This window comes from Plantibacter sp. PA-3-X8, from assembly GCF_003856975.1.
Lineage (GTDB): Bacteria > Actinomycetota > Actinomycetes > Actinomycetales > Microbacteriaceae > Plantibacter > Plantibacter auratus.
Genome location: NZ_CP033107.1, coordinates 2,257,780 through 2,371,212, shown reverse-complemented (window position 1 = coordinate 2,371,212; position 113,433 = coordinate 2,257,780). Strand labels below are relative to the sequence as shown.

Genomic DNA, 113,433 nt, shown 5'->3' with positions numbered 1-113,433 from the left:
CGGGAAGCTCGTGTCACCGGTGGACTTCACGTAGACCGGCTGCACGTAGAGCAGACCGCCACCGACCGGCACGGTCAGCAGGTTGCCGTTCAGCACCTCGGTCTGGCCCTGCTTCAGGATGTTGATCTGGCTCGACACGCTCGGATCGGAGTCGAAGGTGTTCTGCACCTGGCCGGGACCCGGCACGGTGTCGTCCTTCGGCAGGGTCAAGAGCCTGATCTTGCCGTAGTCGGAGCTCCGCTTGCCGTCCTCGGCGCCGGCGTTCGCATCGACCGCGAGGTAGCCCGTCAGCACGTTCCGCGACTGCTCACCGCCCTGACGCGGGATGAACGTGGAGTACAGGGAGAAGGACGGCGCGTCCTGCTCGGGCAGCTGCATCGTCAGGTAGTACGGCGGCTGGTACTTCTTCTCCGTGTCGGTCGACTGCGGGTCGTTGGGGGTGACCCACGCGTCCTCGCTCGAGTAGAACGAACCGGCGTTGGTGACGTGGTACTGGCCGAGCACCGAACGCTGGACCTTGAAGAGGTCGGCCGGGTACCGGACGTGGCTCATCAGATCGCCCGACATGTCCGACATCGGCTTGACCGTCGACGGGAACACCTTCTGCCAGGTCTTGAGGATCGGATCCTGGTCGTCCCAGCTGTAGAGCGTCACCTTGCCGTCGTACGCGTTGACGGTCGCCTTCACCGAGTTCCGGATGTAGTTGACGTCGTCGAGCGCGTAGTTCTGCGCCGGCGTGACCGAGTCGGAGATCGTGTCGGACAGGCTCACGGTCTTCGAGTAGGGGTAGCTGGCGCTCGTCGTGTAGCCGTCGACGATCCAGACGATCTGACCGTCCACCACGGACGGGTAGGGGTCGGAGTCGAGCGTCAGGTAGGGAGCGACCTTCTGGACCCGGGTGAGCGGGTCGCGGTCGTAGAGGATCTGCGACTGGCTGTTCACGGAGTCGGAGAGGAAGATCTGCTCCGACTGGAACTTGAGCGCGTAGACGAGCTTCTTGAAGACGTTGTCGAGCTTGGGCCCGCCATCGCCGTCGAAGGTCGTGTAGGTCTGCGACTCACCCTGCGTGCCCGACGGGTAGTCGAGCTCCACCGGGTCCGCACCCTTGGGAGCGCCGACGATGGAGTAGTCGGGCGACTGCTCGCCGAAGTACACGCGCGGCTCGAAGTCGCCGAGCGCGCCGGTGGTGGGGATGCCCGACTCGAGGAAGACCGGCTCACCGGAGGCCGAGCGCTGGTTGCCGTACGCGGCGACCAGACCGTACCCGTGGGTGTACACGACGGTGTTGTTGATCCACGACTGCGAATTGTCGAGGCCGGCGACGTTCAGCTCGCGGACCGCGACGACGGCGTCCTGCGTCTTGCCGTCGATGTTGTAGCGGTCGACGTCGAGCTGCTTGTCGAAGGAGTAGAACTGCTTGAACTGCTCGAGCTGCGCGACCGAGGCGCTCACGAGCGAGGGGTCGATGATCCGGATGTTCGCCGTGGTCTCGGCGTCCTGACGGAGTGCTCCGGGGGTCGCGTCGGTGGTGGCCGCGTACTCCTCCTCCTCGACGTCGGCGATCCCGTAGGCGTCGCGGGTCATGTCGATGTTCCGCTTGATGTACGGCGTCTCGAGGCTCTTCGCGTTCGGCTCCACCTGGAAACGCTGGACGATCCACGGGTAGAGGCTGCCGACGATGAGGGACGCGACGATGAGCAGCGCGGTACCGACGAGCGGCAGACGCCAGCGGCCGGTGAACGCGGTGACGACGAACAGGACGGCGACCATGAGCGCGATCCCGGCGAGGATGACCCGACCGGGGATGGTCGCGGCGACGTCGGTGTACGAGGCACCGGTGATGAGCGTGCCGGTGTCGTTCAGCGTCGTGTACTGGTCGAGCCAGAGGCTGACGGCCTGCAGGATCAGGTACAGCGCGGCGAGCACCGAGATCTGCACGCGGGCCGCCATGGAGATCCAGACCTCACGGCTGACCACCCGGATGCCTCCGTAGAGGTAGGTGACGACGGCGGTTGCGATGAGGGCGATCAGGACGACCGCCGAGGAGAAGGCGACCACGGCTTGGAAGAACGGCAGGTCGAAGAGGTAGAACGACACGTCGAGGTTGAACTGCGGGTCCTTGGTACCGGACGGGGTGCCGTTCATCCACAGCAGCACCAGCTGCCAGCGCGAGGCCGCGGCGACACCGCCGAAGAGCCCGAAGAGCGCCGGGATGCCGTAGGTCGCGAGTCGGCGGAGCGGCTCGACCACCTGCTGGTAGCGGTCGACCTGCGAGCTGAGCTTCGCGTAGACCGGACGGGTCCGGTAGGCGATCTCGATGGCCAGCCAGACGGGGAGGGCCATGCCCACGAACCCGACGAGGAACATGGCGATCGCCGCGATCCACTGCGTGGTCAGGACCTCGGTGAAGCCGAGCTGTTGGAACCACAGCAGGTCGGCATAGAACCCCGAGAACACGAAGAACCCGATGAGGAGCGCGGCGATGATCGCCACCGTGATCGCGATCGGGGCGCGTCGGCGCTGAGTGGACAGGGGCTTCTCTGCTGCTGCGGATGTCACGTGTGGCCTCTTCAGATAGGGGTCGTCCCACCCATCCTAAAGCGGCCGGGCTGGGAGAGCGCCCGAAGCGGTCAACCGGCCGAGCAGGTGGGCAGCTTGCTCGTGTCGGCTCCGTCCGCGATGGCCTTGAGCGCTGCGAGCGAATCGTCGAGGGTCTTCACGGCGAAGACCGTCAAGCCGTCCGGGACGTGTCCGGCGACCTCGTCGCAGTTGCTCTCCGGCGCCAGGAACCACTCGGCCCCGGCGTCCTTCGCGCCGAACAGCTTCTGCCGGATGCCGCCGATCGCGCCGACGTTGCCGTCGGCGTCGATCGTCCCGGTACCGGCGACGTCCTTCCCGCCGTTGAGCTCACCCGGGGTGAGCAGGTCGATCATGCCGAGCGCGAACATCATGCCGGCGCTCGGGCCGCCGACGTTGTCGAGCTGGATGGTGATGTCGACGGGGAGGTCGTACGTCGTCTTGGTACCGATGCCGATCACGGTCGAGGTCGTCCCGTCGGACGCGGTCGCGGTCGTCGGCGTGATCTCGACGGTGCTCGCCGCTCCCCCACGCACGATGTCGAGCGTGACCGGCTCGTCCGTACCGTTGGCGTTGATCGCGTCCCGCAGGCCGGCCAGGCCGGTCACCGGCGTGCCGTCGACCGCGACGATCTCGTCGTCGAGCCGCAGCACCCCCTGCGCGGGCGCACCCTCCGCGATCTGTGCCACCACGATGTGCTCGGGAACCTCGTACCCGAGCTCGCGCAACGCCGCCGCGACCGAGTCCTGCTGCGAGTCGACCATGAGGGTCGCGTTCTGCTCGTCGCGCTGCTCGGTCGTGACGCCGGGCGGGAAGTAGAGGTCCATCGGCACGACGGCGCGGCTCGGGTCGAACCAGGCCGAGACGATGTCGAGCCAGCCCGGGCTCCGTTGCGGGTTCCCGACCAGCTGGACCGTCAACATGTCGAGCGTGCCGCCCGTGTCGTAGGTCTGCTCGTCGTGGACCTCGATGAGCGGGACGTCGCCGTCGTCACCCTCGGTCGTACCCAGCACGTTGAACACGGGACCCGGCTGTTCGATGACGTACGGCGCGGGAACCGCCGACAGCACGCCGAGGAGGACGAGCGAGAGGCTGAGCACGATCCAACCGAACCGAGCGCGACGATTGCGACCCTGACCGGTCGGCGCCGAAGCGGTGGGAGCCTCATCGGCGAAGAGCGACATGCAAGCCTTCCGGAGTGTTCGCGGTGGGCGGAAACCCGACCAACCATACCCCGGCGATTCTTCAGCGAGGTGCGACTAGCGTAGAAGGCCCAGCACCGAGCTATCTGAGAGGCGGCTGACGTGCCAGAGGATTCCGACAAGAGTCCGGAGGACGAGTTCCGCGACATGCTCCGCGAGCTCCTCTCCGGCAACGGTTCGTTCGACCCGAGCCAGCTCGCCGGCGCCGCCGGCCTTCCCAGCGATCCGGCCAGTCTCGCTGCGCTCATGTCGCAGCTCCAGGGCGCACTCCGCTCCGGTGGCGACGGCATCAACTGGGACACCTCGCTCCAGCAGGCGAAGACCATCGCCGGGGACGGCTCCCAGGACACGACGCCCGAGCAGCGTGCGGCGTTCGAGCAGGCGTTCCACATCGCCTCCCTGTGGCTCGCCGACGTCACCGACGTGGCCGAGCTGTCGAGCGAACCGGCCCTGTACACGAGGACGCGCTGGGCCACGAAGACGATGCCGTTCTGGACGCAGCTCGCCGAGCCGGTGGCCACGAACATCGCGAACGCCCTGACCGGCGTGCTCACGGAACGCGCGCCCGAGGAGCTGTCGAGCATGATCGCGAACGCCGGACAGCTCGTCCGCGGCATCGGCGGCACGCTCTTCGCGATGCAGCTCGGACAGGTCGTCGGCCAGCTCTCCAAGGAGGTCGTCTCCGGCGGCGACATCGGCATCCCACTGCTCGACGACAACGAGGCCGCCCTGGTGCCCCAGAACGTCGCCGACTTCGGCGAGGGTCTCGACATCCCGGCGGATCAGGTCCAGATCTACCTCGCGGTCCGTGAACTCGCGCACGCACGACTCTTCCGCCACGCCCGCTGGCTCCGCCTGCACCTCATCTCCTCGATCACCGACTTCGCACGCGGCATCCGGATCGACACCGAGCGACTCGAGGAGCTCGCCGAGAGCTTCGACCCGTCGAACCCCGAGGAACTCCGAGAGGCCATGACGAGCGGTGCGCTCATCCCCGCCCGAACCGAGGCGCAGGACGCGAGCCTCGCCCGACTCGAGACGACGCTCGCCCTCATCGAGGGCTGGGTCGACGTGGTCACCGCGGCAGCCACCGAGCGTCTCCCCCGCTCCGCGGCCATCGCGGAGACCGTCCGCCGACGCCGCGCCGCCGGTGGGCCGGCCGAACAGGCCTTGGGCGCGCTCGTGGGACTCGAGCTGCGACCCCGCCGGCTGCGCGAGGCTGCGCAGATGTGGCAGCAGGTCACCGACGCCGTCGGTACCGCGCAGCGCGACGCCCTGTGGTCGCACCCCGACCTCGTGCCGACCGCAGCCGACATCGACGCCCCGGAGGCGCTCATCGCGCGCCTCGAAGCTGAGGCCAGGGGTGAGCGTCCCGAGCAGGACGAGATGGATCTCGCGCTCGAAGACCTCCTCCGTGGCGAGGAACGCGGCGACCAGCACGACGACGAGCCCGGTTCGGAGCCCTCCGGCCCGAACGGTGCCGGCGGCCCCCCGGTCTGATCCACGGCGACGCTCCACAGCTCGTCCTTCCGGGCGGGCTGTGGAGAGTGCCGACGCGACCGGTCGTCGACCCGCCATCATCGATGGATGACGACGCGCCTCGATCCCAGGAGACCGCTGCTCTGGCGAACCCCGCACAGCCTGCAGGTGGGAGTCGATGAAGCGGTCGTGCTCGACAGCGTCCGGACCGAGACCGAGCAGGTCGTCGCGGCACTGCGTGCCGGCTTCCCGGCTCTGGTCGAACGACGACTCGCGGACGCCTTCGACATCCCAGCCCACGAGATCGATCGCGTCCTCTCGACGCTCGACCCGGTGATCGAGCACGGCGGCCCCACCTCCTGCCCCGCCGTGACGCACCGGGTCGTCGTGGACGGCGCGAGCCTGGCGGCCGAGCTCCTCCGACGCCTCCTCTCCGAGCAGGAGGCGGTCGCACTCCTGCCACCGGAGTCCGGGTCGACCGGAGCCGGGTCGCACCCTGGCCGGGTCGACGTCGCCGTCCTCGTCGCCGACTTCGTCATCCCGCCGAGTCGGTACACGCGGTGGCTGCGCGACGACGTCCCGCACCTGCCGGTCGTGTTCAGCGATCGTGTCGTCCGGATCGGGCCGTTCGTGACACCCGGCTCAGGGCCGTGCCTGCACTGCGTCGAGCTGCACCGCACCGACGACGATCCGGCCTGGCCGGCCGTCGCCTCCCAGCTTCTCGGGCACCGCTCGCCACTCGACACCCAGCTCCTCGGTGCGGAGGTCGCGACCCGCGTGACCCGTCTGGTGCTCCGACACCTCGACGCGTCCCAGCCCATCCTCGCGAGCACCCAGCTGGTGGTCGACGCCGCGACCGGTGGGGTCAGGCGCCGCGTCGTCCGGGAGCACTCGAGGTGCGCATGCCGAGCTCTGCCAGGAATCGCGACGGCTCGCGACGACCACCGCGTTGCTGCGTCTCGGACCAGGACAGGTTGAGCAGCCGCTTGGCGCGCGTGATGCCGACGTAGAGGAGCCTCCGTTCCTCGTCCGCCTGCTCGAACTGTTTCGCGTAGGAGATCGGCAGATAGCCCTCGGAGAGCCCGATGAGGTGCACGGCCTCCCACTCGAGGCCCTTCGCCGAGTGCAGGGTCGCCAGCGTGACCGCCTCGACCGTCGGCTCGTGCTGCGCGGTCTGCCGCAGTTGCAGCTCATCCGTGAAGGCGCGGAACGAGGTCCCCTCCGGCGCCTGGTCAACGAGCCCCATGATCGCGTTGAGCGACTCCCAGCGGTCGCGCACCGCGCCGCCGCCGTCGGGCGGGTCCTGGCTCCAGCCGAGCGACCGGAGCACGTCGCTCACGGACTTGAACAGGGGCTCACCGCTGATCGAGACGGAGGCAGCGCGGAGCTGGAGCAGGGCCTGCCGTACCTCGGGCAGCTCGAAGAAGCGCTTGGAGCCGTGCATGACGTAGGGGATGCCGGCTTCGCCGAGGGCCGTCTCCAACGCCGCCGCCTGGACGTTGATCCGGTAGAGCACGGCGATCTCCGAGGCCGGGACGCCCGCCTGCAGCTGCACGAGGATCTCCGAGGCGACGCCTCTCGCCTCGGACAGCTCGTTCGGGTACTGCCGCAGGCCGACCGCCGGCGTCTCAGGGCGTGCGGTCTGGGTGCCCTCGTCATCGCGTGCGGTGGCCGCTGAGAGGTGCAACGCCCCCGGGCGCCCCCGCATGAGCGTGTTCGCCGCGGCCACGACCGGCGGGGCGGAGCGGTAGTTGCGCTCGAGCCGGACGACCGTGGCGTCGTGGTACCTGGTCGGGAAGTCGAGCAGGTAGTCGGAACGGGCACCGGCGAAGGAGTAGATGGTCTGGCTCGCGTCGCCGACGACGCACACGTCCCGTCGACCGCCCAGCCAGAGTTCGAGGAGTCGGTGCTGCAGCGGCGAGACGTCCTGGTACTCGTCCACGACGAAGAAGCGGTACTGCTCGTGCACCTGCATGGCGACGGCGGGCTCGGTCTCGATCATGCCGGCGCAGGCGAGCAGGACGTCCTCGAAGTCGATGCGTCGGCGCTCGTCCTTCAACTGCTCGTAGGTCTCCTGGAGCGAGACGACCTGCTCGAGGGACAGCTTGGCCGGCAGCGGCCGGTTCGACGCCGCATACTGCTCGAGGGTCAGGCCGGACACCTTGCGCCATTCGATCTCGCCCGCCACGTCGCGCAGGGTCGCGGTGTCGACCCGCAACCGGAGCCGTTCGGCCGCGTGCCCGAGCACCCGGCCCTTGCTCTCGACGAGCGCGGGCACCTGACCGCCGACGACCTGGGGCCAGAAGAAGTTCAGCTGCGAGAGCGCGGAGGCGTGGAAGGTCCTGGCCGAGACGCCCTCGGCTCCGAGCGCCCGGAGCCGACCACGCAGTTCAGCAGCGGCGCGACTGGTGAACGTGAGCGCCATGACGCGCGACGCCGTGTAGGTCCCGGTCGCGACCCCGTAGGCGATGCGATGAGTGATCGCGCGGGTCTTGCCGGTGCCTGCGCCGGCGAGCATGCACACGGGTCCGCGGAGCGCCTCCGCTGCGACGGCCTGGTCGGGGTCGAGTCCGGCCAGCAGTTCGGCCGGACTGCTCATCGGGGCCCCTCGGTGGTGCCGCGCCTCATCGAGACCAGGATCCGCGAAGCCACTCGTCGATCACGGCTCGTGCGATCGACGACGGTCCGGGGAGGATGACGTCGGTGGCCGGGTCCTCGAGTTCCTCCCGCGTGAACCACCGGAGGTCGAGGATCTCCTGGCCGTCCGGGACGAGCGCCTCCGGATCCTGATCCTCCGCGAGCGGGGCGACGAAGCCGAGCATGAGCGAGCGCGGGAACGGCCACGGCTGCGAACCGAGGTAGACGGGAGTGCCGAGACGCATCCCCGACTCCTCGAAGATCTCGCGGGCGACGGCTTGCTCGAGAGACTCGCCGGCATCGACGTAGCCGGCCAGCAGTGAATACCGGTTGTGCTCCCACATCGCGTTCGACCCGAGCAGTATCCGTCCCTGAGGATCGACGACCGCGACGATGACCGCGGGATCCATGCGCGGGAAGAGTTCGTTGCCGTCGACCGGGCAGTGCCGTGCCCAGCCGGCGTTGCGGACGGTGGTCGGCGAGCCGCAGTGCGCACAGAACGGCTCGGCTCGGTGCCAGCCGGCGATCGCCAGCGACGTCGCCAGGATCCCGACGTCGCGGTCGGACAGCCGGTGTCCGCTCCGGCGGAGGTCGAACCAGCGGTCCTCATCCTCGGTGATCGCGTCGGCATCGGCGTCGGCGAGGACCCACAGCAGGATGTCGGTGCCCGGTGGGGTTTCCGGGGTGTCCTCGACGGTGCTTCCGAGGTAGACCATGAGCTCCGGCTCGGGCAGGTCCGAGGGATCCAGGAGGTCGAGCGCGTCGCCGGTCACGAGTGCGCGCCGGCCGCGGAGGACGACGGCTCGGGCGTTCGGATCGACCCGCAGTCCGTCGAGCACGTCCGGTCGTGAACGGAGCTCGCCGTGACGGTCGAGTCCGCCTCTCGCAAGCGGTAGACCGGCGAGTGCGCGAACCTGAATCGTCATGGACAACCTCTCTGAGGGCGTGGCGAGCGCGGCTCACCGGGACGGCCCCGTACCCTGGATGTCATGGCCAGATCCCATCTCACTCTAGCCGCGTTGGCCACCTCGGCCGTCGCCGACCTCCAGGTCCGCGGGTCCGGCGCGCACACCGCCGGCGGCGAGGGGAACTACGACGCGGCCCGTCTCGTGACGGCCGACGGACGCGAGCTCATCGTGCGCATCCCGACCTCACAGCAGGCCGAGACGGAGCAGTCCGCGGACCTCATCGCCCTTCGCGCACTCACGCCCGGTATCCGCAGCAGGTTGCCCTTCGACGCCCCGACCGTCGTGGGCCAACTGCCCGTCGACGGCACTCGCGCCGTGGTGCTCGACTTCGTGGCCGGCAGTCACCTCGACCCGACCGCGCTCGGCCGCGACGAGGTCCTCTCCGACTCGCTCGGTGCCGCGGTCGCCGCGATCCACTCCCTCCCGACGGCCTTCATCGCGGAAGCGGGCCTCCCGCTGCTGTCCACCGAGCTCATCCGGGCGGACGCGCACCGCATCGTGTCCCGCGCCGCCGAGACGAGGCTCCTCCCGACCGCCGTCCGCGAGCGCTGGCAGGCGGCCGTCGAGGACCACTCACTCTGGCAGTTCCAGCCCACCGTCATCCACGGATCCCTCGCCGCCGACCGGGTGCTCGTCATCCGTCAGGACGGCCACGGCCTGGTCAACGGCGTCATCGAGTGGGGCTCGCTGCGGGTCGGCGACCCGGCCCTCGACCTCCACTGGATCGCGACGCTCGGCGCGACCGGCGAGCAGGCGCTGTCCGCCTACGCGGCCTCGTGCTCCCGCGGACCCGACCGCTTCGTCACGCTCCGCGCCCGCCTCTACGCGGAACTCGAGATCGCCCGCTGGCTCCTGCACGGTCGCGACAGCCACGACGAGACCATCGTCGAGGACGCCGTCGCGATGCTCGACGGGCTCGTCGACCGCGTGCTCGGCGACGTGACGGACCCCCTCGGCACCACGACCGGACCCGTCCTCGACGTCGACGAGGTCGAGGACATGCTCGACCGCACGCCGATCGGCTCGTCCTCCCCCGGCATCGCCATGCAGACCGACACCTATGACCGGTCAGAGCTCGAGCGCGCCCTCGGCCGCGATCCCGGCGGCTCGGGCGATGACGACACCGACGACGGTGAGGCCGACGACGATCGCGACCACGCTGGAACCGACGCGGACGCGAACGCCACGGATCAGATCGACACCTCGTCGTTCGAGCTCTGGGACTCGGCGGCCTCCCCGAAGGACCGCTCCCACTCCGACAGGAGCTCCTCCTCCGAGTAGAGGCGTTCCGGCCGGAGCTGCACGTCGTGGCTCACGTAGTAGAGCACGGCGTCGATGCGCTCGGGGTCGACCTCCCGGTGGTGCGCGTACGCCAGACGGTAGAGCGCGAGCTGGAACGAGGCGTTCCGCACGTCCTCCGGCGTCGTGGGTACCGCGCCGGTCTTCCAGTCGACGATCTCGAACCGGTCCCCGCGCTCGAACACCGCGTCGAGCTTGCAGACCACCACCCGTCCGGTGTCGCCGAGCGGCACGTGGATCTCGGTCTCGACCTCGATCGGTCGTACGTCCGCCCATTCCGAGGCGAGGAACCGCTCGGTGAGCTCGTCGAACCCGATCCCCTCCGACGCGTCCGGCCCCGGGCGTTCGACGTCGAGCTCCTCGGGGAGCGCGTCGACCAGCTCCTGCAATCCGAAGCGTCCGTAGTGCGCCTCGACCCACGAATGGAACCGGGTGCCGAGACGGGTCTGCCGGTAGGGCCGCTGCGGGACGGGGCGACGCAGACGTTCGAGTGCGGCCTCCGGTTCCGTGACGAACTCCTTGAACTTGGACGCGGGGATGCGCACGGGGAGTTCACCGCGCGCGGTCGTCGTCGCGGCACGGCGTCGTTCCTCGAGGAGCAGCGTCAGCTCGTTCTCGAGGGGACCGAGGGTCGCCAGCAGCTCGGCCTCGGGCCGTCCGCGCCGCTGGTCGACCTCGGCCGCCGCCCGCTCGACGACGCTCCGACGCGCGCCGAGCGGATCGAGTGGCCAGTCGAGGACCGCAGCACCGGCGTCGACCGGGTTCTCCTCGAAGGCGGAGGCTGCGGGGAGCGGCGCGATGACGCCCGCCGCGGCCAGCTCCAGGAGGTAGGTGCTCGCAGCACGGGGCCGCTTGCGATCGCCCGACCAGAACGAGCCGGTGAGCAGGAGGTCGTGCTTGGCGCGGGTCACCGCCACATACGCGAGCCGGCGTTCCTCGTCGAGCGCGCGTTCGCCGAGCGCCTCCGAGAAGGCGAGCTGAGCGTCGACGACCTCCTTCCGCGTCTCGGCCGTCCGCCAGGCGAACTCCGGCAGCTCCGCCGCGTCGCCTCGAAAGTCGTACGGCAGTGTCCCGAGACGCACCCAGCCTTTACCGTCCTTCGGCTTGGCTGGCAGTTCGTCGACCACGAGCCGCGGGATCGCGACATGATCCCACTCGAGGCCCTTCGAACCGTGGATGGTGAGCAATTGGACCGCACCCTGGTCGGGTGCGTCGCTCGCCGGTCCGAGGTCGTCTCGGGCGAGCGATCGGTCGATCCACGCCAGCAGGCTGCCGAGCGTCACCTGCTCCTCCGCCTGGATGAACGAGATGACCTCGTCGTGGAAGGCCTGCAGTCTGGCCGGAGCGCGCGCCGCGGAGCCGGTCGACTCGTTCGCGACGACCTCGATGTCGAGCCGCAACTCGCGCTCGACCGCTCTGACGAGATCGGGGAGGCCGCTGCCCGCACGACGCCGCAGGGAGGCGAACACCAGTCCGGCCTCCCGGAGACGCGAACGCGCCTCGTCGGTGAACCCTGCGGCGAGGCCCGCCGGCACGCGGTCCGCGGCGATGAAGTCGAGCGCGTCGATGATCGACCGCCCGTCGTCGTCGGCGACCGACTCACGGAGCCGGGCGGCCAGTTCGGCGTCGTACCGCTTCGTCTTCCAGTCGATGGCCTGCAGGTACCGGGCCACCTCCACGAGGTGTCCGAGGTCGTGGACGCCGATCCGCCAGCGAGGCCCGCTTAAGAGTCTGATGAGCGAGGACCCGGCACCGGGATCGTGGATGACCCGCAGTGCCGCCGTCACGTCGACGATCTCCGGCGAGGAGAGCAGACCGCCGAGGCCGAGGATGTGGTGGGGGACGCCGAGCGCCGCGAGGCCGTCGGCGAACTCCTGCATCGGTCGACGCGCCCGGAACAGGATCGCGGCCGAACCGGCCGGATCTCCCCCGCGTTCGGCGAGCAAGCGGTCCGCGCACCACTCGGCGACCACCCGGATCTCCTCGGCACCGGTCTCGGGGAACTCGACGGCGAGGGAGCCGGCCCCGGCGCCGGGCTTCGGCTCGAGGTCGAGGACTCGCAGCTTCCCCGCCGTCTGCGCCTGCTGCTGCAACGGGCGGACGAGGACGTTCGCGGCTTCGAGGACCGTGCGGTCGTTCCGCCAACTCGTGGACAGGTTGAACTGGGTGGCGGCGACCTCCCGACCGAAGTCGCGTGAGAACCGTGCGAGGTTCGCCGCGCTCGCGCCGCGCCAGCCGTAGATGGACTGGTGCGGGTCGCCGACCGCCATGACGGGGTGGTCGGCGAACAGGGTCGACAGCAGTCTGGTCTGCACGACCGAGGTGTCCTGGTACTCGTCGAGCAGGACGACGCCCGCGCGATCACGTGCGACGGCGGCGACCTTCGGTGAACGTTCGCAGGCGGCGAGGGCGAGGGCGACCTGGTCGGAGAACTCCACGAGTCCCTGCCGGCGCTTCTCGTCGGCGTACCGGTGCGCGAGGTCGAGCAGGACCGGCAGGGCACCCACGACCTCGACGGCCTGGTCGATCTGCGCGTAGGCACCGCGACCACCGTCGGGGAGCTCGCCGATGCCGACGAACCGTTCCACGAAGCCGAGCAGCTCCTCGATGGTGCCGTCGATCTCGGCGAGCTCATGGCTCAGCGAGAGGACGAGCTCGGCCACCTGGTCGACGGACTTGCCGAGGGTGGCGAGCCGTTCGTCTCCGTGCCGGACCACGACGCGCCTCGCGAGTCGCCAGGCGGACGCCTCCGACAGCAGCACGGACTCGGGCTCACGGCCCACCAGGAGGGCGTTGTCGCGGAACAGGGCGTTCGCATAGGCGTTGTAGGTGGACACCTCGGGACGGTCGAAGAGCGCGTCGGCCGCGGGATCCAGGATCCCGATGTCCTGCAGGGCCGCGATCCGCTTGCCGATCCGCGCCGCCAGCTCGCCCGCGGCCTTCCTGGTGAAGGTGAGCCCCAGGATCCCGTCGACGCTCACGTGCCGGTTGGCGAGCAGCCACACGACGCGTGACGCCATGGTCTCGGTCTTCCCGCTCCCGGCACCGGCGACGACGAGCACGGGCGCCATGGGGGCCTCGATGACCTCGACCTGCTGCGTCGTCGGTTGTGGGAGGCCGAGCAGGCCGGCGAGCATCTCGGCCGAGTAGGTCTCCTCCGTGCTCACGAGCTCACCGCCGGGATGACGTGGATGGCGCACTCGCCGAACGCGAACGGGTCGTGGCAGTGGGTCCCGACACGGGCCTCGAACACCGCGCCCGCCATGCCGACCGCGTCCGCCAGAACACGCTCGCGGAAGCGCTCGAGGGCTTCGTCGTCGAAGGCGGGCTGGGCCGGGTCGTAGTACTCCTTGCGCTTCGTGCCGGCCGACACGACGATGAGCTTCGCGCCACCGCTCAGCAGCCCCTCCGTACCGGTGATCGCACCGGACGCCAGCGCGAGCTGGTAGGCACCGAGCTGCGCCATGTCGGCGACCTCCCGGTCCTGTCTGGGCGCCGAGCCGCCGGTCTTGAGGTCGGCGATCACGACGCGTCGAGTCCCGTCGGCGTCGGGCACGAGTTCGACGCGGTCGATCGAGCCGCCGAGCACGGCCGCGCCGCCCAATTCACCGATGGGGATGCGGAGGCTGAACCGGCTCTCGTTGCCGATCGAGGTGACTCCTGCGCGCTCCGCGTCGTGGAGGTACGAGGACAGCCGATGGACGAGTTCCGCCGCACGCCGTTTCGTCGCCGCGCCCTCCCAGTCCGCTTCGAAGTGGAGTTCGTCCCAGCGGTCCTCCACCGCCGCCCAGAGCGCGGCCTCGTCGGAGGACTCCGCGTGTTCGAGCGCGGCATGCACGATCGTGCCGAGACCGGAGGCGAACCCGGAGGCACCGCCGCCCAGTCGGGCGATCGCCCAGTGCAGCGGGCACTCCTCGAAGGCCTCCATGCGGGACGGGGAGACCGGCAGCTCCTCGACGGCGGGGTCGTGCAGCGGTGCCGTCGAGCTCGGTGCGGCCACGCCGTACCACTCCTCGGTCGGAGCGCCGGGGACTCCCGCTGTCGCGAGGATGGCCAGGGCCGAGGCGGACGCGGCACGCTCGGCCGGGTCCGCGGGGCGGATCCGGCGGGTGAGCGAGCGACGCAGGGTGCCGACGAGCCCCCGGAGCGACAGGGGTGACAGGGATGCCCGGTGCGGATCGGGTTCTGGGAGCAGCGTGAGGAACGGGCTCGCCTGGTGGTCGTCGTCGACGACCGCGACCACCATGAGCGACCGGTGCGCACGAGAGGTCGCCTGGGCGAAGAGTCGGAGCTCGTCATGGAGGACCGCGCGTCGTGCGTCCGCCGTCGCGGTGGCCGTGCCCTCCAGCAGCTCCACGAGCTCCGAAGCGCCGAGCAGTGAGTCGCGGACCCGCAGGTTGGGCCACACGCCGTCCTGCATGCCGGCGACGACGACCGTGTCGAACGCGGTCCCGACCAGGGCGGCGGGCGTCGCGATCGTGACCGCCTCCCGGCGGCCCGTCGGCGCGAGGGAGTCGTCGCCGACCGTCTGTTCGAGCAGGCGGTCGAGGAAGACGGAGGCCGGGGTGTCGGGCTCCGCCTCGACGAAGGTACGTGCCGCATCGGCCAGCTGGGTGATCGCGTCGAGGTCGCGGTTCGCCTCCTCGGCGGCCTGACCGCTGCCCTTCGACAGCGAGACCCAGGGGCGCTCGAGCCTGCTCCGCGACCAGAGGCCGTAGACGAGCTCCTCGGCCGAAGCGCCCGCCGCCGCCTGCGCGCTCGCCTCGGCAAGGCTGTCGGCGAGTGAGCGGGCGCGGGCGGCGGAGGGCGTCTCGAGTCCGATGAGTGCACCGGGGACGGCGAACGCCTCCTCCAGCAGGCGGTCCGCGCTGCGGTCGAGGCCCTCAGCGAGATCCGCGTGGCGGAGCGCGGCCCGGAGTCGCCTGACCCCGATCGAGTCCAGTCCGCCGAGCGCACTGTGGAGGAGTTCGGTCACGACCTCGGCGTCGAGCGACGTCCGCCCGAGTGCCACCGACATGGCGAGGAGGACCGACCTGACGAACGGGTGGTCGCGCAGCGGTGCTCCGCCGGTGCTCGCCCGGGTGGGCACCTCGAGGGAGGACAAGCCCCGTTCGATCGCCGGGATCAGCCCGCCGCTGCGGACGACCACCGCCATGTCGGCCCACGCGACGCCGTCGAGGACGTGGCGCTCGCGGAGGAAGCGCGCGATGACCGCGATCTGCTCGGCCGGGGAACCGGCCGCCACGGTGACGACGGAGTGTTCGGGCGTCTCCGCGTCATCGACCGGTGATGCGGCCGTGCGGTGGAGTCCGGCACCGGCCGTGCCGATGCGCTCGGCGACGCCGCGGACCGTCGCCCGGATGTCCGGTGTCCCGCGGTGGACCTGCCCGAGGACGAGCGTGTCCACCGGGCGACCGAGCACCTCGGCGAACCGCCCGAGGGCGTCGGCTCGGGCACCGTGGAAGGCACCCGTCGTGAGGTCGGGGTCGCCGAACGCGACGATCGTGACCCCGTGTCGGGCGAGCGCGGCGAACAGCTGCAGGACGCCGTGGGTCGCCTCCTGGGCGTCGTCCACGAAGACCACCCGCAGGCTGCCGAGCACGCCCGTTCCCGGTTCCTGTTCGTCGAGGAGCCGGACGGCGCGGGCGAGGGCCGCCGCGGGCGTGAGGTGTCCGCGCCAGTCGTCGGCGAGGAACCCCTCGATGAAGCCCGCGGACGCGACCCACTCCGGACGCCCGTGCTCCGTACCGAGCCGACGCAGCTCGGCAGGCGCGACGTCGTGTTCGACGCTGCGTTCCATGAGGTTCCGGAGCTCGGTGCGGAACCCCTGCAGGCGCCTGACCTCGGGACCGAGCTCGGCGGGCCACAGCGGACCGGTCGCGTCCTGTTCGTCGCCGAGGAGTCGCTCGGCGATGGTCTGGTCCTGCTCGCCGCCCGTCAGCAACCGCGGTCGTCCTGAACCGGCGAACGCCCCGGAGCCCGCGATGACCTCGAGCGCGAGGGAGATGGCGGTGCGCGCCAGGGATCCGGGTGTGGCGCGCGCGACCCGTGCCTCGAGGCGGTCGCGGAGGACCTGCGCCGACGACCGGGAGGAGGCGATGACGAGCACCTCGTCGGTACGCAGACCGCGCGAGTGCACGCGTTCCGCGACCGCTTCGATGAGCGTCGTGGTCTTGCCCGTGCCGGGAGCCCCGAGCACGACGGCGGACCGGTCGTCCGCGAGCCGCAGCACGGCCTCCTGCGAGTCGTCGACCCGGACGCACGTGCCGACAGCCGGGCCGCCGACGGGCGCGCGGTCCGCGTCACGGACCGCACCCGTCGGATCGTCGGAGGCGTCGGGAACCGTCATGGTCCGCACGTTACCGGAGCCTCCCGACATCGCCGCGACGGCCGACCGGCGTTCCGCTGTTCGCTGACAGCAGCCGACCCGCGCCGGTCGGAGGACCACGACTCCCGTAGTCTTGCCCTACGCAACCGAAAGGCACTCAAGGTGGAAATTCGCATCGGAATCCTCAACAGCCCTCGCGAGATCGGCTTCGAGACCTCGCAGCCGGCGTCGGAGATCGAGCAGGCGGTCAAGACCGCGCTCGAGACGGACGCCAAGCTGCTCGCGCTCAAGGACGACAAGGGCACCAGCTACCTCATCCCGACCGCGGGCATCGGCTACGTCGAGCTCGGAACCGAGGAGTCCCGCCGCATCGGATTCGTCGGCTGACCATGGAACTCCTCTTCGTCGTGCTCGGCGGTGCCATCCTCGGTCTCGCCGTCCGATACCTCCTGCCCGGCCGCGACCAGCACGGGGCCGCGCTCATCCCGGCGGTCGCGACGCTCGTCGCCGCCGTCGTCTGGGTCGCGGCGACGTGGGCCGGCATGGCGTGGGACGGCGGCTGGATCTGGGTGCTCGCCTTCGGCGCGTCCGTCGTCGTGAGTGTGGTGGTCGACCTCGTACTCGTCCGCGTCCGCACTTCGTCGGACGAGGCGATGCTGACCCGCTTGCAGCAGGGCGTCGCCGCCTGACCCGAGGCGCTCGATCGATCGACGCCGTCGCTCCACCCGGAGCGGCGGCGTCGTCGTGTCGGAGGAGACGACCGGTCAGGCCGTGAGCCCGAGCGCGTCCATCCGTCTGGTGTGGTTCGCGATGAGCTCCGTGTAGACCGGTTCGACCCGGGCGTCGTCCGGCAGCGCCTTGCTCTCGGTCACGAGGGCGGACCTGGCGACGAGCATGGTGTCGCCGAGCAACCGACGGCCCCACATCGCGAGCGTCGAAGCGCGCTCGGGATGCGTTGCGATCACCCGGTGCAGGATCCCGACGAGCGGGTCCTCCTCCGGACCGGGGGCGACGATCGCAGCCAGGTCGCGGGCGTCCGCCCCGTCCAGGCCGCGCGCGAGCTGCGCGAAGAACTCGTCGAGGAAGCCCCGCGCCACGAGGACGCCCAGCAGGAGTTCGTCCCAGGTGCCGGTGCGCAGGATCGCCTGGAACTCGTCTCGCGTGCGTGCGTAGGGTTCGAGCACGGCGCCCGGGTCGTCGCTCGTCCGGCGGAGCCAGGCGAGTAGCGCCTGGTGTTTGCGCAGCGCCGTGGCGGCGGCCTCGGCGACCGTCTCCCGATCGGCGTCGTTCGGAGCGTGCTCGACCGCGAACGACAGCGTCATGAAGAACCCGAGCTGCAGTTGCGCCACCTGACCGAGGTAGTCGGCGGTGCTGGGCGCGAGCTCGTGGAGGTCGACGCGGGTCGCCTGGACGGCGTCCTCCCGCGAGCGCAGACGAGGCGTCTGGGTGCCGGGACGCCGACGTCGTGCAAACCAACGAGCCATGCGACCACCCTATCCGCAGCGCGCCGATCGCCGTGTTCCGCGCGCCCAGCGGCCTCTCGGGACGTCCCGGGTAGAATAGCCGTGCCCCGGCGTCGGATCGGGGCCCTACACCTGTGTGCAATCGAAGGTGTAGACCATGACTGCACTGACAGGTATCTCCGTGACTTTCTCTGATCTCGGTGTCGACCAGGACATCGTCGACGCCCTCACGACCAAGGGCATCATCGAACCATTCCCCATCCAGGAGCAGACGATCCCCCTCGGGCTCGCCGGCCAGGACATCATCGGCCAGGCCAAGACGGGCACGGGCAAGACCTTCGGGTTCGGCATCCCGATCGTCCAGCGCCTCGGCCTCGACCCGGCTCCCGGCGTCAAGACCCTCGTGGTCGTCCCGACCCGTGAGCTCGCCGTCCAGGTGTCCGAGGACATCGAGATCCTCATCTCGAACCGGTCGACGACGCTCGTCTCCATCTACGGCGGCAAGGCCTACGAGGGGCAGATCGAGCAGCTGAAGGCCGGCGCCCAGATCGTCGTCGGCACGCCCGGCCGTCTCATCGACCTCAACAACCAGCGCCTCCTCGACCTCTCGGGCATCACCGAGATGGTGCTCGACGAGGCCGACAAGATGCTCGACCTCGGCTTCCTCGCCGACATCGAGAAGCTCTTCTCGAAGACCCCCGCCGCGCGTCACACGATGCTGTTCTCAGCGACCATGCCCGGTCCGATCGTGGCCCTGGCCCGCCGCTTCATGAGCAAGCCGATCCACATCCGCGCGAGCGACCCCGACGAGGGGCTCACGCAGGCCAACATCAAGCACCTCATCTACCGCGCGCACTCGCTCGACAAGGACGAGGTGATCTCGCGCATCCTGCAGGCCGAGGGTCGCGGCAAGACCGTGATCTTCACGCGGACCAAGCGTGCCGCCGCGAAGCTCGTCGAGGAACTGACCGACCGCGGGTTCAACGCCGCGGCGGTGCACGGCGACCTGAACCAGGAGCAGCGCGAGCGGGCGATGGCGTCGTTCAAGGCCGGCAAGCGCGACGTCCTGATCGCCACCGATGTCGCCGCTCGTGGCATCGACGTCGACGACGTCACCCACGTCATCAACCACACGATCCCCGAGGACGAGAAGACGTACCTCCACCGCGTCGGCCGTACCGGTCGCGCCGGGAAGACGGGTATCGCCGTCACGTTCGTCGACTGGGACGACCTCCACAAGTGGGCGCTCATCAACCGCGCCCTCGAGTTCGGTCAGCCGGAACCGACGGAGACCTACTCCTCGAGCCCGCACCTGTTCACCGACCTCGGGATCGCGGAGGGCACGAAGGGCCGGCTGAAGCCCGCCAAGGCCGTCGAGCCCGCCCCGCGGCGCGAGGGTTCGCGGAGCGCAGGCGGACGCGACGGTTCGCGGACCGGCGGCGGACGCGACGGTTCACGGACCAGCGGCGGTCGCGGTGGTGAGCGCGGCGGACGCGGAGGCGACCGCACGCAGCCGACCAGCACCCGGCTCGAGTCCCAGCCGAGCACCCGCGCCCACTCGCGGACGCACGACGCCGCCTCGACCGACACCGTCGACCGCAGCGCGCCCGCAGCAGGCACCCACGACGGCCACGGTCCGGAGCACCGCGACGGCAACAGCGCTCCCCGCCGTCGGAGCCGGACGCGCCGCACCGCTCCCCCGGCTCCCACGGCGTAGGTCCGCCACGCAGAACGCCCGCACCCTTCCGGATGCGGGCGTTCTGCATGTCGCGAGCGCTGCGCTCGGAGCCGGACGCCCCGTGGGCACGTCGACAGGCTCAGTGACCGAGGGAAGTTCGACCGGGACTCCGGACGCGCCGCAGATCAGTCAGGCAGGACGGGTGCCGAGCCGGTGGCCTCGGCCACGATGCGCCGGACCACGTCGATGTCCGTGGTGTTCTCGCCGAGGCGGTTCGGCTTACCGGTCCCGTGATAGTCGCTCGAACCGGTCGCGACGAGGCCCAGCTCGGAGGCGATACGCCGCACGACGACCTTCCCCTCCTCGGTGTTCTCGCGGTGCTCGATCTCGAGCCCGAACAGGCCCGCGTCAGCGAGTTCTCGGAAGTACGGCTCGGGCAGCATCCGGTCGCGGCCAGCCGGGACCGGGTGGGCGATCACGGGGACGCCACCGGCGGCGCGGACGAGCTTGACCGCGGTGAGCGGGTCGGGCGCGTAGTGCGGCGCGTAATACCCGGTGCGCGGATGCAGGATGCCGTCGAAGGCTTCGCCACGGTCGGCCACGATCCCGAGGGCGATGAGGGCGTCGGCGATGTGAGGCCGTCCGACGGTCGCACCTTCGCGGGTCTGCGCGAGGACGTCCGCCCAGGACAGCGGGTAGTCGCCACCGATGCGTGCCACGATGCCTTCGGCCCGCCGGAGCCGGGACTCCCGGATCTTCGCGGTCTCCTGGAGCAGGTCGCCGTTCAACGGATCGATGAGGTACGCGAGCAGGTGCACGCTCCGCCATTCGTAGCGGGTGCTCAGTTCCATTCCGGGGAGCAGGGTGATGCCCTGGCGGCGCGACTCGACGGCCGCCTCGGCCCAACCGGCGGTGGAGTCGTGGTCGGTGAGGGCGATCGTGCCGAGCCCCGCGGCACCGGCAGCGCGCATCAGCTGCGTCGGCGTCTCCGTGCCGTCCGAGACGCTCGAGTGCGTGTGCAGATCGGCGGGGCCGTGCATGTCTCGAGCGCTCACCACGCTTCCACCCTAGTCGCAGGTCCTGCCCCGAGGACTCCCAGACCGCTCGCCTACGCTGACGCGGGTGCTGAAGACCGTCGGTGGCGTCATCGCGGCCGTGCTCGCGATCGCGACCACGGCCCTGCTCGTCGTCGCCGTCCTCCCCGGACTGTTCGGTCTCGAGCAGGCCCAGGTCGTCGTCCAACTGAGCGCGTTCCGCCTCCTCGTGGCGATCGCCGCCGCGGGCGGCGCACTGCTCTGCCTCGTGACGGCGATCCTCGTCCGGGGGTCCCGCCGCGTGCTCCCCGCCATCCTGGCGGTCGTCCTCGCCGCGGTCTCGGTCACCGGCGCCGTCGTCACGGCCAACCGCGGAATCGACGACCAGATGGTCGCCGGAGAGGCGACCGACCTCGCGGATCAGGTCACGGTCCTCACCTGGAACACCCTCGGCGATGCCGTCGACCCCGGAACGATCGCGGCGATCGCGGTGCGTGAGGGCGCCGACGTCGTCTCCCTGCCGGAGACCTCGTCCGACACCGCGGCGGTCGTCGCCGCCGCGATGACCGCCGCCGGACGGCCGATGGTTGCGCATTCGACCGACGCCGACGCAGGAGGGACGAGCCTCCTCATCAGCACCGGACTCGGCGAGTACGCGGTCCGTGCACCGACGGTGACCGGCCCGACCGCCATCGAGCGCTCGGAGACGCTCATCGCCGATCCGGTCCTCGGCCGCGGACCGACCCTCGTCGCGGTCCACACCACGGCCCCACTGCCGAGTCGGCTCGACGACTGGCGTGCGGAGCTCGCCGATCTCGCCGGCCGCTGCACCGACGACGCGGACGTGATCATGGCCGGTGACTTCAACGCGACGCTCGACCACCTCGCCGGGTTGCGCGGCGTCGGCGACCTCGGCGCGTGCCACGACGCCGCGGCGGCCGACGCGGCAGCCGGGCTCGGTACCTGGCCGACCGAGCTCCCGACTGTCCTCGGCGCACCGATCGACCACGTCATGGCGACACCGGGATGGGTCACGGTGTCTGCTCACGTCCTGACCGACGTCGACGGCACGGGCAGTGATCACCGGCCCGTGGTCGCGACGCTGCTCCCCCGCACGGGGAGCTGAGGGTCGGGCGCCTGTCGCGACCGCAGTGCGACAATGGAGGTATGGCGACTTCCGCAGACACATCCAGTTCGAACACCGTCCAGACCGAGGCGACCTCCAACCGGGCGGCCGCCTGGTCCGAGGGCTTCCGCGCCTTCATCGGCACCGGGTGGGCAGACCGCCCCGAGGTCCTGCCGGAGCCGCGGGAGACCGCCGGCCTCGCAGCGGCTCGTCGTGAACGCCTGTCGGCACAGTTCCCCGGTCACCGTCTCGTCCTCCCCGCGGGCGGGATGAAGCAGCGGTCGAACGACACCGACTACCTGTACCGGGCGCACTCCGCCTTCTCCTACTACACCGGCTGGGCGGCCGACACCGAGCCCGACAGCGTCCTCGTGCTCGATCCCGAGGAGTCCGGCCACACCGCGACCCTGTACTTCCGCGAGCGAGCGGGCCGCGACACCGACGAGTTCTACACGAACGCCGCGATCGGTGAGTTCTGGATCGGTGCGCGTCCGTCGCTCGCCCAGGTGGCCGCCGACCTCGCGATCGCGACCGCCGACCTCTCGGCGTTCACCGCCGACGCCGCCGATCTCACGGTCGACGTCGACGACACCCTGACGCGCGCCGTGTCCGAGATGCGCCTCGTGAAGGACGCCTACGAGATCGCGCAGATGCGTCTCGCCGTCGACGCGACCGCGCGCGGCTTCGACGACGTCGTCGCCGAACTCCCGAAGGTCCTCGCGCACGAGCGCGGCGAGCGCATCGTCGAGGGCGTCTTCGCCGGGCGGGCTCGCGCCGACGGGAACGGCGTCGGGTACGAGACCATCGCCGCCGCTGGACCGCACGCCTGCATCCTCCACTGGACGCGCAACGACGGACGGGTCGTCCCGGGTGACCTCATCCTCATCGACGCCGGCGTCGAGCTCGACAGCTACTACACCGCCGACATCACCCGCACGATCCCGGTGTCCGGCACGTTCACCGAAGTCCAGCGACGGGTCTACGAGGCCGTCCGTGAGGCGGCCGACGAGGCCTTCGCCATCGTCCGCCCCGGTATCCGGTTCCGCGAGGTGCACGCGGCCGCGATGGCGGTCATCGCACGCAAGACCGCCGAATGGGGCCTGCTCCCCGTCACCGCCGAGGAAGCGCTCCTGAAGGAGAACGAGCAGCACCGGCGGTACATGGTGCACGGGACGAGCCACCACCTCGGCACCGACGTGCACGACTGCGCCCAGGCCCGCCGCGAGATGTACGCCGACGCCGTGATCGAGCCCGGCATGGTCTTCACGATCGAACCCGGCCTCTACTTCCAGGTCGACGACCTCACGGTCCCCGAGGAGTACCGCGGCATCGGCGTCCGGATCGAGGACGACATCCTCGTCACCGAGGACGGCGCGGAGAACCTGTCGGCCGGCATCCCGCGCACCGCGGACGAGGTCGAGGCCTGGCTCGCGCGCTGAGCCCGTCCGCCGGGCGACGGCTCGGAGCCTGACGCGGCTGGATCAGCCCGCGTCGGTCTCCGGGCCGCGCTCCAGGAGGTTGCGTGCGCGGTTCGCGAGCTCACCGCCGACGATGAGGTCGTAGCGCGTCGCCACGACGAGCGTGGCCGAGGTGTACTCCTGCCGCTTGCGGGTCACCGAGTACGACACGATGCCGAACAGCATGCCGAACGCGGCACCCATGAGCACCGCGGCTCCGAGCAGCATGAGGTTCGTCTCGGGATTGAAGATGACGAGGACGAGCCCGAGGAACAGTCCCAGCCAGGCACCGCTGACCGCACCGGCTCCCGCAGCACGGCCGTAGCTGAGGCGACCGGTGACGCGTTCGACGCTCTTGAGATCACTGCCGACGATCGAGATCTCCTTGACCGGGAAATCGGTGTGGGCGAGCGACGAGATCGCGGCCTGCGCGGACTCGTAACTCTCGTAGCTGGCCACCGTCTCGCCTCGCGGGATGACGCCGAGCGCCGGGGCGCCCTTCCGGCCGAACTGTCGCGGATCACTCATGCCTCCATCCTCTCACCCCGCCCCGAGCGGGCACTCCAGGCCGACCACCGGCGGGTAGGTTAGTAGTCGTGAGTGCAACCAGAGTGTTCGTCGCCAGGCTCGCCGGGTGCACCGTCTTCGACCCCGCGGGCGATCGTGTCGGCAAGGTCAGGGACGTGCTCGTCGTCTACCGCACCGGCAAACCCCCGCGGGTCGTCGGCCTCATCGTCGAGATCCCCGGGAAACGCCGTGTGTTCGTGTCGATCGGCCGCGTGACGAGCATCGGCGCCGGGCAGATCATCACCACGGGACTCATCAACGTCCGCCGGTTCGAGCAGCGCGGTGGCGAGGTGCGCGTGATCGCCGAACTCTTCGGCCGACGCGTCGTCTTCCGCGCCACCGGTGAGGAGGCGACGATCGAGGACGTCGCCATCGAGGAGCAGGGCCCCGGCGAGTGGCAGGTGTCGCAGCTGTTCGTCCGCCGCCCGAAGACCACCGCCTCCCCCTTCGTGAAGGGCCCGACCACCTTCGCCACCTGGAACGAGCTGCGCGAGGAGCAGGAGCTCGGCGAGGCCCAGTCCGCCGAGCAGCTCATCGCGACCTACGCCGACCTGAAACCGGCCGACCTCGCGAACACGCTCCTCGACCTCCCGCGCGACCGGATGATCGAGGTCGCGGAGGAGCTGTCTGACGACCGCCTCGCGGACGTGCTCGAGGAGATGCCAGAGACGGACCAGGTCCAGATCCTCGCCCAGCTCGACGACGACCGCGCAGCCGACGTCCTCGATCAGATGCAGCCGGACGACGCGGCCGACCTCATCGCCCAGCTCCCCGAGGACCGCGGTGAGCACCTCCTCGAGCTCATGGAGCCGGAGGAGGCGGAGGACGTCCGCATGCTCCTCCGGTTCGACCCGGAGACCGCGGGTGGCCTCATGACGACCGAGCCGATCATCCTCTCCGCCGACGCCACCGTCGCGGAGGCCCTCGCGTCGATCCGACGCTCCGAGCTGGCACCGGCGCTGGCGGCCGGCGTCTGCATCACCCTGCCGCCGTACGAGTCACCGACGGGACGCTTCCTCGGGATGGTGCACTTCCAGCGCATGCTCCGCTACCCGCCGCACGAGCGCCTCGGGACCCTGCTCGATCAGAGCCTCGATCCGGTGGGCGTGCGGACCTCCGCCGCCGAGGTCTCGCGGATCCTCGCGAGCTACAACCTCGTCCAGGTACCCGTCGTCGACGAACAGCACCGGCTCCTGGGGGTCGTGACGATCGACGACGTCCTCGACTACCTGCTCCCGGACGACTGGCGCAGCATCGACGAGAACGATGAACTCCCGGCGTCGGAACAGCGGCTCGGATCGAACGGAAGGAGGGCAGGTCGTGGCACGAGCACCCCGCAATGAGGTCCGGCTCGACGCTCCGAAGGGGCTTCGGAGTTCCGTCCGTTCCATCCGCCGCGCCCCGGCCTCGCGCGACCGCTTCGGCCGGTTCACCGAGTGGATCGCCCGGGCGATGGGCACGCCGTGGTTCCTCCTCGGCCTCACCCTCTTCGTCATCCTGTGGATCGCCTGGAACACCTACGGTCCACTCGCCCTCCGGTTCGACTCCGTCGACATCGGCTTCGTGGCCCTGACCCTCGTGCTGTCGCTCCAGGCCTCGTACGCCGCTCCGCTCATCCTGCTCGCCCAGAACCGCCAGGACGACCGCGACCGCGTGCAGATCGAGCAGGACCGGCAGCGGTCCGAACGCAACCTCGCCGACACCGAGTACCTCGCCCGTGAGGTCGTCGCGCTGCGACTGGCCCTCAAGGACATGGCCTCGAAGGACTTCATCCGCGCCGAACTGCGCTCCCTCCTCGAGGAACTCGATCGGGATCGCACGGACCAGCCCGAACACGACGGGCCCGAGCGCCGGCGTGGCTGACGCCGGCGCGGCTGACACCGGCGCGGCTGACACCGGCCTCGCCGAGCGGATCAGGACCGCGCTCGCCCGAGTCATCGACCCGGAGATCCGCAAACCGATCACCGAACTCGACATGGTCGGCCCGATCACGGTGGACGACACCGGTGCCGCCGACGTCACCATCAAGCTCACGATCGTCGGCTGCCCGGCAGCGGCGAGCATCGAGCGCGACGTGCGTGAGGCCACCGCGGCGACCCCCGGGGTGACGAGCGTCGCGGTCGACGTCCAGGTGATGACGACGGCGGAGCGTCAGGCACTCACGGAGCGCCTGCGTGGCGGCCGCAGCGCCCGCGGCATCCCGTTCGGCCCGGACTCACTGACCCGCGTGTACGCCGTCACAAGCGGCAAGGGCGGTGTCGGGAAGTCGACGGTGACCGCGAACCTGGCCGTCGCACTCGCCGCCAGCGGCCTGCGGGTCGGCCTGGTCGACGCGGACGTCCACGGGTTCTCCATCCCGGGGCTCCTCGGACTGGTCGAGAACGGCTTGGCCGTCAAACCGACGCAGGTCGGCGACATGATCCTGCCGCCCGTCGCCCACGGTGTGAAGGTCGTCTCGATCGGCATGTTCATCGACGCACCGACGGACGGCACCACCGCCGTCGCCGTCGCCTGGCGCGGACCGATGCTCCACCGCACCATCCAGCAGTTCCTGACCGACGTGTTCTTCGGCGACCTCGACGTGCTGCTCCTCGACCTCCCGCCCGGCACCGGGGACGTCGCCATCTCCATCGGCCAGCTGCTCCCCCACGCCGAGGTGCTCGTCGTCACGACACCGCAGCCGGCCGCCGCCGAGGTGGCCGAGCGCAGCGGCGTGGTGGCGCGCCAGACCGGGCAGCGCGTCCACGGCGTCATCGAGAACATGGCGGGTCTCCCCCAGCCCGACGGCAGCGTCCTGCAGCTGTTCGGCTCAGGGGGTGGCGAGGCGCTCGCGGCGCGGCTGTCGATCGGCCAGGACGCCCCGGTACCGCTCCTCGCCTCGGTCCCGCTCAGCGTTCCGCTTCGGGAGGGCGGGGACGCCGGGCTGCCGATCGTCCTCTCGGATCCGACGGATCCCGCGGCTGCCGAGATCCTCCGGCTGGCCGGTCAGCTCGCTGCGAGACCTCGTGGCCTCGCCGGTCGTCGTCTCGGCGTCAGCACGAGCTGAGCCGTCCGGGTCGGACGTGCGCGACCGAAGCGGACTCAGGTGGCTTCGAGGTCGAACGGGGGCGCGGCGGTCTCTCCGGCGGCGAGTCGGCGCAGGCGCTCGTCGGTCGCCGCCTGGATCGACTTCGGCTTCTCGAGCGATGGGACGGCTGCATCGGCGGCCGCGGCTGCGGGAGCCGCGTCGAGCGGAGCGGTCGTCGCGACCGTCGGCGTCACCGGAGGCTCGTCGTCGAGGAGCGCCTCGCGGATGATGCGTCTCGGATCGTACTGACGCGGGTCGAGCTTCTTCCAGTCGACCTCGTCGAACTCCGGTCCCATCTCCTCGCGCATCCGGTCCTTGGCGCCGGAGGCGAGGTCGCGGAGGGTGCGGACGAGTCGCGCCAGTTGCGAGGCGTAGTACGGCAGCCGTTCCGGACCCAGCAGGAACACGGCGATGACCCCGATGATGAGGAGTTTGTCGAAGGTCAGACCGAACACGACATCAGACTACCGCGCGAGCCTCAGCTGTCGGAGCAGTTGCAGGCCATACGCTGGGATCCGGAGGCAAGGTGTCAGAACACAATCTCAACTGGAAGTACGCGGGCGACGTCGTCGTCGAGAGCGCGGCGATGCTCACGGCGCGCGCTCACGCGCACGAACTGGGCGTCGAACCGATCTCCCCGGCGATCGGCGCGCAGATCGCGGTGGTGGCCGCGGCTACCCGCGCGGAGTCCATCGTCGAGGTGGGCACCGGCACCGGCGTCTCCGGGCTCTGGCTGCTCCGCGGCGCCACGAGCGCGGTGCTGACGTCCATCGACACCGAGATCGTGCACCAGCAGCAGGCACGCGCGGCGTTCACGGAGGCCGGCATCACGACCAACCGCATCCGCCTCATCACCGGCAGCGCGCTCGACGTCCTGCCGCGGATGAACGAGAACTCCTACGACCTCGTCCTCGTCGACGGCGACCCGGGATCGGTCATCGAGTACGTCGAGCACGGACTCCGTCTGGTGCGTCCCGGTGGCACCGTGCTCGTCCCGCACGCGCTTTGGCGGGGCCGCGTGGCCGATCCGGCTCAGCGGGACGAGACCACAGGCCTCTTCCGCTCGCTCGTCCAGGAGATCTCCGCGTCAGACGCGGTCGTCAGCGCCCTGTCCCCGGCCGGCGACGGCCTCCTGCAGATCACCAAACCGAACCTCTGAGCCCTCCCCGCACGACGACGAACCGGCCGCCATCCTGACTCTGTGAGCAGTGATGGCGGCCGGTTCTCGGCTCATGCGGCGTCGGTGACGGGGATCAGCCCGCGCTCACCACACCCGCGAGTGCATCATGCAGTTCTTGAGCCTCTGCGTCGTTGACCGACACGACGAGACGCCCTCCCCCTTCAAGAGGCACTCGCACGATGATGAGCCGACCCTCCTTCACGGCCTCCATTGGCCCGTCTCCGGTGCGTGGCTTCATTGCGGCCATGCGAGTCCCCTCTCGTTATTCGACTGACCCCCATTATCTCGTATCACGGGGGCTCGTGATAATCCTGGGCGCGGCGAGGCGCAGGATGACGCCCGATCCGCGCTCAGGGAATGGTCCAATACGCGTTCGCGAGGCCGTACATGACGAAGATCCAACACCATTGCAACGCCAGCGAGACGATGACGACGCCACCGCGGTACCAGCGGTTCCGTGGGACGGCGACCGCACCGAGGAGCGGGAAGACCGGTACGAGCAGCCGGAAGACACTCGTCTGCGGGAAGAACACCGCGAAGAGGTACAGGAGGTAGGACCCCACCCACAACCGGAGGTCGGCACCGAGCCGGCGCACCGGTGGGAGGAACAGGAGCACGACGGAGCCGACGAAGATCGCGGCGACGACGGCGATGCCCGGACCATCCCCGAACCAGAACTGGCCGCCCTGGATCCAGGCCGAGAACGGGACGAGGGGCTGCTCCCCGATGAAGGCGGCCCGCCACGCCAGCTCCGTCTCGAGGTACGCCTCCGGCGTCCCGGTGACGAGACCGGCGATGACCATCCACGCGAATCCGGCGAGGGCAGCGAGGGCCCCGCCCGCGAGGATGAGGACGACCTCCCGGCGCGCGAGCGGGTCGCGGTGTCGCGTGACGATACGCACGATGAGATGGAGGCCCAGCAGGAGCGAGAAGGCCAGGACTCCGGGGCGGGTGAACGCCATGACCGGGATGACGGCGAGGAGCCAGCCGTACCGGCGCGTCACGAGCAGGAGCAGTGCGAGCGTCAGCAGCAGCAGGAACATCGATTCCGCATAGGCGACCTGGAACAGGGCGCTGAGCGGGGCGATGCAGAACAGCACGACGGCGAACATCGCCCGTTCATCGCCGAGGCGGATGCGCAGGAGCCGGTGGAACAGCAGGGCCGCCCCCAAGCCGCAGCACAGCGAGACGATGACGGCCATGACCGGCCACGGCAGGAAGGTGACGACCGAGAGCGCCTTCACGACCCCCGGATAGACCGGCATGAACGCCCACGCGTTCTCCGCGACCCGGCCGGCGTCGTCGAGCGGCAGCTGGGTCGGGTAGCCGTACGTCGCGATCCACCAGTACCACTGTCCGTCCCAGCCGGCGGCGAGCGTGCCGAGCGAGGGGAACGCGCCGAACCGGGAGTCCGGCGCCTGCAGCAGACTCGCGACCGCGAACATCGCGGTCGTCACCAGGCGCGACACCACGTACACGATGGTGATCCGCCCCCACCAGGGCAGGCGGGCCCAGCGCCGGAGCATCGACGGCCGCTCCTCGACCTCGGTCGAGTGGGCCGCGTCAGCGACCATCGGGCCCGGTCAGCCAGGCGCGGAGCCCGCGCTCGCAGTCCTGGATGTGTGCGAGCGGGACGCGCTCGTCGTCGGCATGGGCGAGGAGCGGGTCACCCGGTCCGTAGTTGACGGCGGGGACGCCGAGTGCGGAGAAGCGTGCGACGTCCGTCCATCCGTACTTCGGGGCCGGTGTGCCGCCGACCGCGGCCAGGAAGTCCTGGGCGATCGGCGCGTCGAGCCCGGGACGAGCGCCCTCCGCGACGTCCGTCTGCACGACCTCGAAGCCGGAGAAGAGCTCCTCGAGGTGGGCGAGCGCCTCGGCACCCGTCCGGCTCGGAGCGAAGCGGTAGTTCACCTCGACGGTGACCAAGTCCGGGATCACGTTCCCGGCGACGCCGCCGGTGATCCCGACCGCGTTGACGCCCTCCCGGTAGACGAGCCCGTCGACCTCGACCTCCCGTGGCGTGTACGAGGCGAGCGTCGCGAGGACCGGTGAGATCGCGTGGATCGCGTTGACGCCGACCCAGCTCCTGGCCGCATGCGAGCGCTTGCCGTGGGCGCTCACGTGGACGCGGAGCGTTCCGTTGCAGCCACCCTCGACGCCGGCGTTGCTCGGCTCGCCGAGGATCGCGAAGTCACCGACGAAGAGGTCGGGACGGTTCCGCGCGAGACGCCCGAGGCCGTTGAGGTCGGATGCGACCTCCTCGTTGTCGTACCACATCCAGGTGATGTCGACGATGGGATCGGCGAGCTCAGCCGCGAGCTTCAGCTGGACCGCGACGCCGCCCTTCATGTCGACCGTCCCTCGACCCCAGAGCACCGCCTCGCCGTCGCGCTCCTCGAACCGGGTCGGGACGTTTCCGTTGATCGGGACGGTGTCGATGTGGCCGGCGATGATGACCCGCTGTGCACGTCCGAGCGAAGTGGAAGCGACCACCGTGTCGCCGTCGCGCACGATCGTCAGGTGCTCGAGACCCTCGAGCGACGCCTCGATCGCGTCGGCGATGCGGGCTTCATCCCCCGAGACGGAGGCGATGTCGCACAGCTGCTGGGTGAGTTCCACCGAGGAGACGGACAGGTCGAGTACGGGGACTTCGGCTGGCATGGCACCAGTGTATTGGCCGTCGACCTGAGTGTTGGCCGGTACCCTGGAGCCATGACCGCTGCGCCTGCCGAGACCCCTGTTCCGACTCACGCCTGGGGCTCCGGCCTCGCGACCATCGCCGCCGACGGCACCGTGCTCGACACCTGGTTCCCCGAGCCCTCGCTCGGACGGATCCCCGAGGGCCGCGACCGCTGGATCGCCCCCGCAGACCTCGAGGCCCTCGCGACCGACGACGAGCGCCGGGCCGTCCGCATCGACATCGTCACGGTCGAGATCGAGCTGCAGGCCGCTCCGCAGAGCACCCCGGACGCCTACCTGCGGCTGCACCTGCTCAGCCACCTGCTCGTCCAGCCGAACACGATCTCGCTCGACGGTGTCTTCGCGCACCTCCCCATCGTCGTCTGGACCAACGCCGGCCCCGTCCACCCCGCGGACTTCGACCGCCTCCGACCGTCGCTCCTCCGCGCCGGCATCCACGCGACCGGCATCGACAAGTTCCCGAGACTCCTCGACTACGTGACGCCCGACAAGGTCCGGATCGCCGACGCCTCGCGCGTCCGGCTCGGCGCCCACCTGGCACCGGGCACCACCGTCATGCACGAGGGCTTCGTCAACTTCAACGCCGGGACCCTCGGCGCATCGATGGTCGAAGGACGCATCTCGCAGGGCGTCGTCGTCGGTGACGGCAGCGACATCGGGGGTGGTGCGTCGATCATGGGGACGCTCTCCGGCGGCGGGACGCAGCGGGTGGCGATCGGTCAGCGCGCCCTCCTCGGCGCCAACTCCGGCATCGGCATCTCGATCGGCGACGACTCGGTGGTCGAGGCGGGTCTCTACGTGACTGCGGGCACCAAGGTCGTCCTCGCGGGTGCTGCGGCCACGGCCGAAGGCGCGCCGCGCACGGTCAAGGCGGTCGAGCTGTCGGGTGTCCCGAACCTCCTGTTCCGTCGGAACTCACTCACCGGTGCCGTCGAGGTGCTCCCCCGCTCGGGCTCGGGCGTCGAGCTGAACGCGGCACTGCACGCCTGACCCGGCCTCCCGGGACGCAGAACGGCCCCGCATCCGAGGTGGATGCGGGGCCGCCCTTCGACAGGCTCAGGAACCGCCCTTCGACAGGCTCAGGAACCGACAGGATTAGCGCGTCGGGAAGGGACGCTCGGGCGAACCCGTGTACAGCTGCTGCGGGCGCCCGATCTTGGTCTGCGGGTCGAGGTTCATCTCACGCCAGTGGGCGATCCACCCGGGCAGGCGTCCGATGGCGAAGAGCACCGTGAACATCCGCGTCGGGAAGCCCATCGCCTTGTAGATGACGCCGGTGTAGAAGTCGACGTTCGGGTAGAGCTTGCGCTCCTTGAAGTAGTCGTCCTCCAGGGCGATCTGCTCGAGCTCCTGAGCCAGGTCGAGCAGCGGGTCGTTGATGCCGAGCGCCCGGAGCACCTCGCCGGCGCTCTCCTTGACGAGCTTGGCGCGCGGGTCGTAGTTCTTGTAGACGCGGTGCCCGAAGCCCATGAGCTTCACGCCGTCTTCTTTGTTCTTCACGCGGTCGACGAAGCGCTGCACGCCCTCGCCGGACTCCTGGATCCGGCCGAGCATCTGCAGGACAGCTTCGTTCGCGCCACCGTGCAGCGGACCCGACAGGGCGTTGATACCGGCGGACACGGAGGCGTAGAGGTTCGCTCCGGTGGAGCCGACGAGGCGGACCGTGGAGGTCGAGGCGTTCTGCTCGTGGTCCTCGTGCAGGATGAGCAGGAGGTCGAGCGCCTTCGACAGGACGGGATCGATCTCGTACGGCTCGGCGAGGTTGCCGAAGTTCAGCTTGAGGAAGTTGTCGACGAAGCTCAGCGAGTTGTCGGGGTAGAGGAACGCCTGCCCGACCGACTTCTTGTGCGCGTAGGCGGCGATCACCGGGAGCTTTGCGAGCATGCGGACCGTCGTGAGCTCGACGTGGTCGGGATCGTGCGGATTGGCGTCCGACTCGTAGTAGGTCGACATGGCCTGCAGGGCGCTCGACAGGACAGCCATCGGGTGCGCCGTGTGCGGGAGCGCCGAGAAGAACCGCTTGAGGTCCTCGTGGAGGAGCGTGTGGCGCCGGATCTTCTCGTCGAATCCGCCGAGTTCGTCGGTCGTCGGGAGTTCACCGTGGATGAGCAGCCAGGCGACCTCGAGGAAGGTCGACTGCTTGGCGAGCTGCTCGATCGGGTAGCCGCGGTAGCGCAGGATGCCCTGGTCGCCGTCGATGTACGTGATCGCCGACTTGGTCGCCGCTGTGTTGACGAACCCGTAGTCGAGCGTGGTCAGGCCGGTCTGCCGCGTGAGCGAGGAGATGTCGATACTCGACGCGCCCTGGGCTGACTGGTGGATCGGGAATTCGGCCGTTCCGCCGGGGTAGTTCAGGGTGACCTGCTGCGTCTCGGTGGAAGCCTGTTTCTCGACGTCGCCCACGGCGCCTCCTCATATCTTTGTGCGATAGGGACTCGACATCGCCCTCCGATACGACGGCGTGTCACATACAGCCTAATCGGCTTCGGACCCTACTGCTGTTTCCCACAGTGATCCGGCGACTTCCTTGGAGTTCACCCCGAAATCGGGCGGAGTCCCCGAAGTCGGGCCGCGGCGGCCGCGATGCGCTCGTCGGTGGCGGTCAGGGAGAGCCGCACGTGTTGCGGTCCGGCCTCGCCGTAGAACACCCCTGGACCCGCCAGGACACCGATCGACGCCAGGCGGTCGATACTCACCCAGGCGTCCTGGCCTTCGGTGATCCACAGGTACAGTCCCGCCTCGCTGCGGTCGACCCGGAACCCGGCCTCACGGACGGCCGGGAGCAGCACCTCGCGTCGGGCGCGGTAGCGGGCCTTCTGCTCCGCCACGTGGGCGTCGTCGCCGAGCGCCGCGACCATGGCGGCCTGCAGCGGGGCCGGCAGCATGAGACCCGCGTGCTTCCGGACGGTGACCAGCCGACGCACCAGGCGCTCGTCGCCCGCGAGGAACGCGGCACGGTATCCGGCCAGGTTGGACTGCTTGCTCAGGGAGTAGATCGCGAGGACACCCTCGGTGTCGCCGTCGGTCACGCGGGGATCGAGCACGGACGGGGTCGGGGTGTCGGACCACTCCCCCTCCCAGCCGAGTTCCGCGTAGCATTCATCGCCCACGAGGACGGCGCCGAGTTCGCGGGCTCTGGCTCGGGCTGCGCGCAGCTCGTCGACCGACAGGACACGACCGTCGGGGTTGCCGGGGGAATTCAGCCAGACCAGCCGGGTGCTCTCCGGCCATTCGGACGGATCGTCGGAGGCGAACGCCTCGGCTCCCGCGATCGCCGCGCCGACCGCGTACGTCGGATAGGCGGCCACCGGGTGGACCACGGTGTCGCCGGCGCCCAGGCCGAGGAGGAAGGCGAGCAGCGCGACGAGTTCCTTCGAGCCGATCGTCGGGAGGACGGCGTCGAGACTGAGCCCCTCGACACCACGACGGCGCGCGAACCAGTCGACGATCGCCTGCCGGAGTTCGGGCGTCCCGATCGTGGTCGGGTACGCATGTGCGTCCGTGGACGCCCGGAGCGCATCCCGGATGAGGCCGGGAGTCGGATCGACCGGCGAACCGATCGAGAGGTCGACGATGCCGTCGGGGTGGCGACGGGCCTGCTCCGCATACGGGACCATGAGGTCCCAGGGGTAGTCGGGCAGCGGCTGCAGTGCCACGCGACTACTCGTGGGCTTGTGGCGGCAGCGCGGCGATGAGCGGGTGGTCCGAGGGGATCACGCCGACCTTCGCGGCCCCACCCGGGGAACCGATCTCGTCGAAGAACTCGACATTGGCCTTGTAGTAGTCCGCCCACTCCTCGGGAAGGTCGTCCTCGTAGTAGATGGCCTCCACCGGGCAGACCGGCTCGCACGCACCGCAGTCGACGCATTCGTCGGGGTGGATGTAGAGCGACCGTTCACCCTCGTAGATGCAGTCGACGGGGCATTCGTCGATGCAGGCGCGGTCCTTCACATCGACGCACGGCAGGGCGATCACGTAGGTCACGGGCGGGTGGCTCCCTTCACGAGCACTGAGTTGTCCAGTCTACGCCTGCGGCGAGACGGGGAACGGTTCGGGCGCCGGTCCCGCGGGACGGTCGTCGCGCGTGCGGGCGCGCTCCGGGAGCTTCGGCCACGCGACGACGAGGACGGCGATGAGACCGGGCGCGATGGTCCAGACGAGGCCCGAGACGCCCTGCGGGATGAGGACGGAGCCGCCGGTGCTCTCGAGCAGCAGGATCCCGATCATGAGGATGACCCCGAGGGCCGCTGCCGACGCTGCGAGCCGGTCCCCCAGGACGATGCGGAGTCCGACCAGGAGCATGGCCACGCCGAGGATCCCGAGCACCAGTCCGACCGGGAGGGCGACACCGAGTACGGAGGGCGCCCAGGCGTGCGCGACCGTGCCGATGGCGCCGTACGCCAGACCGACGAGGAACGCGAGGACGATCCCGATCACCCGCGACGCCGTGGACTGCTCGTGCGGTGCGTCCTGCTGCGGCGGTGTCGGCGGGAACCAGCGGTCGTCGCCGACCGTGCGGCCGTCTGGGAGGCTGGGGTCGGGGGCCGGATCGGTCATCCGCCGATTGTATCTGGACAGCCTCAGCATCAGGCGCTATGGTCGACGTCGGATAAGGTTAGCCTTACCCAACCGCGTTCCGAAGTCGCAGCGCCCCGCCCGGACCACGGTCCCCGCCCGGCGCGCCCTCGGATGCATCCCCACCCCGCAGACGACGGCCTCCCCCGGGCGACCGCCTGCTCGACGCCCGAAAGTCCGGTCACGTGCTCGCGAACTACCTCATCGGCCTCCGCGAAGGCCTCGAAGCAGGCCTCATCGTCGGCATCCTCGTCGCCTACCTGAACAAGCTCGGCCGCCGCGACGTCCTCCCCCGGTTGTGGCTCGGCGTCGCCGTCGCGATCGTCGTCTCGCTCGGTGTCGGTGCCATCCTCACCTGGGGACCGTACGGGCTGAGCTTCCAGGCGCAGGAGATCCTCGGCGGCGGACTCTCCATCCTGGCCGTCGGGCTCGTCACCTGGATGATCTTCTGGATGGGGCGCAACGCCCGAGAGCTCAAGCACGACCTCGAGTCACGACTCGACGCCGCCGTCGCCGGATCGGCGATCGGCATCGTCGTCCTCGGCTTCATCAGCGTCGGCCGCGAGGGCATCGAGACCGCCCTCTTCATCTGGGCGAGCGTCAACTCCGGTGAGAGCGCCGTCGTCGGCTCGATCGGCGCGCTCCTCGGCATCCTCACCTCCGTCGTCATCGCGTATCTCATCTACCGCGGATTCGTCCGGATCAACCTCGGCACCTTCTTCACGTGGACGGGGCTCTTCCTCGTCGTCGTGGCTGCCGGCGTCCTCGCCTACGGCGTCGGCGACCTCCAGGAAGCGGGCGTCATCCCCGGCTGGGGGCAGGCCGCGTTCAACCTGAGCGCGATCATCCCTCCGACGAGCTGGTACGGCACCGTCCTCGGCGGACTCTTCAACTTCACCCCTGCCCCGACCTGGGCGCAGTTCGGTGCGTGGCTGCTGTACCTGATCGTCACGCTCGTCTGCTTCATCCGGGTCTCGGGTCTCGGCCGTCGGCGCCCGACCTCGGTCACGAAACCGGTCACGACGAACGCCTGACCGGTCCCCGCCCCACCACGAACCAAGCACCAGCACCTTCCGACAGGAGTCTCCATGCAGCACCGCATCATCGCCGGCCTCGCCGGCGCGGGCGTCCTCGCCCTCGCCCTCACGGGATGCGTCCCGAACAAGACGGGAAGCGACGCACTCACCGTCGCCATCACCGACGACTCGTGCTCGGTGTCCGTCGCGAAGGCGACGGCCGGTGCCGTGACGTTCTCGATCACCAACAACGGCACCGACGTCAACGAGTTCGAGATCCTCGCCTCGGACAAGCTGCGCATCGTCGGCGAGAAGGAGAACGTGACGCCGGGCCAGACGGTGTCCTACGTCGCTCAGCTGAACCCCGGCACGTACTACACGGCCTGCAAGTTCCAGCTCGTCGGGGCTCCCGTCGGCCTCGCCGAGTTCACCGTCACCGGTGAGAACGCGGCCGTCTCGAAGGACGAGCAGGCGCTCACCGACCAGGCCGTGACGAACTACGTCGCGTACATCAAGTCGCAGGTGGCCGAACTCGTGCCGCAGGTGAAGGCCTTCACCGACGCGTACGCCGCCGGCGACGATGAGACCGCCCGTCAGCTCTTCGCGACGACGCGCGTCTCGTACGAACGCATCGAACCGACGGCCGAGGCGTTCGGCGACCTCGACCCGAAGATCGACTACCGCGAGGTCGACGCCGTGGCTGAAGGACTCGACTGGACCGGCTTCCACCGGATCGAGAAGGACCTCTGGCCGCCGGCAGCCGACGCGCTGAACTCCGACGGCACGAGCGCGCTGACGGACTGGACGCCGTCGACGCCGGAACAGCGTCAGCAGTTCGCCACCGGACTCGTCGACGACGTGCAGCAGCTGTTCGACCTCGTCTCCGAGAAGGACTTCACCGTGAGCCTCGGCGACATCTCGAACGGTGCCATCGGTCTCCTCGACGAGGTCGCCGTCGGCAAGATCTCCGGCGAGGAGGACTGGTGGTCCCACACCGACCTCTACGACTTCGCGGCCAACGTGCAGGGAGCCGAGGTCGCGTTCGGCAACGTCAAGGACATCGCCGCGAGCAAGGGTGACGCGGGCACGAAGCTCGTCGGCCAGATCGAGACCGAGTTCACGGCGCTGCAGGACCTGCTCGCGAAGTACGGCAGCCTCGACAGCGGCTTCGTGAGCTACGACACCGTCACCGAGGAGCAGCGCAAGGAGCTCTCCGACCAGGTGAACGCCCTCGCCGAGCCGCTGTCGCAGCTCACCCACACGGTGCTCGGCGTCGCCGAGTAGCACCGAACGGATCCACCGCCGCCTCCGCGGCGCGCCGGGCCGGAACCGCTCAGAGCATTCTGGGGGTTCCGGCCCTGCGGCCTTCCAGCCATCCCTGAATAGCATGAGGTCCGATGACCGAGCACACTCCCCCCACGACTCCTGCCACCGAGGCAGGGTCCACGCCCACCGCGCCTGGACCCGAGGCAGGATCGACGCCCACCGCGCCTGAATCCAGCGCCGCGTCCGCACCACCGAACGACGCCCCGCGGCGCGGGCTGTCGCGCCGGGCGCTGTTCGGCCTCGCCGGAGCGGGCGCCGCAGGGCTGGCGGCCGGAGCCGGGGCGACCGCGGCCATCACCGCCGCCGTCAGCGCCTCGGCGAGTGCCGCGGGCGTCACGACGGTCTACCCGTTCAACGGGGCCCACCAGAGCGGGATCACGACGCCGGCGCAGGACCGCCTGCACTTCGCCGCGTACGACGTGTCGGCTGGGACCACCCGGGAGGAGCTCATCGAGTTGCTCCAGGACTGGAGTGTCGCCGCGGCACGCATGACGCAGGGGAAGGAGGTCGCCGACGGCGGTGCCGTCGACGGCTCCCCGCTCGCTCCCCCGGTCGACACCGGAGAAGCGCTCGGACTGCCCGCCAGCGGGCTCACGATCACCTTCGGGTTCGGACCCACGCTCTTCACCGCCGAGGACGGCACGGACCGGTTCGGCATCGCCGACCGGCGCCCGGCCGAGCTGGAGAAGCTCCCCCGCTTCACGGGCGACAACCTCCAGGCGGGCCTCACCGGCGGCGACCTCTGCATCCAGGCGTGCGCCGACGACCCGCAGGTCGCCGTGCACGCGATCCGCAATCTGAGCCGCATCGCGTTCGGACGCGCCTCCATCCGCTGGTCGCAGCTCGGCTTCGGTCGTACCTCCTCGACCTCCACCAGCCAGGTCACCCCGCGCAACCTGTTCGGCTTCAAAGACGGCACCGCGAACGTCAAGTCCGAGGAGACCAAGACGGTCGAGGAGCAGGTCTGGGTTCAGGACGGAGACAGCGCCGCCTGGCTGAGCGGTGGTTCCTACCTCGTGGTCCGGAAGATCCGCATGATCATCGAGACCTGGGACCGCGCGCAGCTCCAGGAGCAGGAGCGCGTCATCGGTCGGAGCAAGGGCGAGGGCGCACCGCTGTCGGGCGGTAAGGAGTTCACTGAGCCCGACTTCGACGCGGTCGGCGCAACGGATCAGCCGCTCATCGACAAGCACTCGCACGTGCGCCTGGCGCACCCGACCCAGCTCAAGGGCACGAAGCTCCTGCGACGCGGATACAACTTCGTCGACGGCAACGACGACCTCGGGCGGTTGAACGCCGGACTGTTCTTCATGTCGTACCAGCGATCGCCGAAGCAGTTCATCGACGTGCAGCGCGCGCTGGCCACCGATGCGCTCAACGAGTACATCAAGCACGTCGGGTCGGCGATCTTCGCGGTGCCGCCGGGCGCGAGCAAGGACGGCTGGGTCGGCGAGACGCTCTTCGCGTAGGACCTGCCCGGTCGCTGAGCCCCGGTCACTGAGCCCTCCCTGCCCGGTCACTGAGCCTGTCGAAGTGCGCCCTTCGACAAGCTCAGGGACCGAAAGGGCGCTCAGGGACCGGAAGGGCGCTCAGGGACCGGAGAAGCACCGACCCCGGTCACTGAGCCTGTCGAAGTGCTACTTGACCGTCACCGTGTAGAGGATGCTGTCCGCCGAGGCGACGAGCTTCACGTCGTAGGCCGTCGTCGACAGCGTCACGATCGAACCGTCGCCGTTCGCGATCTCCCCGTCGATCGTGAAGCCCGCCGCGACGAGCGCGTCCTTGGCTGCGGTGGCGGCGTCGGTCGCCTGCACCGTGACGACGAAGGTGTCCTTGCCGTCGACCGTGCCACGTCCGCCGTTGACCGTGCCGTCGACCACTGGGACGGCGTCGACGGGGTATCCGTCCGGCAGCCCCTCGTCGAGGTTCACGTCGAAGTCGCCACCGGTGGCGTCGCGGATGCCCTGCTCGACGGAGTCCTTGACGGTGGACTCGATGACGCTGCACCCGGCGAGCGTCGGAGCGAGGACGAGGGCGGCCAGCAGGGCGAGGGAGGCGGGTCGGCGCATGCGATCAGCTTAACGACCGGATGCCCGGTCTTCCTGAGAGGACCGGGCATCGGGTTGGAGCGGTTACTGCCTACTCGGACTGCTTCTTGAGACGCGAGTAGCTGCGCTGGCGGGCCTGAGCGTCGAGCTCGACCTTGCGGATGCGCACGTGCTCGGGCGTGACCTCGACGCACTCGTCCTCGCGGGCGAACTCGAGGCTCTCCTCGAGCGTGAGGACGCGCGGCGGCGTCATCGACTCGAAGTTGTCGGCCGAAGACTGACGCATGTTGGTCAGCTTCTTCTCCTTGGTGATGTTGACGTCCATGTCGTCGTTGCGCGAGTTCTCACCGATGACCATGCCCTCGTAGACCTCTTCGGTCGGCTGCACGAAGAACGACATGCGCTCCTGCAGCGCGATGATCGCGAAGGGCGTGACCACGCCGGAGCGGTCGGCGACGATCGAGCCGTTGTTGCGCGTCGTGATCGCGCCGGCCCACTCGCCGTAGCCGTGTGCCAACGCGTTGGCGATACCCGTACCGCGCGTGGCGGTGAGGAACTCGGAGCGGAAACCGATGAGGCCGCGCGACGGGACGATGAACTCCATGCGGACCCAGCCGGTGCCGTGGTTCGCCATGTTCTCCATGCGGCCCTTGCGAGCGGCGAGGAGCTGGGTGATCGCGCCGAGGTGCTCCTCGGGAGCGTCGATGGTCAGGTGCTCGTACGGCTCGTGGACCTTGCCGTCGATACGCTTCGTGACCACCTGCGGCTTGCCGACGGTGAGCTCGTAGCCTTCGCGACGCATCTGCTCGACGAGGATGGCGAGCGCGAGCTCTCCACGGCCCTGGACCTCCCACGCGTCGGGTCGACCGATGTCGAGGACCTTGAGCGAGACGTTACCGATGAGCTCGCGGTCGAGGCGGTCCTTGACCATGCGCGCGGTGAGCTTGTGGCCCTTGACCTTGCCCATGAGCGGCGAGGTGTTGGTACCGATGGTCATCGAGATGGCCGGGTCGTCGACCGTGATGGCCGGCAGCGCGCGGACGTCCTCGGGGTCGGCCAGGGTGTCGCCGATCATGATGTCGGCGAAACCGGCGACGGCGACGATGTCGCCGGGGCCGGCGCTCTCGGCCGGGTAGCGGTCGAGGGCCTTCGTGATCATGAGCTCGGTGACGCGGACGTTGTGGACGTCGCCGTCGTGGCGGACCCAGGCGACCGTCTGGCCCTTCTTCAGCGTGCCGTTGAAGATGCGCAGGAGCGCGAGGCGACCGAGGAACGGCGAGGCGTCGAGGTTCGTGACGTGCGCCTGGAGCGGGTGCTCGTCGTCGTACTGCGGAGCCGGGATGTGCTCGAGGATGGCTGCGAACAGCGGCTCGAGGTCTTCACTGTCGGGCAGTTCGCCGTTGGCGGGCTTGTTGGACGACGCGCGGCCGGCCTTACCGGAGGCGTAGACGACCGGGACGTCGAGGACGGCGTCGAGGTCGAGGTCGGGGACGTCGTCGACCATGTCGCTGGCGAGACCGATGAGGAGGTCCTGGCTCTCGACGACGACCTCGTCGATGCGTGCGTCGGGGCGGTCGGTCTTGTTGACCAGGAGGATGACCGGCAGCTTGGCCTCGAGCGCCTTGCGGAGCACGAAGCGGGTCTGCGGCAGGGGGCCCTCGGACGCGTCGACGAGGAGGACGACGCCGTCGACCATGGACAGGCCGCGCTCGACCTCTCCACCGAAGTCGGCGTGGCCGGGGGTGTCGATGACGTTGATCGTGATCGGGCCGTCGGTGGCGTGTTCGCCCTTGTACGAGATCGCCGTGTTCTTGGCGAGGATGGTGATGCCCTTTTCGCGCTCGAGCTCATTCGAGTCCATGGCGCGTTCTTCGAGGTGGGCGTGTTCGGCGAAAGAGTTGGTCTGTCGCAGCATGGCGTCGACGAGGGTCGTCTTGCCGTGGTCAACGTGGGCCACGATCGCGACATTGCGCAGATCGGAACGAGTGGCGAGCGCCATAAAAGGGTGGCTTCCTTCAAGTGGATGGGATTCGGGCACGATGGTGCCGACGGACCATCATACCGCAGGAGTCCTGGCCGGGGGCTGAACGGCGACGGGCACCGGCGGTTTCCCGCCGATGCCCGTCGTCCTCAGGAGGAACCCGTCGTGTCGCTTACTTCTTCCAGCCCACGTTCTTCCAGTCGATGGTCTCGAACTGGGTCGGCCCGTAGTTCACGAGGCCGGTCTTGACGCCGTAGGTGTACGGCACCGGGAACAGCGGGAGCGTGGTCGCGAGGGCGACGATCTTCTTGTCGATCTCCTTCGCGATCTCGAGGCGCTTGTCGGGGTCGAGCTCCGCGTTGGCGCTCGCCCAGAGGTCACCGAGGGAGTCGTCGGTGACGCCGGGGAAGTTCTGCCCGGAGTCGGCCGGGTAGAAGATCGACTCGGTGCTGGAGATCGGGAAGGCGGTGCCCTGCCACGCGAAGCTCACGGCGTCGAAGTCGCGGGTCTCGGTGGTGACGTACTTCGTGAAGAAGTCATCCGAGGGGACGGTGTCGATCTGGAGGTCGAAGCCCGACTCCTTCACCATGGCCTGCACCTGCTGCGACGTCTCGGCGGAGACCGGGTTGTCGGAGTCGATGACGTAGCGGACGGTCAGCTTCTGGCCGTCCTTCTCGCGGATGCCGTCGCTGCCCTCCTTCCAACCGGCGTCCTCGAGCTGCTTCTTGGCCGCGTCGATGTCGTAGCCGAGCACCTTGGAGGCGTCGTCCTCGTAGCCGTCCTGGCCCGGGAGGAAGATGAGGTTGTTCAGCAGGTCGGTCGGCGCGTCGATCGCGGCGAGGCGGGCCTCGGCGATGGTCTGACGGTTGATCGACTTGGCGAACGCCTGGCGGACCTCGGGGTCGCTCAGGACCTCGGACGTGCCGTTCAGCGTGATGTGGTTGTAGGTGGTACCGCGCGAACGCTGGATCTCGGCGTCGCTGCGCTTCTGAGCCGTCTGGTAGTTGTCGGCGTTGGAACCCACGCTGAAGACGTCGATCTCACTGTTGGAGAACGCCTGGGCGAGCCCGGCACGGGAGATCTGCTTGAAGATGATGTTGTCGAGCTTCGGCTTGTCGCCCCACCACTTCGGGTTGGGCGCGAAGGTGACGACGGCACCGGTCTGGTCGATCTTGCTGACGATGTACGGGCCACCCGAGACGTAGGTCGTGCCGTCGGCCGCGTACGGTCCGGTCGCCCAGAGGGTGTTGAACGACTCGGGCGTCGCGCCGAGCCACTTCGGCCAGATGTTGCCGAGGATGGACGGCCAGTCCGCGTTCTTGTTCTTGAACGTGATGAGGACGTCCTGCGGGCTGTCGCCGGCGGTGACGGACTCGATGTCCTTCCACACGTTCGTGGACGTGGGTGCGTACGCCTCGTTCGCGCCGTTCAGGGACTGCCACGTCGCAGCGACGTCGTCGAAGCTGATCGCGGTACCGTCGGACCACACGGCGTCGGGGTTGATCTTGATCTCGACGACCTGCGGGTCCTCGCTCTTCAGCTCGACCGAGGTCGCGTAGTCGGGGTTCGCCTCCCAGGAGCCGTCTTCCTTGATCTTGACGAACGACGGCGTGTACAGGTTCGTGAGGAACTGGTCGTCGACCGTACCGGCGTCGAGGTTGTTGAGGTTCCAGTTGGCCGGGATCGTGTCGACCGCGAGGTTGAGTGTGCCGCCCTGGGCGATCTGGTCGGCGTCGGCGCGCTCCCAGCCGGTGCCGGACAGCTCGGCGGGCTTCGACGTCGAGCCGCCACCGCCTGAACCACCTCCGGTGCAAGCCGTCAATGCGAGGGCGACGATCGAGACGCCGGCGAGGATCATCCCGCCGCGCCGCTTCGATCCCTGTGTTCTGGAACTCATCGAGATCCACCTTTCGTGACGTGTAACTGCGCAACGCCGCACCGATGCGGAGCGGAAGGCGCGCAGGCCAATGGGGACCATCTTGCACCCGCTCCGGGGATCCCCCACAAGTGGGCACGAATTGTTACCGTTTCGATTTCTCGACGGTACGAGCCGGAAACATACGTTTCGTTTCCTGGGAACACGCGTCGTTTTCTGATTCCCGATGGTTCGGGGTTACAGTGTCTCCACCCCACGAGGGGAGCACAGCTGACGGGACGACGCGGTCCCGCACAACGACTTCGCAAGGCTGGTACATGATCGGGTTCATTGCACGGCGGTTGGTCAACTACCTGTTCCTCTCCGCCATCGCCACCATGCTGGGCTACGTGCTCGTGAGCATGACGCTCCAGCCCTCGGCCCGGTTCCTCGGGAAGAACCCGCCCATCCCGCAGTCCTCGATCGACGCGGCGCTCGACAAGATGGGCGTCAACCCGAAGGTGCCGCTGCTCGAACGCCTCTGGGACTGGGTCACCCAGCTCGTGACCACCGGGTCCCTCGGCGTCAGCACCCGCGGCACCCAGGTCACGGCCGACATCTTCGAGCGCTCGGGCACGAGCCTCCGACTCCTCGTCATCGGCACCATCCTGGGCGCGGTCATCGGCGTCGCCCTCGGCGTCTGGGGCGCCGTCCGGCAGTACCGGGCCAGCGACCAGATCATCACCTACGCCTCGTTCACGATCCTCGCGATGCCCGTCTTCGTCATCGGCGTCGTGCTCATGATCCTCGCGACGTCGCTCAACCAGGCGGTCGGCACGAACGTCATCAACTTCACCGGCGAGTACACCGCCGGCCTACAGGGCGGGTTCTGGACACAGTTCGGCGACCGGGCGATGCATCTGCTGCTGCCCACCATCACCCTCACCGTCGGCGCCGTCGCCTCGTACTCGCGGTACCAGCGCAGCGCCATGCTCGACGTGATGAGCGCCGACTACATCCGCACCGCCCGCTCGAAGGGCCGGACCCGCGGCTCCGCGATCATCCGACACGGCGTCCGCGTCGCGCTCATCCCGATGTCGACGTTCTTCGCCTACTCCTTCGGACTCATCCTCACCGGCGCGAGTGTGACGGAGAACGTCTTCAGCTGGCACGGCATGGGCGAGTACCTCCTCACGAGCGTCTCGAACTCGGACATCAACGCCGCCGCCGGAACGATCCTCTTCACCTCCATCCTCGTCCTGATCGCCGGAACCCTCTCCGACGTGATCTATGCGGCGCTCGACCCGAGAGTGCGGGTGTAACGACATGGCACTGACCGACCCATCGACCCTCACCGTCGGCGAACCCGAGACGATGCGGGATGCACCAAAGCGGCCGCAGTCCCGCGGACGCACGATCCTCCGGAAGGTGCTCGCCACGAAGCGCGCCCGCATCGGTGGAGGCGTCCTCGTCTTCATCATCCTCTGGGCCTTCATCGGCCCGATGCTCTCCCCCTGGTCCTTCACCGACCAGGACGGCCTCGCCTTCAGCCAGCCGCCCTCGCTGTCGCACTGGTTCGGCACGAACAACATCGGCCAGGACGTGTACGCGCAGACCCTCGTCGGTCTGCAGAAGTCCATCGTCATCGGCCTGATCGTCGGCCCGGGGGCGGCGATCATCGCCGGACTCGTCGGGGCCATCGCCGGTTACGTCGGCGGTGTCTGGGACAAGGCGATCGTCTGGCTCATCGACCTGCTCCTCGTCATCCCCGGCTTCTTCCTCCTCGTGCTCCTCAGCCCGGCGTTCAAGTCGCTCTCCTGGCTCGCCCTCGTCGTCTTCCTCGTCCTGTTCGGCTGGATGGTGCTCGCCCGCGTCATCCGCGGGCAGACGATGTCGCTCCGCGAACGCGAGTACGTCAAGGCCGCGCGCTTCATGGGCGTCCCCGGGTTCACGATCATCCGTCGGCACATCATCCCGAACGTCGCGAGCCTCCTCATCATCGACGCGACGCTCGGCATCGGCGCGGCGATCCTGTCGGAGACGACGCTGAGCTTCTTCGGCTTCGGCGTCCAGGCGCCCGACGTCTCGCTCGGTACTCTCCTCGCCGCCGGTGCGAGTGCGGCCGTGACGCGGCCCTGGCTGTTCGTCTTCCCGGCAGCGATCCTCGTCATCACCGTGCTCGCCTCGAGCCTCCTCGGCGACGCCCTCCGCGACGCCATCGACCCGACCTCAGGAGCCAACCGTGACTGACCCCCAGGCGACCGCGCCGCTCCTCAAGGTCGACGACCTCAGCGTCACCTTCCCCAACGCCGGCACGCCGGTGCACGCCGTCCGCGGTGTCTCCTACGAGGTGCGGCGAGGCGAGTTCCTCGGCATCGTCGGCGAGTCGGGCTCCGGTAAGAGCGTCTCCTCGATGGCCGTCATGGGGCTGCTCCCGACCAATGCGCAGGTGAGCGGCAGCATCCGCTACGACGGCGTCGAGCTGCTCGGCCAGTCTGACAAGGAACTGTCGAAGATCCGCGGGCGCGACATCGCCATGATCTTCCAGGATCCGCTCTCGGCCCTCACGCCCGTCTACACGATCGGTCAGCAGATCGCCGAGGGCCTCCGTCTCCACGACTCCGCGCTCTCGCAGCGCGCCGCCGAGACCCGGGCCGTCGAACTCCTGAAGATCGTCGGCATCCCGAACGCGGAGCGGCGTGCCAAGTCGTTCCCGCACGAGTTCTCCGGTGGCATGCGTCAGCGGGCCATGATCGCGATCGCCATCGCCAACGACCCGCAGCTGATCATCGCCGACGAGCCGACCACCGCGCTCGACGTCACCATCCAGGCGCAGATCCTCGAGGTGCTCCAGAAGGCGAAGGACATCACCGGCGCCGCCGTGGTGCTCATCACGCACGACCTCGGTGTCGTCGCCGGCAACGCCGACCGGGTGGCCGTGATGTACGCGGGTCGGATCGTCGAGACGGCACCCGTCGTCCCATTGTTCCGCGAACCCCTCATGCCGTACACGATCGGTCTGCTGCGCTCCATGCCGAACATGGCCGCGAACCAGCAGGAGCGACTCGTCCCGCTCGAGGGACGCCCACCGCTGTTGACGACCGTGCCGACCGGCTGCCCCTTCGCCCCGCGCTGCCCGATCGCCGTGGCCGCCTGCCTCGAGGGTGAACCGGCGCTGCTCCCCGTCCTCGACGGTCCCGTCGAGGACCCGACGACCTCGGTCAACCACACGGCGGCGTGCATCCGCGCCGGCGAGATCGCCGACGGGTCGCTGCGCCGCCCGGAGATCTTCCCTCGGCCGGACGACGTACCGGAGGAGCTCGTCGCCGAGGTCGCTCCGGAGACCGTCCTCGACGTCCGCGACCTGACCCGCGCCTTCCCGCTCACGAAGGGCGTCGTGTTCCGTCGCAACATCGGCACCGTCCGCGCGGTCGACGGGGTCTCGTTCAGCGTCCAGCGCGGACGCACCCTCGGCCTCGTCGGGGAGTCCGGCTGCGGGAAGACGACGACGATCATGGAGATCCTCGAACTCGCCGGGACGCAGGGCGGCAGCATCCACGTGAACGGGGTCGACACCGCGACGCTGTCGAAGCCCGACCGCCGGAAGCTGCGCAGCGACATCCAGGTGGTGTTCCAGGACCCGATGGCCTCGCTCGATCCGCGCATGACGATCGAGGACATCATCGGCGAACCGTTGACCGTCCACGGGGTCTCCCCCACCGAGATCCGCTCCCGCGTCGGTGCCATGCTCGAACTCGTCGGCCTGGAACCGTCCTTCGCCGGCCGGTACCCGCACGAGTTCTCAGGTGGCCAGCGACAGCGCATCGGCATCGCCCGGGCGCTCGTCGTCGAACCGAAGATCCTCGTGCTCGACGAGCCGGTCTCCGCGCTCGACGTCTCCGTCCAGGCCGGCGTCATCAACCTGCTCGAAGACCTCAAGCAGCGGCTCGGACTCTCGTACCTGTTCGTCGCCCACGACCTCGCCGTCGTCCGGCACATCGCCGACGACGTGGCGGTCATGTACCTCGGGCGCATCGTCGAGTACGGACCCAGTGCCACGATCTTCGACGACCCGAAGCACCCGTACACGCAGGCGCTCCTCTCCGCGGTGCCGGTCCCGGACCCCGAGATCGAACGCAGCCGGCAGCGCATCCTGCTGAACGGCGACCTCCCCTCCCCCAGCGACGACCGGGTCGGCTGCAGTTTCCGGAGCCGCTGCCCGCTGTTCCAGCTGCTGCCGGCGGAGAAGCAGGCGGTCTGCGAACGCGACGATCCGCGAGAGCGCCCCGTCGACGGACGGCTCGTGGCGTGTCACCATGCGGAGAGCGACCGGCTCGTCACCGCCTGATCGAGCCGTGCGGCCCCGCGGGTCGGCGGCCTGGAAGGATGGTGGACGTGAACGAAGCGATGAACGCCGGCAATCGGACCACTCTGCGGAGCACGAGCGGCTTCTGGATCCTCGGGGTCACCGCCCTGCTCATGGTCTTCTTCATCATCGACGCCGTCGGCCGCGGGGCTTGGAACTTCGCGGTCCAGGCGCTCCCGTGGGAGCTCCTCGTCGTGTGGCTGGTCTACCTCGTCCTCGTCCGCCCCTGCATCGTCATCGAGCCGTCGCAGCTGACCATCGTAAACGTGGGGCGTCTCCACGACATCCCGTGGTCGCGCATGGAGGAGGCCACCAGCCGCTACCAGCTCACGGTGCTCCTCCGCGACGGTCGGAAGATCACGAGCTGGGGCGCGCCGAGCGCCGGTCTCGACCGCCCGTCGATGATCGGCGGACGCGCCGGACGACGCGGGGTCGACCACCAGGACCGCGCGGCGGGTGTCCGCCGACCCGGCCGCGCCGGCAACGAGGGTCCGACGGCCGTCGACCTCATCGACCGTGCGCACGAACGCTGGGGTCGGATCGACCCGAAGGACGACCGCCTCGCCACCTCGCGCTGGGACGTCGTCGCCCTCGGCGTCACGGCCGCACTCGTCCTCTGGGGCGTCGCCTCGGCGCTCCTCGGCTAGCGACCGGCGGACGCCTCCCGCAACGCCGAAGGGCGGTGCCACGGATCACTCCGCGGTACCGCCCTTCGACGTGGTGCGCCGGTTACAGCGCGAGCTCGATCCCGGCGCCGGGGATGGCGTCGAGGAGTTCGCGCGTGTACTGCTGCTTCGGGTTCTCGAAGACGTCGTCCGTGGTCGACGCCTCCACGATCTTCCCCTTCTGCATGACCGCGACGTTGTCGGCGATCACGCGCACGACCGCGAGGTCGTGGGTGATGAAGAGGTACGTCAGCTGCAGCTCCGACTGGAGGTCGGCGAGCAACTGCAGGATCTGCGCCTGGACGAGGACGTCGAGCGCGGACACCGCCTCGTCGAGGACGACGATCTCAGGCTTCAACGCGAGTGCGCGAGCGATCGCGATGCGCTGACGCTGTCCACCGGAGAGTTCGTTCGGGTACCGGGTCGCGACCGCCTGCGGCAGCGAGACCTGGTCGAGGAGCTCCAGCACGCGAGCACGGCGGGAGGCCTTGTCGCCCACCTTGTGCGTGACGAGCGGTTCAGCGATCGTGTTGCCGATGTTCCGCAGCGGGTCGAGGGAACCGTAGGGGTCCTGGAAGACCGGCTGCATCTTCCGGCGCAGCGCGAGGAGGCCCTTGCGATCGAGCCCCTCCATCGCCTTGCCACCGATGCGGATCTGGCCGGACGTCGGCGTCTCCAGCTGCAGGAGCAGCTTCGCCACGGTCGACTTGCCGGATCCGGACTCGCCGACGAGCGCCATGGTGGTGCCCCTTGGGATCTCGAACGAGACGCCGTCGACGGCCTTGAGCTCCCGCTCAGCCGCCTTCTGGCCACGAATGTTGTAGACCTTCTCGAGGTCCTTGACCACGATCGCGGCTTCCGCGTCCGGCTGGGCAGCCTGCGCCGCAGCGCGGTGCTCGGCGGCGACGATGAGGTCGATGCCCTCGGAGCCGGCGGGAGCCTCGTGGTCGAGGGTCTCGAGCGATCCGGTCGCCGACTGGATGCGACGCGACGCCAGGCTCGGCGCCGCTGCGACGAGCCGCTTCGTGTACGGGTGCACCGGGTTCTGCAGGATCTCGACCGACGGACCGGCCTCGACGATCTGCCCCTTGTACATGACGATGAGCTTCTCAGCGCGCTCGGCGGCGAGGCCGAGGTCGTGCGTGATGAAGAGCAGCGCCGTGCCGCTGTCGCGGGTCAGGCTCTCGAGGTGGTCGAGGATCTTCCGCTGGACCGTGACGTCGAGCGCCGACGTCGGCTCGTCCGCGATGAGCAGCTTCGGGCTCGACGACAGACCGATACCGATGAGCACGCGCTGACGCATGCCACCGGAGAACTGGTGCGGGAACTGCTTCAGGCGACGGTCGGCGTCGGAGAGGCCGGCCTGCTGGAGCACCTCGATCGCCTTGGCGCGGACGGCCTTCTTGCCGTGGGCGATGCCGTTGGCACGGATGGCCTCCTCGACCTGGAAGCCGATGTTCCACACCGGGTTCAGGTTGGACATCGGGTCCTGCGGTACGAAACCGATCAGGCGTCCTCGGACGTCCTCGATCTCGTTGCGGGAGAGCTTCGAGAGGTCGCGCCCCTCGAAGAGGATCTCGCCCCCGCTGATCTTGCCGGTACCGGGCAGGAGGTTGATGATCGCGTGCGCGGTCGTCGACTTCCCGGATCCGGACTCACCGACGATCGCGACGGTCTCCCCGGGCATCATGGTGAACCCGGTCTTGCGGATGGCCTGGACCGTCCCGCTCTGGGTACGGAAGGTGACCTCGAGGTCCTTGACCTCGAGCAGCGGCTGCTGGGTGTTCATCTGGCTCGCGTTCAACGCAGGGCCCTCGCCTTCGGGTCGAGCGCGTCTCGCAGGACTTCGCCCATCATGATGAAGCTGAGCACGGTGAGCGACAGCGCGATCGACGGGTAGATCAGCACCTGCGGCGCCGTGCGGAGGTCACGCTGCGCCTGGCTGATGTCGTTGCCCCAGGACATGGTCTCGCTTCCGAGCCCCACGCCGAGGAAGGACAGCGTCGCCTCGGCGACGATCGCGGACGCCAGCGAGATCGTGATGACGACGATCACCGGTGGGATCGCGTTGGGCAGCACGTGGCGCAGGAGGATCTTGAAGCGGGAGACACCCAGCGCGATGGACGCTTGGACGTAGTCCGCGTTCTTGACCCTGAGCACCTCCGCTCGAAGCACTCGGGCGACTGATGGCCAGGCGAACAGACCGATCGCCAAGGAGATCGTCCACACGCTCCGGTACTTCGCGAGCACCGACATGACGACGACGGCCGCGAGGATGTACGGGATGGAGAAGAAGATGTCGCCGATGCGGGACAGCACCGAGTCGACCCAACCGCCGTAGAAGCCGGCGAACGCGCCGAACACGATGCCGAGCGTGGCGGTGATGAGCGTCACGATGAGCCCGACGGACAGCGACGTGGAGGTCCCGTAGATGACCCGCGCGAAGATGTCGCAGCCCTGTTTCGTGAACCCGAGGATGTGGCCGGCCTCAGGCCCGCCGTTGCTGTTCTCGAGGAAGCACTGGTTGTTCGGGGGCGTCTGCGTGAAGAGGAAGGGGAACAGCCCCACGACCACGACGAGCAGGATGAGGACGGACGAGATCCAGAACATGGGACGACGGCGCATGAACGCCCACGCGTCGGTCCAGAGGTTGCTGACCTTCTCGTCGACCTTGACGGCGTCGATGACCGCGAGGGGGGTCTCTTCGAGCGGCGCGACGAAGTGATTCGGGGATCGCTTGATCGTCGGCTCCTGATCATTACTTGACATAGCGGATCCTTGGGTCGAGCACGGCGTAGAAGAGGTCGATGACGAGGTTGATGATGAGGTAGAACAACACCATCACCGTCACGAAGGACACCACGGTCGGGCCTTCTCCTCGGAGGATGGCCTGGTAGAGCGTGCGACCGACACCGGGGACGTTGAAGATGCCCTCGGTCACCGTGGCGCCGACGATCAGCACACCGAAGTCCACCGCGAGGTAGGTCACGACCGGGATCAGCGAGTTGCGCAGGATGTGCACGGGGATGACCCGGCGACGGCTCAGGCCCTTCGAGTACGCCGTGCGGACGAAGTCGAGCGACTGCGTCTCGATGACCGAGGACCGGGTCAACCGCACGATCTGCGCGAAGCTGATGGTGGCGAGGACCAGTGCGGGGAGTAGGAGGTCTTGTATCGGCGCGCCCGGGCCGACCGTCGGTCTGAACCACCCGAGCTGGATCCCGAACACGTACTGCGCGACGAACGCGATGACGAAGACGGGGAGCGAGATGAGGATCAGGCTGACCACGAGGAACGAGGCGTCGAAGATGCCGCCCTTGCGGATGCCGGAGATGAGACCGATCGTGATGCCGGCGACCATCTCGAAGAAGACGGCGATGACGGCGAGCCGCAGCGTGACCGGGAAGGCCTGCGCGAGGATCTCGCTGACCGGCTGCCCGGAGAAGGACGTTCCGAGGTCGCCGGTGAAGATGCCGCCGAGGTACAGGAAGTACTGCACGATGAACGGCTTGTCGAGGTTGTACTCGGCGTTGAGTTGAGCGATCTGCGCGGCGCTCGGCGTCTTGTCGCCGAACAATGCGAGCACGGGATCACCGGGCAACGCGAAGACCATGAAATAGATGAGGAAGGTCGTGCCGAGCAGTACGGGGATAGCCTGCAGGACACGACGAAGAATGTAACCGCCCATGGTGTGGGACTCCTGAACTCGTGAAGCTGGGTGGGCCCGGAAGAACCGGACCCACCCAGCTATGCCGCTACAAGACTACTTGGTGATCTCGTAGTACAGCGGCACCGAGTTCCAACCGAACTCGACGTTCTGCACGCCTTCGCCGAAGCCGCCGCTCACGTTCTGGTACCAGAGCGGGATGGCCGGCAGGTCCTTGAAGAGGACCGCCTGGGCGTCCTGGAACTTCTTGTTCGCAGCGTCCAGGTCGGTCTCGGACGAACCCTCGGAGAGGAGCTTGTCGAACTCGGGGCTGGAGTAGTCACCGTCGTTCGAGGAAGCACCGGTCGCGTAGAGCGGAGCGAGGAAGTTGTACAGACCCGGGTAGTCGGCCTGCCATCCGGAGCGGAACGCCGTCTCGATGGAGCGGTTGGTGATGCCGGCGCGGAAGTCACCGAAGACGGCGACCGGGACGCCCGAGGACTCGATGCCCAGGACGTTCTTGATGCCGTTGGTCACTGCGTCGACCCAGGCCTGGTGCGGCCCGTCGGCGTTGTACGCGATCTGGAAGGAGCCGTCCCACGGGGAGATGGCGTCGGCCTCGGCCCAGAGTTCCTTGGCCTTCTTCTCGTTGTACTTGAGGACGTCGTTACCTTCGATGTCCTTCGAGTAGCCGTCGATGACCGGCGAGGTGAAGTCGGTCGCCGGCGTGCGGGTCCCGTTGAAGATGACCTTGGTGATCTCTTCACGGTTGATCGCGTACGAGATGGCCTGACGACGCAGCTGACCCTCTTCACCGCTGAAGTGCGGGAGGCGGGACGGGATCGTGAAGGACTGGAACACGGCGGCCGGCTGGTTGACCGCACGGTCGCCCAGGTCGTCCTGGTAGGTGGAGAGCGCGGAGTCCGGGATCTGGTCCAGGACGTCGAGGTTGCCGCTCAGCAGGTCGGCGTAGGCGCTGTCGAAGTCCTTGTAGAACGTGATGGTCAGGCCACCGTTCTTGGCTTCGCGGCCACCCTTGTACTCGTCGTTCTTGACGAGCTTGATCGACTCGTTGTGCTTCCACGCCTTGTCGCCGTCGACCTTGTACGGGCCGTTGCCGATCGGGTTCTGTCCGAACTCGTCCGTGACCTTGCCGGCCGCGTCGAACGCTGCAGCGGGCAGCGGGTAGAAGGCGGAGTAGCCCAGACGCAGCGGGAAGTCCGATGCAGGTGCGGACAGCTTCACCGTGAAGGTGGTGTCGTCCACGACGCTCAGGCCCGTCAGGGGCTGGCCGGTCTCGTTGTAGCCCTCGACGTCAGCGAAGAACGAGGCGTTCTTGCGGAGGTTGACGACGGCGTCCTGCCATGCCATGACGAACGAGTCAGCGGTGACGGGGTCGCCGTTGGTGAACTTCTGATCAGCCTTGATCTTGATCGTGAAGGTGGTCGAGTCGTCGGTGTCGATCGACTCGGCCAGGTCGTCGACCGGCTTGCCGTCGGCCGCGTAGTAGCGGAGGCCTGCGAAGACCTCGTCGATGATCTTTCCGCCACCGACCTCGTTGGTGTCGCTGGGGATGAGGCCCGACTCCGGCTCGGAGCCGTTGGTCGTGATGACGGATGATGCGCTGCTGGTGCTCTCGCTGCTGGAACCGCCACCGGAACAACCGGTGAGGACGAGAGCCCCTGCTGCGATGATGGCGGCGGCAGAGCCGAACCGACTGAACTTCACAGTTCCTCCTTGGGGAAAGGGCAAGCGAAAACAGCGCATCGTGTGCGCTGGATCGCTCTTTGAATACTCTGACGATAAGCAGAAGCAGGACGGCGAGCAAACTGGGACGCCAAACGTTACACAGCGGTAACCCAATCGCCGGATTGTTGCTCACGGATGCTTTTTCGTGCACGGATCCCGCCCACGACGCAACAGAACGATCATGATCGCAAAACTCGTGCAGTCACTTCGTCGTTCTGGATACGAATCGTAAGGCGTTCGTCTCCTGATATCCGCCGAGCGGACGCGCAGATGGTATGCGGTGCGCTCGGAGCCACCAGCCAGCAGAATGGACCGGTGAGCGAACAGAACACCACCGAGCGGGGACCGGACCTCCCCGAGGGCGCCGGAAACAACCGTCGGTGGTGGGAGATCGGCGTCGTCCTCGCGCTGAGCCTCGGGGCGTCGGCGGTGTACTCGATCATCTCGCTCATCGCGAAGCTCACCGCGGGGCCGCCGCTCTCCGATCAATCTGCGGCGATCAACACCACCCAGGCCACCCGGGAGTGGCTCGACTTCAGCTACCAGTTCCTCGGGCTCTTCTTCCAGCTCGCGCCGGTCGCCCTCGTCATCTACCTGCTCTGGCAGCCCGGACGCAGCGGCTTCGCGCGGATGGGACTCGACCTCCGCTCCCCCGGACGCGACCTCGGCCGCGGTCTGCTCCTCGTCGCCGCTATCGGTGTCCCCGGCATCGGTGTGTACGCGTTGGGCCGCGCACTCGGCGTCACGGTCGCGGTCTCGACGTTCCCCGACACCATGTACTGGTGGACGATCCCGATGCTCGTCTTCTCCGCCCTCCGCGCCGGCCTCCAGGAGGAGGTCATCATCATCGGCTACCTGTACACCAGGCTCCGCGAGATCGGGTGGGGGTGGTGGACGATCATCCTGTCGACCGCCGTCCTCCGCGGGAGCTACCACCTGTACCAGGGCATCGGGCCGTTCTTCGGCAACGTCGCCATGGGGATCGCGTTCGGCTGGTGCTACAAGCGCTGGGGGCGGGTGATGCCGCTCGTCGTCGCGCACACGGTCATCGACATCATCTCGTTCGCGGGCTTCCCGCTCGCCGTCGCCTGGTGGCCGGAGATCTTCGCCGCGACGCCGTCCTCCTGACGACCCGTTCGCCCATCACGGGGCGGACGAGCACTCCCTCGCCCACGAATGGGCGAGGGAGTGCTCATGGACCTGCTAGGCGAAGGCCTCGGGCGGCGGGCAGGCGCACACGAGGTTGCGGTCGCCGTACGCCTGGTCGATGCGACGCACCGGCGGCCAGTACTTCGTGCGCACGAGCGTGTGTACGGGGTAGACGGCGAGCTCGCGCGAGTACGCGTGCGTCCACTCCCCCTCGATGACCGACTGGGCCGTGTGCGGCGCCCCGACGAGCGGGTTGTCGTCGGCAGGCCACTCGCCCGCCGCGACGGCGTCCGCTTCCGCCTTGATCGCGATCATCGCGTCGACGAAGCGGTCGACCTCGGTGAGGTCCTCGCTCTCCGTCGGCTCGACCATGAGCGTCCCCGCGACGGGGAACGACATCGTCGGCGCGTGGAACCCGTAGTCGACGAGACGCTTGGCCACGTCGTCGACGGAGATCCCGGTCGCCTCCTTGAGCGGACGGAGGTCGAGGATGCACTCATGCGCCACGAGGTCGCTGTCGCCCGTGTACAGGACGGGATAGTGGTCGCTCAGTCGCGCAGCGATGTAGTTCGCTGCGAGCACCGCGGCCCCGGTCGCCTCGCGGAGCCCTTCCGAACCCATCATGCGGACGTAGGCCCACGAGATCGGCAGGATGCTCGGGCTGCCGTAGGGAGCCGCCGAGATCGGACCGCCGTCGTGCACGACCGTCCCGCCGCCGAGCAGCGGGTGCTCGGCCCGCTGCGCCAGCGGGTGACCGGGCAGGAACGGCGCGAGGTGCGCCTTGGCGGCGACCGGCCCGACACCGGGGCCGCCACCGCCGTGCGGGATGCAGAACGTCTTGTGCAGGTTCAGGTGCGAGACGTCGCCGCCGAACTCACCGAACCGCGCGTACCCGAGCAGCGCGTTGAGGTTCGCGCCGTCGACGTAGACCTGGCCGCCGGCGTCGTGCACGGCCTGGGTGATGGTCTTCACCTCGTGCTCGTAGACGCCGTGGGTGGACGGGTAGGTGATCATGAGCGCGGCGAGGGACTCGGCGTTGGCCTCGATCTTCGACCGGAGGTCGTCGAGGTCGACGTTGCCCTGCTCGTCGCACGCGACGACGACCACACGCATGCCGGCGAGGACGGCGGAGGCCGCGTTCGTGCCGTGCGCACTCGAGGGGATGAGGCAGACCGTCCGTTGCTCGTCGCCGTTCGCGCGGTGGTAGCCGCGGATGGCGAGGAGACCGGCGAGCTCGCCCTGGCTGCCGGCGTTCGGCTGCAGCGACACGGAGTCGTACCCGGTGACCTCGGCCAGCCAGGTCTCGAGCTGGTCGACGAGTTCGAGCGAGCCTGCGACGTCCTCACGCGGGGCGAACGGGTGCAGCCCGGCGAACTCGGGCCAGGTGACGGCCTCCATCTCGGTGGCGGCGTTGAGTTTCATCGTGCACGAACCCAGCGGGATCATCCCCCGGTCGAGCGCATAGTCGCGGTCGGCAAGCTGCTTGAGGTACCGCATCATGGCGGTCTCCGAGTGGTGGGTGTTGAACACCGGGTGCGTCAGATACTCGGTCTCGCGGGCGAGCGTGGCCGGGTACTCCGACACGGCGCTCGGACCGAACGCCGAGGCGGACGCCCCCTCGTCGAAGACGTATGCCGACGGCTCTCCGGCGGTGGCGGTCCCAGCGGTCGTGAGCACCTCGACGAGGGTCGGGACGACGCTCTCGACCGCGCTCACCTCGTCGAAGCTCATCGAGACGGTCGTCTCGTCGACGGCCCACAGCAGGAGGCCGCGGTCGTGCGCACCCGACACCACCGCTGCGCTGTCGGCGACGCGCACCTGCAGGGTGTCGAAGTAGTGCTCCGTGAGCACCTCGACACCCGCCGACCCCAGCAGACGGGCTGCACTCGCGGTGGTCGCGTGCACCGACTGCGCGATCCGCTTGAGCCCGTCTGGCCCGTGGTACACGGCGTACATCGCGGCCATGACCGCCAGCAGGACCTGGGCCGTGCAGATGTTGCTCGTGGCCTTCTCACGGCGGATGTGCTGCTCGCGCGTCTGCAGCGTGAGCCGGTAGGCGGGGTGACCCGCCGCGTCCTGGCTGACGCCGACGAGGCGACCGGGCATCTGGCGCTCGAGGCCCATACGGACCGCGAGGTACCCAGCGTGCGGCCCGCCGAAGCCCATCGGCACGCCGAAGCGCTGGCTCGTCCCGACCGCGATGTCCGCGCCGAGGGAACCGGGCGAGGAGATGAGCGTGAGGGCGAGGAGATCGGCCGCGACGACCGACACGCCGCCGGCCGCCTTGACCGCTGCGAGGACCGCCGACGGGTCCCACACGAGCCCGGAGGCACCGGGGTACTGCACGAAGACACCGAACGACGCCGGGAGGTCCTCGGGCGAGGTGGTCGACAACGGCAGCTCGACGAGGTCGATGCCGACCGCTTCCGCGCGACTCCGGAGGAGCGCCTTCGTCTGCGGGTACGCGTCGGCGTCGACGATGAACGTCGGGTCGGCGAGCTTCGAGGCCCGTCGCGCGAGGAGCATGCCTTCGACGACCGCGGTGCTCTCGTCGAGCATCGAGGCGTTGGCCGTGTCGAGACCGGTGAGGTCGGCGACCATCGTCTGGAAGTTGATGAGCGCCTCGAGGCGGCCCTGCGAGATCTCGGGCTGGTACGGCGTGTAGGCCGTGTACCAGGAGGGGTTCTCGAGCACGTTCCGCTTGATGACCGCCGGTGTGATCGTGTCGAAGTAGCCCAGACCGATCAGGCTCCGGTTCACCGTGTTGCGGCCGGCGAGCTCACGGAGTTCGGCGAGCGCCGCGCGCTCGGTCGCGGCGTCGGGGATGCTGGACGAGGCGAGTTCGGCGGCCGTGATCGCGGAGGGGACGGCCGCGGCGAGCAGGGCGTCGACGCTGTCGTACCCGACGGCGGCGAGCATCGTCGCCTGGGCGGCGGTGTCGGTTCCGATGTGCCGTTCTGCGAAGCGGTCCGCCATCACTCGCCCACCAGCGCGGCGTAGTCGTCCCAGCTGAGGAGCGTGTCGGGCAGCGCGTCGTAGCGCACCGAGACGAGCCAGCCGGCACCGAACGGGTCGCTGTTGACGAGCGACGGGTCGTCGACGACGGCGCCGTTGGCCTCGACGACCTCGCCGTCGAGCGGGGCGAAGAGCTCGCCGACGGACTTCGTGGACTCGATCTCGCCGACCACGGTGCTGGCTGAGAGCGCCGCGCCGACGGCGGGGAGGTCCACGAAGACGACGTCACCGAGCTTCTCGGCGGCGTAGTCGGTGATCCCGATGACGGCGAGATCGCCCTCGACGCGGATCCACTCGTGCTCGGCGGTGTACTTGAGGGTGGTCTTGTCGGCCATGGGTTACTTCTCTCTCGAATAGAAGGGGAGCGTGGTGACGGTCGCGGGGATCCGCGTGCCGCGGACGTCGATGTCGAGCACGGTGCCCGGCTCGGCGTGGTCGGGGTGCACGTAGGCCATGGCGATCGGGTGTCCGAGGGTGGGCGACAGTGCCCCGCTCGTCACCTCGCCGACGGTCGTGTCGCCGGCGAGGACACGGTAACCGGCACGACCGGCGCGACGCCCCTCGGAGACGAGGGCGACGAGCACCGGTGCGTCGTCCGCCGGACCGGCCTCGACGGCGTCACGACCGATGAACGTGCCGTGCTTGCCGAGTGCGACGACGCGGCCGAGTCCGGCCTGCACGGGCAGCATGTCCGGACCGAGCTCGTGGCCGTACAACGGCATGCCGGCTTCGAGCCGGAGCGTGTCGCGACTGGCGAGCCCGGCGGGGACCAGTCCGAGCGGTGTCCCGGCGGCGACGATGGCGTTCCACAGCTCCACGGCGTCGGCCGCGTCGACGTACAGCTCGAACCCGTCCTCGCCGGTGTACCCGGTGCGCCCGATGAAGACCGTGCCGTTCTCGAAGGAGGCACCCGTCGCGCGGTAGTACTTCACCTCGTCGAGGGACGGCAGTTCGTCCAGGATGTGGAGCCCCTCGGTCGCCTGGAGGATGGCGCGGGAGGCGGGCCCCTGGACGGCGATGAGCGCGATCTCGTCGCTGCGGTCCATGACGACCACGTGCTCGAACGCCGCGGCCCGCTCGGTGAGCGCTGCGACGACGGCGTCGTGGTTGCCCGCGTTCGCGACGACGAGGTACTCGTGCTCACCGTTGCGGTAGACGACGAGGTCGTCGATGATGCCGCCGGCCTCGTTCAGCAGCAGGGAGTACTTGGCCTGGAGCAGATCGATGGCGGACAGCTTGCCCGCGAGCGCCTGGTCGAGGAAGTCGGCGGCGTCGGCGCCCACGACCTGGATCTCGGCCATGTGGGAGATGTCGAAGATGCCGGCGGCGGTGCGCACGGCGTGGTGCTCGGCGAGGTCGCTCGAGTACCGCACGGGCATCTGCCATCCGGCGAAGTCCGTGAAGCTCGCGCCGGCGGCTTCGTGGACGGCATGGAGCGGGCTGGTTCGTTCGAGGTCGGTCACGAGTTCTCCGGGGTCGCGTGGTGCGCTGCGGACACCTGACGGTGCCCGTTGGGAACTCCCCCTCTGTCATTGGCCTGAGAGCTTCACGAGCGCCGCTGCTGCGGACACTGCTTTCACCGTCGGCGAGCGCACCACGAACGTGCGCTGCTTTCCAGAGTGGCCAGTCCGATGCGGTACAGGACCTGAGAGATTGGCGGGGAGGCTTGCTCCTTCGGTGCCGGCGTACCGGCTCTCCCGCATCGTGTTTGCGGCCCGATGTTCGATTGAGCCGCCAGCATATCGCGAGTGGTCGCCTCGGCGCAGGACGTTGTTCGAGTCAGGTGTACACTAAGCCTGTATCGAGTACAGGTCATTTCTACCTGAAGTGCCGCCGGTGCTCCGGAACACGGAGACCCCCATGCAGCGATCGACGACTCCCGTGGAGCAGACGGACCCGCAGGTCGGCCTCGCGGTCTCGACCGTCATCTTCACGCTCCGAGCCGACGACGGGTTCGGCGCGACCGATCCGGCGCCCGGCATCTGGCTCCCGCTCGTCCGGCGCATCCGTGAGCCCTACGACGGCCTCTGGGCGCTGCCGGGCGGCCCGCTCGGTGCCGCGGAGTCCCTCGCGGACGCGGCCTCGTCGACCCTGGAGACGACCACCTCCCTCCGCCCGCGCTACCTCGAGCAGTTGTACGCGTTCGGCGACCTCGACCGCTCCCCCGCCGAGCGCGTCGTCTCGATCGTCTACTGGGCGCTCGTCGGGTCCGACGAGGCGAAGCGCACGCGGCTCGGCCAGAACGTCCGCTGGTTCCCGGCCGACGCACTCCCCCCGTTGGCGTTCGACCACCGCGACATCGTCGAGTACGCCCTGTGGCGGCTCCGCAACAAGCTGGAGTACAGCCACATCGCGCACGCCTTCCTCGGGGAGACCTTCACCCTCTCCGAACTCCGGGAGGTGCACGAGGCGGTGTTGCAGAAGCAGCTCGACCCCGCGAACTTCCGACGCCAGGTCGAGTCCTCCGGTCTCGTCCTGCAGACCGACGAGCTCCGTACCGGTGGGCGCCACCGCCCGGCGCGGCTCTACCGGTGGACCCAGCCCGTCACCCGACCGGAGACCCCGTCGCCCGGGCGGTCGACGAGCCGCAGGCCCACGACGTCCACCCCGACCACCCGTCAGCAGTCCGAGGAGCCAGCATGACCATCACCGCATCCGTCGACGACACCATCCAGCAGATCACCGAGGGTGCGTCCGACGGCGCGACCTGCGCGCCCGAGCTCGCGGCCGGGCCCTGGGTGTTCGACCTGCAGCCGCCGAGCTACGGCCCTGGCGCGTCGATGGGCGACGTCATCCCGACCGGTTCGCCCCGGCAGGGCCAGCTCCCGGCCGCCTATCGCGACGCCTCCAACGATGAACTCCACCGCCGCATCGTGGCCGCGAAGCAGACCCTCGGAGACCGCGTCGTGATCCTCGGGCACTTCTATCAGCGCGACGAGGTGGTTCAGCACGCCGACTACATCGGCGACTCCTTCCAGCTCGCGAACGCGGCCAAGGCACGCACCGAGGCCGAGGCGATCGTGTTCTGCGGCGTGCACTTCATGGCCGAGACGGCCGACCTCCTGTCCGGACCCGAGCAGGCCGTGATCCTCCCGAACCTCGCCGCCGGCTGCTCGATGGCCGACATGGCGGACATCGACCAGGTCGAGGAGGCGTGGGAGGCCCTCGAGGCGCTCTACGGGACCGAACCGGACGCCGACGGCCGGGTACCGGTCATCCCCGTCACCTACATGAACTCCTCGGCGGCGCTCAAGGGCTTCTGCGGTCGGCACGGCGGGATCGTCTGCACGTCCAGCAACGCGGAGACGGTCCTGCGGTGGGCCTTCGAGCGCGGGCAGCGGGTGCTGTTCTTCCCGGACCAGCACCTGGGTCGGAACACCGCCAAGAAGCTGGGCGTGCCACTCGAGCACATGCCGATGTGGAACCCGAACCGCCCGCTCGGCGGCAACGAGGCGACCGACCTCGAGCAGGCAGAGGTCATCCTGTGGCACGGCTTCTGCTCGGTGCACAAGCGGTTCACCGTCGACCAGATCGACCGCGCCCGGGCGGAGCACCCCGGCGTCCGGGTCATCGTGCACCCCGAGTGCCCGATGGCGGTCGTCGACGCCGCCGACGAGGCGGGATCGACGGACTACATCCAGAAGGCCATCGCGGCGGCGCCGGACGGCACCACGTTCGCGATCGGCACCGAGATCAACATGGTGCAGCGCCTCGCCGCGCAGTACCCGCAGCACACGATCTTCTGCCTCGACGACGTGATCTGCCCCTGCTCGACGATGTACCGCATCCACCCCGGCTACCTGGCCTGGGTGCTCGAAGGACTCGTCGCGGGCGAGGTGCTCAACCGCATCACCGTCTCCGACGACGTGGCCGTCCCGGCCCGCCTGTCGCTCGAGCGCATGCTCGCCGCGAAGCCGCCGGTCGCCGTCGGAACCCAGGCCGGCTGACATGGCGACGGTGCTCGTGGTCGGGAGCGGGATCGCCGGTCTCGTGGCCGCGATCCACGCGAGTGAACGGCACGAGGTCGTGGTCGTCACCAAGGACGTCCTCGGCCAGAGCAACACGCGCTATGCGCAGGGCGGGATCGCCGGGGTCATGTTCGACGACGACCGCGTCGAGGACCACGTCCGGGACACGCTGCTGGCCGGTGCGGGGCTGTGCGACGAGGAGGCCGTCCGGGTGCTCTGCACCGAGGGGCCCGAACGGATCCGCGAGCTCATCGCCTTCGGTGTGGCGTTCGACCGCGACGGCGACGGCTTCGCGAAGGGCCTCGAAGCGGCCCACTCCTACCCCCGGGTGCTGCACGCCGGCGGTGACGCGACCGGCGCGGCGATCGAGACGGCGCTCGTCGAGACGCTTGCGGCCCGGCGGGTCACCGTGCTGGAGCACACCGTCCTCGTCGACCTGGTGGTCACCGCCGGGACGGTCACCGGTGCACACCTCCGGTCCTCCGAGCGAGGTGCGTTCACCGTCGACGCCGACCACGTGATCCTCGCCACCGGCGGTGTCGGGCAGCTCTACCCGTTCACGACCAACCCGGCGGTGGCGACGGGCGACGGCGCCGCTGCAGCACTCCGTGCTGGAGCGGTGCTGGCCGACGTGGAGTTCGTCCAGTTCCACCCGACCGCGCTCGCCGCACCCGGCAGTTTCCTCGTCTCCGAGGCCGTCCGCGGCGAGGGGGCCGTCCTCCGGGACGCGAACGGTGCACGCTTCATGCGGGAGCTCCACCCAGACGCCGAGCTGGCACCACGCGACGTCGTCGCCCGAGGGATCGCCCGGGCCATGGCCGCGCAGGGCGGTGCCCCGGTGACACTCGACGCGACCGCGCTCGGTGCGGACCGCCTCGCCGCGCGGTTCCCGGGGATCGACGAGCACCTGCGAACCTCCGGCGTGGACTGGTCGCGCACACCGGTCGCCGTCGCCCCGGCCGCACACTATTGGATGGGCGGTGTCGCCACGGACCTCGACGGCCGGACCACCCTGCCCGGGCTCCTCGCCGTGGGCGAAGTCGCACGCACGGGCGTCCACGGGGCCAACCGCCTCGCCTCCAACTCGCTCCTCGAGGGTGCCGTCTTCGCGGCCCGCGCCGTCGCGGCGATCGATGCGGCACCGGGTGCGATCGCCGGTCGCCCGAGGCTCGGCGGTGAGCGGGTCGTCCTGGATCCCCGTGCGGCCGATGACGATCCCGGGCTCCCAACGGATCCCGTCGAGCCTTTCAGCCGCGCGGCGCTCCACGCCGTGATGTGGCGGGATGCCGGGCTGGTCCGTGACGCGCGTGGTCTCGAGCTCGCGCGCCGGACCCTGGACCGTTGGTCGACCGAGCTCGGCGACGTCGTCACCGCGCCACGGTCGGTCGCGGCCACCGAGGACCGCAACCTCCTGCTGCTCGCCCGGGCCGTTGTCGCCGCTGCCCTCGCGCGCACCGAGTCACGCGGTGCCCACGCCAGGGACGACCATCCCGGTGTCGATCCGGATCAGGCGTCGCCGATCGCGATCACCCTCGCGACCCCGGCTGACGCGCCCCAGCCCACCACCCACCCATCCGTGAACGGAACCGTGCTCGCACCATGCTGACCCCACATCTCATCGACACCACCGTCACCGCGGCCCTCGTCGAGGACGCCCCGTGGGGCGACCTGACGGCAGCGACCCTCATCCCGGAGGACGCCACGGCCTCAGCCTCCCTGACCGCGCGCGAGGCGGGCGTCTTCAGCGGTTCGGCCGTGTTCGAGGCGGCGTTCCGGCTGACCGACCCGCGCATCACGGTCGCGTTCCTCGTCGCGGACGGCGAACGGTTCGCCGCGGGCGACACCATCGCCATGGTGTCGGGTCCGGCGCGTGCCGTCCTGACCGCGGAGCGCGTCGCCCTGAACTTCGTGCAGCGGATGAGCGGCATCGCAACCATCACCGCGGCGTACGTCGAAGCCGTGTCCGACACCCGCGCCCGCATCGTCGACACCCGGAAGACGACCCCGGGCTTGCGCGTCTTCGAGCGCCACGCGGTGCGATCGGGCGGCGGACACAACCACCGCCATTCGCTCTCCGATGCCGTCATGGTCAAGGACAACCACCTGGCGGTCCTCCTCGAGCGCGGGCTGACGGTCACCGAGGCGCTGCTGCGGGCTCGCGAGGAGCTCCCGCACACGACGACGATCGAGGTCGAGGTCGACCGCCTGGACCAGATCGAGGCGGTGCTGGCGGCGGGCGTCGACACGATCATGCTCGACAACTTCAGCGTCGACGAGCTCCGCGAGGGCGTCGCGCTGATCGCCGGCCGCGCCATCGTGGAAGCGAGCGGGAACGTGACGCTGTCGACGGTGCGGGCCATCGCGGAGACCGGCGTGGACGTCATCTCCTCCGGCGCCCTCACGCACAGTGTCCGTTCCCTCGACCTCGGACTCGACGTCTCGGTCGACTGAGATGCTCTACCTCGACAACGCGGCGACGACGCCGGTGCGCCCGGAGGTGCTCGAGGCGATGTGGCCGTACCTGACGAGCACCTTCGGCAACCCGTCGAGCCATCACACCGTCGGCGAGGCGGCGGCCGGGGCGTTGCGGGACGCCCGGCGACGCGTCGCGACCGTGCTGGGCGTCCGACCTGGGGACGTGGTGTTCACCTCGGGCGGCACCGAAGCGGACAACCTCGCGGTCAAGGGCATCACCCTGGCGGCCCTCGATCGCGGACGCCATGTCGTCACCTCGCCGATCGAGCACGAGGCGGTCGCGGAATCGGTCGCATACCTCACGCGGTTCCACGGGGTCGAGGCCACCGTCCTCCCGGTGGACGGGACCGGCCTGGTCGACCCGGCCGAGCTCGCCGCTGCACTCCGGCCGGACACGGTGCTCGTCTCGGTGATGGCGGCCAACAACGAGATCGGCACGGTCCAGGACCTGTCGGCGCTCGGAGGCGTCGCCCAGGCCGCAGGCGTCCCGTTCCACACCGATGCCGTGCAGGCGGCGGGATGGCTGCCGCTCGGACTGGATCGCCTCGGCGTGGACGTGCTGAGCCTGGCCGGCCACAAGCTCGGTGCTCCGAAGGGCATCGGACTGCTCGCCGTGCGCGGCTCCCTGCCGTTGGAACCGCTCCTGCACGGTGGCGGTCAGGAACGCGGTCGCCGGAGCGGGACCGAACAGGTGGCCGCCGCCGTCGGGCTCGCGACGGCGCTGGAGCTCGCCGAGCGTGATCGGGTGGAAGCGGTGGACCGCGTCAGCGGACTGCGTGACGCGTTCATCGCGAGGGTCCTGAACGAGGTCCCGCGTGCTCGGTTGACGGGCCACCCCGAACGACGCCTACCGGGTATCGCATCGTTCGTGTTCCCCGGGACCTCCGGCGAGGCGGTCCTCCTCGAACTCGAACGGCGGGGCGTCATCTCCTCGAGCGGCTCCGCGTGTGCCGCCGGCAGCGACGAGCCGTCACCGGTCCTCCTCGCGATCGGCATCGCTCCGGAGGTCGCGCAGACCGCCGTGCGCTTCAGTTGGACCGCCGCCGTCACCGCGGCCGAGCTGGACCGGACGGCGAGCGCCGTCGTCGCCTCGGTGGAGGCCGTCGCGGGTCTCCGCTGAACCCCACGACGACCGACCGGACGGATCCGGCCGCGCGTTCGGTGACGGCTGCCCGACGCCGGGTGTCTGGCGGCACCCTCCGCCGGAGGCTGAGCTACGGTGGGATCCATGAGCACCGAGCAGGACGCGGCAGACCGCGCACGACGTCGACACGACAACGAGGACGCTGACGCCGTCACCCGGTTCCTCGCCGAGCGTGACCCGGAGTACGACCTCCACACGGAGCGTCTGGTCGACCCGGAGGAGGTCATCCTCAAGGACTGGCTGCCGCACGCGACCCCGACCGACGGTGGCGCCCCCACCCCCTGAGCGACGGCGCCCCCGCGCGCCGGATCGTCTCATGATCTAGCCGTCCACGCCTCGGAACACAAGTGGTTGCCGCGCGGGCGCGGGCCCGCGAGGCTTGAACGGTGACCGAGAGTCGGGATCAGAGACGGAGCTGACATGGGATTCCTGGACAACGCCAAGGACGCTGCTGAGGCGACCGGCCGGAAGATCGGCGAGACCGTCGAAGACGCCAAGGACCGGATCGGCGACAAGGTCGACGAGGCCAAGGCCGACGCGAAGGTGAAGCAGGCGGAGGCCGACGTGAAGAAGGCCGAGGCCGAGCGCGACACCACCGAGGCGAAGAACGACTACAAGGAGCAGCTGCGCGACTGACGCGGCCTCTGAACGACGAGGACCCCGCCTGGCGAACGCCGCGGGGTCCTCGCTCATTGTCGGGGCGCGGGTCTCCCCCGGCGACAACCGGGGCCGGGGACGCCGATGTGATCGCCGAGACCCGCCGGAAACGGGTTCTGACAGCGCCGATCTCGAGTGCCATCATGAACGGTAGCCGCGGACGCCCGGCCCGCGACCCGTTCCGACGAGGTGGCCGACATGTCGATCCTCCGCACCATTCCCGAAGCCGATGCCGATGCGACGACGGCCGCGATGTATGACGACGACATCGCCGACCAGGGATTCGTCGCGGCGCACACGAAGGTGATGGCGTTGAACCCCGGGGCCTACGCCGCGTGGGAGGCGCTGATCGGTGAGATCGCCCGACCGCTCGGCCTGCGACGCTACGAGCTCGTGACGCTCGCCGCGGCGCGAGGGACGCGGTCACGGCATTGCCGTCTCGCTCACGGCCGGAGATCGCTGTCGCTGTTCGAGGAGGACCAGCTCGTGCGCATCGCGGCGGACTATCGCGACGCCGGCCTGAGCCCCGCGGAGGTCGCGATGATGGCCTACGCGGAACGAGTGGGTCGCGACTCGGACCGGATGACCGACGCCGACAGCCTGATCCTGCGCCAGCACGGCTTCTCCGACCGGGAGATCCTCGACATCACCCTCGCTGCGGCCGCCCGCAACTACTACAGCCGGGCGATCCAGGCGCTTGCAGTCGACGTCGACGTTCCCGAGGACATCGGACCCGAACTGCGTGACGCGCTCGTCCGCGGCCTCTGAGCCGCGACGCCGCGGGCTAGCGCTCCGAGACCTGGCCGGCCTCGACGACCCATCGCCGTTCGATTCGGACGGTGTCGAGCATGCGGCGGTCGTGGGTGACGAGGAGGAGTGTTCCGTCGTAGCTCTCGAGTGCCTCCTCGAGCTGTTCGATGGCTGCGAGGTCGAGGTGGTTCGTCGGCTCGTCCAAGACCAGCAGGTTGATCCCCGTCGCCTGGAGCACGGCGAGCCCGGCGCGGGTGCGCTCCCCCGGCGACAACTCGTCGACGGGCCGGTTCACGTGGTCGGCCTTCAGCCCGAACTTCGCCAGCAGCGTCCTGACCTCTCCCGGGCTGAGGTCGGGCACGATCGCCTCGAAGCGGTCGGCGAGTGGCTCCGAGCCGACGAGCAATGAGCGGGCTTGGTCGATCTCGCCGATCCGCACACTGGAGCCGAGGCTCGCGCTGCCCGCGTCGGGTTCGCGACGACCGAGCAGCGTTGCGAGCAGGGTGGACTTGCCGGCGCCGTTGGGCCCCGTGATGCCGATGCGATCGCCCACGTTCACCTGGAGCGACAGGGGGCCGAGCTGGAAGTCGCCCTGCCGGACGACGGCCTCGGAGAGCGTCGCGACGACCGTGCTCGAGCGCGGTGCGCTGCCGATCGTGAACTGCAGCTGCCACTCCTTGCGTGGTTCCTCGACCTCGTCCAGCCGAGCGATGCGGCTCTCCATCTGCCGGACCTTCTGGGCCTGCTTCTCCGAGGACTCCGCCGAGGCCTTCCGCCGGATCTTGTCGTTGTCGGGCGCCTTCTTCATCGCGTTCCGCACGCCCTGGCTGGACCACTCCCGCTGCACCCGGGCGCGACCGACGAGATCCGCCTTCTTGTCGGCGAACTCGTCATAGGCGTCGCGGGCGTGCCGCCTGGCGACCTCGCGCTCCTCGAGGTAGGCCTCGTATCCGCCCCCGAAGACCCGGTTGCTCTGCTGCGCGAGGTCGAGTTCGAGGACGCGCGTGACGCAGCGGGCGAGGAACTCGCGGTCGTGGCTGACGAGCACCACACCTCCGCGCAATCCCTGCACGAAGCGTTCGAGCCGCTCCAAGCCGTCCAGGTCGAGGTCGTTGGTCGGTTCGTCGAGGAGGACGATGTCGAATCGCGACAGCAGTAGCGCCGCCAGTCCGACGCGAGCGGCCTGCCCACCGGACAGTGAGGTCATCATCGTGGTCGTGACATCCGCGTCGAGGTCCAGCCCGAGGTCGGCGAGGACCGCGGGGATCCGCTCCTCGAGATCGGCCGCGCCGCTCGCCAACCAGCGGTCGAGGGCGGCGGAGTAGACGTCCGCGGGGTCCGCGCCGGCCTGCGGGGGTTCGGCGAGCGCCGCGGCGGCCGCGTCCATCGCCTCGGTCGCCGCAGCACAGCCGGTGCGCCGGGCGATGTAGGCGGCGACGCTCTCACCGATGACGCGCTCGTGTTCCTGCGGGAGCGCGCCCACGAAGGCGTCTGACGGCGACAGCGTGATCGTGCCGGCCTGCGGTTCGAGCGAGCCGCCGAGGAGCTGCAGCAGCGTCGACTTCCCCGCTCCGTTCATCCCGACGACGCCGATGACGTCGCCCGGCGCCACCGTCAGATCGAGGCCGTCGAACAGGGTGCGGTGGCCGTGTCCTCCGGCCAGGCCTTGGGCCACGAGCGTTGCAGTCATGGGTCAATCGTCTCACTCGGGCCGAGCGCAGGAGACCGTTCATTCCGCGCCACCCTCGCGCCCGCCCGCGAATAGCACGACATCACGATCGGGTACGCGTTCCGCACTAACCGACTGGGCACCCCCCGAAGGTGTTACACAGGGAGCAGTTGCGGTTGATGTCGCCATCCTCTTTGGCTTCGCGCCCCTCCCACACGGAAGGGGCCTTCATGCGCCTCGAACTCTCTCCACCCGCCCGCAGCGCCAGACCCGCTCGCACTCGCCCACGGCTCTTCGCCGCAGCGGCAGTCGTGACCGTCGGACTCCTGGCCATCGGTGCCGGACCGGCGAACGCCGCGACCACGATCGACGGCCCGATCAACCTGGGCACGGCAGCCGGCTACGGCGTCCTCGCCGCATCGGCCGTCACCAACACCGGCGCGACCACGATCAACGGCGACCTCGGGCTGAGCCCGGAGAGCTCCGTGACGGGCTTCCCGCCGGGCATCGTCAACGGCACACAGAACGTGACGAACGAGCCCGCCGCCCTTGCGCAGAACGATCTCCTCACCGCGATGGGTGTCGCTTCCAGTCTGACCCCGACCACGCAGGGCGTCGGTGAACTCACCGGCCTGAACCTCACCCCAGGCGTCTACTCCGGCGGCGTGATCTCCCTGTCCGGGAACCTGACGCTCACCGGTACGGCGGAGTCGGTCTGGGTCTTCCAGGCGGCGAGCAGGCTGGACACCTTCACCGGTGCATCGATCATCCTCGCCGGCGGCGCGAGCGCCTGCAACGTGTTCTGGCGCGTCGGCAGCTCGGCAACGCTGGACGCCGGCGCTCCCTTCGTCGGCACGGTCCTCGCCGACACGTCCATCTCCACGGGATCGGGCACGGTCGTCGAGGGACGTCTCCTCGCGTCCACCGGCGCCGTGACGCTCATCAACACCGTCATCAACCGGCCGACCGGCTGCGACGACGGCAGCGGCTCCGAGGTCACGACGAGCCCGGAGATCACCTCCGCTCCGCTCCCCGGCGGCACCGTCGGCACGACCTACGACAGTACGGTCACCTCCACCGGCAGCCCCGACGCCACGTACACGGTCACCTCGGGTGCCCTGCCCCCGGGACTCGTCCTCGACAGCGTGACCGGTGGCGTGACCGGCACGCCCACGACGCCCGGGACCTACACGGTCACCATCACCGCGAGTAACGGCGGCGCGCCCGACGATTCCATCGAATCGACGATCGTCATCGTCCCGCCAGGCACCCCGCAGGTCCCCGGTCAGCCGGCGGTTCCGGCCGGAGACATCACGAGGCTCCCCGACACCGGGTTCCAGGGATCCACGCTCGCCATCGCAGCCGGCTCCCTGCTCGGCCTCGGCCTGCTCGCGGGTATCGCCTCGGTGATCGTGCGGCGTCGCCGACGCGACCAGCTGGGTGGCTGACGCGACACTGGTCGGCAGCCTGACGCCGTCACCGTAGGCTGAGGGCATGGATCACAAGCAGCTGCGCTCCTTCGTCGCCTCCGCGGAGACCCTCCACTTCGCGAAGGCGGCCAAGGCGCTCGGTGTGCCACGGAGCACCGTCGTCGCCGACGTCCGGAAGCTCGAGGAGAGCGTCGGAGCGGAACTGTTCGCCCGTGACGTGGAATCCACGCAGCTGACGGACGCCGGCCACGCGTTCCTCATCGAGGCGCGTCGCCAACTCGACGCCTCTGCGGCAGCAGCAGCGAAGTCGGCTCCCGCGCCGGGCGGCAAAGCCAAAGCGAACAAGGGCAAGGGCCGCGCGCCAAAGGTCAAGGGCGAGCCGCTGCCGTACAAGAAGCGCCAGGGTCGCTGAGCCGCACCCGCCGTCAGCGGTCCTGCGTCTCCGACGCGGACTCGACGACCCGCACCGATTCGCCTCGCCGCTCCGCGTCGGCTCGGGCCGTCCGTGCGATCGACACGAGGGTCTCGACGGGCGTCGGCGCGGCCGAATCCACCGCGACACCGAGGTTGGCAGCGCCCGCGAAACCGTCGAGCTGCTGCGTCACGGCCTCCCGGTAGCCTGCGGCGATCGGTGCCGCGAGGTCGTGGAGACCCGAGAGGCCGGTCGGCCCCGATTCGACCGACGTGGCCACGAGGATCGTCCCGCTCCACACGCGGGTGCAGACGGACCCGGCCGGCAGCTCACGGAAGACCGCGGCTGCGAGCAGTGCCTCCAGCTCCCCCGCCGTCGCCATCCCGTAGGCGCGGCGGAGGTCGCCGTAGCCGTCGATGGCCACCACGAGGATCGCGAGGCGACGATCGGGTTGCTGCCCATCGCGGAGTCGGGTCGCCTCGGCGATGAACGCCCGGCGCCCCACCGCGCGGACGCCCACCCGCTCCGAGGAGAGGCGCTGCTTGCGCTCCCAGGAGCGCAGGAGGACGAGGCCGACGGCGATCGCGACGACGAACACGAGGTTCATGTAGGTCACGATGGGCGTGCTGAACAGCCGCTCGAAGATCTCCGAGTGAGGACCCGCCGTGAGGTAGACCGCGAGGCGCACGGCGGTGAACACCGCGTGCAGGATCATGACCACGACGAGCACCAGTGACGCCGGTGCCGTTCGCATCCGCCCCCGTCGCGCCTCGTACGCGACCAGGAGCGACAGCATGGTGAGCGAGATGAGCCGAGCGATGGTGCCGGCCCACTCCGGGTCGTCAGTGGGGTCGAGGACGGCGGAGATCGCCGTCACGCCGACGAAGAGGGTGCCGAGCAGCACGAGGCTGCGTCGACCGTTGAACAGCCGGCACCCGACCCACAGGGCGGCGATCGAGGCGACCATGGCGGCATTGGCGACGGCGACGATCCATACCGAGTCGCCGTTGAGCGTAGCGGCGAGATAGCTGACCGCGGAGAGCAGGGTGGTGGCGAATCCGGACATCCAGGCTGCCATGTGGCGTCCGGCGAGGGTTCGCGCACTGTCGAGTCCGTAGAAGATCCCGCACGCGGCGCAGACGATCACCGCCACCACCAGCATGCTCGCCAGATCGATCGTCACCCGTGGCCTCCCCCAGGCGCCCGTTCGGGTGGCGCCTCATCGAGCGTACCGCCGGAGCACGACCGCGCTGGCGGCAGGGACGTCGGAAGCATCAGGGTGCTGAACCACGGAGACCGGATGTGCCACCATCGATCCATGCGCGAATCGCCCGACCGTCCCGTCGCCGTCCGCGCGACGGCGTTCCGTGGCTCGTCGAGATGGCGCCGACGGCCGCTGCGGTTCGTCGGCTACGACGCCCTCCTGCCGGACGGTTCCGTCAGGTTCGACGTGGATCTCGCCGCAGCCATGCCTGCCCATCCGGCGGATGCCTCGACCCGCGACACGAACGTCCACGACCGCTGCCCCGAGGTCGGTGCCGGTCCGTGGATCGACGGGTTCGGTCGTGCCGTCGACGGACCCGAGGACGGCGGACCGCCGCTGAGCGTTCGACGCCGGGCGCGCCCGCGACCCTCCGACCTGCCCGGCCGCCGCCCATCGGCGAAAGCCGGGCGACGCTGGCGCATCGGGTTCGGCGTGGCAGCGCTCGGAGTCGGCGCCCTGCTCGTCATCGGCCCGCTCCGCGACACCCCTCTGGGCTTCCTCGGGGTGGTCAGCGCGTTCGCCGGGCTCGCAGCCCTCGCGGGCCTGGTCCCCCGCGCCAAGCGCTGGTGGTGACGGTGCGCTACGTCGACCATGAACCAGGAATGTGGTTCCTCGTCGAGCAGGAGGGTTCGCTCTACCTCGACGCGAGGTACAGCTACAGCGCCCTCATCGACGATTCCGCGCTCATCCGGCTGAACGACACCGAGCTCGCCGCCTACCTCGCGGGCGACCACGATGTCCTGTCCGACCTCGCCGGACGCATCCACAACAGTGCGCCCTACCGGAGTGAGTCGCCGTTCTTCAGCAGGGATCTGTACCGCAGTGCAGACGGCGCGCAGTATCGCGAAGCCGTCTCAGCCGCGATCGCCGATCACACGTGGATCGCGGAACAGCGGCGGAAGCGGTGACCACGACCGAAAGTGCTCTTTCCGTCGACGTGGGGGCTGGTCGACGACGAGACGTGCGCTTTCGACGGGCTAGACGTTGAAGCGGAACTCCACGACGTCGCCGTCCTGCATGACGTAGTCCTTGCCCTCCATGCGGGCCTTGCCCTTGGAGCGGGCCTCAGCGACGGAGCCGGTCTCGACGAGGTCGTCGAACGAGATGACCTCGGCCTTGATGAAGCCCTTCTCGAAGTCCGTGTGGATGACGCCGGCCGCCTGGGGCGCCTTGGCACCCTGCGGGATCGTCCACGCACGCGACTCCTTCGGACCCGCCGTGAGGTAGGTCTGGAGACCGAGCGTCGCGAAGCCAATGCGTGCGAGCTGGTCGAGGCCGGACTCGGTCTGGCCGGTCGACTCGAGCATCTCACGGGCGTCGTCCTCGTCGAGGTCGACGAGCTCCGACTCGAGCTTGGCGTCGAGGAAGACGGCCTTCGCCGGTGCCACGAGGGCGGCCAGCTCGTCGAGCTTCGCCTGGTCCTGCAGGACGTCCTCGTCGACGTTGAACACGTAGATGAACGGCTTGGCCGTGAGGAGACCGAGCTCCTTGATGGGCGCGAGGTCGATCTTCGTCGCCGAGAGCGGGGTGCCGGCGTTCAGCGCGTCCTGCGCCTCCTTCGCCGCCGTGAGGACGGAGGGGTCGAGCTTCTTGCCCTTGACCTCCTTCTCGAACCGGGTGACGGCCTTCTCGAGCGTCTCGAGGTCGGCGAGGATGAGCTCGGTGTTGATGGTCTCCATGTCGGAGGCCGGGTTCACATCGCCGTCGACGTGCACGACGTCGGGGTCGGCGAAGCCGCGGACGACCTGCGCGATGGCGTCGGCCTCACGGATGTTCGCGAGGAACTTGTTGCCGAGCCCCTCCCCCTCGCTCGCGCCCTTGACGATGCCGGCGATGTCGACGAAGGACACCGCGGCGGGCAGAATGCGCTCGCTGCCGAAGATCTCCGCGAGCTTGCCGAGCCGGGCGTCGGGCAGTTCGACCACGCCGACGTTCGGCTCGATCGTCGCGAACGGATAGTTCGCTGCGAGCACGTTGTTGCGCGTGAGCGCGTTGAACAGGGTGGACTTGCCGACGTTGGGCAGGCCGACGATGCCGAGAGTAAGAGCCACGAGGGTCTATCGTACTTGTCCGCGCGTCCCCGTGGGTCGCGCCTCCGCTCCGGGCACGGATCGGCACCGTCGATCGAGCGGGTTGCGGCGTGCCACCCGAGCGGTGTCGGACGCTGGTGCGAGGGTGAGGACGTGCCACTGGATTTCACCGCCATCGACTTCGAGACCGCGAACTCGTCATCCGCCTCCGCCTGCAGCGTGGGCCTCGTCAGGGTCCGCGACGGCATCGTCGTCGACCGCGCGGGCTGGCTCATCCAGCCCCCCGCCGGACACGACGCGTTCCTCGAGTGGAACACGCGCATCCACGGGATCGTCGCGACCGACGTCCTCGGTGCGCCGGGTTGGGCGGACCAGCTCGACACCCTGCTCGACTTCGCCCAGGGTGACGCCCTCGTCGCCCACAACGCCGGCTTCGACATGGGCGTCATCCGCGGTGGCTGCGCCGCCACCGGCCTCGACTGCCCCGACCTCAGCTACCTGTGCAGCCTCAACGTCGCCCGCAAGACGTATCAGCTCGACTCCTACCGGCTCCCCGTGGCGGCCCTCGCCGCCGGGTTCGACGACTTCCAGCACCACGACGCCACCGGCGACGCCGAGGCCTCCGCGCACATCATCATCCACGCCGCCGCCCGCCATGGAGCTTCCTCGATCGCCGAACTCGCGCAGCTCACGAGCGTGAAGATCGGCCGGATCGGGACAGCTGTCGCCGCCTGAGCGCGCGGTCGCCGCGCGGCCTCCGAGCGATGTCGGCGGCCCGCGACACACTGAGGGCATGGACAGCGCACTCGCCCTCGGGATCGGCCTCCTCATCGGACTCGTCATCGGCGCAGCCGTGGCGGTCCTCCTGCTGCAGCGGCGCGCCCGCGCGGGGTCGGTCGACCCGGCGCTGCTCGAGGCCAGGCACACCGCCCAGCTCGCCGACCTCCGCGGCCAGCAGGCGCAACTCCTCGCCGATGCGTCCGCCCGGGAGGCGGAACTCCGGGCCGCGCTGCGCGCAGAACTCGCCGCACTCGACGCCACTGCCGACGGTCTCGGGCGCGAGCTGAACGCCCAGCGCGAGCAGTACCGCGAGCTCGCCGAACGCCACCGCGCCGACGCCGAACGACGATCGCGCCAGGAACACGAGGAGAGCCAGGTCCTGCAGGCCCTCGCGCCCGTGCAGCACAGCCTCGAGCACATGCAGGCGAAGGTCGCGGAACTCGAGCAGCAGCGCAGCCGCCAGCACGGTGAGCTCGCCCAACAACTGAAGACGGCTTCGGAGTCCGAGGAACGCCTGCGGTCCACGACGGAGTCGCTCGCCTCGGCGCTCCGCAACAACGCCACCCGCGGCGTCTGGGGCGAGACCCAGCTCCGGAACGTCGTGGAAGCCGCGGGCCTCACGCAGCGCGTCGACTTCGACCTGCAGTCGAGCATCACGTCCGACAACGGCATCGGCCGACCCGACATGGTCGTGCGACTCCCCGGCGGCAAGTCGATCGCGGTCGACGCGAAGGTGCCGTTCGCGCAGTACCTCGAAGCCAGCACCATCCCCGTCACGGCGACAGGCGAGGAAGCCGCACGACGTACCGCCCTCCTCGCGCAGCACGTGAAGGCCGTGCGGTCGCACGTCGACGCCCTTGCGGCGAAGGGCTACTGGCGCGGCCTCGAGTCGAGCCCGGAGTTCGTGATCTGCTTCATCCCGAGCGAGTCGCTCCTCGCCGCAGCGCTCGAGGCCGACGCGAGCCTGCTCGACTACGCCTTCGGCAAACGGGTCGCCCTCGCCTCCCCCGTCAACCTGTGGGCGGTCCTCAAGACGGTCGCGTTCACCTGGCAGCAGGACGTCCTCACCGAGGACGCGAAGCGACTGTTCGACCTCGGCAAGGAGCTCTACCAACGGCTCTCGACGCTGTCTGACCACGCCGACCGCCTGCGCCGGTCCATCGAGAGCACGGTCACCAACTACAACCAGTTCGCCTCGTCGTTCGAGACCCGCGTCCTCGTCACGGCGCGCAAGCTCGACGCCCTCGACGAGGCGACGGTCATCGGTCAGGTGAGCCAGAGCGACGCCTCACCGAAGCGCCTCACCGCACCGGAGGCGCAGCCCTCGCCGGAGCCGTCCGATGGCGAGCCGAGCGAGCTCGAGGCCCGGCTCGCGCACCGGCTCCAGGACTGACCTGCACGAGCACCGCACGACGAAGCGCCCGGCCCCACCGCGAGGTGGAACCGGGCGCTTCGCTCTGCTGGAGGAACAGCTACAGCCACTTCGCCGCGAGGTGGTCCGCCTCGACGCGACGGATGGTGCCGGAACGCGACCGCAGCACGAGGCTCTCGGTGCGGATGATCGGCCCCTTGCGCTGCACACCGTCGACGAGTTCACCGTGGGTGACGCCCGTCGCGACGAAGTACGTGTTGTCGCCGCGGACGAGGTCGTTCGCGCCGAGGACGCGGTCGAGGTCGTGACCGGCCGCGAGCGCACGCTCACGCTCGGCGTCGTCCTTCGGCATGAGCTTGCCCTGGATGAGCCCGCCGAGCGCCTTCACCGCACACGCGGTGATGATGCCCTCAGGCGTGCCGCCGATGCCGACGCACATGTCGATCCGCGAGTCGTAGCGCGCGGCGTTGATGCCACCCGCGACGTCGCCGTCGAGCAGCAGACGCGTCCCGGCACCCGCCGCGCGGATCTCCTCGATGAGCTGCGCGTGGCGCGGTCGGTCGAGGACGGCGACGCGGATGTCCTCGGGCTGCTTGCCCTTGGCCTTCGCGAGCTCGCGGATGTTGTCGCCGATGGACTGGCTGATGTCGACGACACCGATGCCGTCGGCGCCGGTGACGATCTTGTCCATGTAGAACACCGCGGACGGGTCGAACATGCTGCCGCGGTCGGACACGGCGATGACGGAGAGGGCGTTCTGGCGGCCTGCGGCGGTGAGGCTCGTGCCGTCGATCGGGTCGACGGCGATGTCGCAGGACGGGCCGCGGCCGTTGCCGACATGCTCGCCGTTGAACAGCATGGGCGCTTCATCCTTCTCGCCCTCGCCGATGACGACCACGCCGTCGAAGTTGACGGTGCCGAGGAAGGCGCGCATGGCGTCGACCGCTGCGCCGTCGGCGGCGTTCTTGTCGCCTCGCCCGATGAACGGCGCCGCCCGGATCGCGGCGGCCTCCGTCGCTCTTACGAGCTCCATGGCGAGGTTGCGGTCGGGCTGCAGATAGTGGGAGCCGGTTTCAGGCTGGGTCACTGGATCCTCCATGGATCGCTCGCCTCGTGGGACACGACGCTTCGGTGGATGAGGGTTTCAGCCTATCGAACCGGGCTGGGAAGGCCGCTGGGTGCGTCTCGATCGAGGCGCTTCCGTGACCTCGTCAGCGGGCTTCCGGGACCGACGACGGCGGACTCGACCATGACACCGCCGTCCGCTTCGACCCGGACTCCGGCGAGTTCGGCTCCGGCGGCGAGCGCGGTCGACGTGACGGCGCTGAGCAGCAGCCAGGCGTCATCGCGGCAGAGTTCGTCGAGCGGGACCTCGCGATCGAGATCGGTCCTGGCCTCGGCGAGCCGCGCACGTTCCTCCGGCGACTGCGGTGCGAAGCGCGCTGTCATCCAACCACCGAGGGCCCGGACCGCGGCAGCCGTGAGGATGCCCTCGGGGGCTCCTCCCACACCGAGGAGCAGATCGAGGTCGCCGTCGGCGGCCGCGGCCCGCAGGGACAGGGCGACGTCGCCGTCCATGAAGCTCACGAGCTCGGCACCGGCGGCGGTCACGGCCTGGGCGGTCGCCGCGTTCCGCGGACGGTCCTGGACCGCGACCCGCAGCTGCTCGACCGGCCGCCCCAGCCGGGCCGCGGGCCGGTCGAGGGTCACCGCGATCGGGTCGGCCAGCGACAACTCGCGTCCCCCGCCGGCGGCGACGAGCTTCTCGAGGTAGTACGCCGGGCCGATGTCGAACATCGCACCGCGCGGGGCGATGGCGATCACGGCGACGGAGTCCGGCTTCCCGGAGGCAGCGAGCTTCGTGCCGTCCACGGGGTCGACGGCGAGGTCGATCGCCGGCCCCGCTCCCGTGCCGAAACGTTCCCCGACGAAGAGCATGGGCGCCCGGTCCTTCTCGCCCTCCCCCACGACGACGCGCCCGTCGACCGGGAGCGATTCGAGCGCTCGGCGGAGCGCATCGACGGCGACCCCGTCGATGCGCATGCCGTCTCCACCTCCGACGAGACCCGCGACGGCGGCAGCCGCGGCCCTCGTGGCGTCGAGGAAGCCGTCGAGGAGGTCGGTGTCCGGAGTGCGCTCGATCATGTCCCCATCGTGCCGTATGCCTCGGAGCCCGAGTCACTAGACTTCAAGGCGAATCGTCCCCACGCAAGGAGAAGACATGCCCGTCGCCACCCCGGAACAGTACGCAGCGATGCTCGACAAGGCGAAGTCGAACGGGTTCGCGTACCCGGCGTTCAACGTCTCGAGCAGCCAGACCATCAACTCCGTCCTCCAGGGCCTCACCGAGGCCGGTTCCGACGGCATCATCCAGGTCACCACGGGCGGCGCCGACTACTTCGCCGGCCACACCGTGAAGAACCGTGCCGCCGGCGCGATCGCCTTCGCGAAGTTCGCGACCGAGGTCGCCAAGAACTACCCCGTCACCGTCGCGCTCCACACCGACCACTGCCCGAAGGACGCGCTCGACGGCTTCGTCATGCCGCTCATCGCCGCCTCCGAAGAAGAGGTCAAGGCCGGTCGCAACCCGATCTTCCAGTCCCACATGTGGGACGGCTCGGCGGTCCCGCTCACGGAGAACCTCGAGATCGCGACCGAGATGCTGAAGCGCACCAAGGCCATCAACGCCATCCTCGAGGTCGAGATCGGCGTCGTCGGCGGCGAAGAGGACGGCGTCAGCCACGACATCAACGAGCACCTGTACACCACGCTCGACGACGCCATCGCGACCGTCGAGGCGCTCGGCCTCGGCGAGCAGGGTCGCTACATGGCCGCCCTCACCTTCGGCAACGTGCACGGCGTCTACAAGCCCGGCAACGTCAAGCTCCAGCCCGAACTGCTGAAGACCATCCAGGACGGCCTCACCGCCAAGTACGGCCACGGCCCCAAGCCGCTCGACCTCGTCTTCCACGGCGGGTCGGGTTCCACCGACGCCGAGATCGCCGAGGCCGTCGCGAACGGTGTCGTCAAGATGAACATCGACACCGACACGCAGTACGCGTTCACCCGCTCGATCGCCGGCTACATGCTCTCGAACTACGAGGGTGTGCTGAAGCTCGACGGCGAGGTCGGCAACAAGAAGGTGTACGACCCGCGCGCCTGGGGCAAAGTCGCCGAGTCGGCGATGGCCGCTCGCGTCCTGGAGTCGACGAAGCAGCTCGGCTCGTACGGCACCAGCACCTCCTAGTCACCTGCACCAACAGAACGGGCCCGGCATCGCTGCCGGGCCCGTTCTTCGTGTGTGGACGACTACGGCTGCTGCGAGCGGACGTACTCCATGAACGCCGGGTCGGCCCCCATGGCCACGGCGAGACAGATCACCACGACCAGGTTCGCTGCGACACCGGCGACGAGCGGGATCCAGAAGGTCAGTCGACCCGCGCGGAGGGACCGGCTCGACAGGATGATGGCGCCCACCCACAGGGCGATCTGGAGACCGAGCGCCAGGATGCCCATGGCGCTCGCGAGACCGTCCGAGGAGTACCCCGAGACACCCATCTGCACGAGTGCAGGGCGGATCAGGCCGGGGAGGTCGAGCAGACCCGGCATGGTCACGATCAGGCCGACGAGGCCGAGTCCGAGCAGGATAGACGTCGCGATCCGGTCTCCGGCGACGGGTCGTCGGGCGGCCACGGTCGGAGCGCCCGGCTGCACCACCCCAGGCTCATGCGCCTGCTCACGCGTCTGCTCGCGGAGGGTCGGCTCCTGCTGCTGCCGCGGTTGCCGTTCGACGGGGACGACCGTTGCGATGCCGAGCTCCTCCGCCCGCTGTTCGTCGATGGGCTCGGCGATCCGGGCACGCTGCTCCTCGGGGGGCGCGTACTCACCGAACTGCGGACGGGGGCGGGATTCGCTCATGGTCGACGCCCTCCCAGGGCGCGCGGATCGGTCGTGCCGGCAAGGTCTTTGCGCAGCTCCTTCGGCAGGGAGAACATGAGGTCCTCCTCGGCCGTCTTGACTTCCTGCACCGCGCCGTAGCCGGCTCCGGAGAGTTCTTCGAGGACCTCGTCGACGAGGACCTCCGGCACGGAGGCGCCGCTGGTGACACCGACCGTGACGACGCCGTCGAGCCAGGCCTGCTGGATCTCGTGCGCGTAGTCGACGCGGTAGGCGGCCTTCGCGCCGTACTCGAGGGCGACCTCCACGAGGCGCACCGAGTTCGAGGAGTTCGCCGACCCGACCACGATCACGAGGTCAGCGTCCTGGGCCACCTTCTTGATGGCGACCTGACGGTTCTGGGTCGCGTAGCAGATGTCGTCGCTCGGCGGATCCTGGAGCTTCGGGAACCGCTCGCGCAGGCGGCGGACCGTCTCCATGGTCTCGTCCACCGACAGCGTGGTCTGCGAGAGCCACACGACTTTGTCGGGGTCGGCGACGACGAGGTCGTCGACGGCTTCCGGGCTCGTCACGAGCGTGACGTGGTCGGGCGCTTCACCGGCCGTCCCCTCGACCTCCTCGTGCCCCTCGTGTCCGATGAGCAGGATCTCGTAGTCGTCGCGGGCGAAGCGTACGGCCTCGCGGTGCACCTTGGTGACGAGCGGGCAGGTGGCGTCGATCGCGAGCAGTCCGCGGTCGGCGGCGGCATCGACCACAGCTGGCGAGACGCCATGCGCACTGAAGACGATGTGCGCGCCGGACGGCACCTCGTCGACCTCCTCCACGAACACCGCGCCCTGGGCCTCGAGCTGATCGACGACGTGCACGTTGTGGACGATCTGCTTCCGGACGTACACCGGCGCGCCATAGTGCTCGAGCGCCTTCTCGACGGCGACGACCGCGCGGTCCACGCCGGCGCAGTAACCACGAGGGGCGGCGAGCAGGACGCGCTTCTCGCCGGCGACGGGGAGGTCTGCGAGGCGTCCGGCGATGCGTCGGAGCCTCGGCATGCCGAGGCCGATGGCTGGGGCGTCGCGGAGATCGGTCACGTGTGGATTCTACGCGGCAGCGCTCGGGAGTCGGCCGTGAACGGTCGGGTGGTCCGCGACCCCGCGCCGTCGGTGCTCGCGGCTAGGCTTGAGGGATGAGCGATGCACCGGCCACCATGGAAGCCCCCTGGCCGGTCGCGCTCCTCGGCACGAAGCTCCGCGACTACATCGACCGCCTCGGCACGGTCTGGGTCGAGGGCGAGATCACGCAGTGGGGCGCCTCGGGCGGCAACGTCTACGGCAAGCTCAAAGACCTCGAGATCGATGCGACGGTCGGGTTCACCATCTGGTCGTCAGTCCGCGCGAAGATCCCCGCCGACCTCAAGCAGGGCGACCACGTGATCGCGTTGGTCAAGCCGAACTACTGGCTCAAGGGCGGCACGCTCACCATGCAGGTCATGGCGATGAAGCACGTCGGCATCGGCGACCTCCTCGAGCGACTCGAACGACTCCGTCGGCAGCTCGCCGACGAGGGGCTCTTCGACGCGTCGCGCAAGCGGCCGCTCCCGTTCCTTCCGCAGTGCATCGGGCTGGTCACCGGCAAGGACTCCGACGCCGAGAAGGACGTCCTGCGCAACGCGGAGCTGCGCTGGCCGTCGGTCCGGTTCCGCGTCGTCCACGCAGCCGTCCAGGGTGACCGCACCCCCGGCGACGTCGTGAGCGCTCTCCAGACGCTCGACGCCGACCCCGAGGTCGACGTCATCATCGTCGCGCGTGGGGGCGGCGACTTCCAGAACCTCCTCGGGTTCAGCGACGAACGCGTGGTCCGAGCCGCGGCCGCCTGCACCACGCCCCTCGTGAGCGCCATCGGCCACGAGGCGGACCGCCCACTGCTCGACGACGTCGCCGACCTCCGCGCCTCCACACCGACCGACGCCGCCAAGCGGGTCGTCCCCGACGTCGCGGAGGAGTTCGCTCGCGTGCAGCAGGCCCGCGTCCGGTTGTCCTCCCGGGTGACCTCGTTGCTCGGTCACGAGATCGACCGACTCGCGACCCTCCGCACCCGTCCCGTGCTCGCCGACCCGTCCTGGATCGTCGACTCACGGGCCGACGAGCTGACCCGCACGGTCGCGAGGGGTGCCGAGCTCATCGACCGCGCCGTCGAGCGCTCCCAGCGCGAGGTCACGGAACTCCGCGCACACCTCCGCGCCCTGTCGCCGCAGCGCACGCTCGACCGCGGCTACGCCATCGTCCAGCGAGCGGACCCGGAGGCCGGCGTCCCGGGCGGCGCGGTCATCCGCGCGGAGGGCGACGCCCCCGCCGGGACGGAGCTCCTGGTCACCCTCGCCTCCGGCGCGATCGGCGCCTCCAGTACCGGCCCGGCCACGGCTGCCGCCCGGACCGACGACGAATAGGATAGAAGCATGCCAACCCCCTCCGATGTCCAGGAGCTCAGCTATGAGCAGGCACGCGACGAGCTCGTGCGTGTCGTGTCCGAGCTGGAGCAGGGCTCGGCGTCGCTCGAGGACTCCCTCCGGCTCTGGGAGCGCGGCGAACAGCTCGCCCAGCGCTGCGAGGAGTGGCTGATCGGCGCGAAGGCACGGCTGGACGCGGCTCGCGCCGCCCAGCTCGGATCCGGCACTCCGGACGCATCGCGGTGAAGGACACCAAGCCGCCGCGCGTCGTGGCCGAGCTCGGCCGCCCCGAGACGCCGCAGGAGACCGCCGACCGCAAGGCGGAGAACTCCCGCCTGTACCGCTCGCGCAAGACCGTCAACAACCTCGTCCTGTCGCTCCTGGCCACGGTCGGCCTCGTGGTCGTGATCGTGCTCGCCGTGCCCCGAGGCGAGGCCCCGGAACGCCCGACCGTCGACTACGCGCAGCTCGCCGGTCAGGCGCAGCCCGACCTCCCCGTCCCACTCCTCACCCCCGAGCTCGGCGACGAGTGGGGCAGCAACTACGCCGACGTCCGCACCGCAGCCTCACCGGTCGCCGGCACACCCGACATCCGCTCATGGAACGTCGGACTCATCTCCCCCGACGACGAGTTCGTCGGCCTCGTCCAAGGAGTGGACGCCAACGACACCTGGCTCCTCGCCGAGCTCGACGAAGCCCGGCCCACCGGAACCGTCACCATCGACGGCGTCGAGTGGGTCGAATACGCGAACGGCAGCGGCTCCGACGACGGCAACGTCGCGTACGCCCTGTCGACCGTCGCCGGTCGGAGCACGATCGCCGTGTTCGGCACGGCGAAGTCCGAGTACGTCCTCGATGTCGCACGCTCCGTGCGCACCGGGGTCACCGCCAACCTCGACGCCCCGTCGGGCGCCCCCGCAGAAACGGACTCAGAATGACCCAGAAGCGCCCCGGTGCCGTCTGGCGCGAGATGCAGCGCGGTAACGCGCGGTTCGTCGCCGGTCAGCCCGCACACCCCCGGCAGGACGTCGAACGCCGCGCCACGCTCGCGCACTCCCAGGCCCCGGAGGCCGTCATCTTCGGCTGCTCCGACTCCCGTCTCGCGGCCGAGATCATCTTCGACAAGGGACTCGGCGACCTCTTCGTCGTCCGCAACGCCGGCCAGATCGTCTCCGACTCGGTGCTCGGCACCCTGGAGTACGCCGTCGGCGTCCTGCAGGTCCCGCTCATCCTCGTGCTCGCGCACGACGAGTGCGGTGCCGTCCGCGCGGCGATCGACTCGCAGGCGGAGGACGCCGTCCCGCTCCCGCCGTACATCGACCGGCTCATCCAGCAGATCGTCCCCGCGGTGAGCGCCGTCGCCGGACCTGCCCCGATCGACGCGGCCGCGGTGGACTCCTCGGAGGTCGGTCGCCGCCACCTGCGGCGTACCGTCATGGAGGTCGTCTCGAGGTCCGAGCTCATCAGCGACGCGGTCGCCGCCGGCACGGTGGCCATCATCGGCGCGAACTACAAGCTCCTCGAGGGGACCGCCATGGCCGACATCGTCATCGGCGACGTCACGGTCCCCGAATAACCATCCGCTCGCCGTCCGGCGCAGCACCCACCATCGCAATCGCACGAAGGAGAACGAACAGCGTGGTAGACACCTCAGCAACCGAGTACCGCATCGAACACGACACCATGGGTGAGGTGCGGGTCCCCGCGAACGCGCTCTACGGCGCCCAGACGCAGCGGGCCGTCGAGAACTTCCCGATCTCGGGCAGCGGACTCGAGTCGGCGCAGATCGCCTCGCTGGCCCGGATCAAGAAGTCCGCGGCACTCGCCAACGCCAAGCTCGGCGTCCTCGACCAGGGTGTCGCCGACGCGATCGCCGCAGCGGCCGACGAGGTCATCACCGGCGCGCACGACGCGCAGTTCCCGGTCGACACCTACCAGACCGGCAGCGGCACCTCGTCGAACATGAACATGAACGAGGTCCTGGCGACGCTCGCGAGCGCGCGCCTCGGCAGCCCGGTGCACCCCAACGACCACGTCAACGCCTCGCAGTCCTCCAACGACGTCTTCCCGACCTCGGTGCACATCGCGGTCACGAGCGCCCTCATCGATGACCTCATCCCGGCCCTCGACCACCTGGCTGTGTCGCTCGAGCGCAAGGCCGAGCTGTGGAAGACCGCGGTGAAGCCCGGCCGGACGCACCTCATGGACGCCACCCCCGTCACCCTCGGGCAGGAGTTCGGCGGCTACGCCCGCCAGATGCGGCTCGGCATCGAGCGGGTGCGGACGGCACTCCCCCGCGTCGCAGAGGTCCCGCTCGGTGGAACCGCGACGGGCACCGGCATCAACACGCCGAAGGGCTTCCCCCAGCTCGTCATCGAGCTGCTCGCGCAGGAGACCGAGCTGCCGATCACGGAGGCCCAGGACCACTTCGAGGCCCAGGGCGCTCGTGACGGACTCGTCGACGCCTCGGGAGCCCTCCGGGTCATCGCGGTGAGCCTCACGAAGATCTGCAACGACCTCCGCTGGATGGGCTCCGGCCCGAACACCGGTCTCGGCGAGCTGCACATCCCCGACCTCCAGCCGGGATCCTCGATCATGCCCGGCAAGGTGAACCCCGTGATCCCGGAGGCCGTCCTGATGGTCGGCGCCCGGGTCATCGGCAACGACGCGACCATCGCCTGGGCCGGCGCCTCGGGCTCCTTCGAGCTCAACGTCGCGATCCCGGTCATGGGCACGGCGCTCCTCGAGAGCATCCGTCTCCTGTCGAACGCGACCCGGGTCCTCGCCGACAAGACCGTCGACGGCCTCGAGGCCAACCTCGACCGCGCTGCGGCACTCGCCGGCTCCTCGCCCTCCATCGTCACCCCGCTGAACAAGATCATCGGCTATGAGTCGGCGGCGAAGATCGCCAAGCACTCCGTCGCCAAGGGTCTGACCGTCCGCGAGGCCGTCGTCGACCTCGGGTTCGTCGAACGCGGCGAGATCACGGAGGAGCAGCTCGACACGGCGCTCGACGTCCTCTCGATGACGCACCCCGGCTGAGTCGACCCGCTCGTCGAACGACCGGACGGCCCCGGAACCCTCGCGGTTCCGTGGCCGTCTCCGTCCGTGTGGTCACGCCGAGACGGCGATCGCGCTCCAGCAGCCGAGGAGCAGGAACGGGCCGAACGGGATGCGCGTGCGCCAACCGGCGGAGCCGCCACGTGAGCGTGCGAGGAACACGACGACCGCACCCGCGAGGCCGGCCGAGGAGACCGACACCACCGCGAAGAGCAGCACCGCGGACGTCCCGAAGCAGCCGACCGCGAGGCCGAGCAGCGCGCCGAGCTTCACGTCCCCCATGCCCAGCCCGCCGAAGACGGCGCACACGTACAGGACGGCGCCGACCGCGAACCCCATCAGGAGCGGTTCGAGCGGGGCCACCTGGCGCACTGCGGCATCGACCGCGGTGACCGGCACCGCGATGGCGAGCGCCGGCAGCACGAGACGGTTGGGGAGCCTCCGCTCCGCGACGTCGATCCACACGAGCGGCGGCGTGATGCAGGCGAGCCACACGAGCACGATGACGACCGGACGCGGGTCGTGGCCGAGCCGGGCCACGGTGACGGCTACGAGCAGCAGCGTCGAGCCGGCCATCGCCGCGGTGGCGACACGCGGGCGGCGCCGCCTGCCGGAGGAGGTCGGTCGCGAGGGCATCCCGTCAGGATAGGAGGATCCTCGTGCCGGCCTGCAGCGTTCTCCACAGGCGGCCAGGGTCGGCGGGGCGGGCCTTGCGAGCCAGCCCCGCCGACGGCCGCTAGGCCAGCTCGTTCCCTTCGAGCATTTCGGTCACGAGAGCCGCGATGGCCGAGCGCTCCGAGCGCGTCAGCGTGACGTGCGCGAACAGCGGGTGCCCCTTGAGCGTCTCGATCACCGAGGCGACGCCGTCGTGTCGGCCGACGCGCAGGTTGTCGCGCTGGGCGACGTCGTGCGTGAGGACGACCCGCGAGTTCTGCCCGATCCGGCTGAGGACCGTGAGGAGGACGTTGCGCTCGAGCGACTGCGCCTCATCGACGATCACGAAGGCGTCGTGGAGCGACCGGCCGCGGATGTGCGTCAGCGGGAGCACCTCGAGGATGCCCCGTTCGACCACCTCGTCGAGCACGTTCTGCGAGACGACCGCGCCGAGCGTGTCGAAGATCGCCTGTCCCCAGGGGTTCATCTTCTCGCCCTGGTCGCCGGGCAAGTACCCGAGCTCCTGGCCGCCGACCGCGTACAGCGGGCGGAACACCATGATCTTCTTGTGCGCCTGTCGCTCGAGGACGGCCTCCAGACCCGCGCAGAGGGCGAGCGCGGACTTCCCCGTCCCGGCTCGACCTCCCAGCGAGAGGATCCCGATCTCGGGGTCGAGCAGGAGGTCGATCGCGAGCCGCTGCTCGGCCGAGCGTCCGTGCAGACCGAAGACGTCGCGGTCGCCGCGGACGAGCTTGTAGCTGCGCTTGCCCGTGACCCGCCCGAGTGCGGATCCCCGGTCCGAGTGGATCACGAGGCCCGTGTTGATCGGCAGGTCCTCGATGATCGGCGTCGTGCCCTCCTCGCGCTCCCACAGCGTGCTCATGTCCTCGGAGCCGAGGGTGATCTCGGACATGCCCGTCCAGCCGGAGTCGACCGCGAGTTCCGCCCGGTACTCCTCCGCCTGCAGACCGATGGAGGCCGCCTTGACGCGCAGCGGCAGGTCCTTGGACACGACCGTGACCGTCAGGCCGTCGTTCGCCAGGTTCAGCGCGACCGCGAGGATGCGCGAGTCGTTGTCGCCGAGCTGGAGACCGGACGGCAGCGAGGCCATGCTCGAGTGGTTGAGTTCGACCCGCAGGGATCCGCCGTCACCGACGGGGATCGGGAAGTCGAGGCGTTCGTGCTCGATGCGGAGCTCGTCGAGGATGCGGAGTGCCTGACGTGCGAAGTAGCCGATCTCGGGGTCGTTGCGCTTGCCCTCGAGCTCGCTGATGACGACGACCGGGATGACGACGGCGTGCTCGGCGAACCGGAAGAGCGCCTTGGGATCCGACAGCAGCACGGAGGTGTCGAGCACGTAGGTGATCTCGGCCTGCGCCTGATCCCCCCCGCTCGCCGTGTGGTCGGCGGGTCGCCGGCTCCGTCTCGTCGACGCGTCCCGCGTCTCGGTCCCGGCTGACGTGTTCTGGATTTCTCGCGAGGCCACAACCACTCCCACCCCGAGCATCTGATGCTCGGATCACTGTGCGAAACGGCCGCCTGCAGGGTTTCGAGCCGAACTTGTGTGGCCGTCTCGACCGGGCTCCATGCCCGATGAGATGAACGTACGTCCGGCCGCCGACATCGACGCGACGACACGCCCCGTGTCCTGTTACGGGGAGGTGAACAGATGGGGGCCGTCTTCTGGCCCGCCGGTGGTCGGACGGCAGCTCAGTAGCTCGCGGCCGTCGCGAACGACAGCAGCGCACCGCGCAGCTGGTCCAGCGTCTGCCGGCTGGTACCGGCGTGCACGCTGAGCCGCACGGCCCCGGCGCGGATGGTCGCGGTGACGCCGTGGTTCTCGAGCGAGGTCCACAGCGTGTCGAGGACGGACTCCTCCGGCTCCAGGACGACGATGCCCGCGCGTTCGTGCTCGTCTCGCGAGGAGACCACCGCGACGCCGAACTCGTCCGCGAGCTCGATCACCTCGGCCGTGAGCTCGGCGATCGCGGCGTGGACCGTCGCGGTGCCGACGGCGACCGTGTCCTCCAACGACGCCGCGAACCGTGCCGCCGCGAGCGGGTCGGGCCTGGTGATCGAGTACGCGCGCGCCGATCGGCTCGGTGCCGGGGTCGCGCTGAACGGCCAGGGCTCGTCGGTGCCGGTCACGCCGGAGAAGACCGGCTCGAGTCGCTCGACGGCGCGGTCGCTCAGGGCGAGGAATCCGGTGCCCCAGCCCGCCCGCATCCACTTCTGCCCGCCCGAGGCGACCACGTCGGCGACGGCGTAGGGGGCGTCGACCACACCGAAGCCCTGGATGGCGTCGACGATCAGGAGGCGGTCGCCGATCACCTCGCGGACGGCTTCGAGGTCGCAGACGTAGCCGGTGCGGTAGTCGACGAGGCTCACGGCAACGGCGGTGACGGCGTCGTCGAGCTGCTCGCGCACGCTCTCGGCCGTCACGTGCCCGCGTCGCGTCTCGAGCCATCTCGGCCTGAGCAGGTGCCGGTGCTCGGCGGCCCGCTCCGCGGCGAGCGGCAGCGTGGGGTATTCCAGGCGGGAGAGCAGGACCGTGCCGCTCAGACCGAACATCGCGTGCATGAGGCCCTGCGAGGTGTTGGGCTGGGCGACGACCTGCTCGGCGCGGAACCCGGTGAGCGTCCCGACGGCGGTCCGCATCCGTTCGTCCTGCCCGTCGACCGCGCCGAGCGTGCCGGGCGTCGCACTCGCGAGCACGTCGTTCCAGCGGGCGGCCTCGAGGACGACGGACGCGGCCAACGGACCCACACTGCCGTAGTTGAGATAGCCGTCGACCTCACCGAATCCCGCTTGGAACGTCTCCAACCGGGACGCCGTCTCCGGCTCGTCCGGCTCCGAGGCGGGCGTGGACCGGCTCATCCGCCGAACCGCCGCTGCCGCCTGGAGAAGTCGCGGAGGGCGCGGAGGAAGTCGACCTCGCGGAGGTCGGGCCCGAGCGCCTCGACGAAATAGAACTCGCTGTGGGCGCTCTGCCAGAGCATGAAGTCGCTCATCCGCTGTTCGCCGCTGGTGCGGATGACGAGGTCGGGGTCGGGCTGGCCTCCCGTGTAGAGGTGCTCACCGATGAGGTCGGGGGTGAGCAGCGCTGCGAGGTCTTCCAGGCTCCGACCCTCGAGGTGGTGCTTGGCGACGATCGCGCGCATCGCGTCCACGATCTCCGTGCGACCGCCGTAGCCGACCGCGAGGTTGATGTGCATGCCGGCACGGTCGGCCGTGCGCTCCTCCGCACTCGTCAACGCCGTGCGCAGCGACTCCGGGAGACCGTCGCTCGAACCGACGTGCTTCACGCGCCAGTCACGGTAGTGCGACAGCCCCTCGGCGAGGTCGGCGATGATGTCGACGAGGTCGTCCAGCTCGTCCGGTGCGCGGTTCACCAGGTTGTCGCTCGACAGCAGGTACAGGGTGACGACGCCGATGCCGAGGTCGTCGCACCAGGTCAGGAACTCGCGCATCTTCGCCGCACCGGCCCGGTGACCGTGCGCCGCTGTGTCGTACCCGAGCTGCTTGGCCCACCGCCGGTTGCCGTCGATGATCATCGCGACATGGTGCGGCAGCGTCTGCGGAGTGAGCGCCTTCCGGAGGCGCCGTGCGTAGACGCCGTACAGGAAGCCGTCCACCGGTGCGGAATGCCTCGTCATCACCCTGCAACGCTAGTGCAGTTTCCTGCATCGCTCCCAGTACGCGTTCCGTGCCACCCCGTATCCTGGACCCATGACGAGTGGAGACCCCGAGCTGCCGAAGCTGCCGTTGCTCGAGGTCGCCGCCGACGATGCCGCCGCACCGGAGGAGGTCAAACCGACCTGGCGCGGATGGCTGCACGCCGGGATCTTCCCCATCTCGATCGTCGCCGGGATCGTCCTCGTCGTGCTCGCACAGGGCGCGGCCGCGAAGTGGAGTTCGACGGTCTTCGTGCTCACCTCGATGCTGCTCTTCGGGAACTCGGCGCTGTACCACCGGTTCTCCTGGCGTCCCTCGGTCAAGCTCCTCCTCAAGCGGATCGACCACGCCAACATCTTCCTGTTGATCGCCGGCACCTACACGCCGCTCGCCGTGCTCGCGCTACCACCGGCGCAGGGCAACCTCCTGCTCGTGCTCGTCTGGGGCGGCGCGCTCCTCGGCATCGGTTTCCGCGTGTTCTGGATCAACGCTCCGCGGTGGCTCTACGTCCCGCTCTACCTGGCACTCGGGTGGGGTGCGGTCGCGTACCTTGGCGACATCGCCCGCGGCAACTTCGCCACGATGGTGCTCGTCGCCGCCGGTGGCCTGTTCTACACGGTCGGCGCGGCCATGTACGCGATGAAGCGACCGAACCCCTGGCCGGGGCGGTTCGGGTTCCACGAGCTCTTCCACCTGTGCACGGTGCTCGCGTTCCTCTGTCACTGGACCGGGATCCTGCTGATCGCGATCGACCCGGTCTACAAACGCTGACGAGCGGCGGCCCGGCGCGCGGCGAGTCGTCGCAGTGGTGGTGTCAGCGGGCCGACTGGTCCGACGGCGGGCGAGGGTCGTCCTCGACGCCTGCGGGGGCCGCCTCACCGGTGTCGCTCCCCGCGCGGTCCGCGGCTGCCCGCTCGGCGACCTCGGCCTGGAGCCGCTCGTCGATCTCCGCGCGGTAGTTGACCCGGCGCACGCGACGCACCAGGTCGATGACGAGGAACACGACGACGCCGGCGATGGCGAAGGTGATCACGAAGCCCCACGGTCCCGGCGTCACCTGGTTCTCGTCGAACGCCGGCGAGGGCGACGGCGACGGCGTGACCGCCAACAGGACCTCGGTGAACAGGTGGTGCATCATGCGGTTCCTTCGCTGGTGTCGATGCCGTCGAACAGCTCCGACTCTGGGGTGGTCGACGCGACGTGCGACGTGACCAGTTGGTAGTCCTCGAACGGCCATGCGGCACGGAGGACGTCGTTGGGCCAGAAGAAGAACGGTGAGTCTGGCGGCACCTGGCTGCCGTGCGCCCGGAGCGCGGCGTCGCGCGCCTCGAAGAAGTCGCCGACGCGCACGTGCGTCGTCGCGAGATCGGGCCGGCCGGCCATCCACTCGCGCATCTCGGCCAATCGCTCGACCGCCGGGTCGTCGGGGTGGTGCTCCAACAGGTAGGCGTACACGGCCTCGAGCCGGGCGGGGCTGAACGAGCGGTCGTAGTACAGCTTGTCGACCCGCCAGGGCTCGCCCGCTTCGGGATAGCGCGTGGGATCTGCCGCCGCTTCGAACGCCGCGACGCTCACCTCGTGGCACCGGATGTGGTCGGGGTGCGGGTAGCCCCCGTTCTCGTCGTAGGTGATGATGACCTGCGGCCGGAAGGAGCGGACGATGCGCACGAGCACACCGGTCGAGACCTCGAGGGGGATGTCGGCGAAGCTCGCGGGTGGGACCGTGCCGTCGTCGCGGGCCATCCCGCTGTCCTGATAGCCGAGCCACCGGTGCTCGATGTCGAGGATCTCCTGCGCCGCGGCCATCTCGAGGCGACGGTAGCCGGGGAGGTCGCGCTCGATCATCGCGACGTCGGCGAGTCCGGGGTTCTGGAGGTCGCCGCGTTCACCACCGGTGCAGCTGACGACCATGACCTCGGCGCCGAGGCTCCGGTAGTGCGCGAGGGTCGCCGCACCCTTGCTCGACTCGTCGTCGGGGTGCGCGTGCACGGCGAGCAGTCTCATGGTCATGGTGCTCCGCCTTCCGGCTGGTCTGCGCGAGGGGACCGCTTCGCGACTCGTGACGTGACGACGCGGTCGGGACTCCGCATCCAGGAAGAGGCAATACGCTTGAGGTGTCGACCTCGAGGCGTCTCGCACTCCTGGTCCAGCTTAACCGTTCGAACCGGAGCCCGTGACGTGACCTCTCCCCTGCAGGATGCCGGCCCTCAGGACGCCATCGCGGCGCGATACGGACGCACCCCTGGCAACCGTGCCCGCGACCGCCGCCTGATCTGGCTGGCCGCCGCCGCGTTCGCCGTCGTCTTCATCGCGTGGGTCGTGTGGGCCGGTCTCGACGGCAGTCGGCCGAGCATCGAGTCGCGCAACACGGCGCACGAGATCGTCGACGACACGATGGTCAGCGTGTCCTTCGAGGTCACCGGTCCGCAGGACACCCCCATGGCCTGCTCGGTCCAGGCGCTCAACGAGCAGTTCGCGGTCGTCGGATGGAAGGTCGTCGAGCTGCCGCCGTCCGAGCAGCGCACCCGCACCTTCACGGAGAGCGTCCGCACCACGGAGCTCAGCAACACCGGCGTCGTCGACACCTGTTGGGTGGTCGAGCGCCGCTCCTGACCCGCGACGGCGTCGGCGCGTGCACCGCACTCGCGCGCCGATCGTGCGATACTCGAAGGCAGTACTTCATACGCCCCGGCATTCCGCCGGGGCGTCTGGCATATGACGGGCGTTTCGGCCGTCGTGTGCGGACCCACCATGCAAAGGAGTTCCATCGTGTCCGAGCAGATCCAGGAGACGTTCCTCACCCAGCAGGCCTTCGACCGGCTCCAGGCGGAACTCGAGCACCTCAGCACGACGGGCCGCGAGGAGATCGCCAAGCGCATCGAAGCGGCTCGCGAAGAGGGCGACCTCAAGGAGAACGGCGGTTACCATGCCGCGAAGGACGAGCAGGGCAAGCAGGAGGCCCGCATCCGGACGCTCACGCAGATGCTGCGCGACGCCAAGGTGAGCGAGGCACCGCAGTCCAGTGGTGTCGTGGAGTCCGGCACCGTCATCACGGCCGTCGTCGCTGGCGGCGAGGAGCGGTTCCTCCTCGGCAGCCGCGAGATCGCCGGCAACACCGACCTCGACGTCTACAGCGAGGGCAGCCCGCTCGGCGCCGCCATCCTCGGTCTGAAGATCGGCGAGAAGACCACCTACGAGGCGCCGAACGGCAAGGAGATCACCGTGTCGATCAGCGCGGTGGAGACCTACACCGGTTCCTGATCCGGTACGTCGCGCCTTCGCGACCGACCAGACGCAGCAGGGCCCCGCCGATACGGCGGGGCCCTGCTGTGTTCCGTCGGTCGGATCAGTCGTCGACGATCTGCGGGTCGTACCCCGCCTCGCGGAGTGTCTGCACGACGAGGTCGCGGTGGTCGGGCCCGCGCGTCTCGATGCTGAGCTCGAGTTCGACGTCGCTGATCTGCAAGCCGTGGCCGTGTCGGGTGTGCAGCACCTCGATGACGTTCGCGTTGGCCTGCGCGACGAGCTCCGCCGTCCGTGCGAGCTGCCCCGGTCGGTCGGGCAGCGGGATGCGCAGCGTCAGGTAGCGGTCCGACGCCGCGAGGCCGTGACTGACGACCCGCTGGAGCAGGAGCGGGTCGATGTTGCCGCCGGAGAGGATGGTGACCGTCGTGCCGGTCGGTTCGATCTTCCCGGCCAGGATCGCCGCGACACCGGCGGCGCCGGCAGGTTCGACGACGAGCTTGGCGCGCTCGAGCAGGACGACGATCGCCCGGGCGAGGTCGTCTTCGCTGACGGTGACGACCTCGTCGACGAGGGCGCTGATCATCTCGAAGTTGAGCTCACCGGGACGGGCCACGGCGATGCCGTCGGCGATGGTCGGCTGCACGGTGATGGTCGTCGGGGTTCCGGCTTCCAGCGACGCCGGGTACGCGGCCGCGTTCGCCGCCTGGACGCCGATCACGCGGATGGTGCGTCCTTCGAGGGCAGCGCGCTGCTTCATGACACCCGCGACACCCGAGATGAGCCCGCCGCCGCCGATCGGCACGATGACCGTCTCGACGTCGGGGACCTCCTCGAGGATCTCGAGCCCGAGCGTGCCCTGCCCGGTGATGACGTCCGGGTGGTCGAACGGCGGGATGAGGATGGCACCGGTCTCCGCGGCAAACTCGGCGGCGGCGATCAGCGGTTCCGCCACCGTGTGGCCGCGCAGGATGACGTGCGCACCGTAGTCGCGCGTGGCGGCGAGCTTCGGCAGCGGGACGCCGACCGGCATGAAGATGGTCGCGGTGATGCCGAGCTCACGGGCGGCGAAGGCGACACCCTGCGCGTGGTTGCCCGCTGAGGCCGCGACGACGCCGCGCGCCCGCTCCTCAGGGGTCAGGCTGGACATGCGGTTGTACGCGCCGCGGATCTTGTAGGAGCCGGTGCGCTGGAGGTTCTCGCACTTGAGGTGCACAGGCACGCCGAGGACGTCGGCGAGGTAGCGCGAACTCTCCATCGGCGTGCGCTGGACGGTGCCGACGAGGGTGTCCCTGGCCCGCTCGAACGCGGCGAGCGACGGGCCGGGGAACACGGGTGTGGTGATCGTTGAATCGGTCATGGTGTGCGGGGTCCTGGACTTTCTGGGGACGAGGTCTCTCGGAGGTCTTCGCTGGGGTGCTGGGGCTCCTGATCGCCTGGGCGATCCTGCGGCTCGTGGGACGAGCGGGAGCCCGGACGGATTCGCCTGGGGCTCGGGACGGTCTGCCAGATGGCGCCTTCGGCACCCGGTTCCGGCGGAGCACTGCCGCCGGTCCGCCAGGTGCCGCTGGCGATGGTGTGGACCATCACGTTGATCACGGCCACCACGGGCACCGCGAACAGGGCGCCGGGGATGCCGGCGACGAGCGTGCCGCCCGCGACGGCGAGGACGACGGCGAGCGGGTGGACCTTGACGGCCGTACCCATGATGAGCGGCTGCAGGACGTGACCCTCGAGCTGCTGGACGAGGAGCACGACGCCGAGCATGAGCAGCGCGATGACGGGACCGTTGTAGACGAGCGCGAGGAAGACGGCCACGGCGCCGGTCACCACGGCGCCGACGATCGGCACGAACGAGCCGAGGAAGACGAGCACGGCCACCGGGATCGCGAGCGGGACGCCGAGGAAGAACGCACCGAGTCCGATACCGACCGCGTCGATCGAGGCCACGAGGATCTGTGTGCGGACGTAGTTGCCGAGCGTCCGCCACCCTGCGCGACCGGCGCTGTCGACCGCGGGGCGTGCCCGCTGCGGGAAGACGCGCACCGTCCAACGCCAGATCGTCCGACCGTCGATGAGCATGAACAGCAGACAGAAGAGCGTCAGGAAGACGCCCGTCGCGACATGGCCGAGCGTCGAACCGATCGACAGGGCGCCCGAGAGCAGGACCTGGCTGTCCTGCTGGAGCGAGTCGAACGCCTGGGCGATGAAGTCGTTGAGCTGTGTCTCGGTCACATGCAACGGGCTGGCGAGCAGGAAGGCCTTGAAGTCGCCGTAGGCGGTCATGGTACGGGCCTGCACGGAGGCGAACTGCGAGGTGATCTGCGAGATCGCGAGGAAGATCAGTCCGCTCACCACGGAGAGGGTGCCGACCATCGCGAGCGCGATGGCGAGACCCTTCGGCCAGCGGTGCCGCACCAGGACGTCGACGACGGGCTTCAGGAGCGCGGAGACGAGGACGGCGATGAGCAGCGGGATCACGATGAGGCGGAGCTGCACGACGAGGAAGACGAGCAGCGCGACGACCGCGGCCACCAGCAGGATCCGCCAGGACCACGCTGCGGCCACGCGCATGCCGCGCGGGACGCTGCTCGACCCGCTCAGGTCCGGTTCGCGCACGGGCGCGGCCGCTTCGGGAAGGAAGCGTCCCCACCAGGTCTTCGGAGTGTCGTCCGCCATTGCTCAAGTGTATGGCTGGCACATGCCGGTGAGCGCATGTGGACGCCGGACGGGCGGTGGTGCTTCCGCCGGTGCACGGCGGGTGTCCGACGCCGGTGCTAGCGTCGGGCCGTGTCCGCTTCCCTCTCCCCCGCCCTCGCCCGACGGATCGCGCTCGGTGCGCAAGGGTTCGGCGCCCCGCAGCGCACGACTCCGGCGGGTACCCGCACCCTGCGCTCGGCGATCGATCGCCTGGGTCTCCTGCAGATCGACTCCGTCAACGTGTTCGAGCGCAGTCACTACCTGCCGCTGTTCGCGAGGCTCGGCGGATACGACAAGACGCTGCTGGATCGGCTGACCCTCGGAGTCGACGCGCCCTACCTCGAGTACTGGGCGCATGAGGCGGCCTTCATCCCCCGCGACTCGTGGCCGTTGTTCCGGTGGCGGATGGACGGGCACCGCGCGAAGCATGTCGGCGACGAGACCACCTGGGCGAGCCAGAACACGGAGATGTTGGACTGGGTCCGAGCGCTCCTGCGCGTCGAGGGGCCGCTGAAGGCGAGCGAGATCGAACACGACGCGAACGTCCGACGCGGACCGTGGTGGGGATGGTCCGATGTGAAACGGGCGTTGGAGGTCCTGTTCCTGTACGGCGAGGTGGTCACGGCCGGTCGCGACCGGTTCGAACGCCGGTACGCGCTGGCCGAGCACGTGCTGCCGCAGCACCTCCTCGACCTCGACGTCGCCCGGCCCGACGCGATCCGTGCGCTCGTCGAGCAGGCAGCGGCAGCGCAGGGCGTCGCGACCGTCGCGGACCTCGCGGACTACTTCCGGATCAAGCCGCAGACCGCGGTCCGCCGAGCTGTCGACGAGCTTGTGGACTCCGGTGTCCTCGAACCCGTGACCGTGGCCGGCTGGGACCGACGCGGTGGGCCGCAGGAAGCGTGGCTGCACCGCGACGCCCGACGGCCGCGACGGATCGAGGGGGCCGCGCTGCTCAGCCCGTTCGACCCCGTCGTCTGGTTCCGCGAACGCGCCCTCCGCATGTTCGGACTCCACTACCGAATCGAGATCTACACGCCGGAGCCCAAGCGCGTCTACGGCTACTACGTGCTACCGGTTCTCATCGACGGTGAGATCGTCGCGCGCGTCGATCTGAAGAGCGACCGGCAGGCCGGGGTCCTGCGGGTCCAGTCCGCCTGGTTCGAGCGTGGACACCAGGATGCCGTCGCCAGAGGGCTTCGTCCCGTCGCCGACGACGCGATCGCAGGACGCCTCGCGGAGCTCCTCGAACAGACGGCCCGCTGGCAGGGACTCGACGCGGTGGTCGTCGTCGACCGCGGGACGCTGGCGGCGCCCCTCGCGCATGCGGTCGGCACCCGGCTCGTCCCCGGCTCGCGCGCGCCGGAGATGGGTACTACTCCCCATGCTCAGGAGGCGCAATCACTCTCAGGGGATGCACACCGACTGCTAAGTTGATGAGCACCTTCATGGTCCGAAACGAGGGGAACCCGCCCATGAGCAACGACGACACCACACCACAGCAACCAGGCCGACCGAACCCGGGCGAGCAGCACAACCAGCCGTCCCAGGGCGACCAGCAGCCCTCGTACCAGCAGGGTCAGCAGCAGCCCAACCCGTACCAGTCCGGCCAGCAGCAGACGCCGAACCCGTACCAGCAGGGCCAGCAGCAGACGCCGAACCCGTACCAGCAGGGTCAGCAGGGTCAGCAGGGTCAGCAGGGTCAGCAGGGTCAGCAGAACCCGTACCAGTCCGGGCAGCAGCAGACGCCGAACCAGGCGCCCCCGGCTCCCTACGGTCAGCAGACCGGTCAGCAGCCCGGCGCCCAGAACCCGTACCAGCAGGGCCAGCAGGGCCAGCAGCCCAACGGCCAGTACGCGACGGCGCAGAACCCGTACGCGACCGGCGCTCCGAAGCAGCCGATGGACCCGAAGCAGAAGAAGCGGATCATCCTGTGGTCGTCGATCGCCGGTGGTGCACTCGTGCTCATCGCCGCCGCCGCCATCACCATCAGCGTGCTGAACACCACGGCGTTCGGCCCGCAGGCGAAGGTCGAGGAATACCTCAAGGCCATCGCCGCCGGCGACGCGAAGCTCGCGACGAGCCTCGTCGCACCGGACCCCTCGATCGTCGGCAGCACCGACGACGAGTCCGCAGAGCCCGAGGCCACCCCGGACCCGTCCGCGTCGGCCGATCCGGATGCGGACGCCGAAGCCGAGGCTCCGGCCGCCGTCAAGCCGACCGCACTGCTCACCAACGAGGTCCTGAAGGGCGCCGACGAGCGCATCAAGAACCCTGAGGTCGGCCGCGTCTACAACCGCAACGGCGAGGCACGCGTGCAGGTCACGTACGAACTCGGTGGCAAGAAGTACGAGGACTCGGTCACGCTCGAGAGCGAAGGCAAGCAGTTCCTGTTCTTCGACCAGTGGAAGCTCGCCAGCTCCCTCGTCGGCAGCATCAACGTCTACACCGGTCTCGGTGGCACGGCGTTCAGCGTCAACGGCGTCAACTTCGACGGCGCGTCCGACGAGAGCCTGTTCGCCTACCCGGCCATCTACACGGTCGCTCCGCCGGAGAGCAAGTACCTGCAGGGCGACGCCCAGACCATCACGCTGAGCTCGTACAGCGCCGGCGAGGGTTCGGCCTTCATCGACATCGACGTGACCGCCACCGAGGCGCTCACGACCGAGGTCACGAAGCAGGTCGTCGCGATGATCGAGAAGTGCCTCGACGCCACCACGCTCGACACCACCTGTGGCGTCATGCCGGACTGGCAGCAGAAGCAGTTCACGAGTGTCGGCCCGGTGACCTGGACGCTCACCTCTCCCCCGACCGTCGAAGTCGATGAGAGCGGTTCGTACTTCTACACCTCGGACGGCCGGATCGACGGCTCGTTCGACGCCTCCTGGTACGGCAGCGCCGTGGCGGGTCAGCAGGTGTGGGACACGTACCTGAACTTCCCCGGCAAGATCACGATCGACGCCGACGACAAGGTCACGGTGACGTTCGACTCCGACGAGCAGACCGAGTAACGGTTCTCGCCTGAACGCCGAATGGGGCGGCACCTCCGGGTGCCGCCCCATTCGTGTATCCGGGGCCGGGAGGCCCTCGCCTAGAAGCCGCCGCCGATGGTGCTCAGGCGCTTGATCCGTTCGACAAGCGGCGGGTGGGTGCTGAACAAGCGGGCCACCGCGCCGGGCTTCAACGGGTCGGAGATCCAGAGGTGCGCCATGGACGAGTTCTGCTTCGCCATCGGTCGACCGTAGGCGGCGAGCTTCCCCAGCGCGCTCGCGAGCGCTTCCGGGTGACGGGTCGTGAGGGCGCCCGTCGCGTCGGCGAGGTACTCACGCTGCCGTGAGATGGACAGCTGGACGAGCGTCGCGAGCAGCGGTGCCACGAGCATCGCCACGATGCCGATGATGAGCATGACGGGGTTGCCGCCGTTGTTGTTGTTCCGGTTGCCGCCACCCCAGATCGTCATCCGGAGGAGCATGTCGGAGAGGAACCCGATCGCGACGACGAGCCCGAAGACGACCATGGACACGCGGATGTCGTAGTTGCGGACGTGACCGAGTTCGTGGGCCATGACCCCCTCCAGCTCGGCGTCGTTGAGGATCTCGAGGAGGCCGGTCGTCGCGGCCACCATCGCGTGCTGGGGGTCGCGACCCGTCGCGAAGGCGTTGGGCGCCGGGTCGACGATGAGGTACACCTCGGGCATCGGCGTCCCGGTGGTGATCGCGAGGTTCTCGACGATGCGGTACAGCCTCGGGTTGTCGGCCAGCTCGATGCGCTGCGCACCGGTCATCGCGATGGCCTGCCGCCCGGCGAAGAAGTACTGGATCACCGCGTACACGACGGCCACGACGAGCACCACGATCGTGATCGTCAGGTTCTGGTAGAGATACCCCGCGAGCCAACCGAGGCCGCCGATGATGACCAGGAAGACGACGAAGATCAGGACCGTGTTGAGCTTGTTCCTGGCGATGGCGCGGTACATGGGACTGCGCTACCGCACGTCAGAACTGGACGCGCGGCGGTTCGGCGATCGCCGCGTTGTCGGTGACCTCGAAGAAGTCGTGCTCCGAGAAGCCGAGGCCCTTGGCGAACAGGTTGTTCGGGAACACCTTGACCTTGGTGTTCAGCTCCCGGACACCGCCGTTGTAGAAGCGGCGCGAGGCCTGGATCTTGTCCTCGGTGTCGACGATCTCGGACTGGAGCTGGAGGAAGTTCTGGCTCGCCTGCAGCTGCGGGTAGGCCTCCGCGACGGCGAAGATGCTCTTCAGCGCCTGCTGCATGTGGGTCTCGGCCTCACTCACGGCCGCCGGCCCCTGCGCGGTGAGCGTCTCGGCACGAGCCTTCGTCACGTTCTCGAACACGGCCTTCTCGTGCGCCGCGTACCCCTTGACCGCCTCGATGAGGTTCGGGATGAGGTCGGCGCGTCGCTTCAGCTGGACGGTGATGTCGCTCCATGCTTCCTCGACCCGCACGTTCAGCGTCACGAGCGAGTTGTACGTCACCCAGAAGTAGATGCCGACGATGACGACCAGGGCGACGACGATGAGGACTGGGATCAGCCATTCCATGAGGATGGGCTCCTTGTGAGTCGATGGAGAGCGGGTCTGCTCATTCTACCTGCGACCCACCGGTGCCCTTGGGGAGTTCGGAGGAAGCACGCAGCAGGCGTGCAGCGCGGACGCACCGGACACCCGGCGGGCCGTCACTCGCCGAGGACGCGGGCGAGGTACCGGTTGCCGAACAGGCGGCCGGGGTCGAGGCGGTCGCGGAGGCGGACGAACTCGTCGAAGCGAGGATAGACGCCGCGCAGGGACGACGCGTCACGGCCGTGCAGTTTGCCCCAGTGGGGCCGACCGCCCAACTCGATCATGATCGCCTCGACGGCGCGGAAGTACTCCCCCGGGTCCTCACGGAAGAAGCGGTGCACGGCGACGTATCCGGTCGCACGACCTGATGCCGTGGAGAGCCACAGCTCGTCGGCCGCCGCGACCCGGACCTCGATGGGGAAGGAGATCCGCCACCCCCGCTCCTCGATGAGTGCGCGGATCCGGGCGAACGCGGTCGGGAGGTGCTCGAGCGGCACCGCGTACTCCATCTCCACGAACCGCACCGTGCGGCTCGTGGTGAACACGCGCGTCGACCGATCGGTGAACTCACGGTCGCCGACGAGGCGGTCCGCGAGCCGGTTCACGCGCGGGACGGTGGCCGGCGCGACGACGCCCGTGTTGCAGAGGACCCGGTAGACCCCGTTGGCGAGGAGCGTGTCGTCGACCCACTTCGCGACCGGGCGGAGTGGCCTGGTGGGCGCGTCACCCGGCAGCCGGTGGTTCGTCTTGGTCAGGGCGGTCGCGGTGTGCGGGAACCAGTAGAACTCGAAGTGGTCGACGGCGGCGGCCCGGTCGAGCAGCGCTGGCAGCAGCTCGTCGAGCGACTCAGGCCGTTCCACCGCGTGCAGTACGAACGCCGGGACGCACTGCAGCGTGACCTCGACGAGGATCCCGAGCGCTCCGAGCCCGAGCGCCAGCGCCGGGAGGAGCCCTGGTTCCTGCTGGGCGTCCGACGTCAGCAGCTCGCCCTCCGCCGTCACCATCGTCACCCCGACGACCTGCGTCGCGATGCCGCCGAACGCCATCCCGGTCCCGTGTGTGCCAGTGGAGATCGCGCCGGCCACGGACTGCCGGTCGATGTCGCCGAGGTTCGGCATGGCGAGACCGTACGGTTCGAGGAGGCGCGGGATGTCATGGAGGCGCGTACCGGCGCGGAGGGTCACGCGGTTGCGTTCCCGATCGACCCGGACCAGACCGCTCAGGGCGTCGAGCTCGAGCAGCACACCGGGCGCGACGGCGATCCCGGTGAAGCTGTGTCCGGCTCCGACCGCCTTGATCGGAAGGCCCGCCCCCGCTGCAGCACGCACGAGGCGCTGCACCGCGCCGACCGAGTCGGGCCGCTCGACCCGCACGGGCCATGCCCGCTCGGTCCGCGCCCAGTTCGTCCACGATGTCGTCTTCCCCATCAGACGAACCCCTGCCCTTCGCCGCGGTACGTCGGTAGGACGGCTTCCACCCCGTCGTCCCCGACCACGTGGAAGGCGTCCACCCGTTCGCTGAGCTCCCCGGACTTCGTGTGCCGCAACCAGACGCGGTCACCGAGCCGGAGCGACGCAGCCGCAGCCCCGGAGACCGGCGTCTGCACCTCGCCGGCCATCTCCCGCGGGAGCATCTCGAGGCCCTCCGGCCACGCGATGAGCGGGAGGCGGTCGAGCCCTGGCGGACCGGAGGCGACCCATCCGCCGCCGAGGATCGTCGCGAGCTCCGGCGACGGCTTCCGGACGACCGACAGACCGAATGCCGCGGCCGGTGCCGGGGTGAACGCCCGGTAGTGGTCGAAGAGGTGTCCGCCGAAGACGCCACTCCCGGCGGCGATCTCGGTCACCGAGTCGTCGGACGCGGTGAGCTCCAGGGATCCCGTCCCGCCGCCGTTGACGAACTCCAGCTCCGCGACCGCTCGCACCTCCGCGACCACGGCGGCACGACGTTCCCGGAGTTCGGCCCACGAGCGCCGCTGGATCGCGCGGAGCGCAGCCGACCACGCCGGTCGACCCGCGAGGTCGTCCCCCTGCCCGGCGATCTGCGCCTCGTAGGCCATGATCCCGACCAGGCTGAAACCGGGTCGGGCGACGACCGCCTCCGCGAGAGCCCGGACCTCGTCCGGCGTGCGCAGGGGCGAGCGGCGGACACCGACGTGGCCGAGGGCGGGCGCGCGGAACGAGGCGTCGAGCTCGATGCACACGCGGATGCGTGCACGTCGCTCCGGAGGTGTCACCGCGTCGACGAGGTCGAGGTGGTCGAGGGAGTCGATCATCAGGGTGATCCGCGAGGCCGCCCGTTCGTCGGCTGCCAGCCGCGCGATGGCACCCCGCTCCGCCGTCGGGTAGCCGACCACGATGTCGTCCACCGTCTCGGACAACCAGAGCGCCTCGGACAGGGAGTAGGCCAGCACGCCGGCGTATCCGGGTTGTCTGAGGAGCGCGTCGATCACCGCTCGGACACGGATGGATTTGCTGGCGACGCGGATCGGTTTCCCCGCGGCCCGTCGGAGCATGTCGTGCGTGTTGTGGCGGAGGGCTCCGAGCTGCAGGACGGCGACGGGCGAGTCGACGTCCGACACGGCCCGCTCGATACCGCCCCAGTACCGTCTCGGGTCGAGCCAGGGCATCGGGTCGGACACCCGGCCGCCTGCGGTCAGTTCGATGCTCATCAGCGCACTCCTCGTACTCGGGTGACGGCGACCGCCCCTGCGACGGCGCAGGCCGCGGAGACGAGGTAGAGGCCGGCGAATCCGCCGAGCCAGGCGACGAGGCAGGCGCCGATGAGCGGAGCGACCGCCTGCGGCACCGCCTGGGCGATGTTCATGATGCCGAGGTCCTTGCCGTGCGACGCCGGGTCCGGCAGGACCTGCGTTGCGAGCGCCTGGTCGACCGACATGAAACAGCCGTAGCCGAGCCCGATGAGCGCCGCCGACACGAACCCCATCGGCAGCGAGGGCCAGATCGCGAGCAGGAGTGCGGCGAGCGCCTGTGAGGCTGAGGCCGCGACGACGAAGACTCGTCGTCGGCCGATGCGGTCGGACAGTCGGCCGAGCAGGATCGAGGACCCGACGACGAACACCGTGTAGACGACCGTGACCAGCAGGAGGTCGGTCTCGGCGTCGGCGTCCCCGAGCCCGAAGAGCAGGAAGTAGAACAGCAGCGAGGTGCTGAAGGCGTTGCCGAGGTTCACGAGGACGCGGCTGAGCATGGTCCAGGCGAAGTCGGGATGGCGTCGCGGTGAGATCCAGAGGCTCTCCAGGAGCTCGTGCGCGGTGAGTGGCACGGGTCGATCACCCGTCGGGAGTGGATCGGGTAGCCGCAGGAACGGCACGACGAGCACGATGAGGAGGACGGCGAGCGCCAGGTACCCCACGACCATCTGGGTGCCGAGCAGGAGCAGGAGGGCGATGCCGAGGATGACCCCGACGGCCTGCGGAGCGGAGATCCACCCCGAGACGAAGCCGCGCTGCCCCACGGGCACCTGATCGGAGATGGTCGCGGTGAGCGCCGCTCCGAGGATGCAGAAGCCGATGATGGCGAGGCACCAGCAGACGCCGATGCCGACGATGCCGGTCTGGAGTCCGAGGAGGACGAGCCCCAGGGCGAAGACGAGCGCACCAGCTGCGATCCACGGGCGGCGTCTCCCGAACCGCGACCGTGTGCGGTCGGACAGGGCGCCCGTCAGCGGATACACGACGATGGAGCAGAGTCCGGCCGCCCCGGCGACGACACCGAAGGCGACGACGCTGTCCACCCAGTGCTCGGGAGCGAGCGTCGCGTCGATCTGCGCGGGCAGAAGGAGCTGCAGCGGGGCGAGCTGGGCCATCCAGACGCCCAGCCAGGCGACCGCGAAGGCGGCGACCCAGCGCCCGGTGACCCGTCGGTCGGCCGGGTGGTCGACTGCCGCGGTGCCGAGGCCGCTCATCTCGATCCCGGTTCGGCGAGGGTTGCGACGAGGTGCGCCACCGTCCCGACGAGTCGCCGGGCTTCGGCATCGTCGCGTCGCACCAGCCAGCCGAGTGTCAGGCCGTCCGTGAAGGCGATGACGGTCCGCGCGATCTCGTCGACGGGCTGCGTCCAGGTGCTGCCGCTGACCCTGGCGGCGAGCGCGAGCGCCTCACGCGCGAGCTCCTCGTACCGTCGGTACTGCTCGAGCGCGAGGTGCTCGAGGCCCGGCGTCCGCATCGCGTAGGCGCTGAGCTCCTGCATCGCCGCCTCCCGAGCCGGATCGGCGCGGAGGAGGTCGACGTAGCGTTCGAGGCCGGCACGGACGACGGCCTCGAGAGTGGGCGGATGCTCCTGACTGGCCTCCTCGTCCGTCAGCAGCTCGCCGACGTCGAGGACGACGCGTTCATGCTCGACGACGTGCGCGACCAGTTCGGCGAGGAGTTCGTCGCGGGAGGCGAAGGCGTAGTGGAAGCTGGCCAGCGACATCCCGGCCTCGGCCACGATGGCCCTGGTCGTGGCGGCGGCGACGCCCTCGGCTGCGACGACGCGGAGGGCGGCGCTGATCAGCTCGGCTCGTCGGTCGACAACGGAGATCCTCGGCATCGCAACCCTTCCCGGGGCGCCTACGGGTCGTACCGCTCCATCGCGGTCGATTCGACTGGGACGGATGACCCAGTCGCGCAAGTATGGCGGACCGCCGGCCCGAGCGCACCTGTCGCGACGGTTTTCCCGTGCGGATCGGCCGAGAATGTGACCCGATCTGGCGCGGGAGGTTGACTTCCCGCAGTGATCTTGGGGGAATGGAGACGGTGACCGGGGAACACGCGCGCGCAGTAACAGGAGTCCGATCGAATCGCTCGATCGGACGCGTCGCGATCCTCCTCGCCGTCTTCCTCTCGGCCGGACTCTGGACGACGACCGTCGCAGGCCCTGCATCGGCGACGCCCGAACCGCTCCCCACCCCGAGCGAGAGCGCTGCGACGCCGACCCCACCGCCGCTCGACGGGCCGACCATCACGAGCCCCGATTCCGGTTCCTTCATCGGCAGCGGCAGCACCACGGTCACCGGGACGAAGGACGCCGGCACGGGGGTCCAGCTGCAGGTCGGCGACGGTCTCGAGCCGGTCTGCATCCTGCCGCAGGACGACAGCACCGAGTGGTCCTGCTCGATCGACCTGCCAGACGGCGGCGGACTGCTCATCACCGCCGTCGAGGTCGGCGGCCCGGAGACGCTCTCCGCGCAGATCTCCGTGTCCGCGCTCGGCCCGCCCACCATCACGGAGGGGACGCCGAGCAACGGCGGCGTCCGCGGCACCGCCCACCCCGGAGCGACGGTGACGGTCCGCGCCGACTCCGGTGCCACCTGCAGTTTCGCGGCGGACAGCTCCGGAAGCTGGTTCTGCGTGCTGGGCGAGCCGCTGCCGGCCGGCGACGTCTCCGTGACGGCGACGCAGCAGGCTTCGTTCAGCGGCACTCAGCGCTCCGACGCGTCCGCCCCGGTCGTGCTCACCATCGACCGCGACGCTCCGGCCCCGCCTGTCATGTCCTCACCGACGGCCGGACAGGCGATGCCGACCTCGGCGGCAAGCTACGCCGGCACCGGCGAGGAGGGCGCGACCGTCACCGTCTTCGCCGACTCGACGTCGGTCTGCACGGCGGTCGTCACCGGTGGCGTGTGGAGTTGCTCGGGCGGGGGCGTACCGGAGGGCGCGCACGTCGTCCTCGCGATCCAACAGGATGCCGCGGGCAACACGAGCGGGGGGAGTACGGCGATCACCCTGACGTTCGGCGACGCATCGGCCGCGCCCGCCACGCCGGCACCGTCCGCCTCCCCATCGCCGTCCGACGGCACCGAGCCCGCGCCCGCGCCGGGGACACCCGCTCCGGGGACGCAGCAGCCGACCCCGTCGCCGAGCGGCGAACCGGCACCAGGCGCCGCTCCACCCACCGGTGGTGGCGGACTCTGGTCAGGGACGACGCCGTTCACGCAAACCCTCGCCTCCACGATCGACGGACGCGGCCAGCCGGTCTGGTGGCTCGCCGCACTCCTCGCCCTCGCGGCGGTGGCGCTCATCGCGATCCCGGCCCGACTCCTCGCTACCTCCATCGCCCCCTGGCGCGCCACGATCGCCGACCGTCGTCGTGCAGCGGTGACCGGGCGCAACCGACCGAGGGACGAGTTCGAGCGGGTCCCGTCGGTCCCGCTCCCGAGTCGCACGGCGATGGCCGTCGTCACCGCCGTGCTCGCGGCAGGCATCCTCATGTTCGCGCACCCGGTGACCGGTCAGCCGGCGTACCTCCGGCTGTGGTTCGCCTCACTCATCGCCGTGGTCGCGATCAACGTCGTGGGCCTCCTCGCGCAGCTCGTCGTCGCACGCCGAGCCAGGCTGGGCTCGATGCGCGTCAGCGTCCGTGTCGGCGGACTGGTGGCGGTCGGTGTCGTCACCGCGCTCTCACGCCTCCTGGCCCTGCAGCCGGCTCTGCTCTTCGCGCTACTGACCGAACTCCGACCCACACGGAGACCCGAAACGCATGAAGCCGGCTCGACATCCTCGGCGGAGACCGATTGCGGCGCCATCACACCACGCATCGCGGGCCGCCTCGCGCTGGCCCGGATCGCTGCGGCCGCCGGGCTCGGTTCGATCGCCTGGCTCGTGTCGGCGCTGGCCGGCGAGCCGAGCAGCGGCGTGGGCGCGATGCTCGTCGAGGCCGTGAACCTGACCGCGATCGCGGGGATCGGATCCGCGTCGATCGCACTCCTCCCCCTCGGGCCGCTCGGTGGACGCGCCATCCTCGCCTGGTCGAGGCCGGTGTGGCTCGGCAGCGCGTTCGTGGGATTCACACTGCTGTTCGGACTCCTGGGCCCGACGGCGACGGTTCCGGGTGCGGGTGACACGCTCGTCGGACTCCTGCTGGGGTCGCTCGCCTTCGCGGCGGTCGGAGCTGGGACGTGGGCCTGGAACCGTCACCTCCGGCCGCTCATCGACGCGCGCTAGGCCAGACTCCTCCGGCGACGGCGGTCGCGAACGGCCCTGGCCTACAATCGCGGTGAAGGCCACACACCGGGTCGAGAACCCGGTGCCGAGGTGCGGGAGGGTGCGGGATGTTCGGCTCGAAGAGGAAGCTCGACGATCTCATGGCGCAGCTCAGGCCTGACCTGAGTCGGGAAGCACTGGGCGCCGGGCCCGCATTCCCCGGCGTCGCCCCGAATCCGGTCCTCAGCGGAGATGCTCGCAAGCGGAACGCCGAACTGCGGACCGGGACGCTGGCGCTCGGTGTCCTCGTCGATTGGCGGGAGGTCAACAACAATCCACGCCTGGTCCTGATGCTCGACGTGGAGACCGCCGACGGCCGCTCATTCCGCGGGATCGCCGACGAGAGCTTCACGATCACGGAGCTCACTCGACTCGCCCCCGGACAGACGTTGCCCGTGCGCTACCGCCCGGACGTCATGGACCACTACGTCGCCCTCGCGCGCGACGCGGACCCCGCCCTGGTGCAGCAGCTCGCGGACGAGATCGCGAGACGCAAGCGGCGCTGATCCGATCGCCCGCACCGCACGGCACGGCGCGCGACGATCGCGATCCGCTCGTCGGGGACGAATCAGCCGGCGTCGGCAGGACGCTCGACCGGCAGGCCGCTGGCGGCCCACTCGGAGATGCCCCCGGTGACGTTCACGGCGTCATACCCCTGCTGTTCGAGGTAGCCCGTGACCCGGGCACTGCGGCCGCCGGAGTGACACATCACGTACACGGTCTCTTCGCGGGGCACCTCGTCGAGGTGGTCGAGGAAGGACGACATCGGCAGGTGCCGGGCACCGGGCACGCTGGCGACGGCGACCTCGTCGGCTTCGCGGACGTCGATGATGACGGCCTGCTCGAGCTTGCTCAGTTCGGTTGGGGTGATCTCCTGCATCGTTTCAGCCTACCGTCGAGGACGTACGGCCGGGCCGGAAGATGCAGCGGGCAAGCGTGAGGGCGAGGTAACCCGAATACCTCGCCCTCACTTGAGGCGTCTAGCAACCGGTCGACCAAGAAGCTTGCGGCTTCCGGGACCGGCTCACGGGTGACGCCCCCACCTCGAAGGTAGCGGACGGGAGGCACCTCGCGTGACGCAACACCGCCGTGTCGCGTTCGCGTCGTGCGTTTCGTGCACCCCGTTCGGGGGTCAACGCTCGAGGCATCGTTGTCTCAGTGCGCGCTGTCGGGATCGCGAGGGATGTGGAGCTCACCCGGGTCGACGTCGACGTCGCCGGTGTCGTCCGGACCACCGGTCCCGGGGGCGACGTTGATCATGCCGGAGGCGATGTCGGGATCACGGACGACGGGCTGCCCGTCGTCCTGCTTGGCCGCCGTCTCCGCCTCGCTGGAGGGGCTGTACGTGCGGTCTTTGCTCGTCTGCCCGTCGTCGTTCAGGGCGTGGTCGTGGTCGCTCGGAGTACTCATGCTGAGCACGCTAGTCGCGCCCCCACGCCCGGCAGGGACCCTTGCAGGATCGGGGCGAACGTGCTGTGGGGTACGACCGCCGTGCGGGCGACCGCTCAGTGCAGCCGGCGGAGCGATGCCGATGCGATGACGGGTCGTGCGGCCTCGACGTATGACGCCAGGGTCTCGCGCAGTGCCGCCGCGTTGTCGTCGGTCAGGTCGATCTCGTAGTTCTCGCCGTCGATGCCGAACCGGACCGTCTCCCCCAGCCCGCGAGGGATGTCGGAACCGTCGAGGTCGTCGACGAGCGTCGTGATCGTGCGGGTAGCCATGCGTCCATCCTTCCACGGGAGTGGCGGCAGTAGTCCACGTCGTCTGCGGGGACGACTACCCGCACCGGAGTGGGATCGAGGATCGTGGTGAACTCGAACAGGACGGGCTCGTCGGGGTGCATGATCACGCGCCGTTGAGCGATGCCTGCGCCCGGCGAGAGGAGGGTGAACTCAGATGATCTGGCGGTTCGGAACCGGATGAGGATCGTGTAGTCCAGAGCGCCCACAGGGCAGAAGTACGCCAACTCATATGCGGACATCGGCGTCGTCCGGTGGGACTAGCCGGGCTGCTCACTCAGCGGAGCGGGACGCCCCGGAGGCGGCGTTCTCCAGGGTGGTCGCCAGCAGTTCCAGAGCGGCCTCGACGGTCTTCATCACGACCGTTCTCGGATCGCCCGGGAACCAGCACTGCTGCACGGTTTCGTCGTGCTCAGTACGGACGGCGATGAACACGGTTCCGGCGCGCTGCCCTTCCTGCGGTCCCGGGCCCCCCGCGCCCGTGACCGCGACAGTCGCCGTGCTTGCGAGCACGCGCGCGCACCCTGACGCCATCCGCTGCGCGGCAGTCGCGGTGATGACCGGGCCTGGCGGAACACCGAGTACGTCGAACTTCACCTCGGGTCGGTAGGCCACGATTCCACCCGAGAACCACTCGCCTGCATCTGACGCGGCGCCGAGCGTCGACGCGATCGCCCCACTGGTCAGAGACTCGGCCACACCGACACGAATACCCCCTTGCAGCGCGGTGGCCGCTATGCGTTCCGCGAGTGTCTCACTCGAATTCTCCGTGCCGGCACTGTCCACGGTCTCCACGGGAATAGCGGAGCCGTCCATCGCGTCTCTGGCGAGTTCGTGAGGTGTCGGCACCGCAGTCAGCTCGTCACCCTGTGCTGCGTTCTCCTTCGGATCCATGCCTCGCACGCTAACTTCAGGCCACACGCACCGCCAAGGCCTTGACCGCTCACGACCCACCGGGCAGCACCTGCTCGGACACGACACCGGATTCGGACTGTTCGGTCGACCTTGAGCGCCCCTGGCGCTCGAACGGCATCACCCGGTTACGGCTCTTGCCGCAGCTTCACCGTGGCTGGGCGCCGAGCAGCGCCGGTGAGATCCGTCGGTAGCCTGGACGGAGGATGACGCGTGTATCGTCGAGGCGCGCAATGTCCTCCCAGTGCACGAGGAACGAGCCTCGGTGGTGCCAGCGAAGGATGCGGGCGATGAGCGCCGGCCGGCCGTCGTCGTGGCGCTCGTAGCCGAGGAACGAGCTACCGGTGTGGGGACTGACGATGAAGCCGACCAAGCGCGCGTCGGCGAGCGGGCCATGCGGGACGCCGTCGAGCACGAACCGGGCGTCAATGACGATACCGACCGACCGCCCCTCGTCGTCGAGGACGCGCGAGCGCAGGACGTCACTCAGGATCATGGTGGCCTCCGGGAATGCGAGAGATGATGCGGTCGCGCACCCAACGCTCGACCCACGTCACATCGAGCGTCGAGCCTGCCACGCCGAGTTGTATCGCGATGCCGATCTCCGCGATCCGGTCCCACGACACGCGATGGAACCGACTCGAGGGCGGACGTCCGCCGAATATCCGTGTGCCGAGGACGGGGCCGCTGAGGATCGACTCGATGACCGGCGCCGGCGTTTCCGAAGGGATCGACTCGCCGAAGGGGACGTCACTGAGTTCGAGGTCGTCGACGACCTGCACCGGGACACCGTCGCGGTCGAGTACTTGCCGGTCGAGGAGGTGCAGCCGGGCGTCGAGCACCTGTCCGGCGTACTGTTCGGCCGGTTCCAGCACCGGCAATGGTGCGTCGAAGCGCTTGGATCGGCGGGTCATGCTCCGGCTCCTGTCAGGATCATCAGGGGGATGGCTGCGATCGAGGCGACGAGGATGATCACCAGATAGACGAGCGCGAACGCGTTCGTCACCCTGCCGTTGCGCGCATCGCCCATGTACTGCTCGTCGTTGGCCACGATGAGGATCGGTAAGTAGGTGAGCGGCAGTGCGATCGCGGAGAACACCACCGAGTACTCCGTCACGAGGATCGGGTCGACACCGGTCGCCAAAACGGCGAGGCCGACGAGCAGACAGACGATCATCGCGACATGGAACCGCGCCGCCTCCGCCGGCTTCCGGAACTTGCCCCACGACCAGCCGAAGAACTGCGCCAGCGTGTAGCCACTCGACAGGGTCGTCTCGAGGGCCGCGCCGAACGTCGCTGCGACGATGCCGACGATCACGAACGCGACCGCGAGCTTGCCGCCGGCCTCCGCCACCGGGAGGACGATCTGCGACAGCGAGGACACCTCGATCCCACGGGGCAGCAGCACGATGGTGGCGCAGGCGGCGATCGCGACCGACAGCACACCGCCGAGGGGGAACCCGACGAGCACGTTGATGCGCGATTGCCCGATGTCCTTCTTCGTCCATTTCTCCTCGACCGCACCGGAGGAGAAGAAGAACACCTCGTAAGGTGTCATCGCCGCTCCGAAGAGAGCGACGGCGTAGTACCAGTACGCGCCCGCCGACTCGGAACCCGGCACGGACGGCGCGAACGCCTGCTCCGCGAGCTTCGACCAGTCAGGGCCGAGGAGGAACAGGGCGACGGCGAACACGATCAGGCACAGGCCCACGAGCCCGGTGACGTTCTCCATGATCGAGAACTTCACCCGCCAGATCACCAGCCAGACGGCGAACGCGGCGACCGGGATCCACAGGCCTGGAGACACGCTCGACGCGAGCTGCAGAGCGAGGGCGATACCGCCGATCTCGGCCGTGAGCGTGAGGAGGTTGATGAGGAACGACGCGCTCAGGTTGGCGAGCCCTGCTTTCGGCCCGAGGCGCTCCCGGATGATCTCGAACGTCGCCCGGCCACTCACCGCAGCGACGCGCCCGGACATCTGCGCGAACAGGCAGATGCCGACGACGCCGACGAGCACCACCCAGGCGAGCGACAGCCCGAACCTCGAGCCGACGACCGCGTTGGTGACGAGGTCTCCGATGTCGAGGAAGCCACCGATCGCGGTGAGGACACCGAGCGCGACACCGAGAACACGCTTCATCACACCGCTCACGAGAACGGCTCCCACCGCTCGCGGAGTTCGGCCGTCTGCTTCGCCGTCTGCTGCAACTGCTCCACGGTGTCGGGGAGGTCGTCGCCGGCCTGGAGTGCCGTGCGGGCATCGTCGAGGACTGCGACGGCGTCCTGCAGCACGGCCGTGGCCTCACGCTTCGCATCCTGCTCGCGGCCGGTCTGAACCGGAGTCTCGCTCAGCTGCGTCGAGACGTCGTCTACCTCGGTGATCGCGTTCTCAAGCGTCGTCTCCGCGACGGGCGTGAAGGTGATGTCGGCGTCCGCCTGCTGGAGAGCAAGGGATGCCGTCTGCACGGCGGAATCAAGCTGCACCGCCGCCGCTCCGATCGCCGGGACCGCACCCCCCGAGCAGCCACTCAACACCACCACCATGGCGAGGGCAACGGCTACGGCACCGCCCCGGACCCTGACCGACGAGCGACCCCGCGCGATGTTCCGACGTCTCACATCCAGATTCACCAGCCAGACGGTACTCCTTCGTCGCTGCAGCGCAAACGCCCTTGACACAAGCTCGATGACGCCGGAGGAGACATCGCTGATGGACGCGATGTCCTCCTCCCGGATCCGCGTGATCTCGGAGCCCGGGGCAGTACCCCCGGTGGGGTTCGAACCCACACTGCGGCGATTTTAAGTCGCCTGCCTCTGCCAGTTGGGCTACGGGGGCGTGCACCTCATCGTATCGAGGCGTCGAACGCCGAGAGGCGCATGCCCCGGCGGACCGGATGACATGCGCCTCTCGAGGAACGGAGCTGGGCTCCGCACCGGACTACTTGTTCGCGCTGACTTCCTCAGCGGGCGTCGCGTAGGCCTGCTCGTCGTCGGCACCGGTCGGGGCGCCAGCAGCAGCAGCAGGAGCCTCGGCAGCAGGAGCCTCGGCAGCGGGCGCTGCGGCCTCGGCCGGGGCGGCCTTCGGCTTGCGCTTCACGGGAGCCTTGCGAGCGGGCTTCTCAGCCGCTGCGGGAGCCGCCGGAGCTGCTGCGGGGGCCGCAGCGTCTGCCGGGGGCTTCGGGCGCGACGCGAAGGTCTCGAAGGCCTCACGCGGGTTCTGCACGGCCGACAGGGAGACGATGTCGCGTCCCAGCCAGAAGTTGTTCCACCAGCCACCGAACACGCGGAACTTGCGCTCGAAGCTCGGCATGGCCAGCCCGTGGTACCCACGGTGCGCGAACCAGGCCGGGAGGCCCTTGATCGCGAGGTTGCCGGACTGGAAGACACCGACGCCGATGCCGAGACCGGCGACCGCACCCATGTTCTTGTGGAAGTAGTTCT

At 69.6% G+C, this 113,433-nt stretch carries 105 protein-coding genes, 1 tRNA gene and 1 riboswitch (2 of these 107 cut by a window edge); of the genes, 48 read left to right on the top strand and 58 right to left on the bottom strand.

The window, feature by feature from the left end; translation table 11 throughout:
* Both EAO79_RS11225 and EAO79_RS11220 read right to left on the bottom strand, forming a co-directional pair.
* Window positions 1-2,559, bottom strand: the 5' portion of a protein-coding gene (locus tag EAO79_RS11225) for a UPF0182 family protein (RefSeq protein ID WP_124769026.1). The gene continues 366 nt to the left of window position 1, outside the view; only the first 2,559 of its 2,925 coding nucleotides appear in the window; the start codon lies at window positions 2,557-2,559; its stop codon lies beyond the left edge, outside the window.
* Window positions 2,560-2,630: 71 nt separating this feature from the next.
* Window positions 2,631-3,761: a PDZ domain-containing protein gene (locus tag EAO79_RS11220; protein ID WP_124769025.1), complete on the bottom strand. Its 1,131-nt coding sequence runs from the start codon at window positions 3,759-3,761 to the stop codon at window positions 2,631-2,633.
* Between the two features lie 165 nt (window positions 3,762-3,926).
* Between EAO79_RS11220 and EAO79_RS11215 the strand changes: the two genes are divergently transcribed.
* Window positions 3,927-5,279, top strand: a complete 1,353-nt coding sequence (locus EAO79_RS11215; RefSeq protein ID WP_082916189.1) for a zinc-dependent metalloprotease — start codon at window positions 3,927-3,929, stop codon at window positions 5,277-5,279.
* An 87-nt stretch (window positions 5,280-5,366) separates the two neighbouring features.
* Entirely contained in the window at window positions 5,367-6,236 is an 870-nt protein-coding gene (locus EAO79_RS11210; RefSeq protein ID WP_124769024.1) for a TOMM precursor leader peptide-binding protein, read from the top strand.
* On the opposite strand, the gene EAO79_RS11205 is transcribed toward EAO79_RS11210, so the two are convergent.
* Window positions 6,124-7,857, bottom strand: a complete 1,734-nt coding sequence (locus EAO79_RS11205; RefSeq protein WP_124769023.1) for an ATP-dependent helicase — start codon at window positions 7,855-7,857, stop codon at window positions 6,124-6,126. The genes EAO79_RS11210 and EAO79_RS11205 overlap by 113 nt on opposite strands.
* Window positions 7,858-7,882: 25 nt before the next feature.
* Window positions 7,883-8,821, bottom strand: a complete 939-nt coding sequence (gene nudC / locus EAO79_RS11200) for an NAD(+) diphosphatase (RefSeq protein WP_079705555.1) — start codon at window positions 8,819-8,821, stop codon at window positions 7,883-7,885.
* Window positions 8,822-8,884: 63 nt separating this feature from the next.
* Here nudC and EAO79_RS11195 point away from each other — a divergent pair, with 63 nt between their 5' ends.
* Window positions 8,885-10,144 carry a phosphotransferase gene (locus EAO79_RS11195; protein WP_079705554.1) on the top strand — a complete coding sequence of 420 codons (1,260 nt, stop codon included), beginning with the start codon at window positions 8,885-8,887 and terminating at the stop codon, window positions 10,142-10,144.
* On the opposite strand, the gene EAO79_RS11190 is transcribed toward EAO79_RS11195, so the two are convergent.
* Together EAO79_RS11190 and EAO79_RS11185 are read right to left on the bottom strand one after the other, a co-directional pair.
* Entirely contained in the window at window positions 10,054-13,362 is a 3,309-nt protein-coding gene (locus EAO79_RS11190; RefSeq protein ID WP_241160857.1) for an ATP-dependent DNA helicase, read from the bottom strand. The genes EAO79_RS11195 and EAO79_RS11190 overlap by 91 nt on opposite strands.
* Window positions 13,326-16,511 (bottom strand): UrvD/REP family ATP-dependent DNA helicase, encoded by a 3,186-nt coding sequence (locus tag EAO79_RS11185; RefSeq protein ID WP_124769022.1) that lies wholly within the window; start codon window positions 16,509-16,511, stop codon window positions 13,326-13,328. Before EAO79_RS11185 ends, EAO79_RS11190 begins: the two co-directional genes overlap by 37 nt.
* A 141-nt stretch (window positions 16,512-16,652) precedes the next feature.
* Between EAO79_RS11185 and EAO79_RS11180 the strand changes: the two genes are divergently transcribed.
* Window positions 16,653-16,877, top strand: coding sequence for a DUF3107 domain-containing protein (locus EAO79_RS11180; protein WP_064296179.1), 225 nt, complete (start codon window positions 16,653-16,655; stop codon window positions 16,875-16,877).
* 2 nt (window positions 16,878-16,879) lie between these two features.
* Window positions 16,880-17,179 (top strand): hypothetical protein, encoded by a 300-nt coding sequence (locus EAO79_RS11175; RefSeq protein ID WP_079705552.1) that lies wholly within the window; start codon window positions 16,880-16,882, stop codon window positions 17,177-17,179.
* A 75-nt stretch (window positions 17,180-17,254) separates the two neighbouring features.
* Here the strand turns inward: EAO79_RS11175 and EAO79_RS11170 are convergent, their stop codons facing one another.
* Window positions 17,255-17,974 (bottom strand): ferritin-like fold-containing protein, encoded by a 720-nt coding sequence (locus EAO79_RS11170; RefSeq protein WP_079705551.1) that lies wholly within the window; start codon window positions 17,972-17,974, stop codon window positions 17,255-17,257.
* Window positions 17,975-18,110: 136 nt separating this feature from the next.
* Between EAO79_RS11170 and EAO79_RS11165 the strand changes: the two genes are divergently transcribed.
* Window positions 18,111-19,670, top strand: coding sequence for a DEAD/DEAH box helicase (locus EAO79_RS11165; RefSeq protein ID WP_192005224.1), 1,560 nt, complete (start codon window positions 18,111-18,113; stop codon window positions 19,668-19,670).
* Between the two features lie 146 nt (window positions 19,671-19,816).
* Here EAO79_RS11165 and EAO79_RS11160 read toward each other — a convergent pair whose 3' ends face one another.
* Complete coding sequence (locus EAO79_RS11160) at window positions 19,817-20,671, bottom strand: PHP domain-containing protein (protein ID WP_079705549.1); 855 nt, start codon at window positions 20,669-20,671, stop codon at window positions 19,817-19,819.
* A gap of 82 nt (window positions 20,672-20,753) precedes the next feature.
* On the opposite strand from EAO79_RS11160, the gene EAO79_RS11155 reads away from it, so the two are divergent.
* Both EAO79_RS11155 and EAO79_RS11150 read left to right on the top strand, forming a co-directional pair.
* The gene (locus tag EAO79_RS11155) at window positions 20,754-21,791 is read left to right on the top strand and encodes an endonuclease/exonuclease/phosphatase family protein (protein WP_124769021.1); all 1,038 of its coding nucleotides are present in this window, start codon (window positions 20,754-20,756) and stop codon (window positions 21,789-21,791) included.
* Between the two features lie 41 nt (window positions 21,792-21,832).
* Window positions 21,833-23,230, top strand: a complete 1,398-nt coding sequence (locus EAO79_RS11150) for an aminopeptidase P family protein (protein ID WP_079705547.1) — start codon at window positions 21,833-21,835, stop codon at window positions 23,228-23,230.
* Window positions 23,231-23,272: 42 nt separating this feature from the next.
* On the opposite strand, the gene EAO79_RS11145 is transcribed toward EAO79_RS11150, so the two are convergent.
* Entirely contained in the window at window positions 23,273-23,776 is a 504-nt protein-coding gene (locus EAO79_RS11145) for a general stress protein (protein WP_079705546.1), read from the bottom strand.
* 68 nt (window positions 23,777-23,844) lie between these two features.
* Here EAO79_RS11145 and EAO79_RS11140 point away from each other — a divergent pair, with 68 nt between their 5' ends.
* From EAO79_RS11140 to EAO79_RS11130, 3 genes are read left to right on the top strand one after another with little or no spacing between them, the layout of a single operon-like run.
* Window positions 23,845-25,158 carry a magnesium transporter MgtE N-terminal domain-containing protein gene (locus EAO79_RS11140; protein WP_124769020.1) on the top strand — a complete coding sequence of 438 codons (1,314 nt, stop codon included), beginning with the start codon at window positions 23,845-23,847 and terminating at the stop codon, window positions 25,156-25,158.
* Window positions 25,136-25,678: a DUF1003 domain-containing protein gene (locus tag EAO79_RS11135; protein WP_071261025.1), complete on the top strand. Its 543-nt coding sequence runs from the start codon at window positions 25,136-25,138 to the stop codon at window positions 25,676-25,678. The genes EAO79_RS11140 and EAO79_RS11135 overlap by 23 nt, the downstream gene beginning before the upstream one ends.
* Window positions 25,671-26,861, top strand: coding sequence for an Mrp/NBP35 family ATP-binding protein (locus tag EAO79_RS11130; RefSeq protein WP_240043920.1), 1,191 nt, complete (start codon window positions 25,671-25,673; stop codon window positions 26,859-26,861). Before EAO79_RS11135 ends, EAO79_RS11130 begins: the two co-directional genes overlap by 8 nt.
* 35 nt (window positions 26,862-26,896) lie before the next feature.
* Here the strand turns inward: EAO79_RS11130 and EAO79_RS11125 are convergent, their stop codons facing one another.
* Complete coding sequence (locus tag EAO79_RS11125) at window positions 26,897-27,337, bottom strand: Sec-independent protein translocase TatB (protein WP_124769019.1); 441 nt, start codon at window positions 27,335-27,337, stop codon at window positions 26,897-26,899.
* A gap of 71 nt (window positions 27,338-27,408) precedes the next feature.
* On the opposite strand from EAO79_RS11125, the gene EAO79_RS11120 reads away from it, so the two are divergent.
* Window positions 27,409-28,041, top strand: coding sequence for an O-methyltransferase (locus tag EAO79_RS11120; protein WP_064296167.1), 633 nt, complete (start codon window positions 27,409-27,411; stop codon window positions 28,039-28,041).
* 94 nt (window positions 28,042-28,135) lie between these two features.
* On the opposite strand, the gene EAO79_RS11115 is transcribed toward EAO79_RS11120, so the two are convergent.
* The 3 genes from EAO79_RS11115 to dapE all read right to left on the bottom strand — a co-directional run bounded on the left by EAO79_RS11115 (window position 28,136) and on the right by dapE (window position 30,723).
* Window positions 28,136-28,309 carry a DUF3117 domain-containing protein gene (locus EAO79_RS11115; RefSeq protein WP_079002123.1) on the bottom strand — a complete coding sequence of 58 codons (174 nt, stop codon included), beginning with the start codon at window positions 28,307-28,309 and terminating at the stop codon, window positions 28,136-28,138.
* A 103-nt stretch (window positions 28,310-28,412) separates the two neighbouring features.
* Window positions 28,413-29,636, bottom strand: coding sequence for a hypothetical protein (locus EAO79_RS11110; protein WP_240043921.1), 1,224 nt, complete (start codon window positions 29,634-29,636; stop codon window positions 28,413-28,415).
* A complete protein-coding gene (gene dapE, locus EAO79_RS11105) occupies window positions 29,626-30,723 on the bottom strand; it encodes a succinyl-diaminopimelate desuccinylase (RefSeq protein ID WP_124769018.1) in 1,098 nt (365 codons plus the stop codon). Before dapE ends, EAO79_RS11110 begins: the two co-directional genes overlap by 11 nt.
* A gap of 51 nt (window positions 30,724-30,774) precedes the next feature.
* Here dapE and dapD point away from each other — a divergent pair, with 51 nt between their 5' ends.
* A complete protein-coding gene (dapD, locus tag EAO79_RS11100) occupies window positions 30,775-31,752 on the top strand; it encodes a 2,3,4,5-tetrahydropyridine-2,6-dicarboxylate N-succinyltransferase (RefSeq protein ID WP_071261031.1) in 978 nt (325 codons plus the stop codon).
* Window positions 31,753-31,857: 105 nt separating this feature from the next.
* On the opposite strand, the gene EAO79_RS11095 is transcribed toward dapD, so the two are convergent.
* From EAO79_RS11095 to EAO79_RS11080, 4 genes are all read right to left on the bottom strand, one after another.
* Window positions 31,858-33,117 carry a citrate synthase gene (locus tag EAO79_RS11095; protein ID WP_241161050.1) on the bottom strand — a complete coding sequence of 420 codons (1,260 nt, stop codon included), beginning with the start codon at window positions 33,115-33,117 and terminating at the stop codon, window positions 31,858-31,860.
* 179 nt (window positions 33,118-33,296) lie between these two features.
* On the bottom strand, window positions 33,297-34,418 hold the full coding sequence (gene dapC, locus EAO79_RS11090) for a succinyldiaminopimelate transaminase (protein ID WP_124769016.1): 1,122 nt from the start codon (window positions 34,416-34,418) through the stop codon (window positions 33,297-33,299).
* 4 nt (window positions 34,419-34,422) lie between these two features.
* The gene (fdxA, locus tag EAO79_RS11085) at window positions 34,423-34,746 is read right to left on the bottom strand and encodes a ferredoxin (RefSeq protein ID WP_079705538.1); all 324 of its coding nucleotides are present in this window, start codon (window positions 34,744-34,746) and stop codon (window positions 34,423-34,425) included.
* A 39-nt stretch (window positions 34,747-34,785) separates the two neighbouring features.
* On the bottom strand, window positions 34,786-35,319 hold the full coding sequence (locus EAO79_RS11080; protein ID WP_124769015.1) for a hypothetical protein: 534 nt from the start codon (window positions 35,317-35,319) through the stop codon (window positions 34,786-34,788).
* 203 nt (window positions 35,320-35,522) lie between these two features.
* Here EAO79_RS11080 and efeU point away from each other — a divergent pair, with 203 nt between their 5' ends.
* The 3 genes from efeU to efeB all read left to right on the top strand — a co-directional run bounded on the left by efeU (window position 35,523) and on the right by efeB (window position 39,148).
* On the top strand, window positions 35,523-36,371 hold the full coding sequence (gene efeU, locus EAO79_RS11075) for an iron uptake transporter permease EfeU (protein ID WP_124769014.1): 849 nt from the start codon (window positions 35,523-35,525) through the stop codon (window positions 36,369-36,371).
* Between the two features lie 54 nt (window positions 36,372-36,425).
* A complete protein-coding gene (efeO, locus tag EAO79_RS11070; RefSeq protein WP_124769013.1) occupies window positions 36,426-37,637 on the top strand; it encodes an iron uptake system protein EfeO in 1,212 nt (403 codons plus the stop codon).
* Window positions 37,638-37,750: 113 nt separating this feature from the next.
* A complete protein-coding gene (gene efeB / locus EAO79_RS11065; RefSeq protein WP_124769012.1) occupies window positions 37,751-39,148 on the top strand; it encodes an iron uptake transporter deferrochelatase/peroxidase subunit in 1,398 nt (465 codons plus the stop codon).
* 168 nt (window positions 39,149-39,316) lie between these two features.
* Here efeB and EAO79_RS11060 read toward each other — a convergent pair whose 3' ends face one another.
* The 3 genes from EAO79_RS11060 to EAO79_RS11050 all read right to left on the bottom strand — a co-directional run bounded on the left by EAO79_RS11060 (window position 39,317) and on the right by EAO79_RS11050 (window position 43,605).
* Window positions 39,317-39,748, bottom strand: a complete 432-nt coding sequence (locus EAO79_RS11060; protein ID WP_124769011.1) for a hypothetical protein — start codon at window positions 39,746-39,748, stop codon at window positions 39,317-39,319.
* Window positions 39,749-39,818: 70 nt separating this feature from the next.
* Window positions 39,819-41,726, bottom strand: a complete 1,908-nt coding sequence (typA, locus tag EAO79_RS11055) for a translational GTPase TypA (protein WP_056007297.1) — start codon at window positions 41,724-41,726, stop codon at window positions 39,819-39,821.
* Window positions 41,727-41,880: 154 nt separating this feature from the next.
* Entirely contained in the window at window positions 41,881-43,605 is a 1,725-nt protein-coding gene (locus tag EAO79_RS11050) for an ABC transporter family substrate-binding protein (protein WP_164486930.1), read from the bottom strand.
* 296 nt (window positions 43,606-43,901) lie between these two features.
* On the opposite strand from EAO79_RS11050, the gene EAO79_RS11045 reads away from it, so the two are divergent.
* The 4 genes from EAO79_RS11045 to EAO79_RS11030 are packed head-to-tail and all read left to right on the top strand — an operon-like array spanning window position 43,902 to window position 48,576.
* Window positions 43,902-44,885: an ABC transporter permease gene (locus EAO79_RS11045; RefSeq protein ID WP_079705532.1), complete on the top strand. Its 984-nt coding sequence runs from the start codon at window positions 43,902-43,904 to the stop codon at window positions 44,883-44,885.
* Window positions 44,886-44,889: 4 nt separating this feature from the next.
* Window positions 44,890-45,813 (top strand): ABC transporter permease, encoded by a 924-nt coding sequence (locus tag EAO79_RS11040; protein WP_124769009.1) that lies wholly within the window; start codon window positions 44,890-44,892, stop codon window positions 45,811-45,813.
* Entirely contained in the window at window positions 45,806-47,911 is a 2,106-nt protein-coding gene (locus EAO79_RS11035) for an ABC transporter ATP-binding protein (protein WP_124769008.1), read from the top strand. Before EAO79_RS11040 ends, EAO79_RS11035 begins: the two co-directional genes overlap by 8 nt.
* Before the next feature lie 47 nt (window positions 47,912-47,958).
* On the top strand, window positions 47,959-48,576 hold the full coding sequence (locus EAO79_RS11030; RefSeq protein ID WP_124769007.1) for a hypothetical protein: 618 nt from the start codon (window positions 47,959-47,961) through the stop codon (window positions 48,574-48,576).
* Between the two features lie 82 nt (window positions 48,577-48,658).
* On the opposite strand, the gene EAO79_RS11025 is transcribed toward EAO79_RS11030, so the two are convergent.
* From EAO79_RS11025 to EAO79_RS11010, 4 genes are all read right to left on the bottom strand, one after another.
* The gene (locus EAO79_RS11025; RefSeq protein ID WP_079705528.1) at window positions 48,659-50,383 is read right to left on the bottom strand and encodes an ABC transporter ATP-binding protein; all 1,725 of its coding nucleotides are present in this window, start codon (window positions 50,381-50,383) and stop codon (window positions 48,659-48,661) included.
* An 11-nt stretch (window positions 50,384-50,394) separates the two neighbouring features.
* Window positions 50,395-51,363: an ABC transporter permease gene (locus tag EAO79_RS11020; protein WP_064296417.1), complete on the bottom strand. Its 969-nt coding sequence runs from the start codon at window positions 51,361-51,363 to the stop codon at window positions 50,395-50,397.
* Window positions 51,353-52,282 (bottom strand): ABC transporter permease, encoded by a 930-nt coding sequence (locus EAO79_RS11015; protein WP_064296418.1) that lies wholly within the window; start codon window positions 52,280-52,282, stop codon window positions 51,353-51,355. The genes EAO79_RS11020 and EAO79_RS11015 overlap by 11 nt, the downstream gene beginning before the upstream one ends.
* A 75-nt stretch (window positions 52,283-52,357) precedes the next feature.
* Window positions 52,358-53,968 carry an ABC transporter substrate-binding protein gene (locus tag EAO79_RS11010; RefSeq protein ID WP_241160856.1) on the bottom strand — a complete coding sequence of 537 codons (1,611 nt, stop codon included), beginning with the start codon at window positions 53,966-53,968 and terminating at the stop codon, window positions 52,358-52,360.
* A gap of 336 nt (window positions 53,969-54,304) precedes the next feature.
* Between EAO79_RS11010 and EAO79_RS11005 the strand changes: the two genes are divergently transcribed.
* Window positions 54,305-55,117 (top strand): CPBP family intramembrane glutamic endopeptidase, encoded by an 813-nt coding sequence (locus tag EAO79_RS11005; RefSeq protein ID WP_241160855.1) that lies wholly within the window; start codon window positions 54,305-54,307, stop codon window positions 55,115-55,117.
* A 75-nt stretch (window positions 55,118-55,192) separates the two neighbouring features.
* Here the strand turns inward: EAO79_RS11005 and gcvP are convergent, their stop codons facing one another.
* Genes gcvP through gcvT form a run of 3 tightly spaced genes read right to left on the bottom strand, consistent with a single transcriptional unit; the run spans window position 55,193 to window position 59,616 of the window.
* Entirely contained in the window at window positions 55,193-58,114 is a 2,922-nt protein-coding gene (gene gcvP, locus EAO79_RS11000) for an aminomethyl-transferring glycine dehydrogenase (RefSeq protein ID WP_124769005.1), read from the bottom strand.
* Complete coding sequence (gene gcvH / locus EAO79_RS10995) at window positions 58,114-58,488, bottom strand: glycine cleavage system protein GcvH (RefSeq protein WP_124769004.1); 375 nt, start codon at window positions 58,486-58,488, stop codon at window positions 58,114-58,116. Before gcvH ends, gcvP begins: the two co-directional genes overlap by 1 nt.
* 3 nt (window positions 58,489-58,491) lie before the next feature.
* Window positions 58,492-59,616 (bottom strand): glycine cleavage system aminomethyltransferase GcvT, encoded by a 1,125-nt coding sequence (gene gcvT, locus EAO79_RS10990; protein ID WP_124769003.1) that lies wholly within the window; start codon window positions 59,614-59,616, stop codon window positions 58,492-58,494.
* A 161-nt stretch (window positions 59,617-59,777) separates the two neighbouring features.
* Window positions 59,778-59,863, bottom strand: a riboswitch (glycine riboswitch).
* A 150-nt stretch (window positions 59,864-60,013) separates the two neighbouring features.
* Between gcvT and EAO79_RS10985 the strand changes: the two genes are divergently transcribed.
* The 8 genes from EAO79_RS10985 to EAO79_RS10950 all read left to right on the top strand — a co-directional run bounded on the left by EAO79_RS10985 (window position 60,014) and on the right by EAO79_RS10950 (window position 67,165).
* Complete coding sequence (locus tag EAO79_RS10985; RefSeq protein ID WP_124769002.1) at window positions 60,014-60,796, top strand: NUDIX domain-containing protein; 783 nt, start codon at window positions 60,014-60,016, stop codon at window positions 60,794-60,796.
* The gene (gene nadA, locus EAO79_RS10980; protein ID WP_124769001.1) at window positions 60,793-62,100 is read left to right on the top strand and encodes a quinolinate synthase NadA; all 1,308 of its coding nucleotides are present in this window, start codon (window positions 60,793-60,795) and stop codon (window positions 62,098-62,100) included. The genes EAO79_RS10985 and nadA overlap by 4 nt, the downstream gene beginning before the upstream one ends.
* Before the next feature lies 1 nt (window position 62,101).
* Window positions 62,102-63,727, top strand: coding sequence for an L-aspartate oxidase (gene nadB / locus EAO79_RS10975; RefSeq protein WP_124769000.1), 1,626 nt, complete (start codon window positions 62,102-62,104; stop codon window positions 63,725-63,727).
* Window positions 63,721-64,572, top strand: a complete 852-nt coding sequence (gene nadC / locus EAO79_RS10970; protein WP_124768999.1) for a carboxylating nicotinate-nucleotide diphosphorylase — start codon at window positions 63,721-63,723, stop codon at window positions 64,570-64,572. The genes nadB and nadC overlap by 7 nt, the downstream gene beginning before the upstream one ends.
* A gap of 1 nt (window position 64,573) precedes the next feature.
* Entirely contained in the window at window positions 64,574-65,716 is a 1,143-nt protein-coding gene (locus EAO79_RS10965; RefSeq protein ID WP_124768998.1) for a cysteine desulfurase family protein, read from the top strand.
* A 108-nt stretch (window positions 65,717-65,824) separates the two neighbouring features.
* The gene (locus EAO79_RS10960) at window positions 65,825-66,025 is read left to right on the top strand and encodes a hypothetical protein (RefSeq protein WP_124768997.1); all 201 of its coding nucleotides are present in this window, start codon (window positions 65,825-65,827) and stop codon (window positions 66,023-66,025) included.
* Between the two features lie 135 nt (window positions 66,026-66,160).
* On the top strand, window positions 66,161-66,376 hold the full coding sequence (locus tag EAO79_RS10955; protein ID WP_079705518.1) for a hypothetical protein: 216 nt from the start codon (window positions 66,161-66,163) through the stop codon (window positions 66,374-66,376).
* Window positions 66,377-66,595: 219 nt separating this feature from the next.
* On the top strand, window positions 66,596-67,165 hold the full coding sequence (locus EAO79_RS10950) for a carboxymuconolactone decarboxylase family protein (RefSeq protein WP_124768996.1): 570 nt from the start codon (window positions 66,596-66,598) through the stop codon (window positions 67,163-67,165).
* 16 nt (window positions 67,166-67,181) lie between these two features.
* Here the strand turns inward: EAO79_RS10950 and EAO79_RS10945 are convergent, their stop codons facing one another.
* On the bottom strand, window positions 67,182-68,837 hold the full coding sequence (locus EAO79_RS10945; protein WP_124768995.1) for an ABC-F family ATP-binding cassette domain-containing protein: 1,656 nt from the start codon (window positions 68,835-68,837) through the stop codon (window positions 67,182-67,184).
* Between the two features lie 209 nt (window positions 68,838-69,046).
* On the opposite strand from EAO79_RS10945, the gene EAO79_RS10940 reads away from it, so the two are divergent.
* Window positions 69,047-70,264 carry an ice-binding family protein gene (locus EAO79_RS10940; RefSeq protein WP_164486929.1) on the top strand — a complete coding sequence of 406 codons (1,218 nt, stop codon included), beginning with the start codon at window positions 69,047-69,049 and terminating at the stop codon, window positions 70,262-70,264.
* Between the two features lie 46 nt (window positions 70,265-70,310).
* Entirely contained in the window at window positions 70,311-70,658 is a 348-nt protein-coding gene (locus EAO79_RS10935; protein ID WP_124768993.1) for a LysR family transcriptional regulator, read from the top strand.
* A 13-nt stretch (window positions 70,659-70,671) separates the two neighbouring features.
* On the opposite strand, the gene EAO79_RS10930 is transcribed toward EAO79_RS10935, so the two are convergent.
* Window positions 70,672-71,841 carry a hypothetical protein gene (locus EAO79_RS10930; RefSeq protein ID WP_124768992.1) on the bottom strand — a complete coding sequence of 390 codons (1,170 nt, stop codon included), beginning with the start codon at window positions 71,839-71,841 and terminating at the stop codon, window positions 70,672-70,674.
* 135 nt (window positions 71,842-71,976) lie between these two features.
* Between EAO79_RS10930 and EAO79_RS10925 the strand changes: the two genes are divergently transcribed.
* Window positions 71,977-72,495 carry a hypothetical protein gene (locus EAO79_RS10925; protein ID WP_124768991.1) on the top strand — a complete coding sequence of 173 codons (519 nt, stop codon included), beginning with the start codon at window positions 71,977-71,979 and terminating at the stop codon, window positions 72,493-72,495.
* 29 nt (window positions 72,496-72,524) lie between these two features.
* The gene (locus tag EAO79_RS10920; RefSeq protein ID WP_079705511.1) at window positions 72,525-72,830 is read left to right on the top strand and encodes a hypothetical protein; all 306 of its coding nucleotides are present in this window, start codon (window positions 72,525-72,527) and stop codon (window positions 72,828-72,830) included.
* A gap of 69 nt (window positions 72,831-72,899) precedes the next feature.
* Here the strand turns inward: EAO79_RS10920 and ychF are convergent, their stop codons facing one another.
* A complete protein-coding gene (ychF, locus tag EAO79_RS10915) occupies window positions 72,900-73,973 on the bottom strand; it encodes a redox-regulated ATPase YchF (protein WP_124768990.1) in 1,074 nt (357 codons plus the stop codon).
* A gap of 132 nt (window positions 73,974-74,105) precedes the next feature.
* Between ychF and EAO79_RS10910 the strand changes: the two genes are divergently transcribed.
* The gene (locus tag EAO79_RS10910) at window positions 74,106-74,687 is read left to right on the top strand and encodes an exonuclease domain-containing protein (RefSeq protein ID WP_064296572.1); all 582 of its coding nucleotides are present in this window, start codon (window positions 74,106-74,108) and stop codon (window positions 74,685-74,687) included.
* Window positions 74,688-74,745: 58 nt separating this feature from the next.
* Window positions 74,746-76,125, top strand: a complete 1,380-nt coding sequence (gene rmuC, locus EAO79_RS10905) for a DNA recombination protein RmuC (protein ID WP_124768989.1) — start codon at window positions 74,746-74,748, stop codon at window positions 76,123-76,125.
* A 79-nt stretch (window positions 76,126-76,204) separates the two neighbouring features.
* Here the strand turns inward: rmuC and glpX are convergent, their stop codons facing one another.
* Both glpX and EAO79_RS10895 read right to left on the bottom strand, forming a co-directional pair.
* Complete coding sequence (gene glpX, locus EAO79_RS10900; RefSeq protein ID WP_064296437.1) at window positions 76,205-77,203, bottom strand: class II fructose-bisphosphatase; 999 nt, start codon at window positions 77,201-77,203, stop codon at window positions 76,205-76,207.
* 50 nt (window positions 77,204-77,253) lie between these two features.
* Window positions 77,254-78,249, bottom strand: coding sequence for a fructose-bisphosphatase class II (locus EAO79_RS10895; RefSeq protein WP_124768988.1), 996 nt, complete (start codon window positions 78,247-78,249; stop codon window positions 77,254-77,256).
* A 76-nt stretch (window positions 78,250-78,325) separates the two neighbouring features.
* Between EAO79_RS10895 and fbaA the strand changes: the two genes are divergently transcribed.
* Window positions 78,326-79,351 (top strand): class II fructose-bisphosphate aldolase, encoded by a 1,026-nt coding sequence (gene fbaA / locus EAO79_RS10890; RefSeq protein WP_085510491.1) that lies wholly within the window; start codon window positions 78,326-78,328, stop codon window positions 79,349-79,351.
* A gap of 62 nt (window positions 79,352-79,413) precedes the next feature.
* Here the strand turns inward: fbaA and EAO79_RS10885 are convergent, their stop codons facing one another.
* The gene (locus tag EAO79_RS10885) at window positions 79,414-80,022 is read right to left on the bottom strand and encodes a DUF6264 family protein (protein WP_124768987.1); all 609 of its coding nucleotides are present in this window, start codon (window positions 80,020-80,022) and stop codon (window positions 79,414-79,416) included.
* Window positions 80,019-81,050 carry a 4-hydroxy-3-methylbut-2-enyl diphosphate reductase gene (locus tag EAO79_RS10880; RefSeq protein ID WP_071261248.1) on the bottom strand — a complete coding sequence of 344 codons (1,032 nt, stop codon included), beginning with the start codon at window positions 81,048-81,050 and terminating at the stop codon, window positions 80,019-80,021. The genes EAO79_RS10885 and EAO79_RS10880 overlap by 4 nt, the downstream gene beginning before the upstream one ends.
* A 134-nt stretch (window positions 81,051-81,184) precedes the next feature.
* Here EAO79_RS10880 and xseA point away from each other — a divergent pair, with 134 nt between their 5' ends.
* The 5 genes from xseA to EAO79_RS10855 all read left to right on the top strand — a co-directional run bounded on the left by xseA (window position 81,185) and on the right by EAO79_RS10855 (window position 85,486).
* On the top strand, window positions 81,185-82,444 hold the full coding sequence (gene xseA, locus EAO79_RS10875) for an exodeoxyribonuclease VII large subunit (RefSeq protein ID WP_124768986.1): 1,260 nt from the start codon (window positions 81,185-81,187) through the stop codon (window positions 82,442-82,444).
* Between the two features lie 9 nt (window positions 82,445-82,453).
* A complete protein-coding gene (locus tag EAO79_RS10870) occupies window positions 82,454-82,690 on the top strand; it encodes an exodeoxyribonuclease VII small subunit (RefSeq protein WP_064296575.1) in 237 nt (78 codons plus the stop codon).
* The gene (locus EAO79_RS10865; RefSeq protein WP_164486928.1) at window positions 82,687-83,382 is read left to right on the top strand and encodes a DUF4245 domain-containing protein; all 696 of its coding nucleotides are present in this window, start codon (window positions 82,687-82,689) and stop codon (window positions 83,380-83,382) included. Before EAO79_RS10870 ends, EAO79_RS10865 begins: the two co-directional genes overlap by 4 nt.
* Window positions 83,379-84,020 carry a carbonic anhydrase gene (locus EAO79_RS10860; RefSeq protein ID WP_079705503.1) on the top strand — a complete coding sequence of 214 codons (642 nt, stop codon included), beginning with the start codon at window positions 83,379-83,381 and terminating at the stop codon, window positions 84,018-84,020. The genes EAO79_RS10865 and EAO79_RS10860 overlap by 4 nt, the downstream gene beginning before the upstream one ends.
* Window positions 84,021-84,082: 62 nt before the next feature.
* On the top strand, window positions 84,083-85,486 hold the full coding sequence (locus EAO79_RS10855; RefSeq protein WP_082455866.1) for an aspartate ammonia-lyase: 1,404 nt from the start codon (window positions 84,083-84,085) through the stop codon (window positions 85,484-85,486).
* A 72-nt stretch (window positions 85,487-85,558) separates the two neighbouring features.
* On the opposite strand, the gene EAO79_RS10850 is transcribed toward EAO79_RS10855, so the two are convergent.
* From EAO79_RS10850 to EAO79_RS10835, 4 genes are all read right to left on the bottom strand, one after another.
* Window positions 85,559-86,140, bottom strand: coding sequence for an A24 family peptidase (locus tag EAO79_RS10850; RefSeq protein ID WP_124768984.1), 582 nt, complete (start codon window positions 86,138-86,140; stop codon window positions 85,559-85,561).
* Between the two features lie 100 nt (window positions 86,141-86,240).
* The gene (locus EAO79_RS10845; protein WP_370282231.1) at window positions 86,241-87,524 is read right to left on the bottom strand and encodes a PhoH family protein; all 1,284 of its coding nucleotides are present in this window, start codon (window positions 87,522-87,524) and stop codon (window positions 86,241-86,243) included.
* Between the two features lie 344 nt (window positions 87,525-87,868).
* The gene (locus tag EAO79_RS10840) at window positions 87,869-89,035 is read right to left on the bottom strand and encodes an aminotransferase class V-fold PLP-dependent enzyme (protein ID WP_124768983.1); all 1,167 of its coding nucleotides are present in this window, start codon (window positions 89,033-89,035) and stop codon (window positions 87,869-87,871) included.
* The gene (locus EAO79_RS10835; RefSeq protein ID WP_064296447.1) at window positions 89,032-89,814 is read right to left on the bottom strand and encodes an isoprenyl transferase; all 783 of its coding nucleotides are present in this window, start codon (window positions 89,812-89,814) and stop codon (window positions 89,032-89,034) included. The genes EAO79_RS10840 and EAO79_RS10835 overlap by 4 nt, the downstream gene beginning before the upstream one ends.
* Before the next feature lie 73 nt (window positions 89,815-89,887).
* Here EAO79_RS10835 and EAO79_RS10830 point away from each other — a divergent pair, with 73 nt between their 5' ends.
* On the top strand, window positions 89,888-90,604 hold the full coding sequence (locus EAO79_RS10830; RefSeq protein ID WP_124768982.1) for a hemolysin III family protein: 717 nt from the start codon (window positions 89,888-89,890) through the stop codon (window positions 90,602-90,604).
* 43 nt (window positions 90,605-90,647) lie between these two features.
* On the opposite strand, the gene EAO79_RS10825 is transcribed toward EAO79_RS10830, so the two are convergent.
* Window positions 90,648-90,971 carry a hypothetical protein gene (locus EAO79_RS10825; protein ID WP_241160854.1) on the bottom strand — a complete coding sequence of 108 codons (324 nt, stop codon included), beginning with the start codon at window positions 90,969-90,971 and terminating at the stop codon, window positions 90,648-90,650.
* Window positions 90,968-91,843, bottom strand: a complete 876-nt coding sequence (mca, locus tag EAO79_RS10820) for a mycothiol conjugate amidase Mca (RefSeq protein ID WP_079706259.1) — start codon at window positions 91,841-91,843, stop codon at window positions 90,968-90,970. The genes EAO79_RS10825 and mca overlap by 4 nt, the downstream gene beginning before the upstream one ends.
* 168 nt (window positions 91,844-92,011) lie before the next feature.
* Between mca and EAO79_RS19085 the strand changes: the two genes are divergently transcribed.
* Window positions 92,012-92,446, top strand: coding sequence for a DUF4307 domain-containing protein (locus EAO79_RS19085; protein WP_159878183.1), 435 nt, complete (start codon window positions 92,012-92,014; stop codon window positions 92,444-92,446).
* A 156-nt stretch (window positions 92,447-92,602) separates the two neighbouring features.
* Window positions 92,603-93,094: a transcription elongation factor GreA gene (greA, locus tag EAO79_RS10810; protein WP_229938696.1), complete on the top strand. Its 492-nt coding sequence runs from the start codon at window positions 92,603-92,605 to the stop codon at window positions 93,092-93,094.
* An 85-nt stretch (window positions 93,095-93,179) separates the two neighbouring features.
* Here greA and ilvA read toward each other — a convergent pair whose 3' ends face one another.
* Complete coding sequence (ilvA, locus tag EAO79_RS10805) at window positions 93,180-94,436, bottom strand: threonine ammonia-lyase (protein ID WP_124768980.1); 1,257 nt, start codon at window positions 94,434-94,436, stop codon at window positions 93,180-93,182.
* Window positions 94,433-95,755 (bottom strand): AI-2E family transporter, encoded by a 1,323-nt coding sequence (locus EAO79_RS10800; protein WP_124768979.1) that lies wholly within the window; start codon window positions 95,753-95,755, stop codon window positions 94,433-94,435. The genes ilvA and EAO79_RS10800 overlap by 4 nt, the downstream gene beginning before the upstream one ends.
* Before the next feature lie 111 nt (window positions 95,756-95,866).
* Here EAO79_RS10800 and EAO79_RS10795 point away from each other — a divergent pair, with 111 nt between their 5' ends.
* Both EAO79_RS10795 and EAO79_RS10790 read left to right on the top strand, forming a co-directional pair.
* Window positions 95,867-97,213: a winged helix-turn-helix domain-containing protein gene (locus EAO79_RS10795; RefSeq protein ID WP_124768978.1), complete on the top strand. Its 1,347-nt coding sequence runs from the start codon at window positions 95,867-95,869 to the stop codon at window positions 97,211-97,213.
* A gap of 38 nt (window positions 97,214-97,251) precedes the next feature.
* The gene (locus tag EAO79_RS10790) at window positions 97,252-98,787 is read left to right on the top strand and encodes a hypothetical protein (protein ID WP_124768977.1); all 1,536 of its coding nucleotides are present in this window, start codon (window positions 97,252-97,254) and stop codon (window positions 98,785-98,787) included.
* 80 nt (window positions 98,788-98,867) lie between these two features.
* Here EAO79_RS10790 and EAO79_RS10785 read toward each other — a convergent pair whose 3' ends face one another.
* The 6 genes from EAO79_RS10785 to EAO79_RS10760 all read right to left on the bottom strand — a co-directional run bounded on the left by EAO79_RS10785 (window position 98,868) and on the right by EAO79_RS10760 (window position 104,909).
* Window positions 98,868-99,752, bottom strand: coding sequence for a M48 family metalloprotease (locus EAO79_RS10785; RefSeq protein ID WP_124768976.1), 885 nt, complete (start codon window positions 99,750-99,752; stop codon window positions 98,868-98,870).
* A gap of 19 nt (window positions 99,753-99,771) precedes the next feature.
* Window positions 99,772-100,338: a LemA family protein gene (locus EAO79_RS10780; protein WP_064296457.1), complete on the bottom strand. Its 567-nt coding sequence runs from the start codon at window positions 100,336-100,338 to the stop codon at window positions 99,772-99,774.
* A gap of 134 nt (window positions 100,339-100,472) precedes the next feature.
* On the bottom strand, window positions 100,473-101,783 hold the full coding sequence (locus tag EAO79_RS10775) for a D-arabinono-1,4-lactone oxidase (RefSeq protein WP_124768975.1): 1,311 nt from the start codon (window positions 101,781-101,783) through the stop codon (window positions 100,473-100,475).
* Complete coding sequence (locus tag EAO79_RS10770) at window positions 101,783-103,027, bottom strand: alanine racemase (RefSeq protein WP_124768974.1); 1,245 nt, start codon at window positions 103,025-103,027, stop codon at window positions 101,783-101,785. The genes EAO79_RS10775 and EAO79_RS10770 overlap by 1 nt, the downstream gene beginning before the upstream one ends.
* Window positions 103,027-104,283, bottom strand: coding sequence for an MFS transporter (locus EAO79_RS10765; protein ID WP_124768973.1), 1,257 nt, complete (start codon window positions 104,281-104,283; stop codon window positions 103,027-103,029). Before EAO79_RS10765 ends, EAO79_RS10770 begins: the two co-directional genes overlap by 1 nt.
* Window positions 104,280-104,909, bottom strand: a complete 630-nt coding sequence (locus tag EAO79_RS10760) for a TetR/AcrR family transcriptional regulator (protein WP_124768972.1) — start codon at window positions 104,907-104,909, stop codon at window positions 104,280-104,282. The genes EAO79_RS10765 and EAO79_RS10760 overlap by 4 nt, the downstream gene beginning before the upstream one ends.
* Before the next feature lie 197 nt (window positions 104,910-105,106).
* On the opposite strand from EAO79_RS10760, the gene EAO79_RS10755 reads away from it, so the two are divergent.
* Window positions 105,107-107,302 carry a hypothetical protein gene (locus EAO79_RS10755; protein WP_124768971.1) on the top strand — a complete coding sequence of 732 codons (2,196 nt, stop codon included), beginning with the start codon at window positions 105,107-105,109 and terminating at the stop codon, window positions 107,300-107,302.
* Window positions 107,303-107,409: 107 nt separating this feature from the next.
* Entirely contained in the window at window positions 107,410-107,847 is a 438-nt protein-coding gene (locus tag EAO79_RS10750; protein ID WP_124768970.1) for a hypothetical protein, read from the top strand.
* Window positions 107,848-107,909: 62 nt separating this feature from the next.
* Here EAO79_RS10750 and EAO79_RS10745 read toward each other — a convergent pair whose 3' ends face one another.
* The 10 genes from EAO79_RS10745 to EAO79_RS10700 form a co-directional block, all read right to left on the bottom strand.
* Complete coding sequence (locus EAO79_RS10745) at window positions 107,910-108,221, bottom strand: rhodanese-like domain-containing protein (protein ID WP_064296463.1); 312 nt, start codon at window positions 108,219-108,221, stop codon at window positions 107,910-107,912.
* 275 nt (window positions 108,222-108,496) lie between these two features.
* Complete coding sequence (locus EAO79_RS10740; RefSeq protein WP_124768969.1) at window positions 108,497-108,751, bottom strand: hypothetical protein; 255 nt, start codon at window positions 108,749-108,751, stop codon at window positions 108,497-108,499.
* A 95-nt stretch (window positions 108,752-108,846) separates the two neighbouring features.
* Window positions 108,847-109,062: an Lsr2 family protein gene (locus tag EAO79_RS10735; RefSeq protein ID WP_064296464.1), complete on the bottom strand. Its 216-nt coding sequence runs from the start codon at window positions 109,060-109,062 to the stop codon at window positions 108,847-108,849.
* A gap of 291 nt (window positions 109,063-109,353) precedes the next feature.
* Complete coding sequence (locus EAO79_RS10730) at window positions 109,354-109,974, bottom strand: CinA family protein (RefSeq protein ID WP_241160853.1); 621 nt, start codon at window positions 109,972-109,974, stop codon at window positions 109,354-109,356.
* Window positions 109,975-110,140: 166 nt separating this feature from the next.
* Window positions 110,141-110,488, bottom strand: coding sequence for a PRC-barrel domain containing protein (locus EAO79_RS10725; RefSeq protein ID WP_124768968.1), 348 nt, complete (start codon window positions 110,486-110,488; stop codon window positions 110,141-110,143).
* Window positions 110,475-110,906, bottom strand: coding sequence for a hypothetical protein (locus tag EAO79_RS10720; RefSeq protein WP_241160852.1), 432 nt, complete (start codon window positions 110,904-110,906; stop codon window positions 110,475-110,477). The genes EAO79_RS10725 and EAO79_RS10720 overlap by 14 nt, the downstream gene beginning before the upstream one ends.
* Window positions 110,903-112,132 (bottom strand): NRAMP family divalent metal transporter, encoded by a 1,230-nt coding sequence (locus EAO79_RS10715; protein ID WP_079705478.1) that lies wholly within the window; start codon window positions 112,130-112,132, stop codon window positions 110,903-110,905. The genes EAO79_RS10720 and EAO79_RS10715 overlap by 4 nt, the downstream gene beginning before the upstream one ends.
* Window positions 112,133-112,140: 8 nt before the next feature.
* On the bottom strand, window positions 112,141-112,779 hold the full coding sequence (locus EAO79_RS10710) for a hypothetical protein (RefSeq protein ID WP_124768967.1): 639 nt from the start codon (window positions 112,777-112,779) through the stop codon (window positions 112,141-112,143).
* Window positions 112,755-112,828, bottom strand: a tRNA-Leu gene (locus tag EAO79_RS10705). The genes EAO79_RS10710 and EAO79_RS10705 overlap by 25 nt, the downstream gene beginning before the upstream one ends.
* 102 nt (window positions 112,829-112,930) lie before the next feature.
* Window positions 112,931-113,433: the 3' portion of an NAD(P)/FAD-dependent oxidoreductase gene (locus tag EAO79_RS10700; protein WP_124768966.1), read on the bottom strand. 1,051 nt of this gene lie beyond the right edge of the window; 503 of the gene's 1,554 nt are visible here — the last part of the coding sequence; its start codon lies off the right edge, out of view; it ends in the stop codon at window positions 112,931-112,933.

Bases quoted from the DNA above. Each gene is read 5' to 3' on its own strand.
- EAO79_RS11220 (WP_124769025.1), bottom strand. From the start codon at position 3,761: ATGTCGCTCTTCGCCGATGAGGCTCCCACCGCTTCGGCGCCGACCGGT.
- EAO79_RS11215 (WP_082916189.1), top strand. From the start codon at position 3,927: ATGCTCCGCGAGCTCCTCTCCGGCAACGGTTCGTTCGACCCGAGCCAG.
- EAO79_RS11210 (WP_124769024.1), top strand. From the start codon at position 5,367: ATGACGACGCGCCTCGATCCCAGGAGACCGCTGCTCTGGCGAACCCCG.
- EAO79_RS11205 (WP_124769023.1), bottom strand. From the start codon at position 7,857: ATGAGCAGTCCGGCCGAACTGCTGGCCGGACTCGACCCCGACCAGGCC.
- nudC (WP_079705555.1), bottom strand. From the start codon at position 8,821: ATGACGATTCAGGTTCGCGCACTCGCCGGTCTACCGCTTGCGAGAGGC.
- EAO79_RS11195 (WP_079705554.1), top strand. From the start codon at position 8,885: ATGGCCAGATCCCATCTCACTCTAGCCGCGTTGGCCACCTCGGCCGTC.
- EAO79_RS11185 (WP_124769022.1), bottom strand. From the start codon at position 16,511: ATGACGGTTCCCGACGCCTCCGACGATCCGACGGGTGCGGTCCGTGAC.
- EAO79_RS11175 (WP_079705552.1), top strand. From the start codon at position 16,880: ATGGAACTCCTCTTCGTCGTGCTCGGCGGTGCCATCCTCGGTCTCGCC.
- EAO79_RS11170 (WP_079705551.1), bottom strand. From the start codon at position 17,974: ATGGCTCGTTGGTTTGCACGACGTCGGCGTCCCGGCACCCAGACGCCT.
- EAO79_RS11165 (WP_192005224.1), top strand. From the start codon at position 18,111: ATGACTGCACTGACAGGTATCTCCGTGACTTTCTCTGATCTCGGTGTC.
- EAO79_RS11160 (WP_079705549.1), bottom strand. From the start codon at position 20,671: ATGCACGGCCCCGCCGATCTGCACACGCACTCGAGCGTCTCGGACGGC.
- EAO79_RS11150 (WP_079705547.1), top strand. From the start codon at position 21,833: ATGGCGACTTCCGCAGACACATCCAGTTCGAACACCGTCCAGACCGAG.
- EAO79_RS11145 (WP_079705546.1), bottom strand. From the start codon at position 23,776: ATGAGTGATCCGCGACAGTTCGGCCGGAAGGGCGCCCCGGCGCTCGGC.
- EAO79_RS11115 (WP_079002123.1), bottom strand. From the start codon at position 28,309: ATGGCCGCAATGAAGCCACGCACCGGAGACGGGCCAATGGAGGCCGTG.
- EAO79_RS11110 (WP_240043921.1), bottom strand. From the start codon at position 29,636: ATGGTCGCTGACGCGGCCCACTCGACCGAGGTCGAGGAGCGGCCGTCG.
- dapE (WP_124769018.1), bottom strand. From the start codon at position 30,723: ATGCCAGCCGAAGTCCCCGTACTCGACCTGTCCGTCTCCTCGGTGGAA.
- dapD (WP_071261031.1), top strand. From the start codon at position 30,775: ATGACCGCTGCGCCTGCCGAGACCCCTGTTCCGACTCACGCCTGGGGC.
- EAO79_RS11080 (WP_124769015.1), bottom strand. From the start codon at position 35,319: ATGACCGATCCGGCCCCCGACCCCAGCCTCCCAGACGGCCGCACGGTC.
- efeO (WP_124769013.1), top strand. From the start codon at position 36,426: ATGCAGCACCGCATCATCGCCGGCCTCGCCGGCGCGGGCGTCCTCGCC.
- efeB (WP_124769012.1), top strand. From the start codon at position 37,751: ATGACCGAGCACACTCCCCCCACGACTCCTGCCACCGAGGCAGGGTCC.
- EAO79_RS11060 (WP_124769011.1), bottom strand. From the start codon at position 39,748: ATGCGCCGACCCGCCTCCCTCGCCCTGCTGGCCGCCCTCGTCCTCGCT.
- typA (WP_056007297.1), bottom strand. From the start codon at position 41,726: ATGGCGCTCGCCACTCGTTCCGATCTGCGCAATGTCGCGATCGTGGCC.
- EAO79_RS11050 (WP_164486930.1), bottom strand. From the start codon at position 43,605: ATGAGTTCCAGAACACAGGGATCGAAGCGGCGCGGCGGGATGATCCTC.
- EAO79_RS11045 (WP_079705532.1), top strand. From the start codon at position 43,902: ATGATCGGGTTCATTGCACGGCGGTTGGTCAACTACCTGTTCCTCTCC.
- EAO79_RS11040 (WP_124769009.1), top strand. From the start codon at position 44,890: ATGGCACTGACCGACCCATCGACCCTCACCGTCGGCGAACCCGAGACG.
- EAO79_RS11025 (WP_079705528.1), bottom strand. From the start codon at position 50,383: ATGAACACCCAGCAGCCGCTGCTCGAGGTCAAGGACCTCGAGGTCACC.
- EAO79_RS11020 (WP_064296417.1), bottom strand. From the start codon at position 51,363: ATGTCAAGTAATGATCAGGAGCCGACGATCAAGCGATCCCCGAATCAC.
- EAO79_RS11015 (WP_064296418.1), bottom strand. From the start codon at position 52,282: ATGGGCGGTTACATTCTTCGTCGTGTCCTGCAGGCTATCCCCGTACTG.
- gcvP (WP_124769005.1), bottom strand. From the start codon at position 58,114: ATGGCGGACCGCTTCGCAGAACGGCACATCGGAACCGACACCGCCGCC.
- gcvH (WP_124769004.1), bottom strand. From the start codon at position 58,488: ATGGCCGACAAGACCACCCTCAAGTACACCGCCGAGCACGAGTGGATC.
- EAO79_RS10985 (WP_124769002.1), top strand. From the start codon at position 60,014: ATGCAGCGATCGACGACTCCCGTGGAGCAGACGGACCCGCAGGTCGGC.
- nadA (WP_124769001.1), top strand. From the start codon at position 60,793: ATGACCATCACCGCATCCGTCGACGACACCATCCAGCAGATCACCGAG.
- nadB (WP_124769000.1), top strand. From the start codon at position 62,102: ATGGCGACGGTGCTCGTGGTCGGGAGCGGGATCGCCGGTCTCGTGGCC.
- nadC (WP_124768999.1), top strand. From the start codon at position 63,721: ATGCTGACCCCACATCTCATCGACACCACCGTCACCGCGGCCCTCGTC.
- EAO79_RS10965 (WP_124768998.1), top strand. From the start codon at position 64,574: ATGCTCTACCTCGACAACGCGGCGACGACGCCGGTGCGCCCGGAGGTG.
- EAO79_RS10960 (WP_124768997.1), top strand. From the start codon at position 65,825: ATGAGCACCGAGCAGGACGCGGCAGACCGCGCACGACGTCGACACGAC.
- EAO79_RS10955 (WP_079705518.1), top strand. From the start codon at position 66,161: ATGGGATTCCTGGACAACGCCAAGGACGCTGCTGAGGCGACCGGCCGG.
- EAO79_RS10950 (WP_124768996.1), top strand. From the start codon at position 66,596: ATGTCGATCCTCCGCACCATTCCCGAAGCCGATGCCGATGCGACGACG.
- EAO79_RS10945 (WP_124768995.1), bottom strand. From the start codon at position 68,837: ATGACTGCAACGCTCGTGGCCCAAGGCCTGGCCGGAGGACACGGCCAC.
- EAO79_RS10940 (WP_164486929.1), top strand. From the start codon at position 69,047: ATGCGCCTCGAACTCTCTCCACCCGCCCGCAGCGCCAGACCCGCTCGC.
- EAO79_RS10935 (WP_124768993.1), top strand. From the start codon at position 70,311: ATGGATCACAAGCAGCTGCGCTCCTTCGTCGCCTCCGCGGAGACCCTC.
- EAO79_RS10925 (WP_124768991.1), top strand. From the start codon at position 71,977: ATGCGCGAATCGCCCGACCGTCCCGTCGCCGTCCGCGCGACGGCGTTC.
- EAO79_RS10920 (WP_079705511.1), top strand. From the start codon at position 72,525: ATGTGGTTCCTCGTCGAGCAGGAGGGTTCGCTCTACCTCGACGCGAGG.
- rmuC (WP_124768989.1), top strand. From the start codon at position 74,746: ATGGACAGCGCACTCGCCCTCGGGATCGGCCTCCTCATCGGACTCGTC.
- glpX (WP_064296437.1), bottom strand. From the start codon at position 77,203: ATGGAGGATCCAGTGACCCAGCCTGAAACCGGCTCCCACTATCTGCAG.
- EAO79_RS10895 (WP_124768988.1), bottom strand. From the start codon at position 78,249: ATGATCGAGCGCACTCCGGACACCGACCTCCTCGACGGCTTCCTCGAC.
- fbaA (WP_085510491.1), top strand. From the start codon at position 78,326: ATGCCCGTCGCCACCCCGGAACAGTACGCAGCGATGCTCGACAAGGCG.
- EAO79_RS10885 (WP_124768987.1), bottom strand. From the start codon at position 80,022: ATGAGCGAATCCCGCCCCCGTCCGCAGTTCGGTGAGTACGCGCCCCCC.
- EAO79_RS10880 (WP_071261248.1), bottom strand. From the start codon at position 81,050: ATGCCGAGGCTCCGACGCATCGCCGGACGCCTCGCAGACCTCCCCGTC.
- xseA (WP_124768986.1), top strand. From the start codon at position 81,185: ATGAGCGATGCACCGGCCACCATGGAAGCCCCCTGGCCGGTCGCGCTC.
- EAO79_RS10870 (WP_064296575.1), top strand. From the start codon at position 82,454: ATGCCAACCCCCTCCGATGTCCAGGAGCTCAGCTATGAGCAGGCACGC.
- EAO79_RS10860 (WP_079705503.1), top strand. From the start codon at position 83,379: ATGACCCAGAAGCGCCCCGGTGCCGTCTGGCGCGAGATGCAGCGCGGT.
- EAO79_RS10850 (WP_124768984.1), bottom strand. From the start codon at position 86,140: ATGCCCTCGCGACCGACCTCCTCCGGCAGGCGGCGCCGCCCGCGTGTC.
- EAO79_RS10840 (WP_124768983.1), bottom strand. From the start codon at position 89,035: ATGAGCCGGTCCACGCCCGCCTCGGAGCCGGACGAGCCGGAGACGGCG.
- EAO79_RS10835 (WP_064296447.1), bottom strand. From the start codon at position 89,814: ATGACGAGGCATTCCGCACCGGTGGACGGCTTCCTGTACGGCGTCTAC.
- EAO79_RS10830 (WP_124768982.1), top strand. From the start codon at position 89,888: ATGACGAGTGGAGACCCCGAGCTGCCGAAGCTGCCGTTGCTCGAGGTC.
- EAO79_RS10825 (WP_241160854.1), bottom strand. From the start codon at position 90,971: ATGATGCACCACCTGTTCACCGAGGTCCTGTTGGCGGTCACGCCGTCG.
- mca (WP_079706259.1), bottom strand. From the start codon at position 91,843: ATGACCATGAGACTGCTCGCCGTGCACGCGCACCCCGACGACGAGTCG.
- ilvA (WP_124768980.1), bottom strand. From the start codon at position 94,436: ATGACCGATTCAACGATCACCACACCCGTGTTCCCCGGCCCGTCGCTC.
- EAO79_RS10800 (WP_124768979.1), bottom strand. From the start codon at position 95,755: ATGGCGGACGACACTCCGAAGACCTGGTGGGGACGCTTCCTTCCCGAA.
- EAO79_RS10790 (WP_124768977.1), top strand. From the start codon at position 97,252: ATGAGCAACGACGACACCACACCACAGCAACCAGGCCGACCGAACCCG.
- EAO79_RS10785 (WP_124768976.1), bottom strand. From the start codon at position 99,752: ATGTACCGCGCCATCGCCAGGAACAAGCTCAACACGGTCCTGATCTTC.
- EAO79_RS10780 (WP_064296457.1), bottom strand. From the start codon at position 100,338: ATGGAATGGCTGATCCCAGTCCTCATCGTCGTCGCCCTGGTCGTCATC.
- EAO79_RS10775 (WP_124768975.1), bottom strand. From the start codon at position 101,783: ATGGGGAAGACGACATCGTGGACGAACTGGGCGCGGACCGAGCGGGCA.
- EAO79_RS10770 (WP_124768974.1), bottom strand. From the start codon at position 103,027: ATGAGCATCGAACTGACCGCAGGCGGCCGGGTGTCCGACCCGATGCCC.
- EAO79_RS10765 (WP_124768973.1), bottom strand. From the start codon at position 104,283: ATGAGCGGCCTCGGCACCGCGGCAGTCGACCACCCGGCCGACCGACGG.
- EAO79_RS10760 (WP_124768972.1), bottom strand. From the start codon at position 104,909: ATGCCGAGGATCTCCGTTGTCGACCGACGAGCCGAGCTGATCAGCGCC.
- EAO79_RS10755 (WP_124768971.1), top strand. From the start codon at position 105,107: ATGGAGACGGTGACCGGGGAACACGCGCGCGCAGTAACAGGAGTCCGA.
- EAO79_RS10750 (WP_124768970.1), top strand. From the start codon at position 107,410: ATGTTCGGCTCGAAGAGGAAGCTCGACGATCTCATGGCGCAGCTCAGG.
- EAO79_RS10745 (WP_064296463.1), bottom strand. From the start codon at position 108,221: ATGCAGGAGATCACCCCAACCGAACTGAGCAAGCTCGAGCAGGCCGTC.
- EAO79_RS10740 (WP_124768969.1), bottom strand. From the start codon at position 108,751: ATGAGTACTCCGAGCGACCACGACCACGCCCTGAACGACGACGGGCAG.
- EAO79_RS10735 (WP_064296464.1), bottom strand. From the start codon at position 109,062: ATGGCTACCCGCACGATCACGACGCTCGTCGACGACCTCGACGGTTCC.
- EAO79_RS10730 (WP_241160853.1), bottom strand. From the start codon at position 109,974: ATGGATCCGAAGGAGAACGCAGCACAGGGTGACGAGCTGACTGCGGTG.
- EAO79_RS10725 (WP_124768968.1), bottom strand. From the start codon at position 110,488: ATGATCCTGAGTGACGTCCTGCGCTCGCGCGTCCTCGACGACGAGGGG.
- EAO79_RS10720 (WP_241160852.1), bottom strand. From the start codon at position 110,906: ATGACCCGCCGATCCAAGCGCTTCGACGCACCATTGCCGGTGCTGGAA.
- EAO79_RS10715 (WP_079705478.1), bottom strand. From the start codon at position 112,132: ATGAAGCGTGTTCTCGGTGTCGCGCTCGGTGTCCTCACCGCGATCGGT.